At 43.6% G+C, this 115,343-nt stretch carries 104 protein-coding genes and 5 riboswitches (2 of these 109 running past the window's edge); of the genes, 27 read left to right on the forward strand and 77 right to left on the reverse strand.

All coding sequences use genetic code 11. From position 1 onward, the window contains the following. Positions 1–1,203, reverse strand: the 5' portion of a protein-coding gene (locus tag E2491_RS06110; protein ID WP_134373990.1) for a malate synthase G. The gene continues 969 nt to the left of window position 1, outside the view; only the first 1,203 of its 2,172 coding nucleotides appear in the window; it begins with the start codon at positions 1,201–1,203; the stop codon falls past the left edge of the window. A 172-nt stretch (positions 1,204–1,375) separates the two neighbouring features. Here E2491_RS06110 and E2491_RS06115 point away from each other — a divergent pair, with 172 nt between their 5' ends. Then, on the forward strand, positions 1,376–1,930 hold the full coding sequence (locus E2491_RS06115) for a biotin transporter BioY (protein WP_134373992.1): 555 nt from the start codon (positions 1,376–1,378) through the stop codon (positions 1,928–1,930). 141 nt (positions 1,931–2,071) lie between these two features. On the opposite strand, the gene E2491_RS06120 is transcribed toward E2491_RS06115, so the two are convergent. From E2491_RS06120 to E2491_RS06195, 16 genes are all read right to left on the reverse strand, one after another. Continuing rightward, positions 2,072–2,425, reverse strand: a complete 354-nt coding sequence (locus tag E2491_RS06120; RefSeq protein ID WP_134373994.1) for a helix-turn-helix domain-containing protein — start codon at positions 2,423–2,425, stop codon at positions 2,072–2,074. A gap of 67 nt (positions 2,426–2,492) precedes the next feature. Then, complete coding sequence (gene galU, locus E2491_RS06125) at positions 2,493–3,386, reverse strand: UTP--glucose-1-phosphate uridylyltransferase GalU (protein WP_134374363.1); 894 nt, start codon at positions 3,384–3,386, stop codon at positions 2,493–2,495. Further along, positions 3,386–4,708 (reverse strand): glycosyl hydrolase family 28-related protein, encoded by a 1,323-nt coding sequence (locus E2491_RS06130; RefSeq protein WP_134373996.1) that lies wholly within the window; start codon positions 4,706–4,708, stop codon positions 3,386–3,388. The genes galU and E2491_RS06130 overlap by 1 nt, the downstream gene beginning before the upstream one ends. Then, positions 4,705–5,874, reverse strand: a complete 1,170-nt coding sequence (locus E2491_RS06135; protein WP_134373998.1) for an NAD(P)-dependent oxidoreductase — start codon at positions 5,872–5,874, stop codon at positions 4,705–4,707. The genes E2491_RS06130 and E2491_RS06135 overlap by 4 nt, the downstream gene beginning before the upstream one ends. A gap of 52 nt (positions 5,875–5,926) precedes the next feature. Beyond that, the gene (locus tag E2491_RS06140) at positions 5,927–7,318 is read right to left on the reverse strand and encodes a lipopolysaccharide biosynthesis protein (RefSeq protein WP_134374000.1); all 1,392 of its coding nucleotides are present in this window, start codon (positions 7,316–7,318) and stop codon (positions 5,927–5,929) included. A 13-nt stretch (positions 7,319–7,331) separates the two neighbouring features. Continuing rightward, positions 7,332–8,621: an O-antigen ligase family protein gene (locus E2491_RS06145; protein WP_134374002.1), complete on the reverse strand. Its 1,290-nt coding sequence runs from the start codon at positions 8,619–8,621 to the stop codon at positions 7,332–7,334. Positions 8,622–8,642: 21 nt separating this feature from the next. Continuing rightward, positions 8,643–9,569: a glycosyltransferase family 2 protein gene (locus tag E2491_RS06150; RefSeq protein WP_134374004.1), complete on the reverse strand. Its 927-nt coding sequence runs from the start codon at positions 9,567–9,569 to the stop codon at positions 8,643–8,645. Between the two features lie 44 nt (positions 9,570–9,613). Further along, on the reverse strand, positions 9,614–10,393 hold the full coding sequence (locus tag E2491_RS06155; protein WP_134374006.1) for a sugar phosphate nucleotidyltransferase: 780 nt from the start codon (positions 10,391–10,393) through the stop codon (positions 9,614–9,616). A gap of 44 nt (positions 10,394–10,437) precedes the next feature. After that, positions 10,438–11,115 (reverse strand): CpsD/CapB family tyrosine-protein kinase, encoded by a 678-nt coding sequence (locus tag E2491_RS06160; protein WP_134374008.1) that lies wholly within the window; start codon positions 11,113–11,115, stop codon positions 10,438–10,440. Further along, positions 11,112–11,861, reverse strand: coding sequence for a YveK family protein (locus tag E2491_RS06165; protein WP_134374010.1), 750 nt, complete (start codon positions 11,859–11,861; stop codon positions 11,112–11,114). The genes E2491_RS06160 and E2491_RS06165 overlap by 4 nt, the downstream gene beginning before the upstream one ends. Before the next feature lies 1 nt (position 11,862). Continuing rightward, entirely contained in the window at positions 11,863–12,453 is a 591-nt protein-coding gene (locus tag E2491_RS06170) for a sugar transferase (RefSeq protein WP_244093906.1), read from the reverse strand. 140 nt (positions 12,454–12,593) lie between these two features. Further along, entirely contained in the window at positions 12,594–13,454 is an 861-nt protein-coding gene (gene rfbD, locus E2491_RS06175) for a dTDP-4-dehydrorhamnose reductase (protein ID WP_134374014.1), read from the reverse strand. Continuing rightward, positions 13,442–14,464, reverse strand: coding sequence for a dTDP-glucose 4,6-dehydratase (gene rfbB / locus E2491_RS06180; RefSeq protein WP_134374016.1), 1,023 nt, complete (start codon positions 14,462–14,464; stop codon positions 13,442–13,444). Before rfbB ends, rfbD begins: the two co-directional genes overlap by 13 nt. Next, positions 14,461–15,027, reverse strand: coding sequence for a dTDP-4-dehydrorhamnose 3,5-epimerase (gene rfbC, locus E2491_RS06185; protein WP_134374018.1), 567 nt, complete (start codon positions 15,025–15,027; stop codon positions 14,461–14,463). Before rfbC ends, rfbB begins: the two co-directional genes overlap by 4 nt. 15 nt (positions 15,028–15,042) lie before the next feature. After that, on the reverse strand, positions 15,043–16,080 hold the full coding sequence (locus E2491_RS06190) for a WaaS/CpsH family glycosyltransferase (protein WP_134374020.1): 1,038 nt from the start codon (positions 16,078–16,080) through the stop codon (positions 15,043–15,045). Then, the gene (locus E2491_RS06195; protein ID WP_134374022.1) at positions 16,077–17,207 is read right to left on the reverse strand and encodes an SDR family NAD(P)-dependent oxidoreductase; all 1,131 of its coding nucleotides are present in this window, start codon (positions 17,205–17,207) and stop codon (positions 16,077–16,079) included. The genes E2491_RS06190 and E2491_RS06195 overlap by 4 nt, the downstream gene beginning before the upstream one ends. Positions 17,208–17,764: 557 nt before the next feature. On the opposite strand from E2491_RS06195, the gene E2491_RS06200 reads away from it, so the two are divergent. Continuing rightward, positions 17,765–18,889 (forward strand): glycosyltransferase family protein, encoded by a 1,125-nt coding sequence (locus tag E2491_RS06200; RefSeq protein WP_134374024.1) that lies wholly within the window; start codon positions 17,765–17,767, stop codon positions 18,887–18,889. 278 nt (positions 18,890–19,167) lie between these two features. Here the strand turns inward: E2491_RS06200 and thiE are convergent, their stop codons facing one another. From thiE to E2491_RS06230, 6 genes are all read right to left on the reverse strand, one after another. Beyond that, positions 19,168–19,770 (reverse strand): thiamine phosphate synthase, encoded by a 603-nt coding sequence (gene thiE, locus E2491_RS06205; protein WP_134374026.1) that lies wholly within the window; start codon positions 19,768–19,770, stop codon positions 19,168–19,170. Then, positions 19,771–20,538: a hydroxyethylthiazole kinase gene (gene thiM / locus E2491_RS06210; protein ID WP_134374028.1), complete on the reverse strand. Its 768-nt coding sequence runs from the start codon at positions 20,536–20,538 to the stop codon at positions 19,771–19,773. Next, positions 20,519–21,340: a bifunctional hydroxymethylpyrimidine kinase/phosphomethylpyrimidine kinase gene (thiD, locus tag E2491_RS06215; protein WP_134374030.1), complete on the reverse strand. Its 822-nt coding sequence runs from the start codon at positions 21,338–21,340 to the stop codon at positions 20,519–20,521. Before thiD ends, thiM begins: the two co-directional genes overlap by 20 nt. Then, a complete protein-coding gene (gene tenA / locus E2491_RS06220) occupies positions 21,333–22,022 on the reverse strand; it encodes a thiaminase II (RefSeq protein ID WP_134374032.1) in 690 nt (229 codons plus the stop codon). The genes thiD and tenA overlap by 8 nt, the downstream gene beginning before the upstream one ends. A gap of 19 nt (positions 22,023–22,041) precedes the next feature. Continuing rightward, positions 22,042–22,135: riboswitch (TPP riboswitch) on the reverse strand. Next, positions 22,134–22,622, reverse strand: coding sequence for an energy coupling factor transporter S component ThiW (thiW, locus tag E2491_RS06225; RefSeq protein ID WP_134374034.1), 489 nt, complete (start codon positions 22,620–22,622; stop codon positions 22,134–22,136). Its footprint overlaps the riboswitch before it by 2 nt. 82 nt (positions 22,623–22,704) lie before the next feature. Continuing rightward, positions 22,705–22,817: riboswitch (TPP riboswitch) on the reverse strand. Positions 22,818–22,880: 63 nt separating this feature from the next. Next, on the reverse strand, positions 22,881–24,662 hold the full coding sequence (locus tag E2491_RS06230; protein WP_134374036.1) for a S9 family peptidase: 1,782 nt from the start codon (positions 24,660–24,662) through the stop codon (positions 22,881–22,883). A gap of 269 nt (positions 24,663–24,931) precedes the next feature. Beyond that, positions 24,932–25,066, forward strand: a riboswitch (FMN riboswitch). A gap of 140 nt (positions 25,067–25,206) precedes the next feature. Between E2491_RS06230 and E2491_RS06235 the strand changes: the two genes are divergently transcribed. After that, the gene (locus tag E2491_RS06235) at positions 25,207–25,785 is read left to right on the forward strand and encodes an ECF transporter S component (protein WP_134374038.1); all 579 of its coding nucleotides are present in this window, start codon (positions 25,207–25,209) and stop codon (positions 25,783–25,785) included. Between the two features lie 666 nt (positions 25,786–26,451). Then, complete coding sequence (gene pepT / locus E2491_RS06240; RefSeq protein WP_134374040.1) at positions 26,452–27,687, forward strand: peptidase T; 1,236 nt, start codon at positions 26,452–26,454, stop codon at positions 27,685–27,687. Between the two features lie 307 nt (positions 27,688–27,994). Here pepT and E2491_RS06245 read toward each other — a convergent pair whose 3' ends face one another. Continuing rightward, complete coding sequence (locus tag E2491_RS06245) at positions 27,995–28,579, reverse strand: hypothetical protein (RefSeq protein ID WP_134374365.1); 585 nt, start codon at positions 28,577–28,579, stop codon at positions 27,995–27,997. 10 nt (positions 28,580–28,589) lie between these two features. Beyond that, the gene (locus E2491_RS06250; RefSeq protein WP_134374042.1) at positions 28,590–29,780 is read right to left on the reverse strand and encodes a ParM/StbA family protein; all 1,191 of its coding nucleotides are present in this window, start codon (positions 29,778–29,780) and stop codon (positions 28,590–28,592) included. A 340-nt stretch (positions 29,781–30,120) separates the two neighbouring features. Here E2491_RS06250 and E2491_RS06255 point away from each other — a divergent pair, with 340 nt between their 5' ends. Next, on the forward strand, positions 30,121–30,735 hold the full coding sequence (locus E2491_RS06255; RefSeq protein WP_134374044.1) for a YIP1 family protein: 615 nt from the start codon (positions 30,121–30,123) through the stop codon (positions 30,733–30,735). A 56-nt stretch (positions 30,736–30,791) separates the two neighbouring features. Here E2491_RS06255 and iadA read toward each other — a convergent pair whose 3' ends face one another. The 8 genes from iadA to E2491_RS06295 all read right to left on the reverse strand — a co-directional run bounded on the left by iadA (position 30,792) and on the right by E2491_RS06295 (position 45,840). Next, complete coding sequence (gene iadA / locus E2491_RS06260) at positions 30,792–31,964, reverse strand: beta-aspartyl-peptidase (RefSeq protein ID WP_134374046.1); 1,173 nt, start codon at positions 31,962–31,964, stop codon at positions 30,792–30,794. A gap of 27 nt (positions 31,965–31,991) precedes the next feature. Next, the gene (gene yfcC, locus E2491_RS06265; RefSeq protein WP_134374048.1) at positions 31,992–33,491 is read right to left on the reverse strand and encodes a putative basic amino acid antiporter YfcC; all 1,500 of its coding nucleotides are present in this window, start codon (positions 33,489–33,491) and stop codon (positions 31,992–31,994) included. Positions 33,492–33,847: 356 nt separating this feature from the next. Beyond that, positions 33,848–35,278: a DEAD/DEAH box helicase gene (locus E2491_RS06270; protein WP_134374050.1), complete on the reverse strand. Its 1,431-nt coding sequence runs from the start codon at positions 35,276–35,278 to the stop codon at positions 33,848–33,850. 159 nt (positions 35,279–35,437) lie between these two features. After that, positions 35,438–37,477, reverse strand: a complete 2,040-nt coding sequence (locus tag E2491_RS06275; protein WP_371414456.1) for a catalase — start codon at positions 37,475–37,477, stop codon at positions 35,438–35,440. Positions 37,478–37,965: 488 nt separating this feature from the next. After that, positions 37,966–39,450: a glutamate synthase subunit beta gene (locus E2491_RS06280; protein ID WP_134374054.1), complete on the reverse strand. Its 1,485-nt coding sequence runs from the start codon at positions 39,448–39,450 to the stop codon at positions 37,966–37,968. A 20-nt stretch (positions 39,451–39,470) separates the two neighbouring features. Beyond that, complete coding sequence (gene gltB, locus E2491_RS06285; RefSeq protein WP_134374056.1) at positions 39,471–44,048, reverse strand: glutamate synthase large subunit; 4,578 nt, start codon at positions 44,046–44,048, stop codon at positions 39,471–39,473. A gap of 362 nt (positions 44,049–44,410) precedes the next feature. Then, positions 44,411–45,076, reverse strand: a complete 666-nt coding sequence (locus E2491_RS06290) for a DUF4956 domain-containing protein (protein WP_244093899.1) — start codon at positions 45,074–45,076, stop codon at positions 44,411–44,413. Then, positions 45,073–45,840 carry a polyphosphate polymerase domain-containing protein gene (locus E2491_RS06295; protein WP_134374058.1) on the reverse strand — a complete coding sequence of 256 codons (768 nt, stop codon included), beginning with the start codon at positions 45,838–45,840 and terminating at the stop codon, positions 45,073–45,075. Before E2491_RS06295 ends, E2491_RS06290 begins: the two co-directional genes overlap by 4 nt. Before the next feature lie 203 nt (positions 45,841–46,043). On the opposite strand from E2491_RS06295, the gene E2491_RS06300 reads away from it, so the two are divergent. Then, positions 46,044–46,511, forward strand: a complete 468-nt coding sequence (locus E2491_RS06300; RefSeq protein ID WP_134374060.1) for a glutathione peroxidase — start codon at positions 46,044–46,046, stop codon at positions 46,509–46,511. 283 nt (positions 46,512–46,794) lie between these two features. On the opposite strand, the gene E2491_RS06305 is transcribed toward E2491_RS06300, so the two are convergent. From E2491_RS06305 to E2491_RS06320, 4 genes are all read right to left on the reverse strand, one after another. Next, positions 46,795–47,583, reverse strand: coding sequence for a glycerophosphodiester phosphodiesterase (locus E2491_RS06305; RefSeq protein WP_166805804.1), 789 nt, complete (start codon positions 47,581–47,583; stop codon positions 46,795–46,797). Positions 47,584–47,949: 366 nt separating this feature from the next. Beyond that, the gene (locus tag E2491_RS06310; protein ID WP_134374064.1) at positions 47,950–48,942 is read right to left on the reverse strand and encodes a zinc-binding dehydrogenase; all 993 of its coding nucleotides are present in this window, start codon (positions 48,940–48,942) and stop codon (positions 47,950–47,952) included. A gap of 32 nt (positions 48,943–48,974) precedes the next feature. After that, complete coding sequence (locus tag E2491_RS06315) at positions 48,975–49,421, reverse strand: ATP-binding protein (protein WP_134374066.1); 447 nt, start codon at positions 49,419–49,421, stop codon at positions 48,975–48,977. A gap of 19 nt (positions 49,422–49,440) precedes the next feature. Continuing rightward, positions 49,441–49,734, reverse strand: coding sequence for a hypothetical protein (locus E2491_RS06320; RefSeq protein WP_134374068.1), 294 nt, complete (start codon positions 49,732–49,734; stop codon positions 49,441–49,443). 128 nt (positions 49,735–49,862) lie between these two features. Here E2491_RS06320 and E2491_RS06325 point away from each other — a divergent pair, with 128 nt between their 5' ends. Then, the gene (locus E2491_RS06325) at positions 49,863–50,654 is read left to right on the forward strand and encodes a TIGR00266 family protein (protein ID WP_134374070.1); all 792 of its coding nucleotides are present in this window, start codon (positions 49,863–49,865) and stop codon (positions 50,652–50,654) included. A gap of 66 nt (positions 50,655–50,720) precedes the next feature. Here E2491_RS06325 and E2491_RS06330 read toward each other — a convergent pair whose 3' ends face one another. Continuing rightward, positions 50,721–51,146, reverse strand: a complete 426-nt coding sequence (locus tag E2491_RS06330; RefSeq protein ID WP_134374072.1) for a hypothetical protein — start codon at positions 51,144–51,146, stop codon at positions 50,721–50,723. A gap of 108 nt (positions 51,147–51,254) precedes the next feature. Here E2491_RS06330 and E2491_RS06335 point away from each other — a divergent pair, with 108 nt between their 5' ends. Further along, positions 51,255–51,971, forward strand: coding sequence for a 3-ketoacyl-ACP reductase (locus E2491_RS06335; RefSeq protein WP_244093900.1), 717 nt, complete (start codon positions 51,255–51,257; stop codon positions 51,969–51,971). Between the two features lie 48 nt (positions 51,972–52,019). Here E2491_RS06335 and E2491_RS06340 read toward each other — a convergent pair whose 3' ends face one another. The 4 genes from E2491_RS06340 to rlmN all read right to left on the reverse strand — a co-directional run bounded on the left by E2491_RS06340 (position 52,020) and on the right by rlmN (position 55,844). Next, positions 52,020–52,625 (reverse strand): SAM-dependent methyltransferase, encoded by a 606-nt coding sequence (locus E2491_RS06340; protein WP_134374076.1) that lies wholly within the window; start codon positions 52,623–52,625, stop codon positions 52,020–52,022. Positions 52,626–52,661: 36 nt separating this feature from the next. Next, positions 52,662–53,174 (reverse strand): hypothetical protein, encoded by a 513-nt coding sequence (locus tag E2491_RS06345; protein ID WP_134374078.1) that lies wholly within the window; start codon positions 53,172–53,174, stop codon positions 52,662–52,664. Between the two features lies 1 nt (position 53,175). Further along, positions 53,176–54,672 (reverse strand): sensor domain-containing diguanylate cyclase, encoded by a 1,497-nt coding sequence (locus E2491_RS06350; protein ID WP_134374080.1) that lies wholly within the window; start codon positions 54,670–54,672, stop codon positions 53,176–53,178. Positions 54,673–54,779: 107 nt separating this feature from the next. Beyond that, positions 54,780–55,844, reverse strand: coding sequence for a dual-specificity RNA methyltransferase RlmN (rlmN, locus tag E2491_RS06355; protein ID WP_134374369.1), 1,065 nt, complete (start codon positions 55,842–55,844; stop codon positions 54,780–54,782). 273 nt (positions 55,845–56,117) lie between these two features. Here rlmN and E2491_RS06360 point away from each other — a divergent pair, with 273 nt between their 5' ends. The 5 genes from E2491_RS06360 (at position 56,118) to E2491_RS06380 (ending at position 62,572) form a co-directional block, all read left to right on the forward strand. Next, the gene (locus E2491_RS06360) at positions 56,118–57,227 is read left to right on the forward strand and encodes a glycerate kinase (RefSeq protein ID WP_166805805.1); all 1,110 of its coding nucleotides are present in this window, start codon (positions 56,118–56,120) and stop codon (positions 57,225–57,227) included. Positions 57,228–57,240: 13 nt separating this feature from the next. Then, positions 57,241–58,596, forward strand: coding sequence for a GntP family permease (locus E2491_RS06365; protein WP_134374084.1), 1,356 nt, complete (start codon positions 57,241–57,243; stop codon positions 58,594–58,596). Between the two features lie 18 nt (positions 58,597–58,614). Further along, complete coding sequence (locus E2491_RS06370) at positions 58,615–59,667, forward strand: CdaR family transcriptional regulator (RefSeq protein ID WP_134374086.1); 1,053 nt, start codon at positions 58,615–58,617, stop codon at positions 59,665–59,667. Positions 59,668–59,724: 57 nt separating this feature from the next. Continuing rightward, on the forward strand, positions 59,725–60,681 hold the full coding sequence (locus tag E2491_RS06375) for an LLM class flavin-dependent oxidoreductase (protein ID WP_134374088.1): 957 nt from the start codon (positions 59,725–59,727) through the stop codon (positions 60,679–60,681). Between the two features lie 457 nt (positions 60,682–61,138). After that, complete coding sequence (locus E2491_RS06380; protein ID WP_134374090.1) at positions 61,139–62,572, forward strand: trypsin-like peptidase domain-containing protein; 1,434 nt, start codon at positions 61,139–61,141, stop codon at positions 62,570–62,572. 63 nt (positions 62,573–62,635) lie between these two features. Here E2491_RS06380 and E2491_RS06385 read toward each other — a convergent pair whose 3' ends face one another. Next, positions 62,636–66,304 (reverse strand): chitobiase/beta-hexosaminidase C-terminal domain-containing protein, encoded by a 3,669-nt coding sequence (locus E2491_RS06385; protein WP_134374092.1) that lies wholly within the window; start codon positions 66,302–66,304, stop codon positions 62,636–62,638. Positions 66,305–66,640: 336 nt separating this feature from the next. On the opposite strand from E2491_RS06385, the gene E2491_RS06390 reads away from it, so the two are divergent. Continuing rightward, positions 66,641–67,858 (forward strand): NAD(P)/FAD-dependent oxidoreductase, encoded by a 1,218-nt coding sequence (locus tag E2491_RS06390; RefSeq protein WP_134374094.1) that lies wholly within the window; start codon positions 66,641–66,643, stop codon positions 67,856–67,858. A 172-nt stretch (positions 67,859–68,030) separates the two neighbouring features. On the opposite strand, the gene E2491_RS06395 is transcribed toward E2491_RS06390, so the two are convergent. Continuing rightward, a complete protein-coding gene (locus E2491_RS06395) occupies positions 68,031–68,618 on the reverse strand; it encodes a TetR/AcrR family transcriptional regulator (RefSeq protein ID WP_134374096.1) in 588 nt (195 codons plus the stop codon). Positions 68,619–68,767: 149 nt separating this feature from the next. On the opposite strand from E2491_RS06395, the gene E2491_RS06400 reads away from it, so the two are divergent. Next, the gene (locus tag E2491_RS06400; protein WP_134374098.1) at positions 68,768–69,664 is read left to right on the forward strand and encodes an ABC transporter ATP-binding protein; all 897 of its coding nucleotides are present in this window, start codon (positions 68,768–68,770) and stop codon (positions 69,662–69,664) included. Next, positions 69,661–71,265, forward strand: coding sequence for an ABC transporter permease (locus E2491_RS06405; RefSeq protein ID WP_134374100.1), 1,605 nt, complete (start codon positions 69,661–69,663; stop codon positions 71,263–71,265). Before E2491_RS06400 ends, E2491_RS06405 begins: the two co-directional genes overlap by 4 nt. Positions 71,266–71,325: 60 nt before the next feature. Here E2491_RS06405 and E2491_RS06410 read toward each other — a convergent pair whose 3' ends face one another. After that, the gene (locus E2491_RS06410) at positions 71,326–71,781 is read right to left on the reverse strand and encodes a nucleoside deaminase (protein WP_134374102.1); all 456 of its coding nucleotides are present in this window, start codon (positions 71,779–71,781) and stop codon (positions 71,326–71,328) included. Positions 71,782–71,918: 137 nt separating this feature from the next. Here E2491_RS06410 and E2491_RS06415 point away from each other — a divergent pair, with 137 nt between their 5' ends. After that, entirely contained in the window at positions 71,919–75,092 is a 3,174-nt protein-coding gene (locus E2491_RS06415) for a hypothetical protein (RefSeq protein ID WP_371414457.1), read from the forward strand. 370 nt (positions 75,093–75,462) lie between these two features. Here the strand turns inward: E2491_RS06415 and E2491_RS06420 are convergent, their stop codons facing one another. The 11 genes from E2491_RS06420 to E2491_RS06470 form a co-directional block, all read right to left on the reverse strand. Beyond that, positions 75,463–76,887, reverse strand: coding sequence for a glycosyltransferase family 2 protein (locus E2491_RS06420; protein WP_134374106.1), 1,425 nt, complete (start codon positions 76,885–76,887; stop codon positions 75,463–75,465). Continuing rightward, positions 76,884–77,918, reverse strand: coding sequence for a HEAT repeat domain-containing protein (locus E2491_RS06425; protein ID WP_134374108.1), 1,035 nt, complete (start codon positions 77,916–77,918; stop codon positions 76,884–76,886). The genes E2491_RS06420 and E2491_RS06425 overlap by 4 nt, the downstream gene beginning before the upstream one ends. After that, positions 77,918–79,567, reverse strand: a complete 1,650-nt coding sequence (locus tag E2491_RS06430) for a response regulator (RefSeq protein ID WP_134374110.1) — start codon at positions 79,565–79,567, stop codon at positions 77,918–77,920. Before E2491_RS06430 ends, E2491_RS06425 begins: the two co-directional genes overlap by 1 nt. A gap of 166 nt (positions 79,568–79,733) precedes the next feature. Next, complete coding sequence (locus E2491_RS06435) at positions 79,734–80,612, reverse strand: amidase (protein ID WP_244093901.1); 879 nt, start codon at positions 80,610–80,612, stop codon at positions 79,734–79,736. Between the two features lie 44 nt (positions 80,613–80,656). Beyond that, positions 80,657–80,745, reverse strand: a riboswitch (cyclic di-GMP riboswitch). 423 nt (positions 80,746–81,168) lie between these two features. Then, a complete protein-coding gene (locus E2491_RS06440) occupies positions 81,169–81,927 on the reverse strand; it encodes an ABC transporter permease (RefSeq protein ID WP_134374112.1) in 759 nt (252 codons plus the stop codon). After that, positions 81,924–82,655 (reverse strand): ABC transporter ATP-binding protein, encoded by a 732-nt coding sequence (locus E2491_RS06445; protein ID WP_134374373.1) that lies wholly within the window; start codon positions 82,653–82,655, stop codon positions 81,924–81,926. The genes E2491_RS06440 and E2491_RS06445 overlap by 4 nt, the downstream gene beginning before the upstream one ends. Before the next feature lie 77 nt (positions 82,656–82,732). Beyond that, complete coding sequence (locus E2491_RS06450) at positions 82,733–83,065, reverse strand: thioredoxin family protein (protein ID WP_134374114.1); 333 nt, start codon at positions 83,063–83,065, stop codon at positions 82,733–82,735. Positions 83,066–83,074: 9 nt separating this feature from the next. Continuing rightward, complete coding sequence (locus E2491_RS06455) at positions 83,075–84,232, reverse strand: MFS transporter (RefSeq protein WP_371414458.1); 1,158 nt, start codon at positions 84,230–84,232, stop codon at positions 83,075–83,077. 115 nt (positions 84,233–84,347) lie between these two features. Next, positions 84,348–84,812 (reverse strand): DMT family transporter, encoded by a 465-nt coding sequence (locus tag E2491_RS06460; protein ID WP_134374118.1) that lies wholly within the window; start codon positions 84,810–84,812, stop codon positions 84,348–84,350. 11 nt (positions 84,813–84,823) lie between these two features. Continuing rightward, on the reverse strand, positions 84,824–85,516 hold the full coding sequence (locus tag E2491_RS06465) for a Crp/Fnr family transcriptional regulator (protein WP_134374120.1): 693 nt from the start codon (positions 85,514–85,516) through the stop codon (positions 84,824–84,826). Positions 85,517–85,527: 11 nt separating this feature from the next. After that, positions 85,528–85,959, reverse strand: a complete 432-nt coding sequence (locus E2491_RS06470; RefSeq protein WP_166805806.1) for a DMT family transporter — start codon at positions 85,957–85,959, stop codon at positions 85,528–85,530. 126 nt (positions 85,960–86,085) lie between these two features. On the opposite strand from E2491_RS06470, the gene E2491_RS06475 reads away from it, so the two are divergent. Then, positions 86,086–86,733, forward strand: coding sequence for a DUF429 domain-containing protein (locus E2491_RS06475; protein WP_134374124.1), 648 nt, complete (start codon positions 86,086–86,088; stop codon positions 86,731–86,733). A 207-nt stretch (positions 86,734–86,940) separates the two neighbouring features. Here the strand turns inward: E2491_RS06475 and E2491_RS06480 are convergent, their stop codons facing one another. From E2491_RS06480 to E2491_RS06510, 7 genes are all read right to left on the reverse strand, one after another. After that, on the reverse strand, positions 86,941–87,492 hold the full coding sequence (locus tag E2491_RS06480; RefSeq protein WP_134374126.1) for a TVP38/TMEM64 family protein: 552 nt from the start codon (positions 87,490–87,492) through the stop codon (positions 86,941–86,943). 231 nt (positions 87,493–87,723) lie between these two features. Then, positions 87,724–89,385, reverse strand: coding sequence for an AMP-binding protein (locus E2491_RS06485; RefSeq protein WP_134374128.1), 1,662 nt, complete (start codon positions 89,383–89,385; stop codon positions 87,724–87,726). 99 nt (positions 89,386–89,484) lie between these two features. Then, positions 89,485–91,125 carry an acyl-CoA dehydrogenase family protein gene (locus E2491_RS06490; RefSeq protein WP_134374130.1) on the reverse strand — a complete coding sequence of 547 codons (1,641 nt, stop codon included), beginning with the start codon at positions 91,123–91,125 and terminating at the stop codon, positions 89,485–89,487. Between the two features lie 129 nt (positions 91,126–91,254). Further along, entirely contained in the window at positions 91,255–91,530 is a 276-nt protein-coding gene (locus tag E2491_RS17600; protein ID WP_208528042.1) for a ribosomal protein L7/L12, read from the reverse strand. A 68-nt stretch (positions 91,531–91,598) separates the two neighbouring features. Beyond that, complete coding sequence (locus E2491_RS06500) at positions 91,599–92,525, reverse strand: alpha/beta hydrolase (RefSeq protein ID WP_134374132.1); 927 nt, start codon at positions 92,523–92,525, stop codon at positions 91,599–91,601. 15 nt (positions 92,526–92,540) lie between these two features. After that, positions 92,541–93,260 (reverse strand): CPBP family intramembrane glutamic endopeptidase, encoded by a 720-nt coding sequence (locus tag E2491_RS06505; RefSeq protein WP_134374134.1) that lies wholly within the window; start codon positions 93,258–93,260, stop codon positions 92,541–92,543. Then, entirely contained in the window at positions 93,261–93,806 is a 546-nt protein-coding gene (locus tag E2491_RS06510) for a helix-turn-helix domain-containing protein (protein WP_166805807.1), read from the reverse strand. A gap of 115 nt (positions 93,807–93,921) precedes the next feature. Here E2491_RS06510 and E2491_RS06515 point away from each other — a divergent pair, with 115 nt between their 5' ends. Continuing rightward, the gene (locus tag E2491_RS06515) at positions 93,922–94,458 is read left to right on the forward strand and encodes a cupredoxin domain-containing protein (protein WP_134374138.1); all 537 of its coding nucleotides are present in this window, start codon (positions 93,922–93,924) and stop codon (positions 94,456–94,458) included. Between the two features lie 493 nt (positions 94,459–94,951). Here E2491_RS06515 and E2491_RS06520 read toward each other — a convergent pair whose 3' ends face one another. The 7 genes from E2491_RS06520 to E2491_RS06545 form a co-directional block, all read right to left on the reverse strand. After that, positions 94,952–96,022 carry a branched-chain amino acid aminotransferase gene (locus E2491_RS06520; protein ID WP_134374140.1) on the reverse strand — a complete coding sequence of 357 codons (1,071 nt, stop codon included), beginning with the start codon at positions 96,020–96,022 and terminating at the stop codon, positions 94,952–94,954. Between the two features lie 208 nt (positions 96,023–96,230). Next, complete coding sequence (locus E2491_RS06525; RefSeq protein ID WP_134374142.1) at positions 96,231–96,503, reverse strand: hypothetical protein; 273 nt, start codon at positions 96,501–96,503, stop codon at positions 96,231–96,233. A 238-nt stretch (positions 96,504–96,741) separates the two neighbouring features. Next, positions 96,742–96,909 (reverse strand): hypothetical protein, encoded by a 168-nt coding sequence (locus E2491_RS17445; RefSeq protein ID WP_166805808.1) that lies wholly within the window; start codon positions 96,907–96,909, stop codon positions 96,742–96,744. Positions 96,910–97,315: 406 nt separating this feature from the next. After that, positions 97,316–97,933: an NUDIX hydrolase gene (locus tag E2491_RS06530; RefSeq protein ID WP_134374144.1), complete on the reverse strand. Its 618-nt coding sequence runs from the start codon at positions 97,931–97,933 to the stop codon at positions 97,316–97,318. Between the two features lie 54 nt (positions 97,934–97,987). Then, the gene (locus E2491_RS06535) at positions 97,988–98,464 is read right to left on the reverse strand and encodes a flavodoxin domain-containing protein (RefSeq protein WP_134374146.1); all 477 of its coding nucleotides are present in this window, start codon (positions 98,462–98,464) and stop codon (positions 97,988–97,990) included. Beyond that, positions 98,445–99,491 (reverse strand): ribonucleotide-diphosphate reductase subunit beta, encoded by a 1,047-nt coding sequence (locus tag E2491_RS06540; protein WP_134374148.1) that lies wholly within the window; start codon positions 99,489–99,491, stop codon positions 98,445–98,447. Before E2491_RS06540 ends, E2491_RS06535 begins: the two co-directional genes overlap by 20 nt. 13 nt (positions 99,492–99,504) lie before the next feature. Next, a complete protein-coding gene (locus tag E2491_RS06545) occupies positions 99,505–101,757 on the reverse strand; it encodes a ribonucleoside-diphosphate reductase subunit alpha (protein ID WP_244093902.1) in 2,253 nt (750 codons plus the stop codon). A 152-nt stretch (positions 101,758–101,909) separates the two neighbouring features. Next, positions 101,910–102,088, reverse strand: a riboswitch (cobalamin riboswitch). 266 nt (positions 102,089–102,354) lie between these two features. Here E2491_RS06545 and E2491_RS06550 point away from each other — a divergent pair. Continuing rightward, complete coding sequence (locus E2491_RS06550) at positions 102,355–102,885, forward strand: GNAT family N-acetyltransferase (RefSeq protein ID WP_134374377.1); 531 nt, start codon at positions 102,355–102,357, stop codon at positions 102,883–102,885. Positions 102,886–103,332: 447 nt separating this feature from the next. On the opposite strand, the gene E2491_RS06555 is transcribed toward E2491_RS06550, so the two are convergent. Further along, complete coding sequence (locus E2491_RS06555) at positions 103,333–103,980, reverse strand: alpha/beta fold hydrolase (protein WP_166805809.1); 648 nt, start codon at positions 103,978–103,980, stop codon at positions 103,333–103,335. A gap of 113 nt (positions 103,981–104,093) precedes the next feature. Between E2491_RS06555 and E2491_RS06560 the strand changes: the two genes are divergently transcribed. Together E2491_RS06560 and E2491_RS06565 are read left to right on the forward strand one after the other, a co-directional pair. After that, positions 104,094–104,471, forward strand: a complete 378-nt coding sequence (locus tag E2491_RS06560; protein ID WP_134374155.1) for a VOC family protein — start codon at positions 104,094–104,096, stop codon at positions 104,469–104,471. Beyond that, positions 104,468–105,118 (forward strand): alpha/beta fold hydrolase, encoded by a 651-nt coding sequence (locus E2491_RS06565; protein ID WP_134374157.1) that lies wholly within the window; start codon positions 104,468–104,470, stop codon positions 105,116–105,118. Before E2491_RS06560 ends, E2491_RS06565 begins: the two co-directional genes overlap by 4 nt. Positions 105,119–105,462: 344 nt before the next feature. On the opposite strand, the gene E2491_RS06570 is transcribed toward E2491_RS06565, so the two are convergent. The 6 genes from E2491_RS06570 to E2491_RS06595 all read right to left on the reverse strand — a co-directional run bounded on the left by E2491_RS06570 (position 105,463) and on the right by E2491_RS06595 (position 111,681). Beyond that, positions 105,463–106,476 carry a LacI family DNA-binding transcriptional regulator gene (locus tag E2491_RS06570; protein WP_134374159.1) on the reverse strand — a complete coding sequence of 338 codons (1,014 nt, stop codon included), beginning with the start codon at positions 106,474–106,476 and terminating at the stop codon, positions 105,463–105,465. 29 nt (positions 106,477–106,505) lie between these two features. Continuing rightward, positions 106,506–107,354 carry a carbohydrate ABC transporter permease gene (locus E2491_RS06575; protein ID WP_134374161.1) on the reverse strand — a complete coding sequence of 283 codons (849 nt, stop codon included), beginning with the start codon at positions 107,352–107,354 and terminating at the stop codon, positions 106,506–106,508. Between the two features lies 1 nt (position 107,355). Next, a complete protein-coding gene (locus E2491_RS06580; RefSeq protein ID WP_134374163.1) occupies positions 107,356–108,297 on the reverse strand; it encodes a carbohydrate ABC transporter permease in 942 nt (313 codons plus the stop codon). A gap of 74 nt (positions 108,298–108,371) precedes the next feature. After that, a complete protein-coding gene (locus E2491_RS06585) occupies positions 108,372–109,649 on the reverse strand; it encodes an ABC transporter substrate-binding protein (protein ID WP_134374165.1) in 1,278 nt (425 codons plus the stop codon). An 11-nt stretch (positions 109,650–109,660) separates the two neighbouring features. After that, the gene (locus E2491_RS06590) at positions 109,661–111,004 is read right to left on the reverse strand and encodes a GH1 family beta-glucosidase (protein ID WP_134374167.1); all 1,344 of its coding nucleotides are present in this window, start codon (positions 111,002–111,004) and stop codon (positions 109,661–109,663) included. Positions 111,005–111,435: 431 nt separating this feature from the next. Next, positions 111,436–111,681: a type B 50S ribosomal protein L31 gene (locus E2491_RS06595; protein ID WP_134374169.1), complete on the reverse strand. Its 246-nt coding sequence runs from the start codon at positions 111,679–111,681 to the stop codon at positions 111,436–111,438. Between the two features lie 175 nt (positions 111,682–111,856). Here E2491_RS06595 and E2491_RS06600 point away from each other — a divergent pair, with 175 nt between their 5' ends. From E2491_RS06600 to E2491_RS06620, 5 genes are all read left to right on the forward strand, one after another. Beyond that, complete coding sequence (locus E2491_RS06600) at positions 111,857–112,312, forward strand: GNAT family N-acetyltransferase (RefSeq protein ID WP_134374171.1); 456 nt, start codon at positions 111,857–111,859, stop codon at positions 112,310–112,312. Positions 112,313–112,399: 87 nt separating this feature from the next. Then, a complete protein-coding gene (gene selD / locus E2491_RS06605; protein WP_134374173.1) occupies positions 112,400–113,449 on the forward strand; it encodes a selenide, water dikinase SelD in 1,050 nt (349 codons plus the stop codon). A gap of 18 nt (positions 113,450–113,467) precedes the next feature. Then, on the forward strand, positions 113,468–114,511 hold the full coding sequence (gene mnmH, locus E2491_RS06610; protein WP_134374175.1) for a tRNA 2-selenouridine(34) synthase MnmH: 1,044 nt from the start codon (positions 113,468–113,470) through the stop codon (positions 114,509–114,511). 260 nt (positions 114,512–114,771) lie between these two features. Continuing rightward, positions 114,772–115,158: a fluoride efflux transporter CrcB gene (gene crcB / locus E2491_RS06615; RefSeq protein WP_134374177.1), complete on the forward strand. Its 387-nt coding sequence runs from the start codon at positions 114,772–114,774 to the stop codon at positions 115,156–115,158. Beyond that, positions 115,155–115,343: the 5' portion of a fluoride efflux transporter FluC gene (locus E2491_RS06620; RefSeq protein ID WP_134374179.1), read on the forward strand. Its footprint extends 159 nt past the window's final position; 189 of the gene's 348 nt are visible here — the first part of the coding sequence; the start codon lies at positions 115,155–115,157; the stop codon falls past the right edge of the window. Before crcB ends, E2491_RS06620 begins: the two co-directional genes overlap by 4 nt.

The raw sequence follows: 115,343 nt of genomic DNA on the forward strand, positions 1-115,343 counted from the left end.
GAAAGCGACTTCCTCCGAGCCGTGCATTTTCGGTTTTACGATATAGATCGATTCTTTTTCTGAATTCGGCAGCAGTTCTTTTTCATTGCGATCATGAAGTGCAATCAGGGTGGTAATAACTGCATCCGCAATCCCCTCATATACTTCCTGGCCATTTTCATCGACCAGCATGGAATTTGTCATTAAATGTCCGACATTTCGAATCAGCAGAAGGGAGCGGCCCTTTAATGTGATAGACTCACCATCCGGCTTTATCACCGTTCGATCCTGAGCCAGATTACGGGTCATCTTTCTCCCGTTCTTTTCAAAAGAAGCTTCCAATGTGCCCTTCATTAACCCGAGCCAGTTGCGATACACCGCTACTTTATCTTCAGCATCTACCGCTGTGACTGAGTCCTCACAGTCCATAATCGTTGTAACAGCCGATTCAAGCAAAACATCTTTCACACCCGCTGCATCTGTTGCACCAATTGGATGGTTACGGTCAATTTGGATTTCTGAATATAGATCGTGGTGCTGTATCAATACAGCTTCCGGATTTTCAGGCGTTCCACGGTATCCCGCAAACAAACCAGGATCCTGAAGCACAGTGTAGAACGAAGCTGTTTGAACCATCAGCTCTCCATCCTGAATAAAGTATTGTTCTGCTTCCGCATGCGACCCTTTTGATAAAGGAATCATTTCATCCAGAAACTCCTTTGCAAATGCAATCACCCGCTGTCCACGATTAGGGTTATAGCTCTTCCCTTTTTCCGCACCATTCTCTTCACTGATCACATCCGTTCCATATAATGCATCATACAGACTTCCCCATCGGGCGTTCGCAGCATTAACGGCATATCGTGCATTATTAACCGGCACCACAAGCTGAGGTCCAGCTTTAACAGCAATTTCAATATCAACAGCTGCTGTTTCAACCTGAAACTCCTCAACCTCCTGTTCCAGATAGCCAATATCCATCAGAAACTGCTCATATTGATCCCGTTCTGCATGCCAATCATGCTCACGGTGCCACTGATCAATCTGCTCCTGGAGCCGGTCACGCTTTTCAAGAAGTTTCGTATTCTGAGGAGTAAGTTCATGTATCAGATCACTGAAACCACGCCAAAATTCATTGGCGGCTAGCCCTGTTCCAGGAAGTGCCTCCTTTTCAATAAACTCAACTAAAAGCGGGTCAGCCAGTAATTTCTCTTTTTGAATCATTCAATCCACTCCCTTTTGTTATATAACAGAATAATAAATATAAAATTATTATATAACATAATCATCATGAAGCAACCTTTTTCTTCGCTTTTATTGGAAAAAGCTGTTCAAAATCAGATGATTTGTGTAAACTTATAATTGATTAAAGTTAACTTATTCAGGAGGAATGAAGATGTCGTCCAGTCGTTTGAGAATGTTATTATTCAGCAGTATGATGGCCGCAGTCACAGCCATTCTGGCTCAGGTGGAGATCCCTCTGCCACTCGTCCCGATCAGCGGTCAAACCCTTGCAGTCGGAATCGCTGCCACTATTTTAGGAAGCCGTTATGGTGCATTTGCCATGATCATTTATATGTTACTCGGCATAACAGGACTTCCGGTTTTCGCAGGATTCGCAGGTGGCGCACACGTCGTAGCAGGCCCAACAGGCGGATACATTGTCGGTTTTATTGCGGCCGCCTACTTAACAGGACTGTTTCTTGAAAAAACATCCTTTACCATCAAAATGGCCATCATCGCCAACCTGATCGGCATGATCGTAACCTTAACCTTCGGAGCCATTTGGCTTAAAGTGTTACTCGACATGTCTTGGCCGGCAGCAATGGCCGCTGGTGTATATCCATTTTTAGTGGTAGGTGTGATTAAAGCCCTGCTGGCTGCGTGGATCGGAATTGCGGTGCGAAATCGTTTGGGGAGTTCTCAGATGAGGTTTGGTGAAGCAGCTTAATCACCGATAAACGTCGCTATGAGTAATAACAGGTTGTTTAAAATGTGCAAATCAGTTTGAGAGAAAGTTAAGAATGTACCAACTTTCTCTCATCAAATTAATGAATGTCTGTTAGCGAAATTTCAACTCTATGTTAAACGTTTACTTACTGATCATATTTTTGTTTTGTTCCAATAAATTCTTTCTAAATTTAAGATAAACTTGAAATTCAGAAAAATCTCTTTTAGACATCCCTTCTTTAATACTTTCTTTGATTAAATTTACCCACTCTTGATCAAGACACTTTTCTTTTGTATCTGATTGATCGTCTACTAAATAATCCACAGAGACATCCAGAGTATTCGCAATTTTCGAAAGGATATCGAGAGACGGATTGCTCTTTTTATTATTCTCCAAGTTTGAAAGGTAAGATTTTGATACGTTTGACTTGAAAGCCAATCCGGAAACAGAGTAGCCTTTTTTGGTCCTCAAATGTTTTATCTTATCCCCAATCATTTTCACTTCCCCTTTAAGTTTTTTTAAAAGTCCCAAATACTCAGTCGTGTTAAACGAATGCTTTTTACTAATGAAAGATCATATTATTTTCAGTTTTGTAAATGATTTCTCTTAAATAAATTTCAAATTCTTTTTTTATACGGGCATCATTCAGAGCAAATTCTACCGTTGTTTTTAAGAAACCTAATATTTCACCTACATCGTATCGAGTCCCTTCAAACTCATAAGCATAAACTGACTGGTGACGATTCAGTTTTTCTATCGCGTCTGTTAATTGAACTTCTCCACCTGCTCCCGTTTCCTGATTCTCAAGGATGTTGAATATTTCAGGAGTTAATATATATCGACCCAGTATGGCAAAATTAGAAGGAGATGTTCCGGGAGAAGGTTTTTCAATTAATCCTTTCATCTGGATTAACCGCTCTTTTCGACTCATAGGATCAATAATTCCATATCTGGATGTTTCGCTTTCGTCCACTTCCTGTACTCCAATGATTGAACGTCCAGTTTCTTCATATTGCTTGATAAGTTGCTTTATACAAGGCACATTACTTTTCACAATATCATCACCAAGAAGCACAGCAAAAGGCTCGTTTCCTATAAATTGTCTTGCACACCATATTGCATGTCCAAGACCTTTGGGTTCTTTTTGTCTGATATAATGAATGTTCGCCAAATCAGCGGTAAATTTGACCTTTGCTAATAAATCAAATTTTTCTTTATCTAGTAAATTTTTTTCTAACTCGACTGCATAATCAAAGTGATCTTCAATCGCTCTTTTCCCTTTACCTGTTACAATAATGATATCTTCGATTCCCGCAGCAACTGCTTCCTCAATAATATATTGTATAGTGGGCTTGTCCAAAATAGGTAACATCTCTTTAGGCATCGCTTTAGTCGCTGGTAAAAATCTCGTCCCCAAGCCAGCAGCGGGTATGATTGCCTTCTTCACTTTTCGCATCATATATCCATCCCTCTCTCCTCGTTATTTTCATCTTGAGAAATTTCTTTCCATAGATAACGATTATTTTCAACAACACAAATGTAAATGAGATCAGTGCCATTTATTTCAATCAGTATCATTTTTCCTCTCCATGACTCTGATGGTTCTGGAAGTTCTTCAGCACTATATATGCCTATACCATCAAAATAACTCCGGTCGTTTAACCTTGTCAGCACAGGTGTCTGATCCTCATTTAGTAAATATTGATTTTTCAACAACTCTTCTTTATCTGTTTTAAACCCTGTTAACTCTATCCGCCCTCCCGTACTATCTTCAGTCCTGAGCAGTGAAAGGGATCCATCAGTTTCTTGATTAGCTTCTGTATAAAACGTATCTACAGAAACCATTGAATTCCACTGCATTGTAAAAACGGATGAATTTGATTCTATGAGATTATCATAAGCACGTCCGCCAATGATCTTAACGTTTGAATCGTTTACATTAAAGAATGTACTGTTTTCTTTTTTAAGATTGTTGCCTTCTAAATGCGGACTGATGACAACAACGTTAAAGCAATAGTCGAATTGAAAAGCCGAAGAAATATTAGCCCATTCAGCATTCAGTTGGATAAGCGTCATTTCACTGGCCCGCTCAAACACAAAGGGAACAACATCAGGCTCATATCTGTTTTCCCTCAAACCATTAGAGGTGTAAATGTTTTCAATAACACTTCCAGTATTTCCTCCTTGAGGAGGTACCAGGTGAATCGCATTTTTCGCGTACTGATAAACATAAATATTTCTCATATTCACTGAGAATGCATAGTTTTCTTTATTTTGAGCAATGTAAAACCCTCTGTACACCGAAACCATATGAATACTTTCAAAGACAGAGTTAGCGATTTGATCTTCAAACTGAATCGCATTTCTTTCTGTATATTCTCTCTGATCCCAGCCTTCATAGCTAAGGCCAAGGTTTCTCACATCATTTTTGGAGCCAGTCATTCTGAAAATAGGTGCATTGGCTGTACTATAAATTATAGCCGTATCCATTCCTGAACCTTCAACTCTTTTAGAATCTATTTCAATGGAGTCGGTAATTAAATAGGTTCCTGTTGGAAAGTAAATATGATCATTCTCACTGAGCGCCATCTTGATCGCATCTGTATCATCGTTCTCACCATCTCCAACCGCACCGTATGTCCTGACACTTATTGCTGTTACACTTTCCTCACCACTTACCACATCTACTGTTCCTTGAGTTTTTTCATCGTCGGACCAGTAAAATACGGTTGAGGTTACTACAGCTAACAATATCAATGCAAGTATTATTTTTTTCATTTATTTGCCGCCTTATATTGATTCAGCACATTTTTTTCTGTCTCAAGCCAAGCTTTAAGTGCCATCGATTCTTGTAATTCCACATCATTCATACTGATCAACTGACCCTCTTCAATACTATTCTTAAAAACTGCATTTTCTAACAATCCAATTGGCAGATGTCCCTCATGGTCTCTGATTCTGACTGCTTCCCCTCTGGCAACGAAACTTCCAATGCCGTGGTCAATTTTTTCACCCTTTTTTATCGTCTTTTTAGCAATTGTTCCTACACTTATAGACGGTAAAAGAGAATTATTGAGCAGTACACTCCCACCGCTAACGACTCGGCGTATTGTCTTAATGATTTCAAGGTGACAAAGGTGAAAATTTTTAACTAGCGTGTAATAGGGTCCCGGACCGAGTTTTAAATACTCCAGAGCATCCCTCTGATTTTCTTCGTGTTCTGCAGTAATAAAAATGCCTGCTGGTCCTTTAGGACATAACACATAATCACTTATAGGAATTCCATGCTGTTTTGCCTTTTCAGCTAAATATGCACCGCCTGAACTGATATTTTCCGCCGATGGACCCAGGAGGCCATCCTGAAATATATCTGCACCCAAGCCATTCGAGATCAGTGCCTGCTCGATCTGAACCTTAGTACCATCAGTGAAAGATGTAACTTTAGATAAACTCAACTTGTTACGCTTACTCCAGTACATCATATCTTTATAGGCAGGATTCAAATTGATAAAGCCTTTAATATTGCCATAAACCAGGGGCTTAAATCCCATTTGAACAATGTCCTCATAAAATGCGGCAATGCATCCAGGCTGATCACCTTCCGCTTCTGTTATAAACCCTTTCCCAGTTAAGTATGATCCTGAAATCACATGCAGTTCTGAGTTCATCGTGACAACTGGAAGACCTGCTTCGAAAGCTTTAAGTACAATTTCCGTACCATAAATCGGATCGCCCGTACATTCAACAATCAGATCTGAACGTTCTATTAATACATCCAATTCGTTTGTAAGCAGCTCTTTGTATGGGAAGTGATTAATATCATTCAGGTTTCGTCTCGTCAAGATGCTTGCAACGGTTACATCCTGTTGTAATTGAAGTGTCCTTATTAATCCTTCTGCAATAAACCCTGTTCCGGCGATCCCTATTCTTGTTTTTACATGCATTTGTTTTACACCTCTCAGTAAAGAAATAATGTGATTTTATTTTAATGAGCCGTTAAATTAACCTTTTTGCGAGCTTAATTCTCACGATCTCTCTTCTGACTAATCCGTATATGCCTCTAAAATCAGCGTATCCTTTAACATTTAGTGCCTGATAAACAGAGTAAACAATATATAATTGTGACAGAACACCAGGTATCAAGAATCCCAGCGCCACACCTGTACTGCCATAATGCAATCCCGCCCATGAAGCTGCACTCATGGAAGCAACACCTGTTAAGATCGTAACTATCATTAACTTTCTTTGAAAACCTGTCATCGCCAAAAGATTTGCTGCTGTTCCACTCCATATCGTGATCAAATGTTTTAAAGCCAATATGATCAAAATAATTACTCCGCTTCCGTACACTTCTGAACCGAAGATAAGCCTTAATATGTTTTCACCTAAAAGCAGGAATATTATAAAAAGCAGAAAAGCCGGTACAAAGGCAAGTGCGGTCAAAACCCTAAGCATTTTTTCGAATTCTTTTATCTTCCCTGCGGCAAATTTACTAGCAATAATTGGTTGTATCACAGAATTTAATATAATAAATGGCATAGACATCAAAATAGCCAGCTTTGCTGCAGCACCATAGATAGCAATATCATGCGGACTTCCGATTATACTGATAATCCAGATATCAGCTTGTGTGATGAAAAAATAACTTAGGGCCGTGACCATGAGTGGCAATGTAACTGGAACCATTTTTGATAATGACACCGTTAATGCAATATCCTTATTCGAACTTGATCTTATAATTGAGAGCTTTTTAAGTAATATAATGAATCCAATGAGGTTTGATCCGGTAATAGATATAATCCAAAGTATTACCACATCCTGAATAGATATATTGATCCACCCTAATTGACTAGTTAATGTCAGCATTGAAATAAAGATCATCGTTGATGCCAGCCCACCAAAGACAGTTGCGAGTTTGATTTCCTGAAACCCTCTGAAGGCCTCTCCGATAAGCACTTGAAAGCCATTGGAAATCATCCAGAAAACTAAAACCAATGTTAAAGCCGACAAACCTTGAACATTGAAAACATACTTTTCAATTAGATCTGCACTGAAATAATAGGTTACACTAACTGTCATAGATCCAGCTAAAGTTCCAAAGAAAGCAATTTTAACGATATACGATATGTTTCCTGGTTTGTTTTGAGCCAGATTATTCGCTATAAATTTGACAATAGTCTGTTCAAAGCCTAGTGTGGATAAATAGGCCCCGAATAGAGCAATATTAAATATTAAAAAATATAGTCCCAATTCTTCTGTAAATAAAACCCTGGCGAGAGTGGCATTAATGACCAGTGTCATTATCGATGTTGAAAACTTACCAGCGAATGCCCACATCCCACCTGATCGAATCACCCTCTGATCGGCTGCCAATCTATTAGTTACCAAAACCGAACACCACCTATTCAGCTTTCAACTTAATTAATTTCATCGCCTGCCAAGATTGCAATTCCATCTCCCCGAAATCCTTCTCGTTATGCTCAAGACTGCTTTTTACAGCCAACGTTCCAAGAATAAAGCATACATATATAGTTGTTGTTTGAAGGAGAGACGCGGTGAGAAATGAATAATTGATAAAAAGAGCAAGCGTTAATATTTTGTGATGTGTGATGGAAAAAAAGGTATAAATGATAAAAATAGTGAACAATAACCCTCCAAAAATGCCATATTCCACAAGCAATTTAATATAGGCAATCGGGTGAGCCGTAATATGCGAGGGAGACAATTCATCGAATGTATAATTGGCTGAATAATACTCCTGAATACTCCCTGCCCCGTGGCCGAACAACACAACTGAAGCTTCTTCAGTCTTAAAAAACTCACCGTATGCCTGCCATGGTGCTATAAATCTCACATGCCCACTGGTTCTTGGTGTATTAAATTCATTTAAACGGTCAACAAATACTTCACCGTACCCCTGATCAAAGAGAACAAAGATTGAGACACCACAAATGAGTGTGATTAAAAGAAATTGAACTGGTTTCATTTTGATCAGCAACGGTACTGCTACTACAGCAAGAATAATAAAACCTGTTCCTGAAAATGAGAGCAACATACCAACAAAGAAGAGAAACATGATCATGAATCGTTTTTTTGTAACGAACTCGATGACTATACCAATTGCCAGCATTTTCGAAAAGAAAGAGGGTTCAAGCATAAACATACCGTTAGCTTTAATGATTGGAGAATCGTATGACATTGGATTGAGAGTGTTGTAATCCTGAAGAATGAACTCTTTTGGTAAGGATTCAAGCGGGTCATAGAATCCTGCACCTGCGAATTGTGCTGCATACTGTATAATCCCAATAACTGCAATGATGATCATCATGATCTGGTAAGTTGAAAGAATATAGTCTAGACTTCCTTTTTTCTTATGAATAAACAATAGAGGGAGATAAAAAACAATCACAGATAATAACGAAGCTACGCCCACTGCTCTTAGTTCCATTAAGGAATAAAGACTTACCAGACTGAGTCCGCTGATCGCGATTAAAAACCAAGTTAATCTTCTCTGATCTACCTCGATTGTATTAAGAACATAAAGAAAAACGATAGAGACAACCGAAAATAAAAAGACCGGGGAAAGCTGTATTTCACCAATGGTGATGGCGAACCTTTGCAAGAAAATAAGACTGAATAGTATTAAGAAAATGAAAAACTTATCTTTTGCGGTAATAGCTCCTTCCAACACGCTTATCCCCTCCTTCTCACTTTATTCGGAAAACTGTCCTATCTGGTTTGTAACGCCATGCCATGCTCCTATGAAAATCATTTTGCTTCTTTTTAGTTTATTATCCTTTCGAAGTACATAGAGCAGATGAAACTTCACGATCCTGTACGTCATGTACATTAAGGCAATAAATTTATATTTAGGGTTATTTCTCGTTACAAAAAGATATCCATTCCGCATCAGATAGTATGCATAATAGGGTGAGAGTTCTTCAGACTTTGTTGAGCTGGACTCTTTATGATAAATCAAAGAATCAGGGACATAGATAATCTTCATACCTGCTTTTTTCACTTTTAGATTCCAATCCGTGTCTTCGTAGTAGATAAAATAATCTTCCTCCAGCCAACCGATTATTTCTAATAGCTCTCTTCTAAACAACATGCTGCACCCTACTACAAAATCAACTTCTTTTTTGATATTGAATTTTTCCTGTTCATGTTGATCAATCCCGTATGGTTTGCTGGTACCTAAATATTGATTAATTGAACCTCCTGCAAACCATACAAGATTGTTATTCATATTAATGATCTTTGATCCTACAATGCCTATTTGACGGTCTGACTGCATTTCCTCAACCAATTTTTGCAATGAATCCGGATCTGCAATCGTATCGTTGTTTAACATCCATAAATATTGATAACCCTTTTCATACGCTGCTTTAAATCCAATATTATTACCACCAGCACATCCCATATTTTTTCCTGATTGAATCATGGTTAGTGGGAGGTTGAAGACTCCTGAGATTTCATCAGCTTTCAACCGTTCCCATGATTGATCCTTAGAGTCATTGTCTACCACAAACACATGAAAGTTTCTGTAATTAAGATTTTCTAAAGAGCGGAGACAATCAACTGTGTCGTGATACGCATTCCAATTTAACAGGATTATTGCGACAGACGGATCACTCACTGAACATTCACCTCATTTCACTAAGCGTTTCTTATTAAGAACAATCAGAGCGTCGCAACTTTCAGCTGTTTTGATACAGCCGGCATTGTTTCTTCTGCATCCTTCAAATCGATCACAATATTTTCTACTATTTTATTTGCCCTTGCGAGTGATTCATGTGTTCCAGCATCAATCCAATCACCATCAACTACACCAAACTGCAGCTCATTCATTTTAATATAAGCATTATTGACATCTGTAATTTCTAACTCTCCTCTTCCTGAAGGGTGAAGTGTTTTAATAATGTTAAACACTCTGGAGTCATACATATAAAATCCGGTAACCGCGTAATTCGACTTTGGCTTAACAGGTTTTTCCTCAATCGAAACAATGTGATCATCATTCACTTCTGCAACACCGAATCGTTCAGGATCACTAACTTCCTTCATCAGTATTTTTGCACCTCTGCCTTTTTTGATAAAATCCATAACATAAGGCGAAATATCCGAAGTGAAAATATTGTCACCCAGAATAACTGCCATCAAGTCATTTCCTACAAATTCCTCAGCAAGATCTAACGCCTCAGCAATACCTCCTGCCTGATCCTGTACCCTGTATGTCAGTTTCAATCCCATTTCACATCCGCTTCCAAGAAGATTAATAATATCTCCCGCATGATGTCTTCCAGTTACGATCATAATGTCTCTAATACCAGCCTGTTTTAATTTTGCGATAGAGTAAAAAATCATTGGGTATTTACCTACTGGCAGCAGATGCTTATTTGTCACTTTTGTTAATGGATTTAACCTGGAACCCGTTCCACCTGCTAGAATAATTCCTTTCATGTAAATCACTCCTTTTGTTTTATTCTTAATAAAGAACAAAAAGTTTAAAAAAAATGTGACTTCTTGATTTTTTTATTGTCCCGACCAATGACTCCAATAAAGCGTGAACCTCCAGCCTCTAAATTTTTTTTCGCCTTGAGCGCTTTTTCTTTTTTGGTCTTTCCAAATCTGATGACCATAATAGAAGCATCTGAACTGCTTGATATTATTTGCGCATTTGCATTCTCAACAATTGAAGGACAATCGATTATGATCAGATCATATATTTGTTTATATTTATTGAACAAAGAAATCAATTCTTCTGTTATTATGTCGACTCCTATTTTATGTGAACCGGCAGTTAGAATATTTAAGCCTTCCACTGAAGTCGGAATGACAAATTCGTTTGCTTTTATGTGTGGATCTAGCAAAATATCTGTCAATCCATGCAGGTTTTTCTTTCCGAAAAACAAATGAATTTCGGGATTTCGTATATTTCCGTCTATTAATAAAACTTTTATTCCTTTCTGTGCCATTACCACGCCGATATTTACTACGGCCGTTGTCGTACCATGCCCTCTACCTGAGGATGTTACAGCAAGTATTTTCATTGGTGAACTTTTTGACAAAAACTCAATATGTGTTCTGATTACCTTATACTGCTCACTTTGTGGGGCATATGGCTGCTGTTGTGCCATGATATATTTTTTTTCTAATTTTTTCTTTTTTAGCAAGATGCTCATTTTACCTCCCTCCCAAGATCTTTATAGGCGGAATACACAACTTGTTTTTCTTTTACTTCCAATGATCCTTTCAGCACTTTACGTTTCTCTTTTGAAATTGTACCAATCATTGGTCTTTCAAAAAGGAGTAATGCTTCTTTTTCAGAGTCAATGGTTGTACTGAAAAGCTTTCTTAAGAATGCAATTGAAAGACCGACACTCACACCTGTAACAATACCTACAACAATGAATAGCACCAAACCGGGACTCGTAGACTCGACGTTCTCTTTTATTTCAGCTGGAGGGAAGAGCATCACATTATCAATCATCATAATTTCTTTTACCTTGTCCTGAAATACGGTCGCTGTTACGTTTACTACTTGAACAGCCCTCTCATAATCAGAATCTTTTACTGTTATCGTGATTACCTGAGATTCATTTTTACTTGATACATCAATTTGCTTCTCCAAATCTTTTACAGGCATCTGGAGGTTTAAATCATTAATAACCTGTTCCAGAACAACGTCTGAATAAATAAAATCGCTATACGTATTTGCGTACTGGAAATTAGTCATGACCGTGTTGTAATCAAGTTGCTCTGCATTATTATTTACAACAATCTTTCTGGATGCTTCGTATGTGGGGTTAACCAGATATAAAGAAATTAACCCTCCGAGCAATGCAAAAATCAAACCCATTATTACAATAAAAAAAATTCGACTTTTTATAACTGACCAAAATTCTCTGATTTTAAGTGACTGCTCCACGTTAGTAGGCCCCTTTTCTCTTCAAAACATAAAATATGCTTTTTACTAGGATTTTCACATCCAGTGTAAGAGATTGATGGTAAACATAATATAGCTCAATATTTACACGTTCCGGGTAACCTATTTCACTTCTTCCACACACTTGCCAGTACCCTGTAACGCCAGGAGCAACTGTTAAAAATTCATCCGAGCGCTCTCCATACTTTTTGAGCTCTTCTTCAACAATCGGTCTTGGGCCTACCAGACTCATTTCTCCTTTTAATACATTTATGAGTTGAGGCAATTCATCCAGGCTGGTCTTTCTGAGAAATTTACCAATCCGTGTAATTCTAGGATCGTCTTCAGGTTCAAGTTTAAAGTTGTTTTCGAGATATTTTTTATAAAGGATCTCATTATTTTTTAAATATTCTTCTGCATTCATGATCATGGAACGGAACTTATAAATATAAAATTCCTGCCCACTCTTACCCAGTCTTCTTTGCTTAAAAAACACCGGCCCTTTTCCTTGTCCAAATAGGTAGGTTGCTGCGATGCAAATCAAAAGCGGTGACAGGACAATTAGTCCGAATAGTGCACCGGTAACATCGATCATCCTTTTAATAAAAAGATATAGTTTGTGTTTATTTAACACATGAAAATTTTTATTGACCGGAGACTTATAAGGAACAGCCAACTGTCCTGGCACTTCCCTCTCTCTGTTCACTCTCATAGTTTTCACCCTCTCTATTTGTCTTACGAAGAAATTAAATAATGAGTTAGAAAGTCTTCGAGCGCATTGCTCCAATGCCTGATTTCTTCAAAGCCGTTGCCTTTCCATTTACCATGTTCAAGTATTGAATATTCAGGTCGTTTAGCAGGACTTTTAAATTCTTCCGTTTTACATGGAACAACGGTTACTTCTTTATCTGCAAGCTCAAATATTTTCTTTGCGAATTCATACCAGGAGCAGCTCCCTGAATTTGACAAATGGTACGTGCCATATTTATCAGTCATGATCAGCTTTGCGATAGCCTCTGCAAGATCACCAGTATAAGTAGGCGAACCGAACTGGTCATCTACGACTGTTACTTTCTGTAAACGATCACCCGCTTCCAGCATTTTTTTTACAAAATTATTGCCAAACTGACCATATAGCCATGATGTTCGAACAATGAAAAAGTCCTCCAGAATCTCTTTAACGTATTTTTCTCCTTCCAGCTTTGATTGTCCGTAAACGCTTAGGGGTGAAGGCTCTGTATCTTCAGGGATTGGACTTCTTGATGCACCATTGAATATATAATCCGTACTTACATACACGAGCTTTGCTTTAATTTCATGAACTGCAAGAGCTACATTTTTCGTTCCAGCTCCATTAACCTTAAATGCTTCTTCCTGCTCATTTTCAGCATTATTCACGTCTGTATATGCGGCTGCGTGAATCACGACATCAGGGCTATATTTTTTGAAAGTATTTAAAACGTCTTCTGATATTGTTATATCGAGTTGCTGTCTTCCAAGCCCAATAACCTGATGCCCTGCTTTTTCAAGAACATGGTATATTTCCTTCCCTAACTGTCCTCTGCTTCCCGTAACTAACACTTTTAATGTGTCCATATTTGATCACCGGATTTCTTTGGTTGATAGTTAACATATGAGCCATTCATAATATTTTTCCACCATCCCTCATTTTCCAGATACCACTCTATTGTTTCCTTAAGGCCCTGCTCAAAGTAGTAAGAGGGTTCCCATCCCAGTGCTGACGTTATTTTTGATGGATCAATTGCGTATCGTTTATCGTGTCCTGGCCGATCCGTTACATATTTGATAAGGTTCTTAGGAACGTTCAAATGATCCGTAATCATTTGAACGATTTCGTTATTTGTTTTTTCATTATGCCCACCGATATTGTAGACTTCACCTGCAATCCCATTATGGACAACCAAATCTATAGCTCTGCAATGATCCTTAACATGAAGCCAGTCTCTTATATTTGTTCCATCACCATAAATCGGCAACTCTTTACCTTGTAAAGCATTTGTAATTAGTAATGGTATTAGCTTCTCAGGGAAATGATTAGGTCCATAATTGTTCGAGCATCTTGTTATATTTACGTTCATCCCATAAGTTTCATAATAAGCTCTGACTAGAAGATCGGCTGCCGTCTTACTCGCTGAGTACGGGCTACTTGGGGCAAGTGGGGTCTCTTCCGTGAAATACCCTGTTTCTCCAAGACTGCCGTATACTTCATCTGTAGACACCTGAACAAACTTATAAATGCCATTTACCCTGGCAGCATCGAGAAGGCACTGTGTTCCAAGCACATTCGTTTTAACAAAGATATCCGGCCCTGTAATGCTGCGGTCAACATGAGACTCTGCTGCAAAATTCACAATCGTATCGATACGGTATTTTTGCAAGATCATATCAACAAGTTCTCTGTTAGCAATACTTCCTTTAACAAAAACATAATTTTCATAAAGCTCTATCTCAGTAAGATTTGATAAGTTTCCGGCGTAGGTCAACACATCAAGATTAACCACAAAATGATCCTCTTGATCTTTAAGGAGATATTTTATAAAATTACTCCCTATAAATCCCGCCCCTCCTGTTACAAGGTATCTCATGCGCGAACCCCCTCCCATATAAAGTCAAATTCTGCCTGCTCAAATGAAGGGTGAAGCCGGTCTTTATCTGATAGAACAGGCTGAGTTACTGGCCACGTTATTCCAATTAAAGGATCATTCCAAACAAAACCACGATCATGCTCTTTAGAATATAATTCATCAACTTTGTACTGAACCTCAGTACCTGGCACCAACGTGCAAAAGCCATGAGCAAATCCTTTTGGTACCAAGAGTTGTCTTTTATTATCTTCAGTTAAAATATAGCCTTCCCACTCCCCAAAAGTAGGTGAGTTCCTCCGAATATCAACAATCACATCATATATAGCACCACGGGTAACTCTTACAAGTTTTGACTGAGCTTTGTGTTGGAGTTGATAGTGCATCCCTCTGATCGTTCCCGGATCTTTAGACATCGAATGGTTTTCCTGGATAAAATTCAGGTTAACCCCGTAATCCTCGAGTAAACTTTGTTTATAACATTCCATAAAATATCCTCTACTATCATTGAAAACAATAGGCTCGATCAGCAGAGCATCTTTGAACTTTGTCTTAAATACTTTCACGAAAGTCCTCTCCCTTCACTTCACTTTTACAATATGATGGTTGACCTTTCTTGTATGAAGAAAGATTTCGTGTAACCACTCATCAAGTGAATACTTTTCGTAGATTTGTTCAGGTGGGGTGACGTATCCCTGATAAATAAACGTTCGATCAATAATCGGATTGTGACGATCGATAAGCGTAATATTAGAAGGATGATACAAATCATATTCTTTGATAGATTCATTTGTTGTAATCAGTTTTTTTTGTGCTCCGAAAACTTCTATTGTTCTCATCGTCAAACCATTTTGCTTGGGTCTTTCAATATCTATAATCACTTTTGATCTATTAAATAAATGTGTAATTTCCTCTTTCGACAGTTTTTCATACTGCAACTCTGCTTTTCCATATTTCCTCATACTCCGGTCAACCAGGCATTTTAAATAGAATAGCTTTTTGCTGGGATAGTAATGGTAAAAATAATAATTCAGGTTTTTTTTCACAAGCTGCTTCTCAATTCTTTTTAATACTTTAAATCGATCTGTATGCACCGTTCCTATAAAAAGAACATCGATGTCCTGGATCGCTTTGGACTGGGCAGACACTCTATATTCATCAATAAAAAATAATGGTCTAAATTGCATCTTTTCATAAACTGCTGCATCATTCTTATCAAACGTATAAACATCATCAAACATATGACGAATAATGTTAGAATTGGGTGAGTAACTGAGTGCATCCCATAAGTAAAGGATCATTCTTGCATTCTGGTGAAGACGTCTTAACTCTTCTAAATTTTTTTTTGAAATAGCCTCTCCTTTAATAACAAAAATGAAATCGTATTGACGCTCTTTTGTTTGTCTGATGATTTCACGGTAATAGGCATTACTCTTATGTGCTAAAAGCTTGCGATTTAAGCGGATCAGAGATTTTGTTATGAAATCATTCTTGGGACGCTCGTCAAAATAATCAACGATACATCCGAAAGACTCCAGCTTTTTGCATATCTCTTTTTCATATCCAAAAAAACTGGCGGAAATCATTAAAATTTTTTTCCCTTTATAATATGCGTTCATTTGTATAAACCCTTTTCTTTCATCTCAAGCATTGCATGTTCATAAAGATCTTCTTCTACTTCCTGACTGTTCACCCAGTCTGTAAAATGTCTGATTCCTTCTTGAAATGAAAACTTTGGATTAAAAAACAAATCGTCCTCTACTTTTGTTAAATCAGCGAAATTATGCCGTATATCACCTAGTCTGTAATGACCAGTCACCTTATAAGGAATTTCAGCCTGATAACAATGAATCAATGTTTTTGCCACTTCTAACACGTTTACGGCTTTACCTGTTCCTACATTAAAAATCTTGTGATTCGCCTCATCCATTTCGATCGCTTTGATCGTTGCATCAACCACATCATCAATGTAAACAAAATCTCTGCTTTCCTTACCGTCTTCAAAAATCATCAAATCATTTCCATTTTTAATTCTGGTAGAAAAAATCGACAAAATTCCTGTGTAAGGATTTTTGAGTGACTGGCCCGGCCCATATACATTTTGATATCTGAGTGCAACAGCCGGAATATTCAAAGACTTCCCAGTAAGCATGACCAAATTTTCCTGGCCGAATTTTGTGAATCCATACACAGATAATGGATTAATACGGGAATCTTCAGACGTACTCAGGACATGCACTGTTTCAAAACACTTAGGACATTTTGCTTCAAAGTCGCCTTTCGATAAATTTGTGTCATCACGACTTTCCGGAAAAACTTCACCGTGTGTTTCACACTTGTATTTCCCTTCACCGTAAATCGCCCTTGATGAAGCGACAACAATTTTTTTAATTTGTTTAGGATTCGCAGCGACGATATTAAGGAGATTTACTGTTCCATTAATATTTACATCAACATACTTCTCCACCTCATACATGGATTGTCCTGTGCCTGTCTCGGCGGCAAGGTGCACGACTACGTCAACTTCTTTTAGTGCAAGCTCAAGATCCTCTTTGTTTCTCACATCTCCATATATAAATTCCACCTGGTTTTTAATGCGTAAAAACAGCTCCGATTTCTGAGGGTCCTCACCATGAATTTGAGGAGACAAATTATCAATTACTCTAATCTTGTATCCTTTCTCAAGTAATTTCAGAGATAAAGAGCTTCCTATAAATCCTGCTCCACCAGTAATCAGTATACGCATATCAGTTCCCTCCACTCGATTATTCTTAATAAAGAACTAAAAGACCAAAAAATAAATGTTCTTTAAAAAGAACGTTTTACATATTGTAAACCCATTTTTTCATAAAAGCAATAAGATTTCTCATTTTATTTTGAATATATCTCCACTAATATTCAGCTGATTTATAATTTATAGAAACTTTTTAAACATGATCATTATAAGTAACCAAAATGGCATTACAATAAATAATCCAAGCAAACATCCTTTTGAAAATCCTTGTTTACTGCTCATTGTATATATCCTCCCACTATGACCGTTTCATACATTTATGACTTTAGTTTAATCCATAAAACAGGTTTTTTCCATACTTTTCGTTCTTTATGAAGAATTTTTGTTTCCTTGCTATTTTCTTTTCTTTAAATATTCTTTATAATGAACAAAATATCTTTTTTTCATCACCCTTATTTACACATATGGTTTCGACCCTTTCATTTTTCCAGTTATCTCTTATATGCAAGAAAAGATCCGTCATTTATCACTTTAAATATTCGCCACAAAATATGAAGAGGAGTGATTCTATGAAAATTTTATTACTCGGTGTACAAAAAATAAAATTCATGCCTTATATTGATTTTTACCTCAGTAACTTAGACTTCTATTCTCACGAAGTCCATTTAATGTACTGGAACCGGGATGGCAAAGAAGATGCAAACTTAGATCATCGCATTATTGCACATGAATTTAAGCATATTCAGGAAGATGAAGTATCAAAACACAGGAAAATGAAAGGATTTTATAAATACCGCAAGCAAGCGCTAAAGTTAATTAAAAGTGAACAATACGATTTTATTATTATCCTGAATACAGCTACAGCATTTCTTGTTCAGGATATTTTGTGGACGTCATATAGAAAGAGATATATTTATGATTATCGGGATCCCACTCATGAAAACGTCAGTTGGTACAAATGGCTTGTTGGCAGAATAGCACAGCATTCACGCATCACCTTTGTCAGTTCTGACGGTTTTAGAAAATTCTTACCATCATATAGTCATATTATTACTTCACACAACCTTATTTCAGATGCTTTATATAAGAGACATTTGAGGAAACAGACATCAAGGGAGCAGCTACCTATACGTATACGGTATTGGGGAATGATTAGAGATGAAGAAGTGAATAAATTGGTGATCGACAAGATTGCAAATGATTCTCGATTTGAATTACACTACAATGGAAGGATGCAGAAAACAGGTAAAAATTTGGAATATTACTGTCAGAAGCATCAGATTAATAATGTTTTTTTTCATGGATCATATCTCCCTGATGAAAGATATGATTTTGTTTCCCAAACAGACATTTTACACAACATTTATAAAGAAGATCAATTACTCTCTCAAGCTATGGGAAATAAATTTTACGACGGGATTATACACTACATCCCTCAAATTTTCACAACCGGATCTTATATGGGGGAGAAAGGCGATAAAGGCGGAGTAGGTATTGAATGTAATCCTGCAGATCCTTTTTTTGCTGACAAATTATATTCCTATTACACCAATATCAATTGGGAATATTTTTTGAATCAATGTGATTTTTGTCTTGATCAAATCCTTGATGAATACGAAGATGGCAAAAAATATTTAGAAGATATTTTTGGATCACATAATAAATCTGAGACGAGTACTGTTTACCATGTATAGTGACAAATCAGAAAAAAGACCACTGTGTGGTCTTTTTTCTGTTCAAACCCTTGAAGCCTGAACATTTCGACATTGCAAATTGATTAAAGTACTTGTCTGCTAATCACTTTACCTTAACTAAACAAACTAAAGGGTGCTGATAATAAATGGTGTGTTGCTTTCAGAGAGAAGTGTTTGTGATTACATACGTGAGGTCTTATTCACCACTTCTATATCCTTCTATTATCTACAGTACCTGAAACTTATTTTATCGTGAATTTTTCTTTATAAGTAAAAGCCTACAAGAGGTGGACATCCTTATCAAACACTGCCGTAATAAACGCAACGCCATCAGCACCGGCTGACAGAACTTTCTTTGCATTTCCTGCATGTATTCCGCCAATTCCCACGACGGGAAGATGAGGATGCTGTTGCTTCAGCTTTCTGATCCACTCTGTCCCTGTCGGTGTTTTAGCATCTGATTTAGTGTTCGTTGCAAAGATCGGACCAGCACCAATGTAATCAACACCCTCGAGAGAACTGTTCGCCAGTTCATGCTCATTCGAGACCGATAGTCCAATGACTAAGTCAGGAAAACGTTCTCTCACTTTATTTGGCTTTTCATCTTCCTGCCCTATATGAATTCCATCAACATCAAGGATCTGTGCTAGCTCCACATCATCATTTATAAAGAATGGAATCCCATTTGTTCTGCACATCTCTCTGAGTGCCAACCCAAGTTCGATCTTTTTCTTTCCATGAAGACTCCCCTGTCCCTTTTCCCTGTATTGAAAAGCGGTAATTCCCGACTCAATTGCACGGTTTAAAACAGATAGAGGGTTTTCTCCTCTGCAATTCTGACTCCCAAGAATAAAATACCTTCTTAATGTTGTCGCATCCATTTAAACCACCTCAAGTTTAGAAGCTGATACTGCCAGAGAGTCAAGAAAAGCCGCCTGAAACGTACCGGGTCCAGTAACACCCCGTTTTGAAACAGCCTGTTCAGCAGCCATGCCATAAAATTGCAAAGCAGCTAAAACAGCTTGTTCTTCATTGGCCGAAGTTGTCAGACAGGCAGCAATAATTGATCCGAGAAGACAGCCGGCCCCTGTGACTGATGTAAGGTAATGATGACCCATTTGATTCGTAAATTGATGCTCAGGTCCAGTAACGACATCGACCTCACCTGTCACAACTGCAATCGTTTTATAGGTATGACTGACTCTTTCAGAGATTTCAATTTCATCTCCCTTGATTTCACTGTCGACTCCTTTCATTTCCCGGGAAATGCCCGCAAGATAGGCAAGTTCAGCTGCATTTCCTTTAATGACTGTTGGGGTTATTGCCGATAGTATTTCCTTTGCTGCATGTTGTCTGAAAGCTGTAGCACCAACACCAACCGGGTCAAAAACGACTGGCTTTCCTAACTTCAATGCAGTCTGACCTGCAATGATCATCGCTTCAATGTCCTGTGACCGGATCGTGCCAATATTAAGCAATACCGCATCGGCGGCTGTTGCCATTTCCTCTGCCTCTTCTTTTGCCTTTGCCATAACCGGACTTCCACCAAATGCAAGTAGCCCATTAGCTGTGAAGTTCATCACTACTTCATTCGTTAGATGGTGGACGAGAGGCCTGGCTTGTTTCACTTCATCGATGATTGATTTCATGAGCTCTCACTCCTTCCCTTGTAGCCCAGTGATTAGTTGGACCATTGCCATGCCCAAGGCTGAATGATTCACGGATGGCAGCAGTGACATATTTCTTCGCTGATTCAACTGCTTCAGGCAATGCCACACCCTTAGCCAGCAAAGAAGTGATCGCTGCTGAATACGTACAGCCTGTCCCATGCGTATTCGATGTATTGATTCTCGGTGCTGTGAATACGTACATACTGTCTCCATCATAGAGATAGTCTACTGCCTGTCCTTCCATATGACCGCCTTTCATTAAGACTGCTCCTGCACCAAATGTTGTAACAAGTTCCATTGCAGCCTGCTTCATGTCTTCATGATCAGTAATCTTGCGGCCAATCATTTTTTCAGCCTCGGGAATATTTGGTGTTACAAGATCTGTTAATGGCAGAAGCTCTTCGATCAGATAGCTGATTGCCTGTTCCTCAATCAGGGGGTGTCCACTTGTCGTAACCATGACAGGGTCCATGACATAATGACAGCTTCTTTTTTTCAAGCGATCGCGAATCACGTCCATTCTTTCCTTGTCAGAGATCATTCCGGTCTTCAGTGCGTGTGGAGGAATATCTGAAAAGACAGAGTCCAGTTGCTTTTCAAGCATGTTGACCGGGACATGATGAACATCCTGGACACCTGTCGTATTTTGCGCCACAACAGACGTAATAACAGACATTCCATATGTCCTGAACTCCTGGAACGTCTTCAGATCCGCCTGAACACCCGCACCGCCGGATGGATCGGTTCCTGCTATTGTGAGAGTACATGGAATGTTATTCATACACAGGCACCCCTTTTGCTTTCCACTTCTGCTGTGTGTAAGCCATTTCCCAAAATGACCATTCCAGCTCCGTGCTCTTGATAAAAGCCTCTCTCATTTTGGCAAGACTTGCAGATGAAGCTGAAACTGCTTCATCTGCAAGCATGGCACTCATCCGTTCGATCAGCTCTCCTACGCGCTTATCCGCATAAAACGTGATCCACTCATAGAATGGATGATCGCGGTCAGGCTGGGCTTTTCGTGTAAGTTCTTTTCCAATCTCATAGTAAGTCCAAGGACAAGGCAGCAGGGCAGCAAGCATCTCGCCGATAGTCCCGGCATAAGCGTGACAGAGCATATGCTTTACATAGTGATCCGCAGCCGGTGGTAACGGAAATCCTTGCAAATCCTCGTAACGGACCCCGGCAACCCGGCAGAAATTATGGTGAGGATGCACTTCACTATTTAAAACAAATGAAACCTGCTCTTTGAAAAACTCGATTTGTTCCCTGTTCTCTGATCGGACAATCGCCATCCCGTAAATCTTCATAAAAGCATTCAAATATTCATAATCAGCTTTTATATAATGAATCAACGCTTCTTTTGCAATCGTCCCTTCTTCAATACCTTTGACAAATGGATGTTTGAAAATATCCTGAAGCAGTCTTTCCGCTTCCAATTTGAGTTGTTGAGTAAATGACATGTTTTGTTCCTCCTGTGAGAAGAACGGGGATTCACCTTTCCTTCGCCGGCATGACCCGGATCAGGTTCAATGGGTATGATCTCAGCCGACTTGCGGCACCCCCGGCAACTTCTATTGTAGTTGTGTATAAGTGGATTGATTCAGCCTGGCTAATAGGAGCCATCCAAGTAGTGCTCCTGACAAGCTGCTGATTAAAAATGGCGGGATGAAAAACCACGCAGCAAAGGCGGTACCCATCAAAACCTTTGCTACAGGAACCGCAGTGAGTGCACCGATCAGTCCGGTACCCGCCACTTCTCCGGCAGCTGCAAGTGATAGTCGGGATGTTTTCTTATAAAGAACACCTGCAAGGAATGCACCAATCATACTGCCTGGAAAAGCCAACAGGGTTCCAATTCCAAGCAAGTTTCTGACAAGCGCGATCATGAAGGCCACTCCAATTGCAGGCAGAGGACCGAGCATTACAGCAGCCACCACATTTACTGCATGCTGTACCGGATATGCCCTGGCAACGCCTGCAGGAAACCATACAAACTGAGAACCCACAACACCAATCGCGGTCAGCATCGCCATCATCGTGATCAGCTTTGTTCTATTCATTCCATTTCACCTCCTTTCAAAAACATAAAAACGCCAGATCTGAAAGACTCAGATCTGGCGTGAATAGTAAAAGAAAGCACGTAAATGCCCGATTCTACTTCCCTCCGCTGGTACTAACCAGATCAGGTCCATAAGAGTCGGAGAATGCTTCGTTCCCCTCTCAGCCTGCACAATCAGGCACCCCTAGTAGTCATACGTTTATTTAATTGGAAATCTTACCCTAAAGTCTAGCAGACTCTTTATCTTATAGCAAATGAATCAGACAAACTGATCAAAAAACGCCAGCACTTCCTCATAAACCTTCATCTCATTCGCCTTTTTAGAGAACCCGTGCCCCTCATCCTCAAGCACCAGATATTTCACATCTCGGCCCTTTGCTTTCAGCGCTTCTACGATCTGATCTGACTCAGCTTTTACAACGCGCGGATCTTTGGCACCCTGGATGACGAACATTGGCTTTGTCATCGTATCGAGATACTGAATCGGCGAATCCTCTGTCAGCTTTTCTTTATCCTCAACAGGATCTCCAACCCATTGCTTCATCACCGGCTTCCAGTGCTCAGGAACTGATTCAATAAAGCTGAATAAGTTGCACGGACCGAAAATATCCACAACCGCTTTAAAATAATCTGCATGACGGCCGTGTAACAGAAGTGCCATATAGCCGCCGTAGCTGCCTCCCATTAACAGTACCTTATCGCGGTCGGCAAGTCCTTCTTTAAATAAATATTCGAGCCCTTCAATGTTATCAAGACGCGGACCATGTCCCCAGTCGCCTTCCACCATTTTAGAGAACGCCAGTCCGTAGCCTGTGGATCCACGGAAATTTGGTGTAAAAATGCTGTAACCCCTGTACACAAGGAATTGGAACAGCGAACGGAATGTTGCACGTTCTGCAGCCTGCGGACCTCCGTGCGGCCATAAAATAACGTGCCCATTGTCTTTATCAGGCTTAGCTTTAAACAGCTGCGCTTCAATTTCCAGACCATCAAACGATTTGTACGTAATTAGCTCCGGCTCCACCAGCTCCTCTTCCTTTACACCCGGAACATTATAATTCGTCAGCTGCTTCCAGCCGTTCTCATCTCTCATATAGAGATTAGGCGGTCTCACAGCCGTTCGTCCCATCAGATAAAGGTTCCCAGAATCCGCTACCTTCAGACCCGCGATCTCAGAAGTGGGAATTTCAACTTCTTTAAGCGTTTCAGTGTCCAGACTGTATTGATACAGTTTGTCCCGCACACCTTTTTCAGCAGTGATGTAAAGGGAATTTGTCACTTTATCAAAAATCACCCGGTCAAAGCCTTCCTGTTCAACACCAGTCACCTTTTCAAACGTCTCATTATCAACATCAAAGCGTGCCAGATATGAAAAATCTTCATCAAAATCAGTTGTAAAATAGATTATATTATCCGATACGAACTCAATCCCTGAAACCGTATGCTGCTTATCTGTTTTCGGCGTCAGCATCACTTCCTGTTCCCCTTTTTTAATAAAAGCGAGAACGTATGTATTGGCATAATGTTTCACATAAGCAAACGTCTGTTCATCAGGGCTTTTCGCCGTTAAATGAGTAGACGCTCCCTTGCCGTGTTGAATAATCGTTTCTGTCCCGTCATTTAAATTGTATTCATATGACTTCAGATACGTTGAGTCATCTTTTGTAGAAGTGTAATACAGTTTTTCGCCATCCTTTGACAGGCGAAGCCCCATATGTCTGGCACCTTCATATTGTCTAAGCGGCTCAAGACTGCCTCCTGATGTTGGCAAAGCATACACCTGACCGTTTTCATCGCCATCCTGATCGATGACAGCAAGCAGGAATCGGCTTTTCGGATCAAAAGTGATTTCAGAGCAGCTCTGATTATGAAAGCTGAGCGGGTATGGGAAAGTGTCGGGCAGGTCCATCGCCCATAAATTATATTTACCATTCAGGTTTGTACTGAATACGAGCTGTGTTTCGTCCTTGTTGACTGCAAATGACTGAATACCGAATGTTTGAAAAAAGTTTTCTACATCCGGCTGCTTGAATTGAATCATATAATAAAAGCCTCCTCGAAGTTTGTTTCGTTCTCCGTAATATTCGACTTTTGAGTCAGAAAATCCTTTTGGCGGGTGGGTATATTTTCACTAAAATGACGAACTGTGACTGGAAGCTCACGAAAGTCATTGCTGAACTCATATACTTTCTCTTTAAACTCACGAATTCCTTCTGCACCTCACAAACCCACTAACCAAGCTCACAAACATAAATATTGAATCACCATTCATTTTACGGTATACTGAAGTCCTACTAAAATTTAATATCGTTCCATCTTCAGGGCAGGGTGTAATTCCCGACCGGCGGTAAATCTTAGATTGAGCCCGCGAGCGAATAGGGAGCTATTTGCTGACTCCGTGAAAACCGGAGGCCGACAGTATAGTCTGGATGGGAGAAGATGGAGGCAATGAATGGGACGCGTGTATAACGTGACCTTTATTTCGTGCTACATTCTCCCTGCTGACTGCGCCAGTCATGCAGGGTTTATTTGTGTACGATTCATTGCTAAAACTTCTGTAAGTGGGACGAGGACAGGAGCTACTCATGTTAAAAAACACGCAATTACTCGTAAAGCTTTCGATGTTCAGTGCCATCGCATTTGTGCTGATGCTGCTCAATTTTCCGCTTCCGTTTTTACCGGATTTCCTGAAAATTGACTTTAGCGACGTGCCTGCACTTTTAGCAGCACTGTTGTTTTCACCAATGGCAGGAGTCATCGTGGAAGCACTGAAAAACATTCTTTATTATTTATTCCGCGGCAGCGGCATCCCGATCGGGGAACTTTCTAACTTTATCGCAGGCTGTGCATTCATCCTGCCGGTAGCTTTTTTCTATCATAAACGCAAAACAAAAGGCGCACTCGCAAAAGGACTCATTTCCGGAACACTGCTGATGGTTACCCTACTGGCAGTTCTGAATTATTTCTTAATTCTTCCGGCATACGCATGGTTTTTCGGCATGGACTTCATGCTTGACCCAACCGTAAAACTTTCAACAACACTTGGCGCGATTATCCCGTTTAACCTGATTAAAGCAGCATTCGTTTCTGCTTTATTTATACCAATATTCGTCAAATTAAGACCATGGATTAAGCAAAATCAGCTTCATCCTGAAACAACATAATGTAATCAGATCCGGAACACACTTTTTATAAGTGTGTTCCGGTTTTTTTATTGAGGCAGACGTGCGTGACGGCGTAATTCGTGAGGTTGTGCGGGTAATTTGTAAGGTTAGCAGTCGAGTTTGCGAGGTTAGAGTGTACTTTCGTGAGTTCCTGAGGAAATTTGTCATTTCAGTGTATATAGACCTATGAATTTCAGTGAACACTAGCCGTTTTCCCGCACATTCCTGCTCTAATTTAATCACCTATGGACCTGCCATCATTTAATAACTACTTATGCAATTATTGTCTTGTCCAAACATTATACGGCTGGGACGCATCCGCTGACTCCTGTGGCGGAAAGGGTCAGGTGAACCCGATGTGCGAAGCACAGCGGGTTCACCGCCCGGCCATAGAAAAGCGGAGACCGGCGTTTAGGGACGTACAAACTGGACCGGCCCCGACGGAGATAAAGAAAACACGGCAAAGTGAGCTGATGTTGACTTATCGGACGAGGGGATGGGAAGTTTGCTAGTCCCTGCCCGACGTAGCTAGACACAAAGAAAAGCGGAGGATGCGTCCCAGCCCGATTTATCATTCCTCCCAATATCCTCACCTTTACTGATCCATCCCCGAAAATGATATACTAAAAATGAAGAACTCAGTACTCACTATAGGAGGAACAAATCATGAAACAGGAATTAATGGACCGTTTAATTACATATGCAAAAATCGATACGCAATCCAACGCAGCCTCTGCCACCACTCCTTCTACTGAAAAACAGTGGGGTCTGCTCCGTCTACTGGAAAAAGAATTAAAGGATATTGGTATGGAGGAAGTTGAGGTTGATGAAAACGGCTATTTAATGGCCACCCTTCCATCTAATACAGATGATGATGTTGCGACGATCGGCTTCCTTGCCCATGTGGATACTGCAACCGACTTTACCGGGACTAACGTCAATCCACAGGTTATAAAAGCTTATGAAGGTGGCGACATCACATTAAACGAAGAGCTGAATGTTGTCCTATCACCCCGAGAATTCCCTGAAATCAATAAATATAAGGGGCATACTTTGATTACAACAGACGGAACCACTCTTTTAGGTGCTGATAACAAGGCTGGAATCGCTGAAATCATGACGGCAATGAATTATCTGATCCAGCATCCGGAAATTAAACATGGAAAGATCCGTGTTGCCTTCACACCTGACGAGGAAATCGGACGCGGCCCTCACAAATTTGACGTTGAGCGATTTGGCGCTCAATATGCTTACACTATTGATGGTGGTCCACTTGGAGAATTACAATATGAGAGCTTTAATGCTGCGGGAGCAAAAGTTGTGATTAAAGGAAACAACGTACATCCTGGTACAGCAAAGAACAAAATGGTGAATTCACTAAAGATCGGTATGGAATTTAATCGTCTTCTGCCATTGGATGAAGTACCTGAATTCACATCAGGCTACGAAGGATTTTTCCACCTTCTTCATATGACAGGTGATGTGGAGAGAACAGAAATGGAGTACATCATTCGTGATCACAGCCGCGAGAAATTTGAAGCCCGCAAAAAGCTGTTACAGCGAGCTGTAAATGAGACGAATGCCAAACACGGCGAAGGTACTGTTACATTACATTTGGAAGATCAGTACTATAACATGCGTGAGAAAATCGAGCCTGTGAGCTTTATTGTGGATATTGCTAAGGAAACGATGAATGACCTTGGCATAGAGGCTATCATTGAGCCAATCCGCGGTGGAACAGATGGATCCCAACTATCCTTTATGGGACTGCCAACACCAAACATCTTCACAGGAGGAGAGAATTTCCACGGTAAATTTGAGTACATTTCTGTGGATAACATGGAAAAAGCAGTTCAGGTCATAGTAGGGATTGCTAAACGTTTTCCACATGTGGATAAATAAAAACACAGCCTGACCTATCCACATGTCTATAAGTGCTGAGTTAAGAAAGCGGGGACTGTTTTGGATTTACGCAAATTAGATTTGTTTTTCAGTATTATACTTCTGATTAATTCGTTCAGGATTTTTTATCTGATTATTAACGACCCTAATCCTGAACCGTTTAATTATATGATTCTATTTTTCTCTACTGTAGGCGCAGTGATTCTGTTCATGAATAGTCGAAGAAGGAAAATGAAGAATAAGGAACAAAATGATATTTGATTAAAATAAAAAGACATCTATTGTAAATAGATGTCTTTTTATTCATTTATTTATTCATTTTCTCCAGGAAACTTCCGAGCAAATCATCCAGAGTTTCTTCTTTTACTTCTTTTTCTGCAGGTTCCGGCTCTTCTGTTTTAATATCATCCCAGTTCAGATCCATGAGATCATCATCTGAAAATGATGGTTTGGAAGGCGGTGTTTCTCTTTCTTCACGTTCATATAAATCATCCACAGCATGTGGCTTTTCTTCCTCCTGAAGGTAAAGAGCATCATCCACAGATAATGAGTTGCTGTTCATCGAAGCAAGTATGGCGGTAGCTCTTACCGGGTCATTCAATAGCTGATAAACAATATTTCCGAGTAAGGCTTCTGAATGCGAATGTCTGAGCCATGAACGCTGCTCTTTTGACAATTGCTTTGGAAGGGGCACAGTGATCGTTTCTCTTTCCTTTTGAGCGCTGCGACCAAGTCCCTCAAGCGCATACTCAGCAATTTTACTGGAGAAATTGCGTTTTTCTGTCTCTTTCAAACGCTGCAGTTCCCTTAACAGATGGTCCGGAGTATCAGAGGGGAGGCGAAAGGTGATCGCCTGTCCCCTCTTGATTGAAGTAACGGATCCCCCACTCATCATTTACACCTTATTTAGTGGCTGCTTTTGCTTCTTTTTGATCTTTAGCAGCTGCAGCTTCCTTTGCAGGTGAATTTTTGCGTACAAAGTCACTGATCAACTTGTGGTAAGCATTTGCCATCATCCAGATGCTTTCCTTCTCATCCTCAAAGAAGTCAATGTTATAGCCATCAAGGTTGTTATTAAGCGTCTTCAGATACTCTTTTAACACCATCGCTCCTCCACCGACAAAGTAGCAGATTTCAGTCTGGGAGTTTTTCTGCCAAACGTTGCGCAGATGGCGGTATTCTTTCTTCGCAAGGTCAAGGAGAATACGGTCTGTAATGTCATGAACACTCGTACGGCTTCCCTTAACCATGATGTGATTGCGATCATTTTTCTTCGTGATAATATCGACTACGTCACGACGTGAATCGAGCTCAACCCCATGTCTTGAGCGGATTTCTTCACGAATCTGTTCAAGTGATTCAGATACACCCAGGTTAAAGCCCTGTGCTTTATCATCATCTACGTTACGATTGCGGATCACGGCGATATCCGTTGAAAGTCCACCGATGTCCTGAATCAGGATCTGCTTGTCAATGAGGTCGCGGTTAATGATTTTTCCATCGTTATCCATCACAAGGTTGATAAATGCTGCAAACCCTTCCGGATAAACTTTTACTTCCTCAAATTTAATATTTACTTTTTTACCTTGGTATTTTGGTGTTACAAGAAACTCAACCTGGTGTACCGAGCCTAGAAGCTGAGAACGGAACCCTACATCCTTACCTTCCTTCACTTCACGTAAAGGAAGACCTGTTCCCAATGTATATGTTGCATCAACCACATTATTTTTCTCTTTAAACCCTGATTCTTCACGAACGGCATCAAGTGCGATCGTTGCGAATAGCATAACAAGAGACTGATCTTCTTCTGACTTACTGCTTCCTGGATCAAGCTCAGTTGCATTATCACTCTTTGTTGCCAGGTCACCAACACGGTAAATCACATTGTTGTCCTGCAGGGCAGGGGAGTGTACACGAATATGAAGGCCATCAAGCGGATCCTTCTGGTGAAGGTCCTCAATCCCGATGACAGGACGATCTTCGCGATCACGGGCAATTACGTTCGGAATACTTACTTCATAATCTGATTTTCCAAAAAGGGCTTTTATTGAATCGTTACCTACATCAACTGCTGCAATTCTTGCGTTTGTCATTGTTACCTCCTGAATAAACTATGTATTCGAGTCTGCTAACCAAAAACAAACTCATGTTACCACTTTAATGAAAGGTGAATGGTTCGTCAATCAACCTTAAGTACTGAACAATCTGATTTCATGTAAACAATATCGTACACAAGCATACAAATATGTACACATCCCTTCATATCAATATGCATACAACTTCGTGTACATGTATACTAATTTGTATACTCAATGTTTACATTTTGTTTACATGTATACAATTACGTACACTCCTATCTGATCACCTATATTAAGGAAAAATATGAAACCTTTTATATAAGCAATACGTATCTTTTAACAGGAAGGAGATGGTATGATGAATCCAATTTTAACTGTCTGGTTTAAACCGAAAGCCACAACCAGATATATGATTGAACATAATAAGGAGAAATTATCTTTAATTCTTTTGATGATTGCAGGCATTGGAGGATTGTTAAATGCGTTGCAGGAGACCGGAATCAATTCTGTTGTATCCCCTGCCCTCATAGCAATTATTGTACTGATCGGTGGCCCGGTTATTGGGCTGGGAGGCTATTATATTGGCAGCTGGCTCTATACGGTGGTTGGTGGCTGGTTAGACGGTTCTGGTACTGTACAGGAGATGAGAAAGACCTTTGGATTAACAGCTGTTACAAACCTTGTTCTAACTGTTGTGGTTGTGATTTATGTCATAATTTTCGGGGAGTTATATTTTCAGCGGCCGGAGCTGATGGAAGTGTCTGTCTTACCTGGGGGATCAGCATTCTTACTTGGGTTAATCAGTTTTCTTTTAGGTGTCTGGAATATCGTGATTACAAGCAAAATGACAGGTGTTGTTCATGGTTTTTCGAGCTGGAAAGGGTTTCTAGTATCAATTATCTTAGGGATAGCGATCGCTCTTGTAACCATACCTATCGTCTTTTTCATAACTGCATATTCAATCCTTTAAAAAACGCTCCTGCATGAAAATGTAGGAGCGTTTTTATGTAGTTATTTCCATTATAGCTATTCAAATGTTCCTTTAACAACAGCTTCACCATTGTGTACCATCAGTTTTCCCAGTGCAAATACAGAATCGATGCTGTAGTCATCCTGCGATAAGAGCACCACGTCGGCGTCTTTCCCACTCGAAAGCTCCCCTTTTTGAGTAAACTTTAATATTTTTGCAGGGTTTTGGGTAACCACACGGATGGCTGAACTTAAAGGCACCTTTTCATCCAACACAGCATCTCGCACCTCTTTATAAAGAGAGGTCACTTTTCCGATCTGCAGGCCAATGAGTTCCCCATCCTGATCAAAATCCGGGAGACTCGCCTGACCATCTGATGTAAAAGTGATTTGTGAGACCTGTACGCCAGCTTCAAGCATTCTTCTTAAAGCTGTTGAACACTTTACTTCTCCCTCTTCTAAAAACTTTGGAATAGAACTCGTCGTAAAATCAACGTAACCACCTTTTTTGGCATATGCGATGCCTGCTTCAAATAGATGCGGATTCCGGTTAATATGCGTTGGATAGAACTGTTTGATCGGGATGTCCGTCGTTTCAATGACCTGTTCAATGATTTTTAGATGATCATAACTATCCCCAACATGGACGTTTACAATACCTGCTTTACCGGACAACATGCCACCAATCCTTGCTGCAGAAGCAATCTTCGCCATTTCTTCAACGGTTGGCTGAGAGGAACGGTGATCGGCAATGGCAATTTCTCCAGTACCGATGATTCGGTCAATCAGAATGAGGTCATCCTCGATTTTACCTGTAAGTGTTTTGACTGGCACCTGATAGGAACCGGTATGCACATAACAAGTAATACCTTCCTCCTCCAGCGCTTTTGCTTTTGCAATCAGCGCAGGCATGGTTCGGGTTGTGCCGTCTGTTCCTATGACACCAACGAGCGTTGTTACCCCTCCAAGCGTCGCATCTGTCAGCTGGAGTTCAGGCGTGCGGGTTTTATAACTGCCTTCTCCCCCGCCTCCTATGATGTGCACATGTGAATCAATAAAGCCTGGTACGGCTATTTTATGCTCAGCGTCCATTACCGTAAGTCCTGGAGTCTCCGGAGGAAGTTCGATCCGGTCCTCAATCGCGGCAATGCGTTTATCTGCAATCAGAATATCCTTTATACCAATGGGTTCAGGTGTGTATACATCTGCATTTTTTATTAACGTTAGCATGCTGTTCCTCCTCGAAGCGTGTGGTTATCAGAAGTTTATCACAGAGGCGATGATCATAAAAATGGTCGCAAGTCCAACAAGGAGCAGCATAAACTTCCAGATAAAACGTGCCCAAGTACCCCAGTCAATTCTGGCTGCACCAAGCGTCCCTAATAGCGCTGCTGAGGTTGGAACAAAGATGTTTGTTAATCCATCACCCAGTTGAAAGGCAAGGACAGCTGTCTGTCTTGTTACCCCGGCAATATCTGCGAGAGGCGCCATCAAAGGCATCGTCAGGGCTGCCTGGCCTGAGCCGGAAACAACAAAGAAATTGAAAACAGACTGAAATGCATACATAAACCAGGCTGAAAGCGCTGAAGGCAAATCTCCAATCGCCTGACCCGCTCCATACAACATCGTGTTAAGAACAGATGGTGCATCAGGACTGTCGCCGCCGAGGATAATGACAATACCTTTTGCCATTCCAACAATCAAGGCTGCGGGCAGCAGATCTTTCGCACCTTCGATAAATCCTTCAGCAATGTCATCCACTTTCATATTATTCAGCTTAAACATGACACCAATAATCCCTGCAACGAGTCCCATCGTAAAGAATTGTGAGGCAATTTCAGGAATATAGTAAGCACGTTCAATTACGCCCCAGATCACCCAGCCAATCCCGGCAATCAAAGTTAATACAACAAGTGCATGACCAAATGTGAAATTCGCCTGCAGATCTTTGAGATCACCGTTTTTTCTGAAATAAGCATCTGTCTCATAAGATAAGGATTTCTTCGGATCCTTTTTAATTTTTGATGCGTAAATCCAGGTGAAAATAATCCCAACCAGTGTAAAAACAAGCCACATGGCAATTCGGAATGGTGCACCGGAAAGGACCGGTACATCCGAAACCCCCTGGGCAATCGCTACACTGAAAGGGTTCATCCATGACGTTGCAAAACCGACCTGCGTAGCTACATATGTAATCATGACACCCGTAATCGCATCATATCCGAGTGCAACCATCAGCGGAACGAGAATAATGGCGAACGCAATCGCTTCTTCACCCATTCCGAAAACAGCTCCCCCCAGCGAAAACAGGAAAAACATTACCGGAATAATTAAAATTTCACGGCCCTTTGTTTTATCAATCACTTTTAAGATTCCCTGCTCTATGGCACGTGTTCTTAAAATAATGCCGAAAGCTCCTCCAATAATCAGGATGAAGGCTACTACACCAACAGCTGAGCCCCACTTATCACCTGACACAAGCCCTTCGAAAACATAATTCAGGAAACCGGCACCTCCGCCGTCCTCAAACAGCGCTGTTCCCTGTCTAACCTGATCTCCATTGTCATCTGTAACGTAGCTGAAGCTGTCAGGGTCCAGGACCGTTCTCGTGGACTCTTCTCCATCCTGTGTATACGTTACTTCCTCGGTTTCAAACTGCCCTGCCGGCACCACATAGGTCAGCACAGCCGCTAAAACGACCACGAAGAAGACAATGACAAACGTATGAGGTACTTTCCATGATTGCTTTTCTTTCACATCATTATCCTCCCTAATAGTAAGAATTTTTCAACTCTTTTATTCTATCGGGGACGCTTTCAAACTTCAAGTAATTCCCTCTTTTTGAAAAGAAGCACCTGCTTTCCGATTGAAAGCAGGTGCTCAGATTATTTGAAATGATATCGCGACAGAATGAGATGGTGAAGCTTAGTTCTTGATATAGATAGGATCTTCTCCTGATGCCGATAGCCTTATCATTTCAGTCGATAGATAAGCTGTTAATGTCGATAGATGAATTCAGAGCGCACCAATTGTTGATCGCACAGCAACTCATGTTGATAGCACCTTGAACTCTGTCGATAAAAGTGCAGACTGGATCAAGTACCTTCACTTCATTATTTTTTCGCCGGATGTACCTTCAGCTTTTTGCCTTTGATTGTTTTATCACGCAGCTCTTCTATTACTAGCGGACCTTTGCCGTTTAAAATTTCGATAAATGAGCAAGTGGGTTCGATCGTGATAATCCCGATATCTTCAGCATTCACACCATCAATAGACGTGATGGTACCGACAAAATCGACGGCTCTGAGTTTTTTCTTTTTGCCGCCATTCACGTAGATCTTTTGGATATCTGCGCTGACTTTTTCAATGGCTGCTGTTTTCCGCTCCTGCTCCTCTTCCATTTTCCGATGAAACGCTTCAGGATCAGGGGTGAAATTGGTCAGACTTACTTCTTCAATCGGTGCATCCCTGTATTCAATGATTCCTTGAAGCCGCTCTTGTTCTCTTGCTTCCACCAGGGAAATGACTTTACCTGTGTTTCCTGCACGTCCCGTTCTGCCACTGCGATGCACATAAGCAGGCATTTCAAGCGGAATATCATAGTTCAGAACGAGGGACACGTTATCAACGTCAATCCCTCTCGCAGCCACATCTGTTGCCACGAGATAACGGAACTCACCCCGCTTAAATTCGTTCATGACATCAAAGCGCTCTTCCTGAACCATACCACCGTGGATTTTGTCACAAGGATAGCCCGCCTGATCCAGCTGTTTAGTCAGAATATCCGTCCGCTCCTGTGTCCGGCAGAAAATCATGCACGTATCCGGGTTTTCTGCCATGGTGATCTGCTTGAGAGCAGACAGTTTGTCTTCATCGTTAATCATTACATATTGATGGGTGATCAAATCCTCGACCTTCACACGTGAAGCAATCTCGAAGCGCTCAGGAGACGTTAACCACTTTTTGCTCACCTGTTCCACTTCTTCCGAAAAAGTCGCTGAGAAGAGCGCTGTGACCCTTTTAGAGGGCATGAACTTCATAATGGCCTCCACCTGCTCAATAAAGCCGCGATTAAACAGTTCATCCGCTTCATCAATCACGACGTATCGCAAATGGGAAGGGTCAAACGTTCCCTTCTCTAAGTGGTCGAGTAAACGGCCCGGTGTTCCTACTACAATATGTGTTTTCTGCTTTAATTCAAGCTTCTGCTTCGCAAAGGACTGTCTGCCGAAAAGTGCAACCGCCTTGATCCGCTTGAAACGGCCAATGGCAGACGCATCAAGACGCACCTGATCTGCCAGCTCTCTTGTTGGTGTGATGATAAGCGCCTGCGGTTTATTTTCTTCCCACTCAACCGCTTCACATAATGGGATTGCATAAGCAGCTGTTTTCCCGCTTCCTGTCTGCGCTTTTGCCATCACATCCTTCCCACGTTGAAGGGCAGGGATCACCTGCTGCTGGACCTCTGTAGGGGATGTAAAAGCGAGTTTTTCAAGTGCCTCTGTAATCACTGCACTAAGATGATAGTCTTTCCATGTTGTCATAGCCGTTCTCCTTAAGTTTGGTGATGTTAGTATACCAGTCAGAGGCGATTTTAAATAGGTGACAGCGTAGAAATATACGATTGTGCTCATGGTTTGAAAACAAAAAAACTGAAACAGAACGCCCGGATCAGCGTCTATTCCAGTCTTTTCACTGCTCTCTTACATCACGTCACGATCCCAGTGACGATGTGCGGTTACAGCTTCGATATATGCATCTGCAAATGTTGCCGTATCGTCTGCATGAATGACACCGGCACTCTCTGCAATATCATTCACCTCAAGCCACTTATTCCCTTCATGCGTGGCACCAATCGGTTTGAAATGCTGGTAGGCTTCGTTTAAGAAATAAGAAGTATTCAGCACAAATTTACGACTCGGATCCTTTGCTCCTGCTAAATACAATCCATCGAAAATGACGGAATCAGCCGTCAGGAAGGTATGATCTACCTCCAGACTTGAACCATCGGCTCCTGTTACACTGCCAAACGTTTCACTGACGACTTCTGCGGTAATCCCCTTCGCCTTCAGCTTCTTCATCACAGCATTGACATCTCCCTCAAAGCCTTCCCCGGCAATGACAGCTACTTTTCGGGTAGCGGGTGTTTTGACTGTGTTTTCCTGACTTAATGCAGGAGAGGATTTTGTAACTCCTGAGCCTTCACCCTGCGGAGCTTCTACACCTATATTTTTGGCAACCTCAGTGGCAAGCTCCATGCTGACATTGGCGAACATCTCAACGACCTGCCTGCGAATCGACATCGTGTCACATTTACCAAGCTCAAAGCTGAAGGCCTGCTTAATGTGATCTTTTTCAGGCTGACTCATGCTGTTCCAGAAAAGAGTTGCCTGTGAGAAGTGATCCTTGAAGCTGTCACTTCTCGCACGTACTTTGCGCCCCTCCATTTTCTCCTGATAATGGGCAAAGCCGCCCTCTTCTTCTGTAGAGGTTTCAGGAGTATTTTGCGCAAGTGAATTTTTATGATAGCTGACCTGCCCCTTATTAATGGTTTGACGCCCATAACCGTCACGCTGGTTATTATGGAACGGACAGACCGGACGATTAATCGGAAGTTCATGAAAATTCGGTCCGCCAAGGCGAATTAATTGCGTATCCGTGTAAGAGAACAGTCTTCCCTGTAAAAGCGGATCATTGGTAAAATCAATGCCTGGAACGAGATGTCCCGGATGGAAAGCAACCTGTTCTGTCTCAGCAAAAACGTTATCTACATTTCGATTCAGCGTCATTTTGCCAAGGATTTTCACCGGCACGTCTTCCTCCGGCCAGAGCTTTGTGGCATCGAGCACATCAAAGTCGAATTTAAACTCATCTTCCTCAGAAATCAGCTGTACACCGAGCTCATACTCAGGAAAATCACCATTTTCAATCGCTTCATACAGATCACGGCGATGAAAATCCGGATCTTTTCCGTTCAGCTTCTGCGCTTCATCCCAGACAACTGAATGCGTGCCAAGCAGCGGTTTCCAGTGAAATTTCACAAAGTGAGCTTTGCCTTCTTTATTGATAAAGCGGAATGTGTGAACACCGAAGCCTTCCATCATCCGATAGCTTCGCGGAATTGCTCTGTCAGACATCGTCCACATGACCATATGGGCAGATTCCTGATTATTCGCGACAAAGTCCCAGAATGTATCGTGAGCAGAGGCAGCCTGTGGAATCTCATTGTGCGGCTCAGGTTTTACAGCGTGCACGAGGTCAGGAAACTTCATGGCATCCTGGATAAAAAAGACCGGGATATTGTTTCCGACCAGATCATAGTTCCCTTCATCCGTATAAAACTTAACCGCAAATCCACGTGCATCACGGGCCACATCAGCTGACCCTTTAGAGCCGGCAACCGTTGAAAAACGCACAAAAACAGGGGTCTTTTTTGACGTGTCAGTGAGGAAGCCCGCTCTCGTATAGGCTTCTGCCGATTCGTACAATTCAAATTCGCCATGCGCACCATATCCCCGCGCATGAACAATTCTTTCCGGGATCCGCTCATGATCAAAATGCGTCATTTTCTCCCTGAATTGAAAGTCCTCAAGAAGAGTCGGTCCCCTTACACCTGCTTTTAGGGAAAATTCATCCTCTGATACCTTAAGACCCTGATTGGTCGTCATCTTTTTACCGGAGTCGTCTGTGCGGAACGTATCTAGTTGCTCGTGCTTTTTGTTTGATTTGCCTTCGTTGCTCACTTCCATTCCTCCTCAAAATATGTAATGAACTTCCTTATGAGTGTTTCCCTATCGAAGGTTGGAACAAACTTGATCAGATGATTTTTTCTGGAAAATAAGAGGGTGATTAAAGGTCGGCACCATCAATTAGGAAGAGAGAGGTTTTTGGACAAACAGTGAATGAATACCGCGGAAAAGGTCTGGAGGAGGTAGTGGATAGAGCTTCGCGTAAAGCAGTGAGTCAATACAATAATCCAGCGGAACAATACAAATAAGTGCTGTAACAGTACATAAAATTAGTGAAACAAGACAATTCACCATGTCCTTAACGGCAACGTTACATTTGTTTTCCAGAACAGTACATATATTTTTTGAATCGATACAAAAATCTTTTTACACAACACATAAATGCCCGCGAACGATACAAATCCATTCACTTCCCACCCTCAGCCGCCTGCACACATTAAAAAAACCGGAACTGCTCCAAGCAGTCCCGGCTTTCATTCATCCTATGGTAATACAGTTGAGCCCATCAGGTAGCGGTCGCATTCTCTTGCGGCTTCACGCCCTTCGTTGATGGCCCAGACGATGAGGCTTTGTCCGCGGCGCATATCGCCTGCAGAGAAGATGCCTTCTACGTTTGTGCGGTAGTCACCGTATTCTGCTTTGACTGTTGAACGGTCTGTTGTTTCAACACCAAGCTTTTGAATCAGGCTTTGTTCAGGACCGCTGAAGCCGATCGCCAGAAGAACAAGGTCTGCTTTCCAGACTTTTTCTGATCCAGGGATCGTTTCACGGATCTTTTTGCCGTTTTCAATACGGAGTTTTACATTAACCGTGTGTACTTCTTTTACATGGCCATCTTCGTCGCCGACAAACTTAGTTGTCTGAACGGCATAGGCTCTTGGATCGTCTCCGTATTTGCTTGCAGCTTCCTTTTGGCCGTATTCAATACGATGGATAATCGGATACTGCGGCCACGGGTTGCCAAGCGCATCACGGATCGAGCCTTTTTTATCGTAGATATCAAACTGAGTCAGACTCTTACAGTTATGACGTAATGAAGTGGCAAGACAGTCTGTACCTGTGTCTCCGCCTCCGATCACGATCACATCTTTACCCTCAGCTGAAATGTAGTTACCGTCCTCATGGTTGGAGTCCAGAAGACTCTTTGTGTTGCTGTGAAGGAAATCCATTGCGTAATGGATCCCTTTCAGATCGCGACCTTCCACATCAATGTTGCGGTGAACCTGTGCTCCTCCACATAAAATAATGGAGTCAAATTCTTCACGCAGCTGTTCAACAGGCACGTTGCCCCCGATTTCTGCGTTTGTAACAAACGTGATGCCTTCTGCTTCAAGGATTTTCACACGGCGCTCAACCATATAGTATGGGAGCTTCATTTCAGGAATGCCATATGTCAGCAGTCCGCCAACGCGGTCGTTTTTCTCATAAACCGTTACGAGATGACCCGCTTTATTCAGCTGAGCAGCTGCTGCAAGTCCTGCAGGGCCTGACCCGACAACGGCCACTTTTTTACCTGTGCGCTTTTCAGGCGGCTCCGGTACGACCCATCCTTCGTCGAATCCGCGCTCGATAATCGCACGTTCAACAGTACGGATCGCCACCGGGTCTTCATTAATACCCAGTACACAGGCGCCTTCACATGGTGCCGGACAGGCTGTCCCTGTAAACTCAGGGAAGTTGTTGCGCTCGTGCTCACGCTCAAGCGCTTCCTTCCATTTCCCCTGATAAACAAGGTCGTTCCATTCCGGGATGAGATGGTAGACCGGACATCCTGTTGTCTGGCCGTTGATCTCTGTCCCCGTGTGACAGGTTGGCACGCCGCAATCCATACAGCGAGCACCCTCTAATTTGATTTCCTGTTCCGACATTGGCTTCGTATAGTCTTTCCAGTCGTTGATCCGCTCTTTCGGATCACGTTCACGCTGCGAATGGCGTTGATACTCCATAAATCCAGTCGGCTTCCCCATCAAATCCCTCCTTCAGACGTTTATTGAGTAACAAGCGGACGTTTGCTCTCTTCAAATGCTGCCATTTCAGCTTCTTCTTTAGAGGCACCGCTTTGAATCAGTTCGTTAATACGCGTATTGATCTTGAGATAGGCCTTCGGAATAACGCGGACGAAGTTTTCAGAGTACGTTTCCCAATAAGTCAGGATTCGTTTTCCGTGACCGCTGTCTGTATAATCGACATGTTTTTGGATCATGTTGAATACGTCCTTCATTTCCGCTTCATCTGTCAGTTTTTCTACGAGAACCAGCTCTTCGTTACAGCGCTCTCTGAATGTGCCGCTCTCGTCAAAGACGTAAGCAACTCCACCCGACATACCCGCTGCAAAGTTCCGGCCAGTCTCGCCAAGCACGACAACCGTACCGCCAGTCATATATTCGCAGGCATGATCGCCTACTCCTTCTACCACGACATCTACACCACTGTTACGAACACAGAAGCGTTCACCCGCAACACCGTGAATATAGGCTTCACCATCTGACGCACCATAAAAGGCAACGTTTCCGATGATAATATTCTTTTCAGGCGGGAAGGTGACAACCGGATCCGGGTGCACAATAATCTTACCGCCGGATAGTCCTTTTCCGACGAAATCGTTGGCGTCCCCGACGAGCCGGAGTGTCATTCCCTTTGGAATAAATGCGCCAAAGCTCTGACCGGCAGATCCTTTAAACGTCAGGTTCACAGTATCTTCAGGCAGCCCCTCCGCCCCGTAACGACGCGTAATTTCACTGCCAAGCATTGAACCGGTTACGCGGTTAATGTTACGGATGGCCGTTGTGAAGGATACTTTTTCCCCTTTTTCAATCGCTTTACGGGCAACAGGAATAAGCTCCTGATAATCAAGTGTTTTTTCAAGTCCATGATCCTGATCCTGCTGGTGATAGCGGCCTACTTTTTCCGGAAGGTCCGGTGAATAAAGCAGTGCTGAGAAGTCGATATCAGCTGCTTTCCAGTGATCAATATCAGGGTTACGCTCAAGGAAATCAGTACGTCCAATCATCTCATTGATCGTTCTGAAGCCAAGCTCAGCCATGATTTCACGTGTTTCCATGGCGATAAAGCGCATGAAGTTCGCTACGTGTTCAGCATCTCCCGTGAATTTCTTACGGAGCTCAGGGTTTTGTGTCGCAACCCCAACCGGACACGTATCCAGATGACACACGCGCATCATAATACAGCCAAGTACAACAAGTGGTGCAGTTGAGAAGCCGTATTCTTCAGCACCAAGCAGCGCTGCCATCACAACATCGCGGCCCGTCATCATTTTTCCGTCTGTTTCAACGACGATACGGTCACGTAATCCGTTTAACAATAGCGTCTGGTGCGTTTCTGCAAGCCCGATTTCCCACGGAAGCCCCGCGTGTTTCAGACTCGTACGTGGAGCTGCACCCGTACCGCCATCGTAACCACTGATGAGGATCAGATCTGCACGTCCTTTCGCAACACCGGCAGCGATTGTTCCTACCCCTACTGCTGAAACGAGCTTTACGCTGATTCTTGCACTTGGGTTGGCGTTTTTCAGGTTGTGAATCAGTTCAGCCAGATCCTCAATGGAATAAATATCATGGTGAGGTGGTGGTGAAATCAGTTCCACACCTGTTGTAGATCCACGCACTTCCGCGATCCATGGATATACCTTCTTACCAGGAAGGTGTCCACCTTCACCCGGCTTCGCTCCCTGTGCAACCTTAATCTGAATTTCATCTGCATTCACCAGGTAATGACTCGTTACACCAAAACGGCCGGATGCCACCTGCTTGATGGAACTGCGGCGGGAATCCCCATTTGAGTCAGGAGTAAAACGGTCTGGTGATTCTCCACCTTCACCTGAGTTACTTCGTCCGCCGATACGGTTCATCGCAATAGCAAGCGCTTCGTGCGCCTCCTGAGAGATGGCACCATAAGACATGGCACCCGTTTTGAAACGGCGGCAGATTGATTCAATCGATTCTACTTCATCAAGAGGGATCGAGTGACCCTTCTTAAAGCGCAGCAATCCTTTTAATGACTGCAGGTTCGCTTTTTCGTCTGTTAAAAGCTTTGAATATTTCTTAAAAACGTCATAGTCATTTGAACGGCAGGCGTGCTGAAGCGTGTGAATCGTGCTCGGGTTATACGTATGGTCCTCCCCTTTAGCACGGTACTGATATTCATCACCTGTTTCAAGCGCACGGCTGCCTCCGCGATTCTCGCGATAAGCTTGCTCATGACGCATTAACACTTCTTTTTCAATCGTATCCATCTTGATTCCGCCAATACGGGATGGTGTACGGGTAAAGTATTTATCCACAACTTCAGGATGGATACCGAACGCCTCAAAAATCTGGGCTCCGCGGTAACTCTGAATGGTCGAAATACCAATCTTCGAAAGTACCTTAATGACACCATCTGTTGCAGCGTTGATGTAGCTTTCAACTGCCTCATCAAATGTCTTATCTGTAATCTCATCGCGTGCAATCAGATCCCGAACCGTTTCAAACGCCAAATAAGGGTTGATCGCTTCTGCACCGTATCCTAATAACGCAGCAAAGTGGTGCACTTCACGTGGTTCTCCAGATTCGATCAGGATGCTGACCTTCGTACGCGTTCCCTGACGGATCAGGTGGTGATGCAGTCCGGAAACCGCGAGCAGGGCAGGAATGGCAGCCTGCGTGCTTGATACACCACGGTCTGAGAGAATGATCAGAACTTTACCTTCAGCTACAGCTTGATCTGCTTTTTCAAAAATGGCCTCAAGAGCAGGCTCGAGACTGCCTTCCTTTGCATCAAACAGGGTAGAAAGCGTGACGGGTGCAAAACCTTGAACGTTTTGCTGTCGCAGCGTTTCAAGCTGTGTATTATTTAAAATCGGCTTTTCAATCCGGATTTTACGGCAGCTTTCAGGACCCGGATCCACCAGGTTGCCTTCTGCTCCAATCGTTGTCTCCACCATCGTGATTAATTCCTCACGAATAGCATCGAGGGCAGGGTTTGTGACCTGTGCAAACAGCTGCTTGAAATAGTTATATAAAAGCTGCGGCTTTTTAGACAGGACCGCAATGGGTGAATCATAGCCCATTGAACCGACCGGGTCTTTGCCTTCTGACACGAGCGGCTTAATAATTTTATTTAATTCCTCTCGCGTATAACCAAATGCGAGCTGCTGATCTACAAGCTCTTCTCCTGAAATCGCAGGTGCATGCTCAGTTGGCGCAGGCAGATCCTCCAAATTTTGCAGATTTGTCAGCCACTCTTTATAAGGCTGCTCAGCTGCAATCTGAAGCTTCACTTCTTCATCCGGAATAATTGTTCCTTTTTCAAGGTCTACAAGCAGAATCTTACCTGGTGCCAGACGCTCCTTGTATTCGATATCATCCGCAAAAATATCAAGTGCTCCAACCTCTGATCCAAGCACAATCATGCCACTCTTTGTGACATAGTAACGTGCTGGACGCAGTCCATTTCTATCAAGACACGCACCGATCTGCGTACCATTTGTGAACACTAATGCAGCGGGACCATCCCATGGTTCCATTAACGTACTGTGATATTGATAAAAATCACGCTTTTCCTCGCGGATCGTCTTATCATTGGACCACGGCTCAGGCACCATCATCATTGCAGTATGCGCCAGTGAGCGCCCTGATAAATGCAGGAATTCAAAGGCATTATCAAACATCGAAGAATCACTGCCATCATCATCAATAACCGGCAGAATCTTCTCAATATCTTTCTCATCAAAATATTCAGACTTACACAGCTTCTCGCGTGCCCTCATCCAGTTCACGTTTCCGCGGAGTGTATTAAATTCCCCGTTATGAATGGTGTAACGGTTCGGGTGGGATCGCTTCCAGCTTGGGAAGGTGTTGGTACTAAAGCGAGAGTGTACAAGTGCTAATGCGGATTTGAAATCGGGATGATTTAAGTCAATGTAGAAGGAATCCAGCTGTTCGGGGACAAGCATACCTTTGTAGACGATCGTTTGTGTTGATAAGCTGCACACGTAGATGTCTTCAAAGCCTTCCATGATCGTAAGCTCGCGTTCGATTCTTCTTCTGATGACAAACAGCTTACGTTCAAAATCCATCCTGTCTTTCAGCGACTCGTCACCTTTAATAAATACCTGTCTGATGGCCGGCTTTGTTTTCGTTGCCACTTTACCGACAAAAGAGTCATTCAGCGGTACCGGTCTCCAGCCAAGAAACTCCTGACCTTCTTCGGCAATAATCTGCTCAATCAACTCTTTACTCTTCATGCGTGTTTCATGCTCTTTAGGTAAAAAAACCATCCCGACGCCGTATTCGCCTTCATTCGGGAGGAATATGTTCTCTTTTTCACATTGTTTTTGAAAAAAGCGATGCGGGATTTGAGTCAGGATTCCGGCTCCATCACCGGTGCTCGTATCAGCTGACTGTCCTCCACGGTGCTCGAGGTTACAGAGGATATTAATGGCATTCTGGACAATATTATGTGTCTTTTCCCCATTGATATTGGCAATCATCCCAATACCACAAGCTTCATGTTCCTGCTCAGGGTTATATAAACCCTGCGGAACAGGATAACCAGTCTTCTTCATCAAAACGTCCCCTCTCTTTTTTAAAATGTGAAAGTCGTTCTTCAACATCGTGAAGAGGGTCATACGCCCGTACATACTTTCATTTTCGAACTAGTATATCATGAAAATTGCATTCACATAAAATTCTGATAACAAATTTTCTTGCATCTTTATTTATTTTTATGAATGAAAACGCTATCATTTAAGGCTTTTTATCTTCCATGACGGCGTTAGATTCATTGATTTTATAAGGTTTTTATTAAATAGGATAAGAAATTCAGAAAAAAGTAGAATTTTTTATAAAAAATCATTTTTCAGAACAAAAAACAGCTCCCCTCCACAAAGACTTCTGCCTTAATGTGGAAAGGAACTGGTTGATCCTGTTATTCTGCAGCCTGCAGATAGGACAGTGAAACTTTCAAATTGGCATTTTTTTCTCTCAGCTGATCAAGCAATTCCTGATCCTTCGTTTCCTCTTTACTGCGAATGGAAAAAGTATACTGAATCATCGTTCCAAGATTCGTTGTCTCAATCTGCCTCAGCTCATAACGGTGTGTATATTTTGCAAGAATGTCATTGAACATCTCTTCATGATTCAGATTTTCAGGAACGGTTACTTTGAGAATCTGCGTATCCTTCCCTTTACCGTAATCAAATTTATATAAAAGATAGAAAATAATACTCGCAAATACCGTCAGCATAAGGGCTAGTCCGATCTGGTATAGGCCGCACGTCATCCCGACGCAGAGCCCAAAAAAGATGTACGCAATATCCTTCGCGTTTGTCACAGCACTTCTGAAACGGATTAAAGAAAATACCGCAAACAGTCCAAACGCAACACCTGCATTCCCACTTACCACATTCATCACAACAGAAACGACCACACTCATCATGATGATCGTATGCACAAACGCCTGTGAATAACGCTCTCCTGTGAACGTAATCTGATAGCTTAACGCTGCAGCTGATGCCATTGCACCAAATGTCATCCAGAAGGAAGCATTGTCTGCCGGTCCAAACGTAAATAGCTGATTAATCTGATCCATCATGATGAAACCCCTCCAATTTGTGTCGTTTCTCTCGTCCAATACCCCGGAATCCGGTCTCCTTTTAACAGTTCAAGGCTCGTACAGAATTTCGAGGCGCTCCGCTGTTCACACTCAAGCTCCTGTAATAGTCTCGTCAGCCAAAGAGGCACACTGTGCGTGACCTTCACTTCGAGCACGACGAGGTCAGAATCGATAAAATGAGCGCCGTGAGGTCCATGCTCAATTCGCAAATCATCATTCCTGCATCGAAGATTCAAATCAAATGTCACTCGGAGATCCGCATCCCACGTACAGTGAAAAGCATGCCGGTCGTAACTTACAACCATTTCCGGACGCAGCCGGTACAGCTTCTTAAAATGGTCAATCTCTTTAAACACCTGCCAGTTCGACGTTTGAACATCGCTCAATGACTGGAGACTTCTTCTCTCCAGATACCGGTAAGCATCTTTAAGCGGCAGCACCATCCTCCGTTTATTCACAACATTATTGTGCTTTTGCTTCACTTCAAAAAACGATGTTCCATCAATATCCGTATCATCGTAAATACGCAGACGCAGCTTCTGTCTGAAACGGAGTTTATTTTTTGTCTCAAAATATATCCGCTGCTCAGGCGTATCAAAATAAAGACTTGTCACCGTATAACGCCCATCAATCCCATTTTTGTCTGCCCGCATATATGGCGACATTTTTTCCACTAAAGATAAGTATTGCTGCTTCGTAATTAAGTATTTTTGCTCGCGCCTGCTGAAGATCTCAATGGCCATACTCTTCTCCTCCTTCTCTCCGGAACCCCTTCCGAAATCGATCTGATCGCTTTTAACGATTAATCACATCATAATTGACTAATCTGAAAGCCTCCTGAGAGAATTATTAGAAAAGGATGAGAAATCCTTTATCCAATCAAAGCACGTAAAAAGCGATCTGCGCTGAAACATGGTACGATAAAAAGAAAACGGAGGGACTACATATGAATACGGTATATGATTTCGCAGTACGAAAAACAAACGGAGACCTGATTTCCCTGGACGCCTACAAGGGAAAACCACTGCTGATTGTCAACACAGCCAGCAAATGCGGATATACACCACAATTTAAAGGGCTCCAGGAGTTGCACCAAAAATATTCCGCTGAAGGATTAACTGTGCTCGGTTTCCCATGCAGCCAATTTGCCAACCAGGAATTCGAGGATATTCAGGAAACAACTGAATTCTGCGAAGTAAATTACGGGGTAACCTTTCCGCTTATGGCAAAAGTGGATGTGAACGGAGATCATGCTGAACCACTGTTTAACTTTCTGAAGGATGAAAACGGCGGGGAAATCAAATGGAATTTCACCAAATTCCTGATCAACCGTGATGGACACGTTGAAGCGCGATATGAACCTGCGATTGAGCCGGCTGAGATCGGCGGAGATATTGAGAAAGTACTTGTGTAAATGAAACCAGCTGAGAGCAGGGCTCTCAGCTGGTTTTGTTTTGGGGTGGAGATTGGGTTTTTATTTTTTTATTTTGAATTAACGCGGACAAGCCAGTCTGCGTACCATACACGCGGGTAGGGGGGATAGCCGGCTACTAAGTTGCTGCGCGAGATAGTCCAAATGTCACTGAACTCACGAACTTTCGCGCAAGCTCACAAACTCTTAAGCTAAACTCACAAATCCATCCCACAACCTCACGAATTCCACATCTAACCTCACAAACTCTCAGCCTAACCTCACGTTACTCCTCCGCCACCTGAATCTCAGGCTCAACCGGCCATCTTGAAAAGTCCGTAATAATGCCATCTACGCCATACAAAACTGCTTTTTGAATCAGTCTCTTATCTTTTTTCGACCATACAAGCACTTTTCCGTCACGTTCATGTACTTCATTTACCGTGCGGCGCGTGACAAATGAAATATTGAAATTAATATAATCAGCAAATGACGTCAGTTCATCCAGCTTACCAGGTGATACCGGGACAAATGAGGCTTTCATGAGAACGGCAATCTGTAAATCCGGGTCCAGTTCATGGATGCGTTTCATTGTGTCAATATCAAAGGATTGTACGATGATACTTTCTGTAGAGGGATATTGGGAGAGGAGTTCCACAACCTTCTCTTCTATGCCTGGATAAAGCGCGGGGTGTTTAATCTCAATCACCAGACCGATTTGTCCATAAAAGGCTTCCAATAGTTCATCCAGCGTCATGACGGGCTCTCCAAAAAAGTCAGGGTGAAAATGTGAGCCTGCTTCGAGCTCTTTAATCTGTTCCAACGTCAGATCTCTGATTAAACCGCTGCCGTTGGTCGTTCGGTCAACGGATTCATCATGCATGATGATCAATTCACCGTCCTTAGACATGTGAACATCCGCTTCCAGAAAATCTGCTCCAAACTCCAGGCCTTTTTGGAAAGCAGCCATTGTATTTTCAGGTGCATAACTGGCCGCTCCTCTATGAGCTACTGCTACCATTCCTTCCAGGTCGATATCAGCAGCCGGTTGATACACATATCCTGCCGTAAACATTAAACACAGACTCAGAAGCCCCGCTAATAAAAATCGCCTTCGTTTCCAGTGAGGTTTCATCTGCCATCACCATCCACCTCTCCTATATTCAGAATTTTCTTTCTATATACTATTCTATCATACTTCAGGATGGTGCGGGGGGTATATTGTTTTTTAAATAAGTAAAAATTTCAGTGCTTAATAGGCAGGGCTATTCTCACAACTTTGAGAAAGGGCGTAACTATCTTACGAAACGGTCTCAAAATTATCCGAAAGAATGTACGTATTTTGCGAAACGATCCCAAAATCCTGCGAAACAGCCACAAAATCTTACGAACCATTCCTACCACATAAAAAAGAATCCGGCTCCCAGGCCGGATTCTCATATTATTCAATCGTAAATGCGATTTTTCCAAGTTGCTCCGCTTTATCAATCCGCTCAAATGCGGCCTTGAAATCATTTAGCGGATACACTTGATCCATAACCGGCTTGATGCCATGCTCCTCAATAAACGCAATCATCTGGTCCAGTTCTTCTGCGCTTCCCATGGTGGAGCCTAGCAGATTTTGCTGACCGTAGAACAGCTCGCGCAGGTTGATGGTGACTTCATCACCTGCTGATGCGCCAAACGTTACGATGGTCCCGCCTTTTTTAAGCTGTTTCAGTGACTTATTGAAGGTTGCAGCTCCTACGCATTCAATGACCAGGTCCATCTTCAGACCATCAAGCTCCCCGTCCCAGTCAGATCCGCTGTCGAGTGCATGGTCTGCTCCAAGCTCAAGTGCTTTTTGTCGCTTTTCCTCAGAACGTGACGTGACATACACGGTTGCTCCGGCAGCTTTAGCGAATTGCAGAAGGAAAGTTGCGACACCGCTTCCGATTCCGGGAATCAGTACATTCATTCCCTCCTTCAGTTGACCTCTTGTAAACAGGGCGCGATAGGCGGTGAGACCGGCCAATGCCAGAACACCTGCTTCCTCCCATGATAAATGGGCAGGTTTTTTCACTGCATTTTCAGCCGGGACGACGATGGATTCTGCAAAAGTTCCGTGGAACGGCAAACCAACAATTTCAAAGCCCTCCGGAGGTGCAGCACTGTTATCTTTCCAGCCAAGACCCGGATTAATGATGACTTCATCCCCTGTCTGCACATCCGTTACGCCTTCTCCGACCTCTTCAATAACGCCCGCTCCATCGGATCCGACTACAAGTGGCGGGTCGGATGGGCTATGGCGATGCAGGACAAATAAGTCGCGGTGATTCAGTCCTGCTGTTTTAAGCTTCACGCGCACCTCTCCTGCTTTTAGTGGTGGCGCATCAAGCTCACCGTATGTAAGTCCTTCCATTCCTGCTTTTCCTTCGTGATAGACAGCTTTCATGCTCATTCCCCTTTCATCTGTTTTAAAAAAGCTTACAGGTCTTCTGCTTCAACCGTCAAACATTCCTTCCCGCGCCGGATGACTGACTTACCATTTGAGAACCGGTAAGGGCCTCCTTTTCCATCAACGGTCATCACGAGCAGCTGACCTGTCCCATGATTCAGTTCAATTAAATCAAACTCAGGTTCAAGCGGTGGGACCGTTTCTTCTCTGACACGGGTGGCGAAGCTTTCCACGTCCAGGTTTTCAGGTACGCCTAATATGGTTTTACCATGCCCCCTGACACGATCTGCTATACCAAACACAACGCTACCTCCGCCTCCGTTTGCCATACAGATCGCATACTCCACCATCTTTCGGATATTGTCTTCAGTCTTCTGTCCCCATTGCTTAAAGTCCAGATCCTGACCTTCAAAATCATCCGCTATATGTGTATCAAGCCGTCCAATCATCTGCATAATCTGGTGAATTGATTTCATTCTGACCACCCTCAACCGATTAGAGATAAAAAATAATGAAACATACAATTAAGTTGATTCCGGATGCAACCACAATAGGATTCATAAAGTGCCCTACCTTTTCAAGCTTTGGAGAATAGTGTCCCCAACTTGTCTTCATTACTTCTGCTTCTGCCATCAGAGATGTGCCACCTGATGCAAAGACGAATAGTGACAACGCGAACATCACAATTCCCGTAAAAGCCCACTCCATAAAAGTGTAATTCACAAGTAAAGCAGAAATCGCAAAAACTACAGCAAATGAAATCATCAGAACGGTGATATACCTCTTCAATGAATCCCCCCTATTCGAGCTTAGTTTAAAGCTGAGTTCCTCTTTTATTCAGTGTAGCAGAAAATTCTGTCAGTTTCTTCTGCCAAATAAGGTATCATAGTAAAAAAGGGTAAAGGAGTGAAAGTGGGATGAATAATCATGAGATTGATTACAAGCTGTATGGGGATGATATGCAATTTGTTGAGGTGGAGCTTGATCCGAATGAAACCGTCATTGCTGAAGCCGGGAGCTTAATGATGATGGACGATGGGATTACGATGGAAACGATTTTTGGTGATGGATCCAATTCCGGCGGTGGCGGCCTGATGGGCAAACTGATTGGAGCCGGCAAACGCGTACTGACCGGAGAAAGCCTATTTATGACTGCTTTTACAAACGAAGGAATGGGGAAAAAGCACGTCAGCTTTGCTTCTCCTTACCCGGGGAAAATTGTGCCGATGGATTTAAGTGAAATCAACGGCAAGCTGATTTGTCAAAAGGATGCCTTCTTGGCAGCAGCAAAGGGCGTTTCAGTTGGTGTTGAATTTCAGAGAAGAATTGGCACCGGCTTTTTTGGAGGCGAGGGCTTCATTATGCAAAAACTCGAAGGAGACGGAATGACCTTTATTCATGCAGGCGGAACCATCCACAAAAAAGTGCTGGCTCCGGGAGAACGCGTTCGTCTGGATACCGGATGCCTTGTTGCCATGACGGGAGATGTGGATTATAACATTGAGATGGTTAAAGGTGTTAAGACTGCATTGTTTGGAGGGGAAGGTCTATTTCTTGCCACACTTCAGGGACCGGGAACCGTATGGGTACAATCCCTGCCATTCAGCCGCCTGGCAAGCCGCGTATTCTCTGCAATGCCACATAATGGTGGTTCAAAGGGTGAAGGCAGTGCTGCGGGAGGACTGTTTGATATCCTCGGCGGGAAGTAATCGCAAAGCCTGAGTATACTATACTGCGAATGAAACATAAAAAAAACCGGGGCTGGTCGGCTCCGGTTATTCTCCGTAAATCTCTTTATACATCAACACTTTTAAGGCCTTTAGTTCTTCTTCAGAAAGATTCTCCTCAAGCTTTTGAATCACTTCCTGCTCGGACAGGTTTCCCGATTGAGCATTCTCCTGAATGCTGCGCATCTCAGAAATACCTACCTTCTGGATCAGCACTCTCGTCGCCTCAGCACGGGTCGTGAAAGCAAGCTCATCATTTTGTGCCGCTTTAGCTTCTTCAACATACGTTGATAAAACCGGATCCGCTTCGATGTACTCACGCACCTGACTCATTTCACCTGAGACTTTCATGTCTGCTGTAACGGACTCTACGACCTGATCGGCCGCCATTTCTGTTCCGAAGTAATAGATTGCATAGCCGCCTGCGCCTAAAAAGACCGTCAGCAGCAATAAACCGGTTAAAAACTTTTTCATCTTTTCACCTCACACAGTCATTATACAAAATCAGGATATCAAATGCGATGTTTTCGATTGTCCGTCAGCGTGAATACATACGGTAGACAGAAAGAAAGGATGATGTTTGTGCAGTCTTTACAAGGTAAAAAGGTTCTGATCACCGGTGGCAGCAGAGGAATTGGAAAGGCAACAGCACTCGCACTTGCTAAGGAAGGGGCAGAGCTCGGCATTATTTCACGCTCAGAAAGCAGCCTTGAAGCCATCAGAAAAGAGCTTAATGAAATTGGCGCGGCTGTGGTAACAGCTGCAGCGGATGTCAGCCAGGAGCAGGATATCACACGGGCTGTCAAAGAAGTGGAAGATAAGCTTGGTCAGATTGACGTGTTAATTAATAATGCCGGGGTCGGAGCTTACGGGAACTTCCTGGACTTATCAAATGAAGATTGGAATAAAGTGCTTCAGACAAATGTAATGGGAATCGTGTACACAACAAAAGCTCTTTTACCCGGCATGATTGATAGAAACAAAGGGGATATTATCAATATTTCTTCTATGTCAGGTCTCAAAGGTACAAAGGGATCAAGTGCTTACAGCGCTTCTAAATTTGCCGTAAATGGACTAACAGAATCACTTATGCAGGAAGTCCGGCCTCACAACATCCGTGTATTTGCAATCAATCCAAGCCTAGTCGAAACAGACCTGACGAGAGGCGCAGACGGAGAACGGAACCCGGAAAAGTACACGCAGGCAGAGGATCTTGCGGAGTATATCACAAGTCTGCTAAAGCTTGAACAGCGCACGTTCATTAAAACATCACAGGTTTGGGCAACGAATCCGTTTTAATCGGGGCAAATTTAAAGGCGAAGGGATCTGATAAAGAGTCCTTCGCCTTTAATCACTTATTGGGTGATAGTCGTAAATCATAAACCGTTCGTGCTCATTTTGCTCTGAAAGAATGGGTATTTTGAGTTCCCTCATAAGCTGAAATGGCGTCTGATCATCAAGGAAATCCAGGTATTCCATCGTTGGGTAGTACAAAATGATGCTCACTTTTCGCGGTGACTGACTGACAGATGCCATAATCCGGCTCACAACCGAAGAAAAAAGCTGGACTGAGAAAGGGTTAAAGAAATAAAACATGGACTGATCCTTTCTCACTTCATAATCTTCTGCCAATCCGCGTTCAAACTGAATGCTTCCTTTACGTTTTCCGAATTTCCGGAGATAAGAAGCCTGATTCTCAAGCGCCATCTGATAAAGTCTGGGGTTAAGTTCAATACCCATCACATTGACACCGAATCGATGGTGAAGGTAAAACGAAACCCTTCCTTTCCCGCAGCCGTAATCAACGATGCCTGCTACATCCTGCAGATCTACTTCTTCTGCAAGCGTCTCAAGTGCTTCATAAGGTGTTGCTTCATAACGATTGTGGTGCGGTGAGGAACTGACAAGCTCCAGAAGATCACCCGTTTTGATTCTTAGTTTGTAGTCGTTCATGCTGTGGGCCTCCTCTGCATCCTGCATCTCACCTTATTATAAATCGTAAACATGTTCCGCAGCAGATTCAAATTGCAGTCTTCTGAACACTTCGCGCTGAATCTCTTTTTTTGTTGACGGATGACTGGCAATGTAAGAGCTGATGATTAAATACCGGTCTGCATCAAGCAGCCCTCCCCCCTCCAGACGGTCAAGTGACGGCAGCCTGAATCCCTTAATCGGTAAATAAGCAAGAACATAAGGCGCAAACTCTTCATGTTCCACCATCACTTTCACCCCTTTAAAGCGGGGGAAAAAGAGAGAATGATAATCAAGCTTCAGTTTTACATGATCCATTCGGGCTTCCTTAAGCTGAGGCAGGTGACTCGGAAGGGCTGTAAAAAAAACCATTTGCTCATAAGAGTACGTCAAACTCGGTAAATCCAGCCCTAATTTCTTTGCCTCTCTGCCTGCTTTTACTTTTAAAGAATATAAATAAAGCGGCCGGGTAGTAAAAAGAAAAAAGAAAACAAATAAGATAATTTGAACTAACAAGGAAAAGGAATTCATCTCAAGCCTCCTGCCATACTGCTACACAGTTTTTACCTGAATTTTTCGCCTGATATAGTGCCTGATCTGCAAGTTCCACGATCTCCATCGGGTCAACTGTTCCATCTGAACGGGCCACGCCAATGCTGACAGTCAGACATCCCCCAGGCTGATTTTCTCCGCAAGGAAAATTCTCTTTTTCTACATTGCTTCTCAAGCGTTCAGCTGCTGCTATTGCCTTTTGTTCATTCGCTGTCGGCAGAATTATGACAAATTCCTCTCCACCGAAACGGAAAGCAAGATCATTGGAACGAATGGTTGACCGGATCAGGTCTGCCAGTTGAACGAGCACATCATTCCCCAGCATATGGCCATTTGTATCGTTGTAATGTTTAAAGTGGTCTATATCCAATAGAACAATTGAACATGGGCGATGGGCGAAATCCACGTCAAGTGCCTGCTGAAACGCACGCTGGTTCAGGAGATTCGTCAAACCGTCCTTCAGAGCCATCTGTTCAATATTTTCATACCTTGATGCCTGTTGCAGAGCAATTGCGGCCTGCGTAGCCAGAGGTGTAATGATATCTATGTCATTCATGCTTAGCGGCTTTTTGTTAACAAGATTATCTACTAAAACAAGACCCGATTTCACTCGCTGATTTATGAGTGGAATCGCAGCAAATTCTTCCACGTTCAGCTCTGCACTTAAAAGCGCCATAACCGGATCGTTAAAATTAATATTATGTATGAGTTCTGGTTGTCCTGATTTGATCACCCTTGATAGCACGTTATCCTGATCCAGTGGCAGATCCAGCGTTTGAACATAATCATTCAGCTGGCGGTCTGATGCCTTATCTTCCATTGTCTGTTCAATTAAGTCGGTGAATTCAAAGCGCTTTTCCGTCATATCCTGCCAAATATCGTATCCTTCTTCTGCTGTAATCGGACCGGTCCCCATGATACCTTTGAGCCTTTTTCCATCTTCACTTAACAGAAAGATCATGGCACGGTTATAGCCGAGACCATGTCCTGCAGTCATAGACGTAATGATCGTCTCAAGCAGGCGTTTGACTTCGAAGGTCTGCTGCATAGCCTGACTGACTTCTTTTGTGACATTTAACTGCTTTGAATTAACAGTCAGCATGTCGAGCCACTGATCACGCTGCAGCCTCAGCTTCCTGACATACAATCTGATTGAATAAATGCCTAAGCCAAATAAAAGATAACTTGAGTATAAAACAGGGTTAAAATCATTTGTTATTGTCCACAGGACCATTGAACATAAAACAACACTCATCCACGCACCCGTTAAATGAAAACTGACTACAGAGGCTGCAATGATTAGCATCATTAACCATGAAGTGGACGGCTCATTCATCAGAACCCGATCCATAACAGCAATCCACACCGTTGATAAAATAAACAACCACCTGTTCATGTACCCGCTTACATAAAAACGAACAACGTTTAATACCACTGCTGTAAGTACCACCGAGACTGATAATAGCAACAACTCCACTTCCACACCCCCATATAGGTATAATGTCACAATATTATTATACAGCACTTTAGAATCACTTTACAAACAAAAAGAAAAAACTGGAGAGAAAACTCCAGTTTTTGTCTTTACACAGCTGATTTCTTGATTTGTTTGCTTCGCAGCTGACCGCAGGCTGCATCAATATCTGTACCGTGTTCTTGACGCACAACACAGTTGATACCGCCTTTTTTCAGCGTATCGTAAAACTTCATAATATCATCCTGCGTACTGCGCTCATACTGGATGTGCTCATCAACCGGGTTGTAAGGAATCAGGTTGACGTAGGCAAGATGACGCTTGTTGTACAGCATTTTTGCAAGCTGCTGCGCTTCTTCTACGTGATCATTCACATCTTTTAGAAGGATATACTCAAACGTAATACGACGGTTGGTTTTCTCCAAGTAATAGTCAATTGCCTTCATAAGCGGTTCAATCGGATACGCACGGTTGATCTTCATAATGCGTGTACGAAGCTCATCATTTGGCGCATGAAGAGAAAGCGCAAGATTCACCTGAAGATCTTCATCGGCAAAGTCGTAAATACGATTTGCAAGACCACTCGTTGAAACCGTAATGTGACGCGCTCCGATACCGAGACCTTTTGCTGAGTTAACAACACGAAGGAAGCTCATCAGGTTATCATAGTTATCGAACGGTTCTCCGATTCCCATCACAACGATATGACTGACGCGGTCTCCCTCGCCTTTTTCATCCATATACTTCTGAACGCGCATGATCTGCTCAACGATTTCTCCGCTGTCAAGGTCACGGCTCTTCTTCAGCAAACCACTTGCACAGAACGTACAGCCGATGTTACACCCAACCTGTGTCGTTACACAGACAGACTGACCGTATTTCTGGCGCATAAGGACCGTCTCAATCAGGTTACCGTCCTGCAGCTTAAACAGAAACTTAACGGTTCCGTCTTTAGAGTCCTGACGAATCTGCAGATCCAGTGTTTCGATTACAAAGTTTTCTGCGAGAATGTCGCGGCACTCCTTATTAATGTTCTTCATATCATCAAAGCTTGTGACTCTCTTTCGATAAAGCCAGTCCCAAATCTGTTCTGCACGAAACTTCTTTTGACCATGTTCCAAAAGCCAGGCAACAAGTTGCTCCAACGTTAATCCATAAATGGAAGTTTTCATGATTACCCTCATTTCAAAAATGACATTCATCCTTCATTGTACGAGAGGTTGGAGGGTAAATGCAAGGGAAGAATCCCTTTTGGATAATAAATTTCTTAATTTGTCAAGTGAAATCCCGCCACGCCAGACTAAATAATCATTAATTGGATCATCTTTCCTTTCCACATATACAATTTGTTCAATTAAACACTCTTATTTTCTGAAAATTTGACCATTTTGATTATTCATCTCTTTTGTTTAAGACTTTAAAATAGCCTTTATGAAGGAGGGATATCGTTGAAGATTGTCATTGCACCGGATTCGTTCAAAGGAAGTTTGACGGCCATTGAAGCAGCAAGAGCGGTACAAGAAGGTTTTTCAACCATATTTGAAAGCGCTTCCTTTTCTCTATTCCCCATGTCGGATGGTGGAGAGGGAACACTTTCTTCTTTTAAATATGTGCTGGATCGTCCATTAACTACAATCCGCGTGAAAAATGCATACGGCTATCAAAAGGAGGCTGCCCTCCTAATTAATGGTGAGGATGCCTTCATCGAATCTGCGTCCGCAGTCGGCATCACTGATTTTACGGCAGATCAATTAAATCCGCTTTATTCAACAAGCTATGGCGTTGGAGAATTAATCAAAGCTGCGCTGGATGCAGGCTGCTCCAGGATCACAATCGGGCTTGGAGGCAGCGCAGTAAATGACGGAGGCGCAGGTATGCTCGAAGCCTTAGGCGCAACCTTTAAAGTAGATGGACAGTTTCACGGACCCGTTCGTCTGAAGGATCTTCCATTGCTCCAGGCTGTTGATTTAGCAACGCTTGACCACCGGATCGCAAGTACGGAAATCGTGATTGCGTCAGATGTTAATAATCCTCTAACGGGAAGTCAAGGTGCAACCGCTGTGTTTGGGCCTCAAAAGGGTGTCCCTTCTGAAGATATTCATGTGATTGATACATGGATGCATCACTTTGCCTCCCTCGTTTCCGAATCTTATATTCACATTTCAGGAAGCGGGGCAGCAGGCGGACTCGGGTTTGCGCTTCTGTCGATCGGCGCAAAATTCGAACAGGGCGCAAAAGTAATTGGCCGGGCCCTGAACCTGCCTGAAGCCATTAGACACGCTGACCTGGTGATCACTGGAGAAGGAAAAAGTGATAATCAGACCCTTTATGGAAAAGTCCCTCATTATGTGGCAGAGCTTGCAGCAGCTGAAAAGAAGCCAGTCATTCTTATTTCCGGTGGGATCGACCCGGACGCTGAAAAACTGACTGAATGTTTTACTGCGAGTTTTTCGATCACGCACTCTCCATGCACGCTCGATTATGCAATAGAGCACGCACATGATTTAACCGTTAAACGCTCAAGAGAAATTGCCAAACTGATTAATATGAGATTGTAAGGAGGAGCTATTTATGCTGGAAGGTCCATTATTAATTGCTGTACTCATTTTATCCGTTCTGTTTATTATTTTTGCCACAGCAAAGCTTAAGCTTCATCCATTTTTAGCCCTAATGTTCGCTTCATTTATTGCAGGGTTCTTATCTCTTATGCCATTTGAATTGATTGTTGAATCAATCAACGGAGGATTTGGCAGCCTGATGGGCGGGATCGGGATTGTCATCGTTGCAGGAACCATCATTGGGACTGTTCTTGAAAAATCCGGTGCCGCATTGAAAATGGCTGAGGTTATTATACGCAGAATTGGGGAAAAACGGCCTCAGCTTGCTATGTCACTCGTTGGCGCCATTGTCAGTATCCCTGTTTTCTGTGATTCAGGATATGTCATTTTATCCAGCCTGAAAAAAGCTATGGCACGCCGGGCTAATGTAGCGCTCGCATCCATGGCTGTTGCACTATCAACAGGGCTATTTGCTACTCATACTCTTGTTCCCCCGACACCTGGGCCGATCGCAGCAGCAGGGAACCTTGGGGCTGAAGGGTTCTTAGGCACCATTATTTTATTTGGGGTCATCGTTTCGATTCCAACGATTGCGGTAGGCTATCTCTGGGCAACGCGTGTAGCGGTCAATATTAAAATTGAGGGTGAGGAGCATAACCTTTCCTATGATGATGTCTTAAAGGAATTCGGTGATCTTCCCCCTGCCTGGAAGGCATTCGCTCCTCTGCTTGTACCAATTATCTTAATTGCTATCTCTTCTGTTCTGAGCATTTTGCAGTATGAAGGCTTTGGCAGCTCATTTGCGGCATTCCTTGGTTCACCAATGGTTGCATTATTTGTAGGTGTTTTATTCAGCTTTTTACTTATGCCAAAGTTTGATGAAACAACGCTAAATGACTGGATTGGAGAAGGCTTAAAAACAGCGGCACCAATCCTGCTGATTACAGCAGCAGGCGGTGCGTTCGGACGTGTTTTAACGAATACACCACTGTCTGACTTTATTGAAGGATTCGTAACAGACAGTGCTTTTAACGGTGCATTTGTCTTAATCCTGCCTTTCCTGATTGCTGCTGCGTTAAAAACAGCACAAGGATCATCGACAGCTGCTCTTGTCGTTACTTCAGCTCTCATTGCACCGCTTCTCCCTTCCCTGGGAATCGAAACACCTGTACAGCTTGCTCTGACGGTTATGGCGATAGGTGCCGGAGCGATGACGGTTTCTCATGTGAATGACAGTTATTTCTGGGTTGTGGCCCAGTTTAGCGGAATGAAAGTTACCGACGCTTACAAAGCACAAACCATGGCTACGCTGCTGCAGGGTTTGACAGCGTTTACAATGACGTTTATCCTTTACTTGATATTCGGATAAGTAAAGGATGCGGTGGGAATGCTTTACACGAAAGAAATCGCTCAAAAAATTGTTTCAGATACAATGAAGGTTATTCCCTACAATATTAATATTTTCGATCACAATGGCCGCGTTCTTGCCAGCGGTGATCCAAAGCGCCTTGATCAGTTGCATCAAGGCGCTCTTCTCGTGCTTCATGAAAATAAAACAATTGAAATTACTGATCAAACCATGCCGGGGACTCTTAAAGGAATTAATATGCCCCTTGTTGTAAACGGCGAGTGTATTGGCGTGATTGGTATCACCGGGGAAGTGGCGGAGGTTCGCCCATTTGCCTCCATGGTTAAGTCTCACATAGAGCTGCTTATTCAACAGCAGGCCCTGCAGACTGAGCTTGAGAGACAAAAACGGATTCTTGATTACTTTTTTATTGATCTCTTTAGCGGCAGAATGACGGAAAGTGAAGCTGCTGATAAAGCCAGACTCTTGTCTATTCCAGTAGATCAGGAGACTTTTCTAATCGTTTTCAGGTGCTCTCAGGCAAGTGAATTTCCCAAAGTGCGTCAGGCTCTTGATCATTCTCCCTTTTGCCTGTTAACTGCGCAAATCCGTTCAGAAGAGGGTATTGCGCTGCTTACCCGCACTGAGCCTTTTATTGCAATGGCTAAAGATATGAGCTGTCCATTCTCCACAACACTGGAGAAGGCTTCCCTTCATGATTATCGTACCCATTATTCCATTGCAAGAAAGCTTCTGGATCACAGAGTCGATGCAGCGAACCTGTTCTGCACCCCGAAGGATCTGACACTGCAAACACTGTTACGCCAGGCTGAGCCTGATATGCTTCAGTTATTCACCAAGAATACGGCGAAAACATTAAGGGACTACCCTGATCTGATTGAGACATTTATGGCGTATATTCATCATGACTTTATCATTTCAAAGACCGCACATACCCTTAAGATTCAGCGGGCAACCGTGATGGCACGCCTGCAGAAGATTGATTCCATGACAGGACTCAACTCAAAAAATGCACTCGACTGTTTCAGACTGTACAGTGCCCTGATACTTCTGAATGAGCACAATGACTGAATTGGATAGCACATCATGCCATAATAAAAGGAGCAAAACATCAGGAGGCAGATGTGTATGAAGCTTGGAATACTGGATCAGGTTCCGATGCCGAAAGGATCCGATCCATCACAGGTGCTAAAGCAAACAGTTGAGCTCGCCCAGTTTGCTGAAAAGCTTGGTTACGAGAGATACTGGTTAGCTGAACATCATAATACAAACGGTTTACTGAGTGCCGCTCCTGAGATTTTAATGACCAGGATCGCATCAGCAACTGACCATATTAGAGTGGGTTCAGGCGGTATTCTGCTCCCTCAGTACAGCCCGCTTAAAGTAGCTGAAACCTTTAAAACAATGGAGTCATTATTTCCCGGCCGTGTGGACCTTGGCGTAGGCCGTTCTCCAGGCGGAACAGAGCGGACGAGAGCAGCCTTAACTGATGGACGGGAAAGCATGATGAGTGAGTTTCCTAGACATTTGGATGAGCTGAATGGCTTTATGAGAAATGAGCTTCCGAAAAATCACCCTTATCGAATGGTGAAGGTAACCCCCCGCGGTGGTGAGTCCCCTCCCATCTGGCTGCTCGGCCTTTCACCACGAAGTGGACGGTTGGCTGCAGAACGCGGAATCGGCTTAACATTCGGCCATTTCATTAACCCCGACAAATGGGAATCCACTCTCCGCACATATCGGGAAAACTTTAAATCAGGTGTATTATCGGAACCCGCTGTGACAGTGTGCGTATTTGTCGTATGTGCAGAGACACAGGAAGAAGCTGAGAGACTGGCGCTGAGTCAGGATCGATGGCTGTTAAGTATTGAAAAAGGCGACTCACAGGTTTATGATCCCGATTCAATTAAACTTCCTTCTGATCAACTGGCTCAAATCAGGCATAACCGGCGCCGGACACTCATTGGGACACCGGAGAAAATCAGAGATGATCTGGTGGAGCTGAGCCGGAGGTATGAAGCGGATGATTTCCTATTGATTACGAACATTTTTCACATGAAGCGAAAAAGCGTTCATACGAGCTGATTGCTGAGGCATTTCGGTGAGGAAACAGGGCACTTGGTGTCCTGTTTTTTGTTTTGGGGGTTGCTGCCTTTAAGATTTTAATAGTAAACAAATTGTGGTTGGAGCCTTTGGGAATGTGAACGACTAAACTGTAAATCCGGCTTATCTTTCTAATTCCATCATTGCCGTGACTATTTCAATCGTTTGAGCAATTTATCCCCTCTTTTCAAAGTTCATTACCTTCTTTCTGAAAATTAATTCCTTCACTAGGTCACCGCCAACTGATATTCCCTTCAATTGACCCTTTCAATTCCTTCACTGCCTCTCAGGATTCCTTCACTATTTTCATTTATTCCCTCATTACTCCTTCATCTCAACACCACTTTTATTAAATGTAAAATTTTTAAATTTAATTGTATCTTTAGGATCATTTAATAGTATAATATAACTATTACTTATTAAAAGGGGAGGCATACGTATGTTTTGTTCGAATTGTGGAGGTGAAAAGACCTCCAGATCCAAGTTTTGTCCTCATTGTGGAAAACCCGGCACATCAAAAACAAATCCAGTATTAATGATATTAACTATTCTAATGGTACTGGTTGCTTCTTCTGCGCTGTATTTTGCCGGTTCCAAGTGGCTGACATTTCAGGATGATCGCCCTTCAGTAAATACAGAAATACAGGTTGAAAAAGCATCAAAGCCGATTATAGATAAGACGGATGAACCCGTAACTGCGAATTCTATTAAGGAAACCATCAATCCCGGCCATGGTAATACTGAACGGGAAGTCGCTGACATAATTGAAGATGCCCAGAAAAAGGTATACACCATTTATAGCAACAACAGTCAGGGATCCGGATTCCTCATTAATGAATATGGCGATGTATTGACAAACGCTCACGTTGTAGAGGGAAGTACATACGCTTTGATTAAAAGTCATGATGGATACGAATCCGAAGGTTACGTAATCGGTTATAGTAATGAAATTGATTTAGCAGTAATCAGAGTACCTGAGTTGGCAGGATTAACTCCATTTGCTCTTGAAATAGAAAAAAAATCAGAGCTGGGCGATGAGGTTATTGCTTTGGGAAGTCCTCACGGATATGAGAATACTGCAACACTCGGAAATATCAGTGGCGTTGACCGGACATTTACCATATCACCTCATGTCTATGAAAATATATATCAAATTTCTGCACCCATCGCGCCAGGCAGCAGCGGCGGCCCTTTGCTTGATCAGCAATCAGAAAAAGTAATTGGTGTGAATTCAGCAAGGCATGGCGAAGAAGCGACGATAGGGTTTAGCATCCCGATGTTTAAAGTGATGGACCTCATTAATGGCTGGGTTGCAAATCCAATGTCTGAAGAGGCTATTAACAGTTTATTTTATAACAGTGAAGGTTATTATTTTTACGAAGATTTATATAGTAATGACTTTTATTTTGACGGCGGTTATTACAGCGAAGACGAAGAGTACTTTTACTATGATGCTTATACTGACACTTATTATTATTACGATCCTTATTCAGGTGATTTCTATTATTACGATGAGGCCTCCGGTGAGTTTTATTATTATGAGTATGATGATAACAGCTATTGGGACGAGTACTATTATGAAAATGAGTATGACTATGAAGAAGACTATTACTACGAGGATGAAGAATACTACGAAGAAGACTATTATTATGAAGATGATGAGTATTATGAAGAAGATTACTACTACGAAGATGAGGAATACTACGAAGAAGACTACTATTATGAAGATGATGAGTATTATGAAGAAAATTACTACTACGAGGATGAGGAATACTACGAAGAGGAATATGATTATGAGGGGGCCGATATAAATACGGAAGACGAACTCCTTGAGGAAAATTTACCTGAGGATGAGCTGGATGAAGCCATCTAATCTAAGCTTTTTTTCAAAATAAAAACCACGCCAAAGCATCTGCTTCAGCGTGGTTTTTCATGATCAGGAAGCTTTCTTCCCTTTTCCTTTGCCCTTACCAGGCTTTTCGTTACCTAATTCAATCTCGTTGCCCTCGGAATCAAACAGCTGAGGTTCAGCGTGCTTGGCTGTTCCGCGAAGCTCGAGCTTTTGAATGTTCTCCGCCCCATTGATGACAGAAACATTCTTATGCTGGACGATGACTTTTTTGACTTCATTACCTTCAAAGTCATACACTGCACCTTCTTCTTTCGCATGCAATGTCACTTCAAGGTCTTCAAGTCCTTCCCCTTCGAAGCTTACATTTGTTCCGCGAACCATCACTTTATCAACCTTCGTGCCTTTTTCAGCGACGATGCGAACATTGTCTTCGAAGATGTTCACTGTCTTCTGCTTGTAATCGGCAAGGTTGATTACTTTTTCTTCCGGCTGAGGCTCTTCTTCTGCAGCCGCAAGGTTAATCTGTGCTAAAAGTGGATCGTGGTCAGATGCACGTCCGTGAACTTCCATGAAATCAGAGTTGATGTGAACGATATCAAATACTGAACGATCTGCCAGATTGTTCGTCACAAGAATGTGATCCAGAACCTGCGCATTACCTTCATAGTTGTATGTGTAACGCTCAGACTTTTCAACGCCATCAACAAGGTTTGTGAGTTCTTCGCCTTTTAATGCTTCAAGTGGAGCTGAAAATTCAAAGTCGTTCATATCACCAAGCACCACGATGTTAGCATCGGGCGTCTGAGCCTGAACATCCTTTACAAAATCGTTGATCATTGTTGCCAGTTCAATTCTTTCAGCTTCACTGCCAAGGAATGGAGGCTGGTTTTGACCGAATAAAGGCTGATCCCCACCTTTTGAATTCAGGTGATTAGCAATAACGATTACTTCTTCACCGTTAAATTCAAATTCCGCAACCAGGGATTTACGTGTATTCGGGAATTTTTCCGGCTGAATACGTCCAGGGTTCAGGGTAAGCTCTCCGTCTACGTAATCAATCGCTTCCGTTGATCCACCTGCTGTTCCCTCAGTAAGCTGAACACGCTCAGGATTGTATAGGAATCCATTACGGATATTTCCTCCGGGCTGTCCACCGTCCTGCTTATCTTCAGGTGCTACCTCTGTATAGGCATACGTTGGTCCACCAAGTGCGACAATGGCATCAATCAGGCGCTGGTAGCTTTCGCTTGCAGACACCGTTCCATCATCTGTCGGGCCATTGCTATCCTGCACTTCTGTCAATCCGATAATATCAGGTGATCCAAGATCATTGATAAATGAATCAGCAATACGGTTTACCTTATCATCACTTGTTGCAGAAGGATTTGCTGAGAAGTTCTCGACATTATAAGAAGCAATCGTCAGCTCATCTTCTTTATTTTCAATCGTTGTTGAGTCAGGCTGAAGGCCGCCATCTTCAAAGACCGGCTTTTGTCCTTTGCCAACAAGTACTTTATACTTACCAAATCCATAGCTCATGACACCAACTGCTGCGGATGTCATTTTATCACCTGTTTTAACAACAAAGCTTTCATCATCCACATCGATAAATACACGCTCAGGGTTAAAGTCACCTGGCTTTACAATTGCGCCGCCAGCTTGTGAATATACTTCGTCACCGTAATTTGTGATGACAGCAACTTCACCGTATTTCTGAGGTCCGCTCGCTGTCCCCTCTGCTACTTCAACCAGCATTCCTTCAATGCTTTCGTAGAAGTCAATACCGTCTTCTTCAGGGTCAAATGAAGTCAGATTGTCGTTATCAATCACTTCAGTAGGTACTTCGATTCCTTCCGGTCCACCAATCACAACAGGTGCCGGCAGTTCAAGCCCTGTCGCTTCAGTTGTGATGGATGTTGCTTCGATTTGCGTAATTGGAAGATCTGTTTCAGCGCGTTCTGCGTAGCCTTCTACGTAAAACTCAAGTACTGTTCCGCTTACTTTCACGTGATCTCCAACAGATTTACCATGGTTACGTGAATACACAAGAATACCTTCAGATGTAGACGGATTATCGTCCGGAGTCAGTGACTGCATATAGAAGCTGCTGCCGTTCACTACATACGTAACGACACCTTCTACATCAGGTACTGATAAGCCCTCATATGGTGAGAACTGGTCTTCTGACTGAATATCATGAATCTTAATCTCATCTTTTTGAAGCACATACGTAAATGCAGCTACTTCACTTGTTGTCATGCCATCTTTCACAGCAATCGCTTTAAGATCTGTGTTAGCCGTAATGCTTACGCCACCTTCATAAAGCGTGCTTTCCACAGTCGGTTCAGAACCATCTGTTGTGTAATAAATAGATGCTCCTTCTGTTTCTGTTGAAAGCTCAACCGTACCGCCTTCTTCAATGAAACCTCCAGCCGGATTTGCTTTTACCGGGCGGACCTGATTTGAATCAAAAATCACATCGTCTGCTGAGCGAGGTGTCAGCTGATACGTGCCGCGGAATTCTCCTACAACACCATTAATGACTTCATACGTACGACCTGTTTCGATCGCCAGATCTGTCGCTGGGCGAATGACGATTTCATTCCCGTTTTCATCTGTCCCGTAGAAGTTACCGCTTCCTGAGGACGTGATATTTACATTTGAAGCTTGTACAAGTGTACCTTCCTGAGCTTCTGTTAATCCCTCAGCTGGAATCGCCTGAGGAGCCGGTACTTCCTCCTGACCAAGCACTTCTACATTAGAAGCATCTGCTTCAATTTGTGCAAGGCCGTTAAAATCACCAAGTGTACCGAAAACTGAAATGCGGTCTCCAGGTGCTACATCGGCTGTCGTACGAACCACGATCCCTGCTCCGTTTTCCTGGATATAGACATTGTTTGCCCCACCCTGGAAAAAGACAGCTGAAGCCACTCCGGAAGTTGATACAAGAGAGCCCACAGGCTGCGTGCGAACATCTGAAATATCCTGTTCCGAGATCACACTGTAATCATATGTTCTGACATCGCTGTCTTCCAGGCCGTCAGCTGTTGCATAGACGCTGAAAGAAGTGTTCTCTGTCAAAGTAAAAGGTGCGGAATACGTTTCATAAGCACCGCCATTCACAGCAACTAAAATCTCTGCATCAGGTGTAGAAGTAGTGAAAGCAACTTCTGTTCCTTCCGTCACCTGTCCAGCCGGAACGCTTGCCTGCACAGAAGATACCTTTGTCGGATCTTCAAATGAAGTCCATGTAATGTTATCAACTGTTAATTGGCTGTTTGAACCAACCTTCTTCAATTCAAGTACAAACGGTCCTTCAACATCCAACCCTTTAACTGTAAACGTTTCTTTGCTGCCGCCAGCGACAACATTTACAGTCGTACCCACAAGCTCACCGTTTACATACACTTCAAGCTGACGCGGGTTCGTTGTGGTGAAATCTGCTTTCGTATCAAGAGTTAAAGAAGAAATTCCCCCATCAATTTCAGAAGAGGTTAAGGTGCTGCCCGCATCGCGGAACATCATTCCTTTTCCATCAATCGATGTTGAAGCTCTCCCTCCTGTATAAGTCCAAGTGACGCCGTTGTCTCCTTCAAATGCTCCGTTGACATAAGACGTTCCTGTTTGCGTCCAATTGTTAAACGTTTCCGTAAAGCTTTCTGCTGCTTTCGTCACGCTTGCAAATGGTGCCACAAGACTGAAAATCAAGACTAATACAACAAGTCTTGACACTTGCTTCATGAATGTTTGCATGAACGTATTCCCTCCTGTTTATGTAGTCAAGCACTTTTTATGTTAAAAGAATTGTCACGAAACTGCTACAACATTTTGAATATTTACAAATAATTAATAAGATGGTCCCTGAAAGCGGATTCAATATTATTCTTTAGTCCTTCTTATTTTTCTAAATTATCCATTTATCACTCCTAAAAGGTTAAAAAAATCATGGCAGTAAATTGTTTGTAAAGTAGTGCTTACTACAGGTTCCGAAAATTGATTCCATTTTCCGGGGGTGAAAGGAGGAATTTATTTGCTGCAGGGATAGAATAGCTATATTCTGCACATTTTATTGAAAAAAGAGGTGGCAGCATGGATTTACAAAGCGGGCGTTTTTACTGGGATACAACGTTTATTGATCCGCCTGAATACCCTTCCTTAGCAGAGGATATCCAATGTGATGTTTTGATAATTGGTGCAGGGAGTTCGGGTGCTCAGGTAGCATATGATCTGAAAGATACCGGACTCAACGTTGTCGTGATTGATCAATACAAAGCTGGAATGGGCAGCACCAGAACAAACACTGCTCTGGTTCAATATTTAGGGGATAAGATGACATATGAGCTGGTCAATTCCTTCGGCGAGGAAGCCGCGATGATGCACACAACTCTTTGTCGTGATGCGATCAATCATATTGAAAAAGCCTCCAAAAAGATGAGGATTAATCCTGATTTCAGAAGACGGGACACCCTTTACCGCGCAAGTACTGTTGAAGATATTGAAAAGTTGAAGAAGGATTTTCATTTTCTGTCGACCTATAAATTTGATGCCGACTTGATCACACAAAAGAAAATCGAAAAACATTATCCCTTTACCGCTCCCGCCGCAATTTACAGTAAAAATGATGCCGACCTTAACCCTTTTAAGCATAATCACGGACTGCTTGACCTGGCACACGAAGCCGGTGTTCGAGTATATGAACAAACTGAAATCAGCGGCAAAAAAATAAATGCAGACCGCTGTACCTACTACACTAAAAGCGGATTTGTTATTGAAGCCAAACACGTCGTTGTGGCTGCCGGGTATGAGTCATTGACCTTTCAAAAAAATAAAAATGCCGTGCTGGAGAGTTCCTACTGCATTGTGACTTCACCAGTGGACGACCTTTCTGACTGGTACCGCGAAACATTAATCTGGGAAACGGCAAGGCCCTATGTTTACATGCGCACCACGGTAGACGGACGAATTCTCGTCGGCGGGCTGGATGAAACAACGCCTTATCCGGACAGAAGGGATAGCATGCTCCTTAGTAAGCGTGACAACCTCGTGAAGGAGTTCAACAAGCTGTTTCCTGACATCTCCATTGAGGCAGAGTATTACTACGGTGCCTTCTTTGGCGGAACACACGACGGACTTCCAATCTTATATGAACATAAAGATTCGCCACATCACCTGTTTTTACTAGCGTACGGAGACAATGGTCTTGTCTATAGCAATGTACTGTCAAGCATAGTCAAAGAAAAACTGACCGGCGGAAAACATGAGGCTGAGGATCTGTACAGCCGCTCTCCTGCTGCGATCCGGTCCTGATCAAGGCATATAGAAAGCGTTTAACCATAAACAGTTTTCCGATGCTATCGACATCTATAAATATATATCAACAGCTCATTCCTGGGACCCTCAGTACGTCCCGGGAATAGACCAACTGAGCGTTTACGTTCAATCCTCTAAAAAGAGACGTCCGCTTAATGGGACGTCTCTTTTAATCATTTTTATTCCCTATAATCCCGTAAAAGAAAATATTCGCAATATCCTCTGTCAGCGGCAGCACCTTTTGCTGAACCTCGTCCCGTCCCATATAATCCTTCAGCATCTGAATGTAAAACAAAATCGCGTGATCGGATAAGTCAGGGTTCACATACCCTTCCTGCTTCCCAATCTGAAACAGTTTCATAAAGTAAGGAAGCGCTCTTTCCGCATAAACCTGCTCAATATAATTTTCTTCCTCTGTATATTCTTTCATTAAATATTGATAAAACTCAGGATGAATATTTGTGGAAACTTCCTTTTTATTAAAGATAATCTGCTTGATCTTTTCAGGAAAAGGAGCATCGCTGTTGACGATTTTCTCAAAATGATCTGAAGCCTGGTTCACGTAATAAATGAAAACCTCATGAATCAGATTATGTTTGCTTTCAAAATAATTATAGATGGTTACCTGAGATACTTGTGCTTTCTTTGCAATATCAGCAATTGAAACCTTCTGAATGCCCATTTCACTGAACAATTGCATGGAAGCTTCTAAAATATGCTGTTTTTTTCTTTCCTTACGTCGTTCAAAACCGTTCATCAATCTCACCTCAATCTTATTTTAATAAAATTTATGAAATAAAACAAATAAAAAATTTCATAAGTATGTTGTATTTTATGTGAAACGGGTATATTATGAAATATATAAGGTGTTTCACTTTAAAACTTTCATAAAAGGAGGAGTCGAACATGACGATTCTTCAGGTAAAAGGAGTAACAAAGAGATTTGGCAATTTCAAAGCACTAAGCGGTGTCGATTTTAACATTAATAAAGGCGAAGTATTCGGATTCATAGGTCCAAACGGTGCAGGAAAATCAACGACCATAAAAATTCTATTGGGAATTTTAAAGCCGACTTCAGGAAGTGCTACGATATTCGGATTGGATGCGTGGAAAAACTCAGTGGAGATTCATAAGAAGATCGCCTATGTGCCCGGAGATGCTAACCTTTGGCCAAATCTGACCGGTGGTGAAGTGATCGATTTATTCCTTAAGCTGAGAGGCAGCTTTGATCCGGTTAAACGCGATCAGCTCATTAAACGATTTCAGCTGGATCCAACCAAGAAATGCCGGACCTATTCTAAAGGAAACAGACAAAAGGTAGCACTTGTATCTGCATTTGCATCTGATGCTGAACTGTTTATTCTGGATGAACCTACATCCGGTCTTGACCCTTTAATGGAAAAAGTGTTTCAGGACTGTGTAGCAGAAGCAAAACAGGAAGGGAAAAGTGTTCTTTTATCCAGTCATATTCTTTCAGAAGTTGAACGCCTGTGTGACCGTGTAGGGATTATCCGGCAGGGAACGATCATTGAGACAGGTTCTCTGACAGAGCTGAGACATCTTACACGCACTAATCTGATTGCAGAAACAAAGAAACCGATGCCAGCTCTTGCCAATATGCCTGGTGTTCATAACCTGCAGTCTGTTGACAACGGAGTGTCTTTCCAGGTGGATACAGAAACGATGGATGCTGTGATGAAATTAATCAGCAGCGCCGGTGTTATCCGGCTTGAGAGCACGCCGCCGACCTTAGAGGATCTGTTCATGCGTCATTACGAAACGAAAGGAAGCGATGCGGTATGAACAAACAGTCCTTTAGCGGAACAGGACAACTGATTCGCTTTTATCTGAAGGCTGACCGTATTCGTATCACAGCCTGGATTTTATCCTTAATGGCTTTAACTTCTGTTACCGCTTGGTCGCTTGACGGTTTGTACAGCTCAGATGCAGAACGGCAGGCGATGGCAACAACAATGGAAAACCCTGCAATGACAGCCATGGTAGGTCCTGCCTATGGCATTGAAAACTATCATACAGGGGCAATGACCGCTCACCAGATGCTTTTGTTTACAGCGATTCTCGTTGCTGTCATGGCTATCTTGCATGTGTCCCGTCATACACGGGGAGATGAAGAGGACGGAAAGATGGAAATGCTTGGTGCACTTCCGGTTGGACGATTAGCTTCCCTGACTGCATCAATGAGCGTCATGGTGATGTCTCAGGTGATCCTTGCTTTAGGTATTGCGGTGAGTCTGGCTGTTCTGTCGATTCCTTCTTTGCCAGTGTCGTCCTCTATTCTTTACGGTGCAGCTCTCGGCGCAACCGGCATCTTTTTCGGCACCCTGACTGCTGTTTTTGCTCAATTAGCGGATAGCGCCAGAGGAACAACAGGTCTTTCCTTTCTCGTACTTGGCGCTGCCTATATGATACGCGCAGCAGGTGATGTAAATAATGACACACTCTCCTGGTTCTCACCGCTGGGATGGCCGCTGAAAACACAGGTATTTGTGGATGATAAGTGGATGCCGCTCATTCCCCTTTTGGCCGGTGCCGTCGTATTAACGTTAGTCGCGTTTAGCGTAATGGCCTCACGGGATATCGGAACAGGATTGATTCCTTCTCGGCCTGGAAGAAACCATGCTCGAAAATCATTGCTGAGTCCATTTGGCTTAACCATGCATCTTCAAAAAACAAGTATCATTACCTGGGGTGTCGCTTTACTGGCAATTGGTCTCTCCTATGGTTCAGTGATAGGGGATCTAGAAACCTTTTTTTCAAGCAGTGAATTGTTAAGTGGCGCTGTAGATCAAAGCAGCGGATTCAGTCTGACTGAACAATTCATTTCCATGTTAATGTCTATTATGTCAATGATTGCAGCAGTGCCAGCCCTTCTCTTCCTATTTAAACTTAAGGGTGAAGAGAAAAAAGGGCGGACTGAAACGGTTTATGCCCGCGCAGTATCGCGTTATACGTTATTCGGCAGCTATTTTCTCGTCGCCCTGATATTCGGAACAGTGATGATGTTGCTTGCGATTTTCGGATTATGGTCTGCTGCGGCTGCCACAATGGAAGATCCGATTTCATTCGGTTCACTGGCAAAAGCAGGACTTGTTTATGTACCGGCTATCTGGGTTATGATCGGATTCGGTGCTCTTCTGTACGGATTCAAACCGGGATTAACAGGACTTGCCTGGGTTTATCTTGGATATGCGTTTTTCGCCGTGTACCTCGGTGGACTCCTTCAATTTCCTGAATGGGTCAACCGTTTATCACCATTCGGTTTTATTCCGGAAGTACCAATGGAGGAAATTAATGTGCTGACACTGGTCCTCCTTGTATTGACAGCTGGTTTATTAGCCGCTCTGGGATTCACTACCTACCGCAATCGTGATCTCGCTGGTTGATAATCTACTAAAAAGGACTGAGATCAGTTCATCTGATTTCAGTCTTTTTTTGCTGATCTGTTATTTGCTTTTTTCAGCATACAGCTGCATAGGATTTTCCATTCCATCAGTCAGCTTCATTTGCTTCATCACGGTTTGACGCTCTTCATTCGGCTTTTTCAAGTCATGATAAACCTCTCCAGACAGTCCAAGCCCTGCCTCACCAGCCTCTTCGACAGATTGACAATAGTAAATATCATCGAGGCCTGCAAATCTCATGGCAGTATAACACATCGGACAAGGCTCTCCACTCGCATACATCGTATAACCGGAAAGATCGTTTGTCTGAAGATCTTTCTGCAAACGTCTGATAGCAAGCAGCTCTGCATGACCACTTACATCAAAAGTATGATGCATTTCATTCACACCTTCTGCCACGATTTGCCCGTTCTTCACAATCACCGCACCAAAAGGATGTCCACCGTCTCTCACATTATCCGCAGATAACTGAACAGCTCTTTTCATAAATTCATTCATCTTTATCACACTCCCACTTTTTCAGTACCCGATTTACCAAATTTCAACCCTTGCATGTTATATGATAAAAGGATCATTATTTTCTATTCTTTTACATCAAATCACGATATACTTATTTCAATATAAACTTAAATGGAGTGACTCGGTTGAAAAAAATACTTTTGATCCTTGCCGGCGTTTTGCTTATCATTGCTGCACCCGTCATTCTCTGGCATGCCCAGAAGAAAGAAGCACTCGCTATTCAAATTATCGATTACACCGTCCCTTCTGAAAATTACCGTGAGCACCAGAGTCTGACATGGCTTTTGAACCATAACCGCTTTACGACGGCTGAGCAGACTGCCTTTAATCGGGAGGAGCATTATATTGGGATGAAGCCCGATGAATCTGAAGAAGTCATTGATTTATACCGTTACCCTGATTCATTTGACGGTCAGTCTCTCATTTACGTAGCTGATACGTATGGGGTCTATGAATCTGACCTTCCCTGGTCAACTACAGGTGAAGCAGAGCCTGGCAGCAGTGACCTGATTGAAGGCGGTTTAAAGCAGGAGCATTGGAACATGATTAAAAACCAGGTGCTCGAGCAGGATACCGACCTCGTCATGGAATTTAACACATTTGCATCTCCTACTGACGAGACGGTAAGAAAAGACGTCATGGACTTTCTTCAGGTGAACTGGACCGGCTGGATCGGCCGTTATTTCCCTGAACTGGACCGGGAAGCCGACGAGCTGCCACAATGGGTTGTGTCGCAATATGAAAAACAAAGTGGTGAATGGACATTCTCAGGAGAAGGCTTTATTCTTCTTAACGAAGCTTCCTCTGAAGTGATTGTTCTGACTGAAGAGGATCTGGATGAGACATCAATCAGACTAAGCTTTACCGAAAGCGGACAGGAACTGTTTGACCTTGAGACGAGTCCTGCCTACCGCTACTGGTTTGACATTCTTATTCCTGAAAATGAAACAGAAGTCGCTGCCTGGTATGACTGGTCATTAACTGATACGGGAACCTCAAAGCTTTCAGCAGCAGGAATTCCTGAAATCTTTCCGGCAGTCATGCACCATAAGAAAAAAGCAGCGAATATTTACTATTTCGCAGGAGATTATGCAGATGCTGCAGATATGCCAGCCTTTTATCAGGTAGCCGGCATGTCAGCTGTACAATCCATGCTATCATTTGAATCCGTTTTCCCCGATAAAAGCTTTTTCTGGCGAACGGTTTCTCCACTCATGGAAACCGTCTTTAACAGAGCTTCAGAAGAAGATACAATCATAGCCACTGATATTGAGCAGGCTGAACACGAAGGTCTTTCTTACCCTGCACGTATTCATGAGCAGACTTATGAAGTTTACCGCAACGGGGACTGGGAGCCGATCACGATTAAAGGCGTCAACATGGGGATGGGAAAACCAGGCGCATTTCCGGGAGAAGCTGCTATCACCTATGAAGAATATTACCGCTGGTTTGAACAAATTGATCAAATGAACGCAAATACGATTCGTGTTTATACCCTTCACCCACCTGCTTTTTATGATGCATTAGCTGATTATAATGCTGAGGCTGAAGAACCATTGTATGTATTCCACGGGGTTTGGGCAGATGAGGAGCCACTCGAAGAATCTCTGGATGCCTACAATGAAGAAAGTGTTGCCCGTTTTCAAATGGAAATGACACGGCTTGTTGATGTCATTCACGGTAACGCCACAGTAGAGCCGGAGCCTGGTCATGCATCCGGCGTGTACCGTTCGGATGTTTCACCGTATGTGATCGGCTGGGTGCTGGGTATTGAATGGTATCCGTATATGGTTGATGAGATGAAGAAAAAATATCCTGATCTGAGTGACTACGAGGGGCAATACGTATCTTCAGAAAATGCAGAACCAATGGAGGTCTGGCTGGCTGAACAAATGGATCTGATTGCCACTTATGAAGCTGAAGAATACCAAAGCATGAGACCGCTCAGCTTTACCAACTGGGTCACAACAGACCATCTCGAACAGCCTGCTGAACCGCTTGAACAGGAGGATCTGGCTTCTATTAACCCGAACCATATCCAGCCGGAAGGTGCCGTGACTGAAGCAGGCATGTTTGCTTCTTATCACGTTTACCCGTATTATCCTGATTTTCTTTATTTGGAGGAAAAATATACTGAATTTGTAGATCATCGTGGTGAGAAAAATCATTATGCCGGCTATCTCGCTGACCTTCAGAACGCCAATGACATACCTGTCCTGATCGCAGAATTCGGTATTCCTGCTTCCCGCGGAATGACACACCGGAATCAGTTCGGACTTAATCAGGGCTTTATGTCTGAAATGGAACAGGGAGAAGCGCTCACACGTCTGTATGAAGATATTATCGAAGCAGACATGCTTGGAGGCCTCGTCTTCTCATGGCAGGATGAATGGTTTAAAAGGACCTGGAATACAGCGGATTATGACAACTCAGACCGCCGCCCATACTGGTCCAACGCTCAAACGAACGAGCAGCAGTTTGGCCTGTTAAGCTTTGATCGTCATACCGTTCGTATAAATGGAGAACCCGATGAAGGATTAACATCACTTTATGAAGGTGATGGAGTACTCAAATCGCTGGATATGTCTCATGACGAGCGATATGTCTACCTGCAAATGTCTATAGACAATTTGAGTGAAGATTTCTGGGACAATCACAGTCTTAACATTTATGCTGATGTCCACCCTGAACTCGGCATTTCCCAGGGCGGAATGAATGCGGACTTCAAGCTTGAAATGAAAGGTCAGGAAGCCGCACTTCAAGTTGCGGGCGATTATGATTCGTTCTATCTTGATTACGCAAAAAAATTAAAGCTGATCCCGGATAATGAATCAATAGACGAATTTCACCCAATCCGCCTTGCGCTGAATAAAGGAATCGTGCGTCCTGACACTGGCGAGGAAATTCCGTTTGATGCATATGACACAGGAAAACTCCGCTTCGGCATTGGAGATCCGGAACACCCTGACTATGATTCACTTGCAGATTATATCTACAATCCGGATAACGGACTGATCGAAATCCGGATCCCGTGGATGCTGTTAAATGCAAAGGATCCGAGCAATCATGAATTTATGGGGAATATTCAAAAGGATGATATTACTTCCGTTATTGAGGTAGAGAATATCAAATGGTCGGCTGAGTTACTTGAAGGATCAGAGCAAGTAGACCAGCTCGGTTTTGATGAACCCCAGGGCTACACGTGGGAAAAATGGGATTTGCCTGAGACGGAAGAACGCCTGAAGCAGTCTTATGATATGTTGAAAGAGCTGTTTGGAAATACGAATTAAATCTACACAACAAAAGCCCTTTTGCAACGATGCAAAAGGGCTTTTGTTGTGATTTACTAAAAAACCGTGCCGGGTCATTCCTTCGCTTTCCATTGTCTAGCTGCGACAGGCAGGGACTAGCAAACTTCCCGTCCCCTCGTCCGATAAGTCAACATCAGCTCACTGCGCTCGCTGTGTTTCCTTTATCTCCTTCGGGGCCAGTCCAGTTTGTACGTCCCTAAACGCCCGTCTCCGCTTTTCTAAGGCCGCGCGGTGAGCCAGCTAGTGCTTTGCGCTACGCTGTCTCACCTGTCGCTTCTCTGTCGCAGGATTCTACGGAATGACCCGGCACTTTATGAGTTTAACCCTAAATACAAACCTGCTGATTTTTTCAAGCGGCTTCTTTCTCTGCGGAAATTCCTTTTCTCTGCATATTGCCCCATGAACCCTTTTGCAGAAGAGCGGCAATAAGCCCTTCACATCTCCAGATAACCGTCATCGGACGATACCAGAATGCTTCAGTCAGTGCCCAGAAAAACAACACCAGCAGACTTTTAACATCAGGATATTTATGATACGTCCACTCCTCAAGCAAAACAGCCAGAGATGAAAGCAGGGAACCGTAAAGTACCGTGACCATAAACATGATCAGGGCAATTTCCCAGGAAATAAAGGCGAATAAAATGCCTCCTACAATAATGACATAGCCGACTAATTCAAAGATAGCACTGAGCAGTTCAACCAGAATATAATATGGCAGAGCGAACAGTCCAATCCCCCGGTATTTTGGATTCAGAATCATTTTCCGGTGAGTCCAGAGTGTTTCAGCCAGCCCTCTTTGCCATCTCCTGCGCTGTGAACGAAGAGAAGAAATTGTAGATGGCGCTTCTGTCCAGCATACCGGATCCTGAATGTATTCGATACGCTGATCAGACTTTTCATCTTTTAAAGAGCGGTGAATCCTTACGATCAGCTCCATATCTTCTCCAACGGTATTGACTTTATAACCGCCAGCCTTGATAACACGGTTCTTTTCAAACACACCAAATGCCCCCGAAATAATTAACAGCACATTCAAACGGCTCAATCCAAGACGCCCTATCAGGAATGCCCTAAAGTATTCAATAATTTGCATAAGGACAAGCGGTGTTTGTGGCAGTGCGATTTTTTCCACCTCACTGCGAATAATTCTTGAGCCATTGGCAATTCTTACTGTGCCGCCCGTAGCCGTTACCCGTCCATTAGAATCAATAATCGGCTTCATCGTTTTCAAAAGGGCATCCCGGTCAAGCAGTGAGTCCCCATCAATTGCAGCAAAATAAGGATATTTGGAAAAGTTAATTCCTGCGTTTAAGGCGTCCGCTTTTCCTCCATTTTGCTTCCGGATTAAAAATAAATTCGGGAATAGCGTGGATTGATAAGCCTTTTTTACGGGCTGTGTCGGAAAATAAGTCCGAATGGCCAGGTCAATTTCTATCATTCGAAACTCTGTAATAACCCGGCTGCTCGTTTCATCAACAGAGCCATCATCGATGATAATAACCTCAAACTGAGGATAATTCAGCGCTAACATGGATCTTACTGTACTGGAAACCCCCACTTCCTCATTATAGGCAGGAACCAGGACAGAAACGGGGAATGTGTCTTTATTCATCGCAATTTCTTCAATATGCGCTTCACGATTTAACTTTCTTTCTTTACGAATCCGTGGCCCTGCTACAAAAAACATCCCAAGATATAATAGCGATACTGATCCCATATAAATAATGATCACAATCGCTGCTACTTCAACTGCTGCACTAATCCAGCCCGTCATGCTGTCACCCCCGTCCTTAACGTTCGAAGCTGTTTTGCCATATCGCGTGCGTAAGGATCCTGATGCTCCTCTGCAGCAAATTCAAGTAGAATTTCTCCATCAGGTAATCGCTTTAACGCTTCGCAAGCGGCGAAGCGAACCCACCAGTTCCCGTCTCCTGCAAGCTCCATTAATTGAGGAGAGTATCGGGACAGATTCAGAAGTCCCGCGAGTCTTGCTCCATACATTCTTTCTTCCCATAAAGAAGAAGTAATGAAGCGTTCAAGACTGTCATGATCTGAATAATATCGATACTGTGTTAAAGCGGCCAGAGCCTTCAACCTGATTTCTTTATCTTCAGAATTCAAATTTGCCTCCACAAATGGGAGATGCTCGTAAAAACCTGTTTCACCAAAATAAGATAACATTGCAGTCAGAACCCCTGAAGGCAGACTTTCTGTTGTTTTCAACCTGTCAATAAAAGCAGCCGGAAATCTCCTCAGCAGCTCTTTCGTAAATCCGATAGATAAACTTTGATCATAAATCATAAATGGAAGCACACGTTCATCCCCAAAGGATGCAAGCACTCTCATTGATTGTCGATACTCTTCGTCACGTTCCGGCACTGCCTGTATATGTTCCCACACCTGATCCTTCAATGAGGTCATCATGAAATCTTCCATAAAATAAAGGACATTGACCCGTTCAGACCAGCTCCCTTTCCTTAATACCTGCATATAGTGACTCTGCAGGTGCTCGTCCGCTGTCATTTTCATACGTTCTTTTTCAGCTTCACTGTTGACGTTTTGCGAATAGCCTGACAACAGCTTTTCAATAATAAATATTTTTATTGATTTATCCTTCGGAAGTCTAGGTTGCACATCTGACTCACCTGACAAATAAACAATATACGGACCCAAAGCCTGGCGATAAGCCTGCTGTTTTCTACCTTCAAGCCGGATTGAACGATTTTTATTAATGGCGATCCCTGTTAATAGAATGAGCTGCAACACGAAAAACACACCGGAAACCCATAAAACAGCGGTAACCATTAAGCAAACACCCTTTCCATCATTCTATCTATCCTGGAAGCAACCTCCCGGACATTAAATGGTTTGATCATATAATCGTCAGCACCAAGACTTAGTGCACGTTCCACCTCATTATCACCCTGTCTCGCTGTCAGCATAGAGATCAAAAGGTTTTTATTCCCATATTTTTCCCGCAGATTGACGAGCACTTCAATTCCATCCATTTTCGGCATCATCCCGTCAAGCAGAACCATATATTTCCTTCCCGGTTCATACCATCCACCTTCCAGAAAATCGATGCCATTGCTAAATGTGTGAACTTTAATTGATCGACTGCCAAGCTTACCACGTTTTTCAAAATGGTCCTTCAGCATCTCTCTCACAAGTTCATCATCATCTACAACGATCAATACAAGCTGTTCCTCATTCATCTTCATTCGGACAACCTCATCGTATCGTATTGAACAATTTCGTCCCTGTTCTTTCGCATAATAGAGTGCTTTATCTGCAGACTCCAGCATTTCTTTGGGATGTATGGCTCCACTCCATTCCAAAAGCCCCGCTGAAAATGTTACGTGGAAGCTGCCCTTATCTGAAGCAAATTCATAGCTGCTAAAAGCTTCCCTGAACGCCTGTATCCTCTCTTCTGCTTCCTTATACGAGGTATCAGGAAAAATCACTGCGAATTCTTCACCCCCGTAACGAATCAGCTTATCCTCAGGACGTTTCTGCGCTAAAAACATTTTGGCAAACAGTTGAAGAACCTCATCTCCCTTTGGGTGGCCATACGTGTCATTAATGTTTTTAAAATGATCCAGATCAAGCATCGATAATACAGAGGATTTCTTCTCTATCTCACCAGAACGCCGGGTAGCTTTTTGAAGTTCATGATCCAGGCAATCACGTTTTAACGCACCCGTCAGGAAATCATTTCTGATCTGGCTGAGGATCGTATTTCGCTGAAATATACGATTTTTGATAAATGGCACAATCACATTCTCATTGAGTGGTTTACCGATAAAATCAAGGACGCCTAAATTGTATGCCGCAATTCTTTTTTCATCAGTGATGTGGCTGCTGACTAAAATGATTGGAGTCAAATCCTTCCTTGCTTTTTTCATCATTTGATTAATAACGGTTAAGCCGTTCATATCCGGAATATCCATACTGACAATTAACAAATCCGGAGACATATCATAATAAAGCTCTAAACCCTTTGCAGCCGTTACAGCTGTCAGCACCTGAAACTGGTGCTCTTCGAGAAATGTCTTCATCTTAGTGATGAAATCTGTATCCTGCTCAATAATCAAAATGAAGGGCACATCCGTGGCAACCGCCGCTGCTGTAACCGCCGTTTCATCATCTCTCATACCTGCCACTTCACGGATACCAGCAATGTTCTCATCACCAAAACCATCCGGCTCCTCAAATGAAGGCAATAACAATTTCCATTCCGCTTCCTGGAAAACTTTAATACCGTTTTCCTCAAGACGGTTCAACGACTCCTCCGCCTGTTCGGAAACATCAGTCATTCCAACGGTTCCAGCTGTCCCCTTTAGACCATGTAAAAAACGGTAAAGTTCATTTTCAGTTACGGATCCTGCTATTTTCCATTCCTGTGTCGTCTGTTTTATTTTTGTTATCAGCATCTCCTGATATTTCCCTGACATTTTCTCCACATCCCACTTTTTATCATTCTTTTATCTTATAACGGATAATTTCCTTCATTCTTTATTCCCTATTATGAATCTATTTTAACAATGAAAAAGAACTTTTCCCTTACTTTCGGAAAAGTTCTTTTTCTACCATACACTCCCCGGGTATTAGAACAAACCCTTAAGGAGCGAGACGCATCCAGCTGTCCGTATGATGAATGGCAAAACCTGAGAAGCTCTTATACCCGCTTACTTTACCCTGCACTTTTTCAAGCTCCTGATTTAAGTACATTTCGCCTTCTTCATGGAAAGTAATATTATTTCCTTCATAAGAATGACCTGTTTCAACACCAATCGTGACAGCCTTCCCGAGAGACTGACCTGTTTTTAATTCATGCTCTGAGAATGCAGCAATCAAATCCGCAGTGTCACGGTAAGCCATAATCGTCACACCATCTGTATGTTTTTGAACCCAGTCAGACAGCTTCCCGCTGCCGAACGTATTATTATATTTAATTTCATCAAACCAGAAAGGCAGGTCTGCTTCGAAAGGAATACCCAGCTGTGTTGACTGGTTCCCTGCTTTGATATAGAGGTTCTGATAGGCTTTGATAACAGCTCCCCGTTTTGAATTCCATCCTGAGTAAAGGTAAGGCTCTACGTCTAAATGAACACCCTCGAATTGCTGAATCGGCAAAGAAGATGCCTGATACTTTGTCAGCCAGCTAAATAGACGGTCCTGTGCCAGGTACCCTTTAGGAGCTGCCCAGTCCGGAGCCCCGTCTAATGCGTATACAGCAATTCCCTGTGAGCTTGCCTTGGAGATAAATAATTGATAAACCGTTGGCGACAAGTCCTGATCAATTTGCAAATACACTTTATTCACCTGTCTGGCCTGAAAAAACTGTAGAATTTCTTCCTGCTGATCAACGAGTGACCACGGATTCCACAGCCACGTCGCCTTCGAATACGTCTGGGCTTTCGCCTCACTTGCCATTCCGCTTAACATCCCCATCATCAACACCATCACTAAGACTTTGATGAATGATCTTTTAATCATATTTTCCTCCACTCTATAAGGTCTGGGCCCCATAGAATGAGGAACCCGGCAGCCAGACAGCCATATGCAATAGTTGCACACAGGCTCACGGTTTTGCGTCCTTTCCTTTCGGATAAGTTTGCCCTTATCAGATTCATTTTTATCAGTATACTCCTGTGATTAAAGACCGTCTATGCAAAATTTTTTTGCTTTTTTGGAAGGATTTAAGAGTGACGTGTGAAAGGGGGTGTGTTGATAAAAAGGGGCAGGTCATCGCGTCTTGAGTGCAATGTTGGCGAGTGATGGAATGAAGCGCTTGAATGATGGAAAAGCGTTGAATTGTGATAGAATCCGGGTCTCAGAAAGAAGGAAAAAAGCCCGGGTGAAGCGGGTTGAGGGAATTAAATTCTGAAACGAATGAATGATTTCCCAGAAAGCCTGAATAAAAATCCGAAACGATTGAAAAAGTCGGATTAGTGAAGGGATCCCGCGGCGCAGTCCCAGCACGATCCACTCCCCATATCGCGTCACACCAAAAAACCGGGACCCCTCACTCAAGAGATTCCGGCACCAAACTTTATTTCTTCCCCGGCAATACAAGCTGCATCCGCTCATTAAACAAAGTCGGATAAGATAAAAACCCTAATATCACACTCGTTACTACAGCGGTGGTGAGCAATAAGAAGATGATTAACAACTGGAACATGACCGCCTGAAGTGGATCCGCTCCGGCAATAATCTGTCCGCTCATCATCCCAGGCAGTTGGACAAGACCGATTGTTTTCTGGCTTTCAATGGTCGGGATCGTGCTTGCCTGAATGGAAGCGATAAGAGGCCGGTGAATTGCCTGCTTCGGTGTCCCGCCAAGTGACAGGATCAATTCCGTTTCATCCTCACGCGAATCGAGCTCTGATGTAAAGCGGTTTAAAAACAAAATGGACAGCACCATCGAGTTCCCAATCACCATGCCGCTGATCGGGATGATATACTGAGCGGTTGCAGGTGTAATATTGAGTCCCAGCAGAATCCCCTGCGTCAAAACTTCAATAAAAACAAACGTCACAACCAGCTTCCATGTGATGCCCTTGATCGAAACGCCTTTTTTACGGGCATTTTGAACGGCAGCGCCAATCATCAACGCGATCATTAAAAAGATATAAAAATAGTTCTCAGCGTCAAATACAAACTGAAGAATGTAACCGACAGCCAGTAATTGAATGATGGATCGGATCGTGGCAATCACTGAATCCTTTTCAAGACCAAGGTTCAGCGTTTTTGACAGGACAAGCGGAATGATGACAAAGATTAAGGATAAAGCCAGTAAGACAAAATTCATTCCGTTTCCCCCTTTACAAACGTCTGAACGCGGGGATTTTGCGGATTCTTCAGCAGACTGCTTTCACCTGTTTCCACGAGTTCCCCATCCATCATGACCCACGTGTAATCTCCAATGGATAAGGCCTGACGAAGATTGTGGGTAATCCACATAATAGTCGTTCCATACTTTTCATTGATTCTGACAATCAGCTCTTCGATTTCCTGCTGTGACACGCGATCGAGTGATGATGTGATTTCATCCAGCAGTAAAATCTCCGGCTGATTGACAAGCGTGCGGGCAATCGACAGCTTCTGGCGCTGACCACCGGACAGATCCTTTGCCTTGCGTTCTAAAAAGGATTCATCCAGCCCGACCACGGTAATTAACTCTTTCGCCCGTTCATCAGACAGCTCTTTTCCCTGCAGTTCCATTGGAAGAGCCAGATTATAACGGACAGTACCTGACACCATCGTGGCACTTTGTAACGCGATTCCTACTTTCCGGCGAAGCTGAACCGGATCATAGGATTCGATTTTCCGATCATCAATATAGATATCACCGCTGGTCGGTGAAATCAATCCGTTACAAAGTCTGAACAGCGTGGTTTTCCCTGCGCCGGATGGACCGACAAGCGTTGTGATCCGGTTGCGCGGGAACCAGCCGGTAATATCGTGCAGGATTTCCTGCTCTCCACTTTTAAATGTTACATGACTGAATTGAATGGCAGCCTGTGTATCTTTCGTCATCATAAACGCCCTTTTCTTTATTTAGAATAATTATCATGTAGTAATTATATTTAAAAAAGAACATAAAGGCAACTGATTCAATCGGAGGAGGCCGTCCATTTTGAAAGAAAATGATCCAGGTCGTCGATTCGGATGAATCTCGCTTCACGGTACAATTCCCTGCCTTCTGAAAACGCCAAAATCGCTGGAATTGAAAAAATCGTCAGCTGGCCAGCCGCCTCTTCCACATCATCTGCTGAAAGGTGACCAAAACGGACAGAAGGATAATCTTCCATCAGCTCCTGCACTTTCGGAAGCAGTGCATGACAGACGCTGCAGTTCTCCCTCGATACATAAATCAGTGTCTGTGTGCCCTGCTTCCAATGCTCTAATTCTTCAACTGAATGAATCTCCTCATACTCCCTCATCATCTTTCCTCCTTATTTAACAGAAAGGTTTTTGCCGGTTAAGCCGAGTAGAATTTGCATGACAGCCATTAACATGACCACGACCGCCATTGCGTATAATGCCGGTGTAAAGCTGTTGAACTGATCATATACGGCTCCGACACCAAGCGGACCGAGTGCCGCAAGAATATATCCGCCACCCTGTGACATGGCTGACAGCGCGCTTGCCTGCTGATGCGTTTCCGTTTCGATAATCGGCATCATTAACGCAAGCGGGAATAAACCACCTGCTCCAAGTCCAATGGCCACAACCGCTAAAAGTGGAGATCCATCAAAAATCAGCGTGAAGACACCAATCAGTTCAAGCGTACTGCAAATGAGTAAAGCAGGGACCAGGTATCCATATTTCGCGACCAGTCCGGGTAAGAATAGTGACACGGGAATTTGAATCAAGGCAAACACCGTCAGCATGGATCCAGCCGTAACAGAGCTGTAGCCCATCCCCTGAATAATTGGCGCAACCCATGCCGTTACTGTATAAAACATACTCGACATCAAGCCGAAAAACACGGTCAGCAGCCAGGCCCGTCCACTTTTAAAAGGAAGAGGGGCACGCTCTGACACCTGATCTGTTTTCTTTTTACCCGCAAATCGGCTCCAGACAACCAGTGCCAAAACCCCCAGAACACTCCACACCGCCAGAGCAAACATCAGGCTCTGACCTGCCGACTCATAAATCGGCACAGAAAGTCCTGCAGCTCCACCGGCACCGAGCGCCATCGAAACGGTGTAAATACTAACAACACCGGGGCGCGTAGGAAAATACTGTTTAATAAATCCTGATACAAGAGGTCCCGCTACACCGATACCGACACCCGCTAAAAAAGCTGTCACAACAAGTGTTCCTGTGTTTCCAAAAACACCTCGGAATGCTGTAGCTGCTGTAATCAATAATAAAGAATAGAATATCCCACGCTCAAGTCCTGTCCGCTCACTGATTTTCACCGCAAACGGAGCAAATAACCCCATACATAACACAGGCAGCGTCGTTAACAAACTCGCCGTCGTCCCGCTCATGCCAAGCGTATCCTGCATCGTTTCAAGCAGTGGCGCAACGGATGTAATCGAAGGACGAAGATTGATCGAAACTAAAAATAATGCCAGTAATAAAAACCAGACTCTCACATTCATGCGCTTCCTTTCATTGTACCCACAAAAAAGCCTTGCTAATGAAATCAGCAAAGCTTACGCAGGCGTTTCTTGAATACTACCCATCATACTCCTTTAAAAATGAATCCTCCACTTTTTAGGCTGAGCGTCTGAGGGCTATAGATAATTTCTTGCCAGGCTCTCTTTTGAACACCACAATCCCCGCGGCAAGAAGGAACAACCCTGCCGCCTGATTCCATGTAAAAGGAACCTGACTAAACCCGAATAACCCGAATGCATCGATCATTACCGCTACGGCGAGCTGTGATACAAGCACAATCGAGATCGCCGCAGCAGGCCCCAGATGATGAACAGACTTCATGATAAAAAAGATCAGCCCAACCCCTAGCACCCCGCTGATCAGATAAAATGGATTCATGCCATTCAGCTGAAACAATGAACCTTGATCCAAAAGAAAAAATAAAGGTAAAGATGAAATAAAGCCAAGCCCCATCACAAATGATGTCGTAGCCCATGAACCCGCCTCTATACTGACACGGGCATTAAACACGGTCTGCACACTGATTAACAATCCAGCAAACACAGCAAGCACCATCCCCATTTTTACCACTCCTATTCATATATATTTCCTTCAGCACGCAAACGCAATGCCTCTATATCCAGGATCGTCAGCTTTCCGCGCTTCCTCTCAATCACACCATCCTCGCACAGCTGTTTAATCACACGATTTAAATGCCTATAGCTTGTGCCTAACACCTCAGCTACCTCAGTCAAATGTGCCGCCTGCATCTCATCATGATACTGCGAACCCTGGCCATCCTCTGACAATGACAGCAGATAACTTGATAAACGGACATCGAGCGGATATAGGCGATTAAAACTGGTCACCTGGGACTCTGTATAAAATTTCTGAGCGATCGTCTGAAGTAAAAAACGGAGGAAGGCCGGATCATCTCCCTGCATATCGTGCAGATCTTCAAACGAAATGCCAAGACAAAACCCGTCAGAGACAGCTTCAACAGTATTAATCACTGGCGTATTTTGCACAAACTCGACATCCCCAATTAATGCTAAAGGCTTTTTAAAACGGACAATCAGCCTTTTACCCTCAGGCGAAGTCGTAAAGATCTTCACTTTCCCTTCAGTCAGAAAATAAAGGTGGTCAATATGCTCCCCGTCCTCACATAACACGTCTCCCTTTGAAAAAGAGAAGATCGACAGCTTAGAAGCGTTCTTTAAAATATCATTTAGTCCATAATCCTTCAGCCACTTTTTTACTTGTTCATGATCCGGCTGTTTTCTCATCTCTATCACCCCTAAAGCTGGAATAGCACAACGCCTGCGAGCATCATCACGAGTCCAGCTACATGCTTTTTATGAATGGTGCGTTTTTCTGTCCCGAAAAGACCAAGCGCATCGATCAGAAATGCACAAACAATCTGCGCCACAAGCAGCAGCGTAATCGATAACGACATCCCAAGCATTTCGATAGAAGCCATCTGAGCCGGTAAAACGATCAAACCAAAGGTTCCACCAAGCAAATAAACGGGCGGAACCTTCGAGAACCTTGCTGATTCTCCGGACGATTTGCGCACAAATAAAAAAATGATAACCGCTAAAACAAAGCCAATGAAATGGACAATGACAACAGTGTGCCACATACTGACCGACTCACCCATTTTCGTATTAAACGCGCCGTGCAGTGCAATGAATACCCCTGCAAGAACCGCAAATAAAATCCCTTTCACACATACCGCTCCCTGTTCTTTTCCTTTTACCAAAAGAATAACAGAGTATTAAAAGGACATATGTCTCTTTTATGAGCCGTCCGTTTTGTATACTAAAAGAAATTAAACAAAGAGAGGACTTTCCTTATGATCATTATTGGCATTGATTTATCCGGTCCATCCAACCATAAAGATACAGTCGCTGCTGCCTTCAAAGAAGAAAATGGGCAGCTGCAGCTTATAGAATTTATAAAAGGGGCTTCAGACGAGAGAATCCGGTCACTCGTATCGGAGTGTCTAGGGAAAGACGAGGTCACGATCGGTCTGGATGCACCGCTCTCCTATCAGGACGGCGGCGGGGATCGGCCACAGGACAAAGCGATCAGACATTTTATTAAGGAAAACGGATTATCAGGGAGCTCGATTATGACCCCGACCATGACCCGTATGGTGTATCTGACACTGAGGGGCGTTGCGCTTTCACGAAGTCTTGCTGCTCTTGATACGAATGATCGTTTGACCATCCTTGAAGTGCATCCCGGCGCTGCGATCGGCTTGCGCCTTGATATGGAGAAAAGAGAGCTTGCCTTGCGTTATAAAAGGGAGCCTGACGTTCGACCTGATATTGTTCAGGCGTTAAGACAATGGGGATTAAGCGGTCTTTTAGAAATGACTGAAACACATGAAATTGATGCCTGCGGCGCAGCACTTGCCGCGTGGAAATACACACAGGGAGAAGCCATATGGTGCTGGGACAAAAAATCAGCAGCACATCCGTTTGGGTTGTGCTGCTGAGGGTGTTCGGTTTTAAGATAGGATTGCTCATCCGGTTAGCTGAAAGTTGTGGGCTGAGTTCTGGAGGCGGGGAGTGGGACTGGGAATGAGGTGGGCGAGTGAGTGAGGCGGGGTTCGGCTATCGACAGAATTAGGCTTGTTATCGACATTTTCACGTGCATTCTTCGACTTTTCAATCTTCCCCCCGGGGATCAGATGTGCTGCTGACTATTCCAGCGACTCCATTTTATCATCGCTTAACTTTCCGATTACTTTATACACTACTAAAAGCACCAAAAATAAAACCGCTGTACCGTACCATGGAAGTTCATGAATCGCGCCTCCGAATGCTGTATAAATAACCGCCGGCGCAATTACGCCAAGCATGGAGTAGATCATATACTCTTTTCTGTTCTCGGTCATCTCCATCAAATAAAATGACAGCAGATGAAAATGTACAAATGGCATAATCCGAAGTACCATAATCTGTCCCACAGACAAATGGCGGTTTGGCAGAACTTTTTCCTTCAGCTGAGACAGCTTATTTTTAAATGCAGGGAATTTATTAATCAGAACATACGAAACAAAACTCATCAGCGTTAATCCGATAAACGATAAAATCGCACCCTCCACAAAGCCAAATAAAAGTCCGCCTGCCACACATACAAGAATGACAGGCAAAAAGACAAGAGGCCGGATCAGGTGAAGCAGCACAAATAAAACCGGCCCAAGCCATCCAGTCTGCTCAATAAAAATCTGCCACTCCCTCAGCTCATCCATCCGGGTTCCTCCTTTTCCACAATCATCATATGATTCTGCGCATAAAAATACTTCAAATCTATTAACATTCTATCAGGATCTCGCGATAACGAGGGACATTTTTATCTGACTTGTATAAAGAATGATGTGATACCTGTCGTCTATTTAGACTTAAAATGTTCCACTTTAATGAATCTCACAGCAAAAAACCGGAACCACTCCAAAGAGTCAGTTCCGGCTGCAGATCCATCCTTAATTTTTTCGCCCTTCGAATGAAACAAGATCTCCGTCCCCAATTTTCGCAAGTGATTGCTCCCGAAGAACATATTTTTGAATTTTACCTGATGCGGTCATGGGATAAGCGCTTGTGAACTCGATGTAGCGCGGGATTTTGTGGTGGGAGATCTTTCCGCTACAGTAGTCCCTGAGCGCTTGTTCTTCGAGTTGTTCTCCCTCCTTAAGAATGATCCATGCCATGAGTTCTTCGCCGTATTTTTCATCCGGGACGCCGACGACCTGTACGTCCTGTATGGCGGGATGCTGGTACAGGAATTCTTCAATTTCCCGTGGGTAAATGTTTTCTCCGCCGCGAATGATCATGTCTTTGATGCGGCCGGTAATCGCCAGGTAGCCGTCTTCATCCATGACCGCAATATCCCCCGTATGCAGCCAGCCGTCTTCGTCAATCGCTGACCGGGTTGCTTCTTCGTTTTTATAATAGCCCTTCATAATCAGGTAGCCCCGCGTGCAAAGTTCGCCCGGTTCTCCGGTTGGAACCTCCTTGCCTGTCACAGGATCAATGACTTTCACTTCTACTCCCGGGTGCGGTTTGCCAACGGTTGCGACCCGTTTTTCAATCGCATCGTCCGGTTTTGTTTGTGTAATCACCGGAGAGGATTCGGTTTGGCCGTAGCAAATCGTAATTTCACTTGCGCCCATATCATGGATGACCTTTTTCATCACTTCAATCGGGCACGGAGAACCTGCCATAATACCCGTCCGCAACGAGGAAGTATCATAGTTTTTATAGTTTGGATGATTCAACTCCGCGATGAACATCGTTGGCACCCCATGGAGAACCGTGCAGCGCTCCTGTTCAACGGCCTGCAAGACCTTTTCCGGCTCAAACTGCTCAAGCAGGATCATCGTGGAACCGTGGGTAACCGCCGCAAGCGTTCCAAGCACACAGCCGAAGCAGTGGAAAAACGGCACAGGAATGCATACCCGGTCCTCTGTCGTCAGCTTCATAAAATCCCCGATCAGCTGCGCGTTATTGACGATGTTATGGTGAGTGAGCATAACCCCCTTAGGAAAGCCGGTCGTACCTGACGTATATTGAATATTGATCACGTCTTCAGGGTCCAGTGCGGCAAGGCTTGACTCAAGTTCCTCGTTCGTCACCTGCTGTGCAAATTGCTGGAATTCACGCCATGTGTAAATGCCCGGATAATCGTTGTCGCTCATCACAATGACACGTTTCAGTTCAGGAAGCTTCGGACTATTGAGATTCCCTTTTTCAGATCCGGAAAGCTCCGGGCAGACTGCATTGATAATGTCTATGTATGAGGACCCTTTAAATTCTTCTCCTAAAATCAGTGTTGTGGCATCTGACTGCTCCAGCAGATACGTCAGCTCCGCCTGCTGATAATTCGTGTTAACCGTTACGAGAACAGCCCCCATTTTACCGGTGGCGTACTGACTTAACAGCCACTCTCTCTTATTATCTGACCAGATGGCCACATGCTCCCCTTTTTTGATGCCTGCACCAAGAAACGCTTTTGCCAGTTCATCTGTTTCCTGATCAAATTCCTGATACGTTTTTCTGATCTTGTGCTCAGGATACACATACGCCTCCACATCCCCATATGAATGCGCCATTTCCTTTACGATTTGTCCAACCGTTTTATTCAGCATCACCCGTGCTCCTTTCTCCCATTCATTCCCTTTTATATTATCACAACATTCAGACAAAATAGAGAGCGCTTTCATAAAATAGGAAAAAGGGGTCAGGCTTTATATCGCCTGATCCCCCATGATGATGCCGAACTTTTCTACACAAAGCATACTGCCGTCAAATTCCTCCTGATGCCACAGCCAGTCACGATAAATGTCTGCAACAGCTAAGCTTCTTTCATCATCCGCACGTTCATAGGCATGCACGACAAACAGCAGATCCGCCATCCTGCTGGCTACTTTGCGGGCATAATACGTCTGATGATCCTCACTTAAAGCCGTCAGTCGAATTAAGATCGACTCCAGCTCCTCTATTTTCACATCGATCATCCGCATCTTTTTTGATCCGAGCCTGCGTTTCAGATCCCGGATAAACACTTCATGAACATTGAACTTTTTAACGAGCCTTAACACCTCAAGCGCCAGGATATTTTCTGTTCCTTCCCACACCGTCAACACCTGTGCATCTCTTAACAGGCGAGGCGTCACAAAATCCTCTATATAACCGTTACCGCCGTGCATTTCGATGGCTGCGTGCGCAAAGTCGATCGATTCCTTCGCCGTTCTCGATTTAATCAAGGCAATATACAGTCTGTTTAGCGCGATATCATCAAGCGTGACGTGCACATCATCCCTGACCACCCGCTCAAACAGCTCAATGTTTTCAAATAAAGCAGACAGTTGTACTTCATGACGCACTTGCAACTGCACCACGGTTTCCTGCATCATCGGAAAATCAATCAGCTTCTGGCCGAAAGCCTCCCGTTCAGACACGTAAGCAAACCCCTCGTTAAGTGCACGTTTCATGATGCCGAGTGACGCAACACTGTTGCAAATCCGCGACAGGTTCAATGCTTCCATCATGTAATAAAATCCGCGGTCCGCTTCCCCAATCAGATACGCTTCCGATCCATTGAACTCCACTTCGCCGGATGGGACTGCGCGTACGCCAAGTTTATCCTTAAGCCTCCTGATCGTGATCTGATTCAGCTCACCATCCTGATTGCGCCATGGTACTAAAAACAGACTCAGTCCCCGTGTCCCTTCAGGTGCGCCTTCCATTCTTGCCAACACAGCTGCAACCCCTGCCTGGCCCGCGTTCGAGGCAAAGTATTTCTCACCAAACAGCCGGTATACGCCGTCCTCTTTCACCGCTTTAACTACATTTGCTCCTACATCAGAGCCACCCTGTCTTTCCGTTAAAAAGGTTGCGCCTTCATAAAGCTCGACCTCTCCAGTTGACAATACGTGCGGGAGAAAGCGGTCCTTCAACTCCTGATCCGCATAGTGATTCAGGAGATAAGCTGTTGCCATCGTCAGCGTCACCGGACAATAAAATCCCGCCTCTGTTTGGGATAATAAGTAGCCTTGTGCAAAACTGTAGACATAATTGCCCTTCTGCTTTAATTCAGGAATTTCTTTATGCGGGTAGGCGGCAATGCCTGTGTCGTATGCTTCCTTCACAGTTTGCTTATACCCCTCATTCACCCAAACCTTTGACACGTCATTTCCCATTTTGTCATAACGGATCAGCCTCGGCTGAGCTTCACGATCCGTGTGCGCTGCCCGCTCATCCCAGACACCGTAGCATTTATCATAAAAATCCTTTAAATGTGTAATAGCATACTCATAAAATTCCGGAGACAGCTTCTTTTTTAAAATGTCCGTAAGAAACTTCTCGTTTTCGACAAATGAAGACATCATCTTGCCCCTTTCCACACATTATTTCCCGGGTAATTTATTGTTATTTTATCATGAAGAGAACGAAAATGAATGATGATTCATTCTTTTCGCAAGAAAAAACTGCGGACCATTTCGCAGTTTTTCTTCTCACTCTACCGGACCTTTCCCATTCAGATCCGCTTCTATGTTATCTACATATTTTTTCGCTTCCACAAGCCCGAGCCCCGAATGTTCTCTCACAAACTTCACAATAGCCACCTTATCCTGACCAGCCTTTAAGCGGTCAATAATCATCCGCTCAAGCTTCTGATCCTGCACGAGGTTATCGGCAACCTGCTGCTGCAGTTTTTTATTGCTGTTAAATAAAACTCCGATAATTAAAGCTGCTGCCAGCAGGACAATGATCAGAGAAACAAACTCCACACTTATTCCTCCCTTATTTCAACCTACTTGTATCGTAACAGAATTCGATAAATAGAAATAGTAATGGTTTATCTTCTTATCCATTCCAGCAGGGAATCCAGCAATGCAGGGTGAAGTGGCTTATCCTTTAACTCTTTTTTATATTCTTTTAGCAGCCCGAGAAGTGAATGTGATTCAGTTCTTTCTCTTAAAAGATGATTCATATTCTCAATCACAAGATATTCTCCACCCGTTTTCTCAGCGAAATCCTGTGCTGACCCCGGTTTCACCTGAACATCTTTTCCACCCTCAACGGCCAGAAGCTTTCCTGACAGGCCCGACAGATAGTCACGCAGATCAAAGTTATTCATTTCACGCATCCATTTAGCATTTAATTTTACACCGCGATATTTAAGTTCAGCATCTGACGTGGCAGCAATTTTGCTGTATACAGCCTGTGTCTGCTTATTAATTTTCTTTTCCACTTTTAATGCTTTAAATAACAAGCCCTTCAAACCGTTTGTCTCACGAATTTCTTTTCTGAGCCATTCATTTTGGTAGGACAGCATCTCTGCCCCGGTCCCGGAAGATCCGCACAAAAATACAAAACCGTCTGCGGGCTCCTGCTTCAGCACTGCAGGTCCAATAATGGTGCCTTCACTATGCCCCACAACGATCACCTGCTTAAATAAACCTGTTTCTTTCAAAGCCTTTAACCAGGCTGCCGCATCACCAATAAAATCATACAGGCCTGTTTCATTATAAACTCCTTCACTCTTACCCGTCCCCCGTTTATCATAGCGTAAGACAGCAACACCTATACTGTTAAAAAAGTAAGAAAGGTCTTTGTAAATATTCGATTTAAACTTCGCATGATTACCTTCCCGGTCTACCTTCCCTGATCCTGCAATGAGCATGACAGCTGTGTGTGCTGGCTCCGCTGGTAAAGATAATGTTCCACTCAGCTTAAATCCTGCTTGCTGAATCACCATTTCCTGTTCTTTATTCATCATCATACCTCCATTTCATCCTTAAAATAGAATAGGAATCCATAAAATCTGCATAAAGAAATGAGCCAGCATATGAGAAAGTACGCTGAACCAGAAACCATGTTTCCAATATAGCCAGCCAAATAAAATTCCACCGATACTATTCAATAGAAAAGCCCGGCCAATAATCAGCGGCGTGAGTTCACCGAAAGCGGCAAAATTAGCCGGAAGATGTCCCGCTGCAAACAATCCAGCTGATAAAAGAATCGAAACCCACATCCATACTGATGAAAGCTTTTCCTGTTTGGTTATTTTCATCAGTAAAAAAACGATTAGCGTCATACCGAACAGACGCATCATCACTTCCTCTACAATGCCACCATAGAACATACCGCCCAGAAGAGCTTCCACGGAAACCTCAGGCGTATAATCGGCCACTTCATTCAGGTAATCACCAAAGAAAAAAGCATCCGAGCCCTGAATGACAAACCCTGTTACAAGTGCAAAAAAGCCAGCTAGCAGCAGCCCTTTCCCTCTTCCTTGAGAATTCATTAAGTTTAACGGCGTTTTGGTCAGCAGCCAAAATCCAACCAGGCTTAAAATAAAGGTCATGACACCCGCCTGGACTGTTAATACGATCACAGCTATCTGGGGATCTGGTATTTCAAACGTACTTGTCCGAATCGTTTGCTGCGAGATGAAAAATCCACCTGCCGCACCCAGCACACTCATGATAATGGATATTAATAGATTCTTTTTCATTTATTCGTCCTCTTTCTTTTCTGAAGGTTCCGGCACAAAGAACTGTGCCATCGTGACTTTACGAACGCCTGGTTCCTTCTTTTTCTCTGCGTATCCTTTTATTAATCCGTATAAATCCTCTCTCAACTTTTCCCATTCTTCGTCTGTCAAATACAGATCAACCTGGCCAAACCCATAAATATCCTTCGTCAAATCGACTTCACCTGAGAAAAAATCCTCAGTTTGAGTTAAGAGATTGGCAAAGAATGTCATAAACAGCTTTACGTGCTCATCCTTTGACATCGCTGCACCTTCTTCAGGCGTAACACGCGATCCCTTTTCCATGAGCGCATATGTTTTTTCAGTTGCACCTCTGACCTGTCTTTCCTGGGTGATCGTAAGAATATCTCCCTTCTTCAATGCATTTAAATGACGATACAAGGTTGCTTGCGGAACGCCCTCAAGCCACTCCAGTAACTCAGATACAGTTGCAGGTCCTTTCGCAAGATGCTGAATGATTTTCATCCGTACAGGATGCATGATTAAATCGGCTTTTGATTTCATCATTTCCACTCCTTTTATTATCATTATCAATAATGATAATAAATAAAAATCATTTTGTCCACTTATTTTGATCTGTTAGCTCACTTTTAGCGTTTACTAATTAAAAGAGGAGGAATACATGATGAAAAAAACAGGATGGCTGGTCACCCTTATGTTTATGCTTTTACTCGCTGCATGTTCAAGTGAGGACACTTCAACACCCGCAGATACCGAAGAAGATACGGCCACAGAGGAACAGGTGGAAATGGAGGATGAAGCATCTTCTGATGAAGGTATGATGGAGGAAGAAGGCGCTTCTGAAGACGGCGAGATGACTGAGGAAGAAGAGACGACCGAGGAAGAACCTGCTGAAGAAGAAATGACGACTGAAGCTGAAGTTGTATCAGGCGAAGTGGCTTCCCCATTACTTGCACAAGGTGAAACAACGGCTTTTCAATTTGATACGGTCGGCACATATGCGATCCACTGCGATCCACACCCGGTGATGCAAATGACCGTGACTGTTGAAGAAGGTGCCGAGCTAAGCGGAACGGTAGAAGCGCAAATTGCTGATTATGAATTTAGTGAAGATCTCGTTGTAGCACCAGGTACCGTAATTATCTGGACAAATGAAGATCCAGTGAGACATAACGTGGCGGTTACGCCGGAGGGTTAATGTATGAGCGCATCAGAGATTGTGTGATGCGCTTTTTTGTGTGGGGATTTTTCGTGGAACCGGTTCGTCAGGTTAGCGGGCAAATTCGTGAGCTTAGGTGATGAGTTCGTGAGGTTAGACGCGACTTTAGTGAGGTTCCATAGCGAGTTCGTCAGCTTCCGCGAAAGTTTGTGAGGTTAGTGTCTTATGGACTATGTTGGAAGGATACTTTTTCAAACAGGGTTGTTCAATCTGACAGCACTTTTGCGTGGAACCGGTTCGTCAGGTTAGTGAGCAAATTTGTGAGGTTAGGGCATGAGTTCGTAAGGTTAGACGCGACTTTCGTGAGGTTCGGCGGCGAGTTCGTCAGCTTCCGCGGGAATTTGTGAGTTCAGTGTATTTTGGACTATTCCAAAAAGTACTCTCCCCATATATGTCATAAAGAAAGCGGCCAGCTACATCAGCCAGCCGCCTTTTAAAGCAGACTCATTCCTACGTTTAGGTATTTAAAGAACTAAATCTCCACCGTCCACTCAAAAACATCCTCCACTTTACCAGTCTGGATCCCGGTAATGGTGTCGTAGAGCTTTTGTGATAGTTCTCCAATTTCGTGATTGTTGATTACCATCTTTTTACCCTGCCAGTTCAGCTCGCCAACAGGTGAAATGACGGCTGCGGTTCCGGTGCCGAATGCTTCCTCGACAAGCCCCTGCTCGTAGGCTTCATACAGCTCGTCGATCGCGATGCGGCGCTCTGAAACCGGCACATTCCAGCTATTTAACAGCTCAAGAATGGACATTCGGGTGATACCTTTTAGGATACTGCCGCTTAGAGCCGGTGTCACAACTTCCCCGTTGATTTTAAAGAAAATATTCATGCTGCCGACTTCCTCTATATAACGCTTTTCGATGCCGTCCAGCCACAAGACATCTGCATTTCCGGATTTACGTGCATTAGCCTGCGCCTGATATCCGGAGGAATAGTTTCCGGCCGTTTTTGCCATACCGGTCCCGCCTTTAACGGCACGGGTGAATTCCTGTTCCACGTGGATCGTGACAGGCTTAATGCCTCCTGCGAAATATGAGCCTACAGGAGACAGCAAAATCATCATTTTATATGTTTTAGATGGTCCTACAGCAAGATTCGGTTCGGTCGCCACGATAAATGGACGAATATATAGTGAAGTGCCTGGCGTGTCCGGCACCCAGTCCTGCTCAAGGTCAATCAGGGTTTTTAAATACTCAAGCACCTGCTCTTCATCGATTGGCGGAATACTTAGTCGCTCACCCGACCTATTAAGGCGCTCCAGATTCTTTTCAGGGCGGAATAAAAGAACCTTTCCTTCAGGTGTCCGGTAAGCCTTCAATCCTTCAAAAATAGTTTGTCCATAATGAAAAATCATGGCGGCTGGATCGAGGGTAAGCGGTGCGTATGGAATAATCCGCGCATCGTGCCAGCCCCTGCCTTCCTCATATTCCATTAAAAACATATGATCCGTAAATGTGGTGCCAAAAGGGATCTGATCCGTTGAGGGCTTTTCTTTTCGCTGCTGACATTTTACAATCTCCAGGGTCTGTGTGCTCATTGATCAAAACTCCTTTTCCATCATCTTTTATTTGCCTTATTCTACATAGAAAATTTAGTGATGAAAAGGACTAAAGTGAAAAAATTCAGAATGTTGGAGAAATCGGGCGTTATTCAGAGTAATAGACAGCCAGGTGAATGTAAATAGTCCAGATACTGTGGAGAAAACTTAAAATCGCAATCCAAGTGTCTAAGAAAGCACACAGAAATTACTTCTCTTTCCCCACCAATCTAATGTCATAAAATAAAATTTGAAATGCAGCAAAAGAAACCACAGGTAAAAGAAAATACAGTGTGAGGAGAATGGGTCCCTCCATCATTTGTGTTTCTACCAGACTGTGAGCAGTACTTTCCATAAAAAGTGTCAGCATTAAAGCCAAAGTAACACTTAGCGTAACTCTTAATCCTTTTCGATCTGCTTTGCTTTCCCAGAAGCAAGCAATACTGATGATTAATAAAATTATAATTAGAAATAAATACATACCATTCACTCCTTCAATTGATTAAAACTATCATTCAACACCAGCCATTATTTATCCTTGATTACACTTAAAAAAAGTTAATCTCACATCTCAAAAAACAAATAAATAAGCACCCAAAACGTACGATGACAATAAGTATTGTCGAATCGTTTTTGGGTGCTGTAAATACTGATTCATACGTTATTTATATGGTTTACCTGCGAAAATCGAACAGCTTTTAACATACACAGCTGCCTTTTTATGAGTGCGTAGAGTTTTCTACATCAGATGTTGTATGTGTTCCTTCAGCGTGATAAGTACGGGAGTAATCATTTGAATAGGCGTGCTGACTGCGTTTTTTACGCTTCCTGTCCGAGTAAAACCCAAGCGCGAAAATAAAAGCAATGGTCCCAACAAAAATCCACATACGAACTCCCCCTTCAAAGGAAACAATTTCCTTTATCATACGCGATACACATTGAAAAAGGAAGCCAATATCCTTGATCGTAAAGTAGTTATTAAGATATACACTCAATCGCTTTTACATCAAGAATATCTGGTCATTCCAAAGACTCTCTATGGAGGAAAGGGACATGTTCACAACACAAGCAAGAAGCGGAAGATGCTTCATGGATCGGTTTTTCCCTCTCCTTTCATAAGAAAGAGGATTTGAATTCTACACAGGGTCGGACTCATCCGAAGACTCCTGTGGCGGAAAGGGACAGGTGAAACCGACTGTGCGAAGCACAGGCGGGTTCACCGCCCGGCCACGGAAAGCGTAGGATGAGTCCGACCCGTCTTTCAAAAAAAGGAAGCGGCTTTCAACCGCTCCCTCACTTCATCATCTTCTCAATAAACTCCCTCAGCACCCGTGCCGTCAATCCCCAGATCACACGGCCTTCATAGTGGTAAAAGTATTCTTTATACTGCCGCGTTTGCCACTTATACTCGCGGCCGTTGGCAATCAGATCAAACGGAAAATTCTCTTCCGGTTTTACCTCAACATTAATCGTATGCTCATCCGGCGATGTATCCATAAAAAAGGATAGCGGGACGGTAAACACTTCCTCCACCTCAGCAGGGTTCGGCTTGAGCTCATGATCATCATCTAAAAATCCTACATACGTGCTGATCGTCATCCCGAATGGTGATACCAGTTTACCGAAGGAATGGACGCGCTTAATTGAGTTTCGGCTGATGCCGAGCTCTTCTTCTGCTTCCCTTACCGCCGCCTCTTTTGCGCTGTCATCATCCTGATCGATCCGTCCGCCAGGGAAACAGATTTCTCCCGGCTGGCGCCTCATCGTCAGAGAACGCACCTCAAACAGCAGATGCAATTCTCCGTTTTTCTCCACGAAAGGAAGCAAAATTGAATAATTCCGTACAGTCTCTTGTCCTAATATAAATGGTTCGTGCGCAACTAGGCGCTCCGTTAATTCACGTTCATTCATGCGATCAACCCCGTCAGCGTTGTTTTCTTAACTATATCAGAACACGGGACTTCTTTACGCCTCAGAAGAACACGGAATGTTTTTTACACGCTGATGCAAAAGTTGATTTAGCTGCTTGCATTTTTTGCGGTCTGATTCCTGTGGCAGAAGCTCTACTTTTAATGTCGCGATCAGTGTAGTTTTGTCAAACAGCATATCTCTGAACTGATCCACAGCTCCGCAATAGCGGGGGTAATGACGATCTCCTGTTCCTGTTGCGACGGTCATGAGTGTTTTAGAAGCATGGTCTTCGATCAAGCGATAAACGTTTTCCATCCTTTTTGGAATCTCCCCGTTTCCCCAGGAATACGTTGAGACAATAAGCACATCCGTATCAGAAAGTGCAGCTTTTGAAAAGTTCTCTGAAGCAAGCACCGTGATGCTTTGAAACGCTGTACTTAACTCCTCTTTCATCATCTCAACGAGCGCTTCTGTATTTCCCGTAGAAGATGCATAGACGATCGTGATACGTTCAGAGCTCATCGAAGCCATTGGACTGGGAAACCTTTGTATACGTCCTTGACTTTTGTTCGAAGAAATCGGATTTCGTCTCGTTCATCATCTGATCGTCAAATACACGGATCCACGGCATCGGATTATCGTTTTCAGGATACAGATTTTTGAGACCGATCTGACGCAGACGCTTATTCGTTAAGTACTTGACGTAATCACTAAACTCCTGCTGATCAATTTCAGGGATGTCCTTTAAAATATAGCCTGCCCACTCAATCTCAAGCTCAGCTGCCTGATGAAGGGTGTCATAAACTTTTTCGAGCTGATCCACCTGATTTAATTCCGGCTCTTCCTTCAGTAAAATGCGGAGAAACTGCCCCATGAAGTAGGCGTGCTGCATTTCGTCGCGCTGAATATAGCTGATCATTGTACTCGTTTTCAGCATCTTCTGCTGGCGGGCAAGGTGATAGAAAAACGCAAAGCCGGCATAAAAGTAGATGCCTTCAAGCGCAATCGAATGAACGCCGAGATGAAACAGTGTTTCCGGCGTCGGGTTGCTTCTGAATTGCTCATACGCATCAAGAATCAGCTGATTTCTCTTTTGAACAATCGGATCCTTTTTTGCCTGTTCGAATCGTCTGATCTGCTCGTCTGTTGATACGAGTGAGCTCAGCAAATACGAATACGATTCATTATGAACCGCTTCCTGTTGTGCTACGACAGCAAGAATTGCCTTAAAGCTCGGATCTGTTACGTAATCCATCACACCGGTCATCGCAGGGGTCTGCAGACTGTCGAGTGAAGCGAGCTGTGTATTGATCCGGAGGAATACATCCTGCTCAATTTCGCTCAGGCTGTCCCACTGCTTAATATCATCCTGCATGTTGATCTCCTGTGCCTTCCAGAAGTTCGCAAGCAGTGTCTGATACAACTCATACATGTGTGGATACGCGATATCATTCCAGTTTAATAGTCCTGATGCCTCCCCGTTAATGAGCTTTGTCGCGCGGCTCGGGGCATCCGGATTTAACAGCTTTGATTTTTGTAAGGGTGCAGTGATGGTCATGGTGATTCCTCCTTTAGCTTTCGCAAACCTCGCAGGCTTCGATTTCTGTCTGTGATGTACTTCGGACATAATAGGTTGTTTTCAATTTACTCTTCCATGCGTCAATGTGAAGATCCAGCAGCTCTTTGGCTTTGATGTCATGACGAACGTATATATTAAAACTGATACCCTGATCGACATGACGCTGTCTCGCTGCATTTTGACGGATGCTGTCATGCTGATTCAGGTGATGACGGGCTTTTCTGTAATACTCATACGTTTTGTGATTCAGGTCCGGTGCGGTAACGGTGAATTTAAAGTTCTTCTTTTCCTCCGCATATTCAACAGCGTAAAGCGGGTCAATCCCGTCCGTTGAGCCACCGATTTTAGCAGTCGAGGAGTTCGGTGCAACGGCCATCAGCCAGCCGTTCCGTAGACCTTTGGCCGCTTTTTCACGAAGTGCTCTCCAGCGTTCACTTTGATAACCTCTGCGCTCGAAATACGCGCCTGACTCCCATTCAGAGCCTTTAAACGCATGATAAACCCCTTTTTCTTCCGCCAAATCAGCTGATGCACGGATCGTTAAATAGGCGATTTCTTCGTAAAGTTTGTCAGCATATGCTACAGCCGTATCAGACTCCCAGTAAATCCCCTTTTTCGCGAGCAGATGATGCCAGCCGAACGTGCCCAGGCCTACTGCGCGATATTTTTTGTTCGTCTGAGTAGCCTGTTTGACTGAAATCGTATTCAGATCAATGACATTATCAAGCATACGCAGCTGGATCGGAATCAGCCTTTCAAGAACATCCGCCTCTACAGCACGCGGCAGATTGACAGATGACAGGTTGCATACAACAAAGTCACCCGGCTTTCTCACAATCACGATGTTGCCTTCCTCGTCTGTAAATTCTTTTGTAATTGTGGTTGGCGACATATTCTGTGCGATTTCTGTGCAGAGATTGCTGCAGTAAATCGACGTCCTGCCAATGCCATTCACGTGCTTATTCGGATTCTGGCGATTCACTTCATCTCTGTAAAACAGATATGGCGTTCCGGTTTCCAGCTGGGCAATCATGATTTTCGCCATCAGATCCATCGCGCGGACTGTTTTTCTCGGAAGAAGCGGATGCTGTACAGCCTCTTCATATTTTTCTTTAAAATAGCGGTGGTCTGTTTCATCATAAAAATCCTCCAGGCCAAGCGGCTGTCCATTTTCGTCCTTCCATCCCATCACCTGCTTTACCTGATGGGGACAGAACAGGTGCCATTCACCAATGCTGCGTCCCGCTTCATCCTTTTCGAGCAGCTTTTCCATAAACAGGTCCGGAATGCAGACACCTGTAAACAGATCGTGTGCCTTACGCCGCTCATCACCATTGTTTGTCTTTAGTTCAAGAAAACCCATCAGGTCTTTATGGAACACATCGAGATAAACAGCCACCGCGCCCTGACGCTGTCCAAGCTGATCGACACTGACCGCCGTATCATTTAACAGCCGGATCCAAGGCACGATCCCCGAAGAATTACCCTTAAATCGTTTTATATCAGACCCGAGCGCTCTAACCTTCCCAAAATAAACCCCGAGTCCTCCGCCATCCTTGCTTAAACGTGCAGAATCCCAGTTATTCAGATAAATGCCGTCGAGCGAATCATCCACTGTATCAATAAAACATGATGACAGCTGACCGTAGCTTTTACCGGCATTTGATAAAGTGGGTGTAGCCACCGTCATATAAAGATTCGACATCGCCCAGTATGCCTCACGGATCAAATCGAGGCGTTTATGTACAGGCTCCTTCTGCATCAGCGTCATCGCAATAATCAAAAACCGCTCCTGAGGAAGCTCAAATACCCTTCCCTCATAGTCTTTTGCTAAATAGCGGTCAGCTAATAAAAACAATCCGATATAGGAAAAAAGCTGATCGTTTTCAGGTTTAATCAGGCTGCCAATCGTATCAATTTCCTCTTTAGAATAAGTGTGCAGCAGGTTTTTGTCGTAAATGCCAAGCGTCGTTAAATGAGAGATTAAGCCATAAAAATCTCCATAGCGTCCCGACGCGTCATATCCTCTTGATTGTGCAGCCTGTGCATAAAGCTTTAAAGAAAATAGCTTTGCTGCTGTGTAAGTCCATCCCGGCTCATCCATTGTGATTCTGTTTAATGCTTCTCCAATTGCCTCATCAAGTGAAGGTTGGCTAAATCGCTTTAATGCTTCCAGCAGTTGACCTGCATGCTCTCCTGCCAGGCTCCTGATGTCGTGCTCCATTTCTGTTACGGTACTTGTCATCACATCGTCATCCCTTTCGTACATTAATACCGGGAAAATAAAAAAGCCCCGCTCTCACATTCGGAGAACGAGGCAGATATCAACGTGAATGAGAACAGAAACGGATCCCCGTCCTGTTATTCCCGCTGCATCTTCTCTATTCCCGGAGAAGCTTACAATCGGCAAAAACGGCAGGTCTCCTGGCTCACACATCTTCCTTTCTGCACCCTTCCCATCTTTAACAGACAGTGGCTCGTACAGATCGTCCGTGCTTACAGTTGCGGGAACAGCTCCGGATTCACACCGGATTCCCTTTTAACCCTTAACGGGCACCGTTTTCACTGGTAGTAACAATATATTGTGTTATTCAGTTATAAAAATTCTATATATTGTATGATCTTCACTATACCTAATCATGCAAAAATACGCAATCGATATTTTTTCATGGATAAAAAAGATCTTCTTACAGCTAAATAATGGTAAGATAAACGCATCGACTAAGAAAGGAATGATGATCATGCAAAACGTACATAAGGGGATTATGACACAGTAAAAACGTGCAGGAACTGCTGTAATGTCCTGCACATGAAATCAGTTCATGAATAAGGAGATTACATGATGTTAAAAGATAACGAACTTGTATTAAGACCTGTTATGGAGCATGATTTACCTGTCATTTGGGAGGGTGCTTTCTCAAGCGATACGCCTGAATGGAAACGCTGGGATGCACCGTATTTTCCTCATCACAAGAAAACCTATGAGGAATTTTTAACGAAAAAGGAACAATACCTGAATGCCCAGGATGTTATGGTCATTGAAATCCATGGTGAAGTGTATGGTACCGTCACATACTATTGGGAGCATGAGCCGTCAAAGTGGCTTGAGATGGGGATCACCTTTTACCGGGAAGTGCATTGGGGCAAAGGCTATGGCACGCGCGCACTGCGCCTTTGGATCGGGCATCTGTTTGACACCCTGCCACTCGTCCGTGTCGGCTACACAACCTGGTCCGGCAACCACCGGATGATCCGCGTTGGCGAAAAGCTCGGCATGCAGATGGAAGCACGTATTCGGAAAGTGCGTTTTCATGACGGTCAGTATTTCGATTCCATCCGGATGGGGATGCTGCGCGAGGAATGGATCAGGTAAAGATTGTTGGACGCGGAGCCTGGACGGTTTGATAAGCCGGATCGGCTTCGCGGGTAACTGAGGTTTGCGGGGGATGCGGTTCCGGGGACACAGGCATTGTGGCGGTGGTGTCGGGGCGTGGAGGGTTGCCGGGATTCCTTCACATCGGGCAGTTTTTCCTTCTTTCTGGATTTTTTATCCTTCTTTCCGGAAATCGAATCCTTCTTTTAAGATTTTTATTCCTTCACAAGCCCTCCACCCACATGATTACCTTCACTCAATCTCCGGATTCCTTCTTTTCAAGATCCCGATTCCCTCACTCCTGAAGATGATTCCTTCAATTACCCAACTGCACCTGATTGGACGCGAGACGGGAATGCTCATCACGCAGTCGAGAATCGCGGTCAACCGGGGTAACCCTTCTGTATTAGAATTCCAACCTGCTGCCTTCGCACCCCAAAAAGGTCTTTACCCGTAAAACATCCCGGTCTGCAAAAAACGGTGAACGAATTCCGCGGTTTCCCTCCGGTGATGAATGTCCTTATGTCCATATGGCAGAACTAAAAAATCCTTTAACCCGCGATCATAGACAGAGCTCGTTTCGACACGGCCGTCATTCTGCTCTCTAATCATTTTGCCGAGGAAAAGGTTGGACCGGTCCCCTGCAATAGCTCCCATTTCAACATCAGAAGGCTGAAACGCATAGTCCCCGACAAATTCAGGCGTAATAGAGGCAATGGTTTTGTAGAGACGCGTGAAAGGCTGCACACGATGGGCATGCCGGGCCAGCTGACTTCCCTGGCTAGGTGTAGCGATCAGGACTGCTCTCTTCACCTTGGCTGCACAATCCGGACTGGATAACACATCCCTGATGACAAGCCCGCCTGTACTGTGCCCGACTAAAAAGACCTGCTCTCCATCAGGTAAGCGATTAAGCATCTGCCTAAGGTATGCTGTCGCGTTCTCAAACGGATGAAAGCGGAGCGGGTAGTTCAATGTCAGACAGTCATAGCCGAATGAGGCAAGAGATCGCTCAAGAGGATACATATCAGATGCACCTTTGTTAAAACCGTGGATCAGAAATATACGGTTTTGCATTATATGTTGTTCATTCAATTTTCTCACCCTGATAACCATTACTTATGGAAATCCTTTCATTATTAAAGCTTTTCTTATCATATCCAGAGCACTACAATTACATTAACTGTAACACAGAAAGGGATGAAACCATGACTTACTCATTTAAACAAATTGATCATATTCAGCTCGCTGCCCCTGTTGACTCCGAAGAAACAGCGCGCGATTTTTTCCACGGCGTACTCGGTTTGCCTGAAATTGAAAAACCCGACAGCCTGAAAGCGAATGGCGGTGTCTGGTTTGCCTGCGGACATCACCAGCTGCATATTGGTATTGAAAAAGACTTTGCGCCTGCCAAAAAAGCACATCCTGCTTTTGAAATTGAACAAATCGAAAACCTGCAGGCTCATTTAGAGGAACAGGGCTACCCTGTCATTACCGACGACCGGCTTCCAGGAGCCATCCGCTTTTATGTAGATGACCCATTTGGAAACAGACTTGAGTTTTTAGAATGGGAGAACGGCAGATGAGAAACGTTCATACGATCAAAAATTCAATTGGACAAAACCTTGATATAACCGAAATCTGCCTGTCTGACGAACCAAAAGGAACAGCACTGATCCTCCCGGGTGCAGGCTATTCTATTCAGGCACCTCTCATGCATTACGCGACCAGCCTGTTGGTAAAAGAGGGCTATCAGGTCATTCTTGCAGATTACGCCTACAACAAAGAATCATACAATAGTATGTCAGATGAAGAGTATCGTGCTTCTGTGCTGAAGGATGGGGAACTTATTTTTGAAAAGACAGGACAATTGAGAAAAGACGGGTCGCTCCTGATTGTTGGGAAATCGATCGGGACCATGATGATGGCTCAGGAATCCAATCTCAATCGATTGAGTGATGTAAAAGCCATCTGGATGACGCCGCTTGTTCACGGGGAGCTCGTCAGACAGGCACTTGAACACACGAAATGGCCGAGCCTCTCGATCATCGGTGATCATGATTTCTGTTATTCGCCTGAAGCAGCTGAAGCGATTGAACGAAATCCGCTTGTGAATAATGAGGTGATCGCAGGAACAGATCACGCATTACAGTTTGAGGATGATCTGCTTGGGTCGATTGACGTGCTAAAGCAGGTGGTGGAAAGTCTGGTCAGATTTTTGCAACAGTCATGACCCCTCAGTCACCCATTTGCAGAAGTGGTTTAATCCGAAAAACGACCAGACCTTGTTTTGATTGATGTTGCTTAATGAGCGAACATCGCATTTGATGTCCATCGAGTCGCTAGGCAGCCTGTTTATGTCGTAAGGATGGTTGTTTATGTTGATAGCTTGTTACAGGAAGCACTAATTGTCATTAGCACCGGATTTAACGTTGATAGGCCAATAACTTCTGTCGTTAACACCTCCAGTTTTGTTGATAGCACCAAAGAATCTGTCAACAGCTGATCACGGCCCCCCTGACACGATTTAATTAGCCAACTAAAAAAACGTGCGGCCATAAGCCACACGTTTTTTTATTAATCCACCTTCGTCGTTGTCCATCTCACAACGAGTTCGGGTTCGACAGCCACTGTGCTGGACTCGATTCGGTTTTTGATCAGATCGAGCAGAATATGGGCGGCCATTTTGCCCATCTTTTCTTTATCCTGTCTGATCGTTGTCAAAGGGGGTTCGACGTAACGGGCAGGCAGGATATCATCACAGCCGATAATGGAGATGTCTTCAGGCACACTCAGACCTTTTTCCTTTACAGCCTTCATCGCACCGATTGCCATCAGATCTGACACTGCAAATACCGCCGTTGGGCTGTCTTCATGGTCAAGAAAGTCGTTCATTCCTTTGTAACCGCTGTCTTCAAAGAAGTCGCCTTCATAAATCCACTCTTCTTTAACGGGAAGACCGTAATATTGAAGGGTCTTTTTAAAAGCGGACAATCTGGAATCAGCAATCAGGGAGCCGTTTGTCCCCCCGATGTAGCCGATTTTCCGATGACCGTTTAAATAAAGGTGCTCCACCACTTTTGCTGCAATGCTGTTGCTGTCACTCATTACATAGCTTGAGAATGGTCCATTCAGTTCGATATCAACCCCTACGCAAGGGATTGGACTCATATCAAGCTCGTATACAGAGGATTCAATCTGGTCACCTGCGATGATCAGGCAGCCATCCACCTGAAAATGCTGGCAGCGTTCAAGATAATTTTCCTTTTCCTCGAAAAATTGTTCGTTTGAAAAAAGGACAAGATCGTAGCCAAGCTGGCCAATGGTTTTTTTGAATTCATTCAGTACTTCTACAAAAACGGGGTGGGTGAGGTCCGCATTCACCTTACCGGCAAAGACGACGCCCACCACGTTCGTTTTTTTATCCTGAAGCAGCCTGGACTGGGAAGGACGATAGCCTTCCTGTGCCATAATTTCAAGGACACGTTTTCTCGTTTCCTGACCAACATCATGATAATTATTAAGAATTTTAGATACCGTTGCCTGAGAGACACCGGCTAATTTGGCAATATCTTTAATGGTTACTTTCATTGGCCTAGACTCCCCTGTCTTCAGCACACTCAACTCTTTACCGCCCCTTGTGTAAGACTGCTGATAAAGGCTTTGTTGAATAGCAGGAAGACGATGATTAATGGCACGGTAGCCCAGAATGTGCCTGATAATATCATACCATAATCACGATTATAGGAGTCACTCAACGCACGTAATGCGACCTGTAATGTATGAGTTGACTGGTCCTGAAGTACAACAAGTGGCCACAGGAAGTCATTCCATACGTTCATAAATACGATGATACCCAGCGTTGCAAATGCCGGAAGAATCGCCGGTGTAACAACGTTCCAGTAAATACGGAAGTTTGAACAGCCGTCAAGTCTTGCCGCTTCAATCAGTTCATCAGGAATCGCCTCTTTAATATACTGGCGCATCCAGAAGATCCCGAAAGCGTTGATTAAACCAGGAACGATGATCGCTCTCAGATCACTTAACCAGCCGAGCTGACTGATGATGTAATACGAAGGAATGAGCCCAAGCTGTGGTGGGATCATCATCGTGATAAGGATCAGAACGAATAAAGCATCGCGCCCTTTAAACTGAAGCTTTGCAAATGCAAAACCTGCAAGTGAACAGAGGAATAGACTTCCCACTGTAACAGAAACGGATACGATCAGAGAGTTCATCATCGCTCCGAAGAAATCAATCGTACCCAGTACATTCGTAAAGTTCGTAACAAGCTCCGAACCTGGCAGTAATGCAGGCGGAGTCTGGTTAATGACGTGGTTTGGCTGGGTAGCCATCACAAACATCCAGTAGAACGGAAATAGGGATACTAGGCCGGCAAAGGTCAGTAACGAATAAAGGATCGCTTTTCTTGACAGTTGTTTTGGCTGAGTTAGTGTAATAGCTTTCATCTTATGCCTTCCTCGCTTTCCCGCGGCCAAGCCGGTTTGTAATAATCAGGTTCAGTACAGAGAAGATCATGATGATCCCGAACAGCACAATTGCTGTCGCTGATGCTGTACCGAAGAAGTTGTTCTCAAATGCATCACGGTATAAGTATGCTACAACCGTTATTCCTTCTTCACGGAGATTTCCACCGAAGAAAATCAGCGGCTCTGTAAAGATCTGAAGTGATCCGATTGTTCCCATGAATACGGTAAATAGAATAAATGGCTTCAGCATTGGCAGCGTGATGTAACGCAGCTGCTGGCTGAGAGTTGCCCCATCAATTTTCGCTGCTTCGTAAAGATCGCTTGAAATACTCTGCATTCCGGCAAGATAGATAATCGTGTTATAACCTACCCAACGCCAGAAAATCATCGTGGCAATGGCAATTTTTGCTCCCCACTCTGACTGGGTGAAGACGATTGGATCTACGCCAAAAACGCCTAAGATACTGTTTACAAGACCAAAAGATTGGTTGTTAAAAATAATACTGAATAGAATCGCTACCGCTACGATCGATGTTACATAAGGCATGAAGATCGCTACACGGAACGTATTCTTAAAGCGCAGCGCCTGTGCATTCAGCGCATAAGCCAGCAGGAACGCTACAATCAGCTGTGGAACGGTTCCTAAAAGACCAATCACGACTGTGTTATAAATAGATTTCCAAAAGATAGGGTCATTGAAGATAATCGTAAAGTTGTTTATGCCATTGAAGGTCATTTCACCAAGGCCATTCCATTTAAAGAAGGCAAGGTAGAAGCTGAAAAGCATTGGAAACAAACCAAAAATCGCAAAGAGGATAAAAAACGGTGATACGAATAAATATCCGGCAATGCTGTTACGTTTTTCCTGACTCATTGAGCGTTTTGTTTTTTTCTCGGTGTATTTCTCAGAGTTTGATACCATGTTGCAGGACATCTCCTTTTATCAAAAAGGGCAAGGAGCCGGCTAAGCGGTCCTTACCCATCTTTGAACTTATTTTACTCACGCTCAAGACGCTGCTTAATTCTTTCCATTGCGTCATCCCACTCCTGGTCCGGATCGCCACCGCTGCTTAATACGTTATTAAGTGCTGTCATGATCTCACCCTGAACAAGAAGGTAGTTGCGTCCTTTATATACATCTTTAACCTGGTCTGCTGCTTCTGCGAATACTGCAGCTGTGTTGATTCCACCGAAGTAATCATCAGTGTAGTTTACAAATTCATCCTGCTCATATGTTGCTGGTGTTGATGGGAATAGACCCATATCTTTGAATGACTCAAGCTGTGTTTCAGGTGATACAAGCCACTCGATAAACGCGTAAGCTTCTTCCTGCTGATCTGATTCTTCAGAGATCGTCAGGTATGATCCACCCCAGTTACCAGCGCCTTCAGGCATTGTTGTGATCATCCACTGATCAGAATCAGGTGCATTACCTTTTACAACACCCTGCATCCAAGCTGGTCCAAGAAGTGTTGCGTAAGAACCTTCAGCCATCCCCTGACCCCATTCAGGTGTCCATAGAGGCATGTTTCCTACAGCGCCTTCTTCAATCAGGCTTACAGTGTAATCATATGCTTCACGGATTGCTGCATTGTCTTCAACAATCAGCTCGTTATCACGGTTAAAGTAGTGCTCATCAGCCTGGTCACGCTTCGCGTTAAAGATCAGCTCTGCGTTATCAACAACCGGCTTTCCAGTTTTCTCTGCTACGTCTTTAGCGAACTGGGAATATGCTTCCCACGTATCAAGTGAGGCTGCAAGCTCAGCAGGATCTGTTGGATAACCCGCTTCTTCTACTACATCCTTACGATAGTACATCGCTGTTGGACCGATATCAGTCGGCAGACCGAACATGAACTCACCGTCAGCGCTTTGTCCTACGTTCCAAACCCACTCAAGATAGTCACCCTGTACATCTTCAGCACCTAAATCATAAAGGTTAGCAAAACGATCCTGTGCTTCACGGTAACGCTCGATTTCCCCTACTTCGATCATTGCAATGTCAGGAGCACCCTGTCCTGCAGAAAGAGCAGTGAACAGGTTATTGTGGTGGTCACCCATCTCAGTTGACTGAACATTGATTTTAACGTCCGGATTTTCTTCCATGTACTTTTCAGCAAGCTCTTCATAGCCCGTTGTTCCGAAAACCCACATGTCGATTGTTTCACTTCCACCGCCGCTGCCTGAGCCGCTGCCGCTTTCATCACTTGAACATCCTGCCAGAATTGCCATTGCACTACCTGCTAAAATACTTGTTTTCCAAAGCTTTTTCATTTCTAATCCCCCTAGTTTGTTTTGACTTGCACTTCTACCCCATTGTTCTGAATGACCTGCTGAAACCACTTAGCACTTTCTTTTGGAATACGTTCCTGTGTCTCAAAATCAACATATACCAGGCCAAAGCGTTTGCTGTAGCCGAATGCCCATTCAAAATTGTCCAGGAAACTCCAAGCGAAGTATCCTCTTAAATCTGCGCCGGCTTCGATTGCATCCAGACATGCGTCCAGGTGCTCCTGCAGATATTGAATCCGGTCGGAATCCACTACCTTGCCGTCTGTCACTTCATCATCATAAGCGGCACCATTTTCCGTTACATATAAAACCGGGTTGTTATACTCTTCCTTCAGTCTGATCAGCAGATCTGAAAGCCCCTTTGCATATACTTCCCAGCCCATTGCTGTGCGTCGGTGTCCACCACCTTCATGACCTGCATCCAACCATGCTCCCGGCTGATGATTCAGGTATGAGATGGAGTAATAATTAATACCAAGGAAGTCAACCGGTGCTGCAATCGCTTCCAAATCTCCCTCTTTGATAAAAGAGAAATCAGTATACACACTGTAATGCTCAAGCATATCTGCCGGATAAGATCCTTTGAATACAGGATCCAGGAACCAGCGATTCAGGAATCCATCCCATCTTACAGTCGCTTCTTTAGAAGAAGGCTGCTCGTCTGCAGCGTAAGAAGAGTTCAGGTTCAGCGTAATGCCAATCTCACCCTTGCGCTGCTTCGCACGAAACTGTTCAACCACTTTGCCGTGTGACAGTAATACATGGTGTGCTGCTTTTAAAAACGCAGGAATATCACGGTAACCAGGTGCATGCTCGCCTGAACCGTGACCCAGCCAGCTGACTACCCAAGGTTCATTATGTGTAATCCAGTTCGAAACGCGGTCCCCAAACCGGTCAAACAGCACTTCACAGTAATGAGCGAATTCTTCTACGATCTCACGGTTCATCCATCCTCCGCGATCCTGCAGTGCCTGCGGTAAATCCCAGTGATAAAGTGTCACAGCCGGCTTGATGCCTTTTGCTTCTAGCTCTGTTAACAGACGGTCGTAAAACGCAAGACCCTCTTCGTTAACCACCCGGTCTCCGTCAGGAAAAATTCTGGACCATGAAATCGAAAAGCGGTACCATGGCACATCTAAATCTTTCATTAATTGAATATCTTCCGGATAACGATTAATGTGGTCACACGCAACCTCGCCGTGATCTCCATTCAGTACCTTCCCCGGATTCTTACAAAATTGATCCCAGATCGACTCGCCTCTTGTATCACGACCACCTTCTATTTGGAAAGAAGAAGTAGCGGTTCCCCATACAAAGTTTTCTGGAAATTTCCTCATGTCGTATCAGCCCCACTAATTACGAATATTTTTTCGTAAATTATTTAATAGAATAAAAATCTTTCGTTAATTTGGATTTTAAACCTCTTAGAAAGCGTTGTCAATATGAATTTTTAGATTATTTTCGTAGTTTACTAATTATTTTCACGAAAATTTTTCGTTCTATCTTTCGGAAACATTCAATTCTAGTAATATATTCGTTTTTATATTCGTATTAAAGTTCGTTATATCCTGATTATTTGGAAAAGCGGGGTCATTTGTAGGGGTTTTTAAGGAAAGTGCTTTTCGTATCGATGAAAATGAGTTTGACGCGGAACCAAACTGCTATGATCACGATCTCCACTCCGGGGGAAACACTGATTAAAAGTCCAGTAAAAAAAAAATCCGCATCCACTTAAAAAGTGAACACGGACTTTCCGGTCGTGATGACATTATCCAATGTTGTATTTCTTTCTGAAGCGTTCTGCACGGCCATCTTTGTCCGCAAACTTCTGGCGGCCTGTGTAGAATGGGTGTGTGTCAGAGCTGACCTCAACTTTTAAAAGCGGGTACGTGTTGCCGTCTTCCCACTCAATCGTTTCATTAGACTTCATTGTAGAACCAGTCAGGAATTTAAACCCGCTGTTTGTGTCCATGAATACAACTTTTCTGTAATCCGGATGGATATCCTGTTTCATTTGTATTGCCTCCTTATTTATATCACGTTTATTTAATTAAATCGTAAACGTTACGTTTTGAGTTTACTCTCCTATTAAAACATATTTCATATAAGAGATCAAATCTTTGGATTTTAAAGGGAATGAGCCTTCATAAATAGAAACAAACAGCAGAACTTTTAAAGGAGGCAGATACGTGTATCAGTATTTTAACGGCTACATAATCAGAGAGGGTACACAGAATATCCCTGCAGATCAGGTTGAGAGATTATTTATAGATGCAGGATGGGTACGCCGTACACCTGAATGGCAAAAAGAAAAATTTACGCTGATTTTCCAGAACTCCACCTGGGCATATACAGTTTGGGATGACAATGAAATGATCGGTATGGTCCGGGTACTGTCCGATCAGGTTATGGCAGCCACGATTATGGATCTGGCTGTACACTCTTCTCATCGCGGTAAAGGGATTGGTCAGAAGCTCGTGGGGTTATGTCTGCAAAAGCTCCCTCACGGAGACTGGTTCGCTCATACTTCAAGCAATAATTATTCATTCTATGAGCAGCTTGGTTTTGAAGTGAAAGATCCGAATCACAACGGCACATGCGCTTATTACGGATATATTGAAGCACGAAAGGCTGGTCACCGTTAAAGTCAAAGCGCACCTGCTTCATGATTTTTCCTTGAATGTGCTACACTTATGGACAGTGATGATTATCTTGGAAAGAGGTTGAATAGCATGACAAGTTCAAATAATGTACGTTTAACATCCCTATCCTCTAAAGGTGGTTGCGGCTGTAAAATCGGCCCCGCTGATCTTGCACAGGTACTGAAGAATCTTCCGCAGGCCGAAGCCAATCCGAATCTGCTTGTTGGACTGGATACGAGTGATGATGCAGGCGTGTATAAGATTAATGAAGAAACAGCGATTGTACAAACCGTTGATTTTTTCACGCCGATAGTTGATAACCCTTATGATTTCGGCCAGATTGCAGCAGCGAATGCGATCAGCGATGTGTATGCAATGGGTGGAACCCCGCTTACCGCATTAAATATCGTCGCATTTCCGATCTCTACTTTAGATAAAAGTATTTTGACTGATATCCTCCGCGGAGCCGGCGATAAATTGAAAGAAGCCGGCGTCACACTCGTTGGCGGGCATTCTATTGATGACAAAGAGCCGAAATTCGGATTAGCAGTCACAGGAACGGTCCATCCTGATAAAGTGAGAGCCAACGCAGGCGCTAAACCTGGTGATAAGCTGATTTTAACGAAGCCGATTGGTGTCGGGATTTCTACTACTTCTCTTAAAAACGGTCTGCTGACTGAAGAAGAAACAGCTAACGTAACAAAGGTAATGGCGACGTTAAATAAAACAGCCGCCGAAACGATGTCTGCTTATGATGTTCACGCTGCAACAGATGTGACAGGCTTTGGATTACTTGGTCACGCGTCTGAAATGGCAGCAGGTAGTGATGCAGGGCTCGTCATTTATAAAGAGGATGTTCCGGTTCTTCCACGCGTTCGCGAGCTGGCTGAAGCTGGTTCTGTACCGGGTGGGACACGCAATAACTACGCCCATTTAGAAGGCAAGGTGGATTATCCCGAGGAGATGGATCAACTGGACCGCTATATTTTATGTGACGCGGTAACATCCGGTGGACTGCTGATTTCTGTGTCAGCTGAGGAAGCGGATCAGCTGCTCGCAGACTTACGCAGTAAAGAAGTAAATGCTCATATGATTGGAGAAGTTACTGCAGACCATCCGGGGAAAATTCGTGTGGTATAAAGATTGAAGGTGAAAATTATGACACGTGAAATTACATTAAATGATTTAATGGAAGCCCATGAGAAAAAAGAGCGGGTCCTCGTTGACGTCCGTTCTCCCGGCGAGTTTGAAGAGGGTTCGATTCCGGGCAGCATCAATATCCCTGTCTTTGATAATGAAGAAAGAGCTGAAATCGGCACGATTTATAAGCAGGTTGGTCAGGAACAAGCAAAAGCACGCGGACTCGAGATTTTCTCTGCGAAGCTTCCTGTATTCGTCGAGCAGCTTAAGGCGCTTGATGCCCCGATTTCAGTTTTTTGCTGGCGCGGAGGGATGCGGAGTAAAGCAGCGGCTACCTTTACAGACTTTATGGGACTTGATGTGAACCGCTTAACCGGTGGCATCCGTACGTACCGTCAATGGGTCGTCCAGGCACTGGAGGATTATGAATTTAGTGCGCAGCTCCTCGTATTAAACGGTTATACCGGCTCTGGCAAAACAGCAATTTTGCGGAAGCTTCAGGAGGAAAATGAACCTGTTCTTGATCTGGAGGGATATGCAGGTCACAGAGGATCCATTTTCGGACAGATTGGACTGGTACCTAACAATCAGAAAAAGTTCGATTCTTTGTTAATCACTGACCTGAGGCGCTTTAAGGATTCTCCTTATTTACTGATGGAAGGTGAAAGCCGCCGGATCGGCCGCGTTCATATGCCGGACTTTTTATTTGAGAAAAAAGAGCGCGCACCTCAGATCTTTGTTAAGTTGCCAATTGATGTACGCGTTCAAAATATCCTTGACGATTATCATCCGGACGAGTCAAAGGATGCCTTTTTAGAAGCATTCAGCCGGATCGAACGGAGAATGCATACGCCGGTTGCGAAAGATATTCGCGATCATTTAGAAGCAGGAGAATTCCGGGAAGCCTTCAAAATGCTTCTGGTTCATTATTACGACCCCCGCTACGAGCACTCGATCAGTCGTCATGAAGAGCGGAATGATGTGGTCATTGAAGCAGAAACGCTTGAAGAAGCTTACTTAAAGGTAAAAGAAACCCTTGCTCAATACACAGTTAAGAAATAAGCGCAAAGCCAGCCTCGGGAATGAGAGGCTGGCTTTTTAATATCGTGTTATCTTGTAAACCGTGTCGGGATTTTTCACAAAAGTGACCAAGCACCATCCCACCTATGCTTTTTTCTGTGTCCTGCTCTGGCTCCGAGCCCTCCGGCAATTGCCAGCAACAGAAGCCACACGTAAGCCTTCTCCAACTATTTCACTCCTCTTGACCATCTCTTATGGAATGCTTAATGTAAATTGTATCAGATTCGAACGGAGGACAATGAATGACCTACATATGGATTGGAATCGGCGGAGCCATTGGCAGTATGCTAAGGTATCTCACCGGCCTGCTTTTACCGCCTGTCTCGGGCTTCCCACTCGGAACACTTTCGGTTAATCTGATTGGCTGTTTGATTCTCGGGTTTTTATCTTCACAGGCAGATTCCAACTGGAGCGCCTCTCCTCAGGTGAAACTGGCGGTTAAAACAGGATTAATCGGATCGTTTACGACCATGTCTGCCGTCAGCACCGAGCTTGTGATTCTTTTACAGAGCGAACATTATGGGGTCGCCCTGCTTTATTTCACATTAAGCTTACTTGGCGGTCTATGCTTTGCATCACTCGGAATGCTCCTTGGTAACTCTACTGAGAAAAGGAGGAAAGTCCAATGACCATTGTGTTATTATCGGCAGGCGGATTTTTCGGAGCGATTTGCCGTGCCTTTGTCTCAATGAAACTGAATCGGCAGCATACGCCGTATGGAACCTTACTCGTTAATCTGCTCGGCTCCTTTTTGCTTGGCTTTGTGCTTTCTCTTGGCGTAAACGGATATTTGTATGCATTCGCTGCCCTTGGT

This window comes from Jeotgalibacillus sp. R-1-5s-1, from assembly GCF_004405105.1.
Lineage (GTDB): Bacteria > Bacillota > Bacilli > Bacillales > Jeotgalibacillaceae > Jeotgalibacillus.

Excerpts from the sequence above, each read along its gene's own strand:
- E2491_RS06115 (WP_134373992.1), top strand. The coding sequence starts at position 1,376 with ATGTCGTCCAGTCGTTTGAGAATGTTATTATTCAGCAGTATGATGGCC.
- E2491_RS06120 (WP_134373994.1), bottom strand. The coding sequence starts at position 2,425 with ATGATTGGGGATAAGATAAAACATTTGAGGACCAAAAAAGGCTACTCT.
- galU (WP_134374363.1), bottom strand. The coding sequence starts at position 3,386 with ATGCGAAAAGTGAAGAAGGCAATCATACCCGCTGCTGGCTTGGGGACG.
- E2491_RS06130 (WP_134373996.1), bottom strand. The coding sequence starts at position 4,708 with ATGAAAAAAATAATACTTGCATTGATATTGTTAGCTGTAGTAACCTCA.
- E2491_RS06135 (WP_134373998.1), bottom strand. The coding sequence starts at position 5,874 with ATGCATGTAAAAACAAGAATAGGGATCGCCGGAACAGGGTTTATTGCA.
- E2491_RS06155 (WP_134374006.1), bottom strand. The coding sequence starts at position 10,393 with ATGAAAGGAATTATTCTAGCAGGTGGAACGGGTTCCAGGTTAAATCCA.
- E2491_RS06160 (WP_134374008.1), bottom strand. The coding sequence starts at position 11,115 with ATGAGCATCTTGCTAAAAAAGAAAAAATTAGAAAAAAAATATATCATG.
- E2491_RS06170 (WP_244093906.1), bottom strand. The coding sequence starts at position 12,453 with ATGATCGATGTTACCGGTGCACTATTCGGACTAATTGTCCTGTCACCG.
- rfbD (WP_134374014.1), bottom strand. The coding sequence starts at position 13,454 with ATGGACACATTAAAAGTGTTAGTTACGGGAAGCAGAGGACAGTTAGGG.
- rfbB (WP_134374016.1), bottom strand. The coding sequence starts at position 14,464 with ATGAGATACCTTGTAACAGGAGGGGCGGGATTTATAGGGAGTAATTTT.
- E2491_RS06190 (WP_134374020.1), bottom strand. The coding sequence starts at position 16,080 with ATGAACGCATATTATAAAGGGAAAAAAATTTTAATGATTTCCGCCAGT.
- E2491_RS06195 (WP_134374022.1), bottom strand. The coding sequence starts at position 17,207 with ATGCGTATACTGATTACTGGTGGAGCAGGATTTATAGGAAGCTCTTTA.
- E2491_RS06200 (WP_134374024.1), top strand. The coding sequence starts at position 17,765 with ATGAAAATTTTATTACTCGGTGTACAAAAAATAAAATTCATGCCTTAT.
- thiE (WP_134374026.1), bottom strand. The coding sequence starts at position 19,770 with ATGGATGCGACAACATTAAGAAGGTATTTTATTCTTGGGAGTCAGAAT.
- thiM (WP_134374028.1), bottom strand. The coding sequence starts at position 20,538 with ATGAAATCAATCATCGATGAAGTGAAACAAGCCAGGCCTCTCGTCCAC.
- thiD (WP_134374030.1), bottom strand. The coding sequence starts at position 21,340 with ATGAATAACATTCCATGTACTCTCACAATAGCAGGAACCGATCCATCC.
- tenA (WP_134374032.1), bottom strand. The coding sequence starts at position 22,022 with ATGTCATTTACTCAACAACTCAAATTGGAAGCGGAAAGACTGCTTCAG.
- thiW (WP_134374034.1), bottom strand. The coding sequence starts at position 22,622 with ATGAATAGAACAAAGCTGATCACGATGATGGCGATGCTGACCGCGATT.
- E2491_RS06230 (WP_134374036.1), bottom strand. The coding sequence starts at position 24,662 with ATGATTCAATTCAAGCAGCCGGATGTAGAAAACTTTTTTCAAACATTC.
- E2491_RS06235 (WP_134374038.1), top strand. The coding sequence starts at position 25,207 with ATGTTAAAAAACACGCAATTACTCGTAAAGCTTTCGATGTTCAGTGCC.
- pepT (WP_134374040.1), top strand. The coding sequence starts at position 26,452 with ATGAAACAGGAATTAATGGACCGTTTAATTACATATGCAAAAATCGAT.
- E2491_RS06245 (WP_134374365.1), bottom strand. The coding sequence starts at position 28,579 with ATGAGTGGGGGATCCGTTACTTCAATCAAGAGGGGACAGGCGATCACC.
- E2491_RS06250 (WP_134374042.1), bottom strand. The coding sequence starts at position 29,780 with ATGACAAACGCAAGAATTGCAGCAGTTGATGTAGGTAACGATTCAATA.
- E2491_RS06255 (WP_134374044.1), top strand. The coding sequence starts at position 30,121 with ATGATGAATCCAATTTTAACTGTCTGGTTTAAACCGAAAGCCACAACC.
- iadA (WP_134374046.1), bottom strand. The coding sequence starts at position 31,964 with ATGCTAACGTTAATAAAAAATGCAGATGTATACACACCTGAACCCATT.
- E2491_RS06270 (WP_134374050.1), bottom strand. The coding sequence starts at position 35,278 with ATGACAACATGGAAAGACTATCATCTTAGTGCAGTGATTACAGAGGCA.
- E2491_RS06280 (WP_134374054.1), bottom strand. The coding sequence starts at position 39,450 with ATGGGGAAGCCGACTGGATTTATGGAGTATCAACGCCATTCGCAGCGT.
- gltB (WP_134374056.1), bottom strand. The coding sequence starts at position 44,048 with ATGAAGAAGACTGGTTATCCTGTTCCGCAGGGTTTATATAACCCTGAG.
- E2491_RS06290 (WP_244093899.1), bottom strand. The coding sequence starts at position 45,076 with ATGATGGATCAGATTAATCAGCTATTTACGTTTGGACCGGCAGACAAT.
- E2491_RS06295 (WP_134374058.1), bottom strand. The coding sequence starts at position 45,840 with ATGGCCATTGAGATCTTCAGCAGGCGCGAGCAAAAATACTTAATTACG.
- E2491_RS06300 (WP_134374060.1), top strand. The coding sequence starts at position 46,044 with ATGAATACGGTATATGATTTCGCAGTACGAAAAACAAACGGAGACCTG.
- E2491_RS06305 (WP_166805804.1), bottom strand. The coding sequence starts at position 47,583 with ATGTTTACGGCAGGATATGTGTATCAACCGGCTGCTGATATCGACCTG.
- E2491_RS06310 (WP_134374064.1), bottom strand. The coding sequence starts at position 48,942 with ATGAAAGCTGTCTATCACGAAGGAAAAGCAGGAATGGAAGGACTTACA.
- E2491_RS06315 (WP_134374066.1), bottom strand. The coding sequence starts at position 49,421 with ATGAAATCAATTCACCAGATTATGCAGATGATTGGACGGCTTGATACA.
- E2491_RS06325 (WP_134374070.1), top strand. The coding sequence starts at position 49,863 with ATGAATAATCATGAGATTGATTACAAGCTGTATGGGGATGATATGCAA.
- E2491_RS06330 (WP_134374072.1), bottom strand. The coding sequence starts at position 51,146 with ATGAAAAAGTTTTTAACCGGTTTATTGCTGCTGACGGTCTTTTTAGGC.
- E2491_RS06340 (WP_134374076.1), bottom strand. The coding sequence starts at position 52,625 with ATGAACGACTACAAACTAAGAATCAAAACGGGTGATCTTCTGGAGCTT.
- E2491_RS06345 (WP_134374078.1), bottom strand. The coding sequence starts at position 53,174 with ATGAATTCCTTTTCCTTGTTAGTTCAAATTATCTTATTTGTTTTCTTT.
- E2491_RS06365 (WP_134374084.1), top strand. The coding sequence starts at position 57,241 with ATGCTGGAAGGTCCATTATTAATTGCTGTACTCATTTTATCCGTTCTG.
- E2491_RS06370 (WP_134374086.1), top strand. The coding sequence starts at position 58,615 with ATGCTTTACACGAAAGAAATCGCTCAAAAAATTGTTTCAGATACAATG.
- E2491_RS06375 (WP_134374088.1), top strand. The coding sequence starts at position 59,725 with ATGAAGCTTGGAATACTGGATCAGGTTCCGATGCCGAAAGGATCCGAT.
- E2491_RS06380 (WP_134374090.1), top strand. The coding sequence starts at position 61,139 with ATGTTTTGTTCGAATTGTGGAGGTGAAAAGACCTCCAGATCCAAGTTT.
- E2491_RS06385 (WP_134374092.1), bottom strand. The coding sequence starts at position 66,304 with ATGCAAACATTCATGAAGCAAGTGTCAAGACTTGTTGTATTAGTCTTG.
- E2491_RS06390 (WP_134374094.1), top strand. The coding sequence starts at position 66,641 with ATGGATTTACAAAGCGGGCGTTTTTACTGGGATACAACGTTTATTGAT.
- E2491_RS06395 (WP_134374096.1), bottom strand. The coding sequence starts at position 68,618 with ATGAACGGTTTTGAACGACGTAAGGAAAGAAAAAAACAGCATATTTTA.
- E2491_RS06400 (WP_134374098.1), top strand. The coding sequence starts at position 68,768 with ATGACGATTCTTCAGGTAAAAGGAGTAACAAAGAGATTTGGCAATTTC.
- E2491_RS06405 (WP_134374100.1), top strand. The coding sequence starts at position 69,661 with ATGAACAAACAGTCCTTTAGCGGAACAGGACAACTGATTCGCTTTTAT.
- E2491_RS06410 (WP_134374102.1), bottom strand. The coding sequence starts at position 71,781 with ATGAATGAATTTATGAAAAGAGCTGTTCAGTTATCTGCGGATAATGTG.
- E2491_RS06420 (WP_134374106.1), bottom strand. The coding sequence starts at position 76,887 with ATGACGGGCTGGATTAGTGCAGCAGTTGAAGTAGCAGCGATTGTGATC.
- E2491_RS06425 (WP_134374108.1), bottom strand. The coding sequence starts at position 77,918 with ATGGTTACCGCTGTTTTATGGGTTTCCGGTGTGTTTTTCGTGTTGCAG.
- E2491_RS06430 (WP_134374110.1), bottom strand. The coding sequence starts at position 79,567 with ATGTCAGGGAAATATCAGGAGATGCTGATAACAAAAATAAAACAGACG.
- E2491_RS06435 (WP_244093901.1), bottom strand. The coding sequence starts at position 80,612 with ATGATTAAAAGATCATTCATCAAAGTCTTAGTGATGGTGTTGATGATG.
- E2491_RS06440 (WP_134374112.1), bottom strand. The coding sequence starts at position 81,927 with ATGAATTTTGTCTTACTGGCTTTATCCTTAATCTTTGTCATCATTCCG.
- E2491_RS06445 (WP_134374373.1), bottom strand. The coding sequence starts at position 82,655 with ATGACGAAAGATACACAGGCTGCCATTCAATTCAGTCATGTAACATTT.
- E2491_RS06450 (WP_134374114.1), bottom strand. The coding sequence starts at position 83,065 with ATGATGAGGGAGTATGAGGAGATTCATTCAGTTGAAGAATTAGAGCAT.
- E2491_RS06455 (WP_371414458.1), bottom strand. The coding sequence starts at position 84,232 with ATGAATGTGAGAGTCTGGTTTTTATTACTGGCATTATTTTTAGTTTCG.
- E2491_RS06460 (WP_134374118.1), bottom strand. The coding sequence starts at position 84,812 with ATGGGGATGGTGCTTGCTGTGTTTGCTGGATTGTTAATCAGTGTGCAG.
- E2491_RS06465 (WP_134374120.1), bottom strand. The coding sequence starts at position 85,516 with ATGAGAAAACAGCCGGATCATGAACAAGTAAAAAAGTGGCTGAAGGAT.
- E2491_RS06475 (WP_134374124.1), top strand. The coding sequence starts at position 86,086 with ATGATCATTATTGGCATTGATTTATCCGGTCCATCCAACCATAAAGAT.
- E2491_RS06480 (WP_134374126.1), bottom strand. The coding sequence starts at position 87,492 with ATGGATGAGCTGAGGGAGTGGCAGATTTTTATTGAGCAGACTGGATGG.
- E2491_RS06485 (WP_134374128.1), bottom strand. The coding sequence starts at position 89,385 with ATGCTGAATAAAACGGTTGGACAAATCGTAAAGGAAATGGCGCATTCA.
- E2491_RS06490 (WP_134374130.1), bottom strand. The coding sequence starts at position 91,125 with ATGTCTTCATTTGTCGAAAACGAGAAGTTTCTTACGGACATTTTAAAA.
- E2491_RS06500 (WP_134374132.1), bottom strand. The coding sequence starts at position 92,525 with ATGATGATGAATAAAGAACAGGAAATGGTGATTCAGCAAGCAGGATTT.
- E2491_RS06505 (WP_134374134.1), bottom strand. The coding sequence starts at position 93,260 with ATGAAAAAGAATCTATTAATATCCATTATCATGAGTGTGCTGGGTGCG.
- E2491_RS06510 (WP_166805807.1), bottom strand. The coding sequence starts at position 93,806 with ATGATGAAATCAAAAGCCGATTTAATCATGCATCCTGTACGGATGAAA.
- E2491_RS06515 (WP_134374138.1), top strand. The coding sequence starts at position 93,922 with ATGATGAAAAAAACAGGATGGCTGGTCACCCTTATGTTTATGCTTTTA.
- E2491_RS06520 (WP_134374140.1), bottom strand. The coding sequence starts at position 96,022 with ATGAGCACACAGACCCTGGAGATTGTAAAATGTCAGCAGCGAAAAGAA.
- E2491_RS06525 (WP_134374142.1), bottom strand. The coding sequence starts at position 96,503 with ATGTATTTATTTCTAATTATAATTTTATTAATCATCAGTATTGCTTGC.
- E2491_RS17445 (WP_166805808.1), bottom strand. The coding sequence starts at position 96,909 with ATGTGGATTTTTGTTGGGACCATTGCTTTTATTTTCGCGCTTGGGTTT.
- E2491_RS06530 (WP_134374144.1), bottom strand. The coding sequence starts at position 97,933 with ATGAATGAACGTGAATTAACGGAGCGCCTAGTTGCGCACGAACCATTT.
- E2491_RS06535 (WP_134374146.1), bottom strand. The coding sequence starts at position 98,464 with ATGGCTTCGATGAGCTCTGAACGTATCACGATCGTCTATGCATCTTCT.
- E2491_RS06540 (WP_134374148.1), bottom strand. The coding sequence starts at position 99,491 with ATGACCATCACTGCACCCTTACAAAAATCAAAGCTGTTAAATCCGGAT.
- E2491_RS06545 (WP_244093902.1), bottom strand. The coding sequence starts at position 101,757 with ATGACAAGTACCGTAACAGAAATGGAGCACGACATCAGGAGCCTGGCA.
- E2491_RS06550 (WP_134374377.1), top strand. The coding sequence starts at position 102,355 with ATGTTAAAAGATAACGAACTTGTATTAAGACCTGTTATGGAGCATGAT.
- E2491_RS06560 (WP_134374155.1), top strand. The coding sequence starts at position 104,094 with ATGACTTACTCATTTAAACAAATTGATCATATTCAGCTCGCTGCCCCT.
- E2491_RS06565 (WP_134374157.1), top strand. The coding sequence starts at position 104,468 with ATGAGAAACGTTCATACGATCAAAAATTCAATTGGACAAAACCTTGAT.
- E2491_RS06570 (WP_134374159.1), bottom strand. The coding sequence starts at position 106,476 with ATGAAAGTAACCATTAAAGATATTGCCAAATTAGCCGGTGTCTCTCAG.
- E2491_RS06575 (WP_134374161.1), bottom strand. The coding sequence starts at position 107,354 with ATGAAAGCTATTACACTAACTCAGCCAAAACAACTGTCAAGAAAAGCG.
- E2491_RS06580 (WP_134374163.1), bottom strand. The coding sequence starts at position 108,297 with ATGGTATCAAACTCTGAGAAATACACCGAGAAAAAAACAAAACGCTCA.
- E2491_RS06585 (WP_134374165.1), bottom strand. The coding sequence starts at position 109,649 with ATGAAAAAGCTTTGGAAAACAAGTATTTTAGCAGGTAGTGCAATGGCA.
- E2491_RS06590 (WP_134374167.1), bottom strand. The coding sequence starts at position 111,004 with ATGAGGAAATTTCCAGAAAACTTTGTATGGGGAACCGCTACTTCTTCT.
- E2491_RS06595 (WP_134374169.1), bottom strand. The coding sequence starts at position 111,681 with ATGAAACAGGATATCCATCCGGATTACAGAAAAGTTGTATTCATGGAC.
- selD (WP_134374173.1), top strand. The coding sequence starts at position 112,400 with ATGACAAGTTCAAATAATGTACGTTTAACATCCCTATCCTCTAAAGGT.
- mnmH (WP_134374175.1), top strand. The coding sequence starts at position 113,468 with ATGACACGTGAAATTACATTAAATGATTTAATGGAAGCCCATGAGAAA.
- crcB (WP_134374177.1), top strand. The coding sequence starts at position 114,772 with ATGACCTACATATGGATTGGAATCGGCGGAGCCATTGGCAGTATGCTA.